At 45.4% G+C, this 115,343-nt stretch carries 103 protein-coding genes and 2 pseudogenes; 53 read left to right on the top strand and 52 right to left on the bottom strand.

Annotation, left to right across the window (positions count from 1 at the left end):
• Window positions 1–89: 89 nt before the first annotated feature.
• The 3 genes from L1D21_RS15140 to nadC all read right to left on the bottom strand — a co-directional run bounded on the left by L1D21_RS15140 (window position 90) and on the right by nadC (window position 3,974).
• Window positions 90–476: a prepilin-type N-terminal cleavage/methylation domain-containing protein gene (locus tag L1D21_RS15140; protein WP_275659020.1), complete on the bottom strand. Its 387-nt coding sequence runs from the start codon at window positions 474–476 to the stop codon at window positions 90–92.
• An 860-nt stretch (window positions 477–1,336) separates the two neighbouring features.
• On the bottom strand, window positions 1,337–2,998 hold the full coding sequence (locus L1D21_RS15135) for a Wzy polymerase domain-containing protein (protein ID WP_239846111.1): 1,662 nt from the start codon (window positions 2,996–2,998) through the stop codon (window positions 1,337–1,339).
• A gap of 79 nt (window positions 2,999–3,077) precedes the next feature.
• Window positions 3,078–3,974, bottom strand: coding sequence for a carboxylating nicotinate-nucleotide diphosphorylase (nadC, locus tag L1D21_RS15130; RefSeq protein ID WP_239846110.1), 897 nt, complete (start codon window positions 3,972–3,974; stop codon window positions 3,078–3,080).
• A 406-nt stretch (window positions 3,975–4,380) separates the two neighbouring features.
• Between nadC and ampD the strand changes: the two genes are divergently transcribed.
• The 10 genes from ampD (at window position 4,381) to L1D21_RS15080 (ending at window position 23,689) form a co-directional block, all read left to right on the top strand.
• Window positions 4,381–4,935, top strand: a complete 555-nt coding sequence (ampD, locus tag L1D21_RS15125; protein WP_239846109.1) for a 1,6-anhydro-N-acetylmuramyl-L-alanine amidase AmpD — start codon at window positions 4,381–4,383, stop codon at window positions 4,933–4,935.
• A 30-nt stretch (window positions 4,936–4,965) separates the two neighbouring features.
• Window positions 4,966–5,826, top strand: coding sequence for a beta-lactamase regulator AmpE (gene ampE / locus L1D21_RS15120; protein ID WP_239846108.1), 861 nt, complete (start codon window positions 4,966–4,968; stop codon window positions 5,824–5,826).
• 106 nt (window positions 5,827–5,932) lie between these two features.
• A complete protein-coding gene (locus L1D21_RS15115) occupies window positions 5,933–6,922 on the top strand; it encodes an aldo/keto reductase (RefSeq protein ID WP_239846107.1) in 990 nt (329 codons plus the stop codon).
• 259 nt (window positions 6,923–7,181) lie between these two features.
• A complete protein-coding gene (gene pdhR, locus L1D21_RS15110; RefSeq protein ID WP_239846106.1) occupies window positions 7,182–7,934 on the top strand; it encodes a pyruvate dehydrogenase complex transcriptional repressor PdhR in 753 nt (250 codons plus the stop codon).
• Window positions 7,935–8,016: 82 nt separating this feature from the next.
• Entirely contained in the window at window positions 8,017–10,683 is a 2,667-nt protein-coding gene (gene aceE, locus L1D21_RS15105; RefSeq protein WP_239846105.1) for a pyruvate dehydrogenase (acetyl-transferring), homodimeric type, read from the top strand.
• 11 nt (window positions 10,684–10,694) lie between these two features.
• Window positions 10,695–12,659 carry a pyruvate dehydrogenase complex dihydrolipoyllysine-residue acetyltransferase gene (gene aceF / locus L1D21_RS15100; protein WP_239846104.1) on the top strand — a complete coding sequence of 655 codons (1,965 nt, stop codon included), beginning with the start codon at window positions 10,695–10,697 and terminating at the stop codon, window positions 12,657–12,659.
• A 152-nt stretch (window positions 12,660–12,811) separates the two neighbouring features.
• Window positions 12,812–14,239, top strand: a complete 1,428-nt coding sequence (gene lpdA / locus L1D21_RS15095) for a dihydrolipoyl dehydrogenase (RefSeq protein ID WP_239846103.1) — start codon at window positions 12,812–12,814, stop codon at window positions 14,237–14,239.
• A gap of 393 nt (window positions 14,240–14,632) precedes the next feature.
• Window positions 14,633–19,096, top strand: a complete 4,464-nt coding sequence (locus L1D21_RS15090; RefSeq protein ID WP_239846102.1) for an EAL domain-containing protein — start codon at window positions 14,633–14,635, stop codon at window positions 19,094–19,096.
• A gap of 97 nt (window positions 19,097–19,193) precedes the next feature.
• Complete coding sequence (locus tag L1D21_RS15085) at window positions 19,194–21,407, top strand: patatin-like phospholipase family protein (RefSeq protein WP_239846101.1); 2,214 nt, start codon at window positions 19,194–19,196, stop codon at window positions 21,405–21,407.
• 227 nt (window positions 21,408–21,634) lie between these two features.
• The gene (locus L1D21_RS15080; protein WP_239846100.1) at window positions 21,635–23,689 is read left to right on the top strand and encodes a M13-type metalloendopeptidase; all 2,055 of its coding nucleotides are present in this window, start codon (window positions 21,635–21,637) and stop codon (window positions 23,687–23,689) included.
• A gap of 201 nt (window positions 23,690–23,890) precedes the next feature.
• On the opposite strand, the gene hxpB is transcribed toward L1D21_RS15080, so the two are convergent.
• Window positions 23,891–24,556, bottom strand: a complete 666-nt coding sequence (gene hxpB, locus L1D21_RS15075; RefSeq protein WP_239846099.1) for a hexitol phosphatase HxpB — start codon at window positions 24,554–24,556, stop codon at window positions 23,891–23,893.
• A 406-nt stretch (window positions 24,557–24,962) separates the two neighbouring features.
• Here hxpB and acnB point away from each other — a divergent pair, with 406 nt between their 5' ends.
• Window positions 24,963–27,560 carry a bifunctional aconitate hydratase 2/2-methylisocitrate dehydratase gene (gene acnB, locus L1D21_RS15070; protein ID WP_239846098.1) on the top strand — a complete coding sequence of 866 codons (2,598 nt, stop codon included), beginning with the start codon at window positions 24,963–24,965 and terminating at the stop codon, window positions 27,558–27,560.
• Between the two features lie 94 nt (window positions 27,561–27,654).
• Here acnB and rsd read toward each other — a convergent pair whose 3' ends face one another.
• The gene (rsd, locus tag L1D21_RS15065; RefSeq protein ID WP_239846097.1) at window positions 27,655–28,122 is read right to left on the bottom strand and encodes a sigma D regulator; all 468 of its coding nucleotides are present in this window, start codon (window positions 28,120–28,122) and stop codon (window positions 27,655–27,657) included.
• Window positions 28,123–28,602: 480 nt separating this feature from the next.
• Between rsd and hemE the strand changes: the two genes are divergently transcribed.
• The 3 genes from hemE to L1D21_RS15050 all read left to right on the top strand — a co-directional run bounded on the left by hemE (window position 28,603) and on the right by L1D21_RS15050 (window position 33,510).
• Window positions 28,603–29,667: a uroporphyrinogen decarboxylase gene (hemE, locus tag L1D21_RS15060; RefSeq protein WP_239846096.1), complete on the top strand. Its 1,065-nt coding sequence runs from the start codon at window positions 28,603–28,605 to the stop codon at window positions 29,665–29,667.
• Window positions 29,668–30,023: 356 nt separating this feature from the next.
• Window positions 30,024–32,600, top strand: a complete 2,577-nt coding sequence (locus tag L1D21_RS15055; RefSeq protein WP_239846095.1) for an EAL domain-containing protein — start codon at window positions 30,024–30,026, stop codon at window positions 32,598–32,600.
• A gap of 103 nt (window positions 32,601–32,703) precedes the next feature.
• Window positions 32,704–33,510, top strand: a complete 807-nt coding sequence (locus L1D21_RS15050) for an SDR family oxidoreductase (protein WP_239846094.1) — start codon at window positions 32,704–32,706, stop codon at window positions 33,508–33,510.
• Window positions 33,511–33,558: 48 nt separating this feature from the next.
• Here L1D21_RS15050 and purD read toward each other — a convergent pair whose 3' ends face one another.
• Together purD and purH are read right to left on the bottom strand one after the other, a co-directional pair.
• On the bottom strand, window positions 33,559–34,851 hold the full coding sequence (purD, locus tag L1D21_RS15045) for a phosphoribosylamine--glycine ligase (protein WP_239846093.1): 1,293 nt from the start codon (window positions 34,849–34,851) through the stop codon (window positions 33,559–33,561).
• Window positions 34,852–34,925: 74 nt separating this feature from the next.
• Complete coding sequence (gene purH / locus L1D21_RS15040) at window positions 34,926–36,515, bottom strand: bifunctional phosphoribosylaminoimidazolecarboxamide formyltransferase/IMP cyclohydrolase (protein ID WP_239846092.1); 1,590 nt, start codon at window positions 36,513–36,515, stop codon at window positions 34,926–34,928.
• A gap of 299 nt (window positions 36,516–36,814) precedes the next feature.
• Between purH and zntR the strand changes: the two genes are divergently transcribed.
• Both zntR and L1D21_RS15030 read left to right on the top strand, forming a co-directional pair.
• Window positions 36,815–37,285, top strand: coding sequence for a Zn(2+)-responsive transcriptional regulator (gene zntR / locus L1D21_RS15035; protein ID WP_239846091.1), 471 nt, complete (start codon window positions 36,815–36,817; stop codon window positions 37,283–37,285).
• Window positions 37,286–37,287: 2 nt separating this feature from the next.
• Window positions 37,288–38,604 (top strand): SO_0444 family Cu/Zn efflux transporter, encoded by a 1,317-nt coding sequence (locus L1D21_RS15030; RefSeq protein ID WP_239846090.1) that lies wholly within the window; start codon window positions 37,288–37,290, stop codon window positions 38,602–38,604.
• A gap of 110 nt (window positions 38,605–38,714) precedes the next feature.
• On the opposite strand, the gene L1D21_RS15025 is transcribed toward L1D21_RS15030, so the two are convergent.
• From L1D21_RS15025 to L1D21_RS15015, 3 genes and pseudogenes are all read right to left on the bottom strand, one after another.
• A complete protein-coding gene (locus tag L1D21_RS15025; RefSeq protein WP_239846089.1) occupies window positions 38,715–39,728 on the bottom strand; it encodes a DUF4382 domain-containing protein in 1,014 nt (337 codons plus the stop codon).
• 760 nt (window positions 39,729–40,488) lie between these two features.
• Window positions 40,489–41,214: a YebC/PmpR family DNA-binding transcriptional regulator gene (locus tag L1D21_RS15020; protein WP_239846088.1), complete on the bottom strand. Its 726-nt coding sequence runs from the start codon at window positions 41,212–41,214 to the stop codon at window positions 40,489–40,491.
• A 115-nt stretch (window positions 41,215–41,329) separates the two neighbouring features.
• Window positions 41,330–41,505: pseudogene (locus tag L1D21_RS15015) on the bottom strand (LysR family transcriptional regulator); the annotation flags it as partial.
• A gap of 124 nt (window positions 41,506–41,629) precedes the next feature.
• Here L1D21_RS15015 and L1D21_RS15010 point away from each other — a divergent pair.
• On the top strand, window positions 41,630–42,079 hold the full coding sequence (locus L1D21_RS15010; protein WP_239846087.1) for a GNAT family N-acetyltransferase: 450 nt from the start codon (window positions 41,630–41,632) through the stop codon (window positions 42,077–42,079).
• A gap of 111 nt (window positions 42,080–42,190) precedes the next feature.
• On the opposite strand, the gene L1D21_RS15005 is transcribed toward L1D21_RS15010, so the two are convergent.
• Both L1D21_RS15005 and L1D21_RS15000 read right to left on the bottom strand, forming a co-directional pair.
• Window positions 42,191–42,436 carry a hypothetical protein gene (locus tag L1D21_RS15005; protein WP_239846086.1) on the bottom strand — a complete coding sequence of 82 codons (246 nt, stop codon included), beginning with the start codon at window positions 42,434–42,436 and terminating at the stop codon, window positions 42,191–42,193.
• Window positions 42,437–42,677: 241 nt separating this feature from the next.
• Complete coding sequence (locus tag L1D21_RS15000) at window positions 42,678–43,511, bottom strand: mechanosensitive ion channel family protein (protein WP_239846085.1); 834 nt, start codon at window positions 43,509–43,511, stop codon at window positions 42,678–42,680.
• A gap of 227 nt (window positions 43,512–43,738) precedes the next feature.
• Here L1D21_RS15000 and L1D21_RS14995 point away from each other — a divergent pair, with 227 nt between their 5' ends.
• The 3 genes from L1D21_RS14995 (at window position 43,739) to udp (ending at window position 46,759) form a co-directional block, all read left to right on the top strand.
• Window positions 43,739–44,194, top strand: a complete 456-nt coding sequence (locus L1D21_RS14995) for a hypothetical protein (protein WP_239846084.1) — start codon at window positions 43,739–43,741, stop codon at window positions 44,192–44,194.
• A 230-nt stretch (window positions 44,195–44,424) separates the two neighbouring features.
• Complete coding sequence (locus tag L1D21_RS14990; protein ID WP_239846083.1) at window positions 44,425–45,600, top strand: type III PLP-dependent enzyme; 1,176 nt, start codon at window positions 44,425–44,427, stop codon at window positions 45,598–45,600.
• Between the two features lie 400 nt (window positions 45,601–46,000).
• Window positions 46,001–46,759: a uridine phosphorylase gene (udp, locus tag L1D21_RS14985; protein WP_239846082.1), complete on the top strand. Its 759-nt coding sequence runs from the start codon at window positions 46,001–46,003 to the stop codon at window positions 46,757–46,759.
• Window positions 46,760–46,850: 91 nt separating this feature from the next.
• Here udp and L1D21_RS14980 read toward each other — a convergent pair whose 3' ends face one another.
• Window positions 46,851–47,603, bottom strand: a complete 753-nt coding sequence (locus L1D21_RS14980; protein ID WP_239846081.1) for an outer membrane protein OmpK — start codon at window positions 47,601–47,603, stop codon at window positions 46,851–46,853.
• A 273-nt stretch (window positions 47,604–47,876) separates the two neighbouring features.
• Here L1D21_RS14980 and L1D21_RS14975 point away from each other — a divergent pair, with 273 nt between their 5' ends.
• From L1D21_RS14975 to ubiA, 5 genes are all read left to right on the top strand, one after another.
• Complete coding sequence (locus L1D21_RS14975; RefSeq protein WP_239846080.1) at window positions 47,877–48,332, top strand: NfeD family protein; 456 nt, start codon at window positions 47,877–47,879, stop codon at window positions 48,330–48,332.
• 30 nt (window positions 48,333–48,362) lie between these two features.
• Complete coding sequence (locus L1D21_RS14970; RefSeq protein ID WP_239846079.1) at window positions 48,363–49,316, top strand: slipin family protein; 954 nt, start codon at window positions 48,363–48,365, stop codon at window positions 49,314–49,316.
• Entirely contained in the window at window positions 49,313–50,251 is a 939-nt protein-coding gene (locus L1D21_RS14965; RefSeq protein WP_239846078.1) for a stomatin-like protein, read from the top strand. Before L1D21_RS14970 ends, L1D21_RS14965 begins: the two co-directional genes overlap by 4 nt.
• A 119-nt stretch (window positions 50,252–50,370) precedes the next feature.
• A complete protein-coding gene (uvrD, locus tag L1D21_RS14960) occupies window positions 50,371–52,572 on the top strand; it encodes a DNA helicase II (protein WP_239846077.1) in 2,202 nt (733 codons plus the stop codon).
• A gap of 106 nt (window positions 52,573–52,678) precedes the next feature.
• Window positions 52,679–53,539: a 4-hydroxybenzoate octaprenyltransferase gene (gene ubiA, locus L1D21_RS14955; RefSeq protein WP_239846076.1), complete on the top strand. Its 861-nt coding sequence runs from the start codon at window positions 52,679–52,681 to the stop codon at window positions 53,537–53,539.
• A 132-nt stretch (window positions 53,540–53,671) separates the two neighbouring features.
• Here ubiA and hemB read toward each other — a convergent pair whose 3' ends face one another.
• The 12 genes and pseudogenes from hemB to rraA form a co-directional block, all read right to left on the bottom strand.
• Complete coding sequence (hemB, locus tag L1D21_RS14950; protein ID WP_239846075.1) at window positions 53,672–54,688, bottom strand: porphobilinogen synthase; 1,017 nt, start codon at window positions 54,686–54,688, stop codon at window positions 53,672–53,674.
• Between the two features lie 92 nt (window positions 54,689–54,780).
• Window positions 54,781–56,649, bottom strand: a complete 1,869-nt coding sequence (locus L1D21_RS14945; RefSeq protein ID WP_239846074.1) for a diguanylate cyclase — start codon at window positions 56,647–56,649, stop codon at window positions 54,781–54,783.
• The gene (locus L1D21_RS14940) at window positions 56,636–57,445 is read right to left on the bottom strand and encodes a TatD family hydrolase (protein ID WP_239846073.1); all 810 of its coding nucleotides are present in this window, start codon (window positions 57,443–57,445) and stop codon (window positions 56,636–56,638) included. Before L1D21_RS14940 ends, L1D21_RS14945 begins: the two co-directional genes overlap by 14 nt.
• Complete coding sequence (locus L1D21_RS14935; RefSeq protein WP_239846072.1) at window positions 57,445–58,026, bottom strand: hypothetical protein; 582 nt, start codon at window positions 58,024–58,026, stop codon at window positions 57,445–57,447. The genes L1D21_RS14940 and L1D21_RS14935 overlap by 1 nt, the downstream gene beginning before the upstream one ends.
• 90 nt (window positions 58,027–58,116) lie before the next feature.
• The gene (tatC, locus tag L1D21_RS14930; protein WP_239846071.1) at window positions 58,117–58,878 is read right to left on the bottom strand and encodes a twin-arginine translocase subunit TatC; all 762 of its coding nucleotides are present in this window, start codon (window positions 58,876–58,878) and stop codon (window positions 58,117–58,119) included.
• 96 nt (window positions 58,879–58,974) lie between these two features.
• Window positions 58,975–59,277, bottom strand: a pseudogene (tatB, locus tag L1D21_RS14925) (Sec-independent protein translocase protein TatB); the annotation flags it as partial.
• Between the two features lie 6 nt (window positions 59,278–59,283).
• Window positions 59,284–59,514, bottom strand: coding sequence for a Sec-independent protein translocase subunit TatA (gene tatA / locus L1D21_RS14920; protein ID WP_239846069.1), 231 nt, complete (start codon window positions 59,512–59,514; stop codon window positions 59,284–59,286).
• A 62-nt stretch (window positions 59,515–59,576) separates the two neighbouring features.
• A complete protein-coding gene (ubiB, locus tag L1D21_RS14915) occupies window positions 59,577–61,226 on the bottom strand; it encodes a ubiquinone biosynthesis regulatory protein kinase UbiB (RefSeq protein WP_239846068.1) in 1,650 nt (549 codons plus the stop codon).
• On the bottom strand, window positions 61,223–61,846 hold the full coding sequence (locus L1D21_RS14910; RefSeq protein ID WP_239846067.1) for an SCP2 sterol-binding domain-containing protein: 624 nt from the start codon (window positions 61,844–61,846) through the stop codon (window positions 61,223–61,225). Before L1D21_RS14910 ends, ubiB begins: the two co-directional genes overlap by 4 nt.
• 37 nt (window positions 61,847–61,883) lie before the next feature.
• Entirely contained in the window at window positions 61,884–62,639 is a 756-nt protein-coding gene (gene ubiE / locus L1D21_RS14905) for a bifunctional demethylmenaquinone methyltransferase/2-methoxy-6-polyprenyl-1,4-benzoquinol methylase UbiE (RefSeq protein ID WP_239846066.1), read from the bottom strand.
• Between the two features lie 202 nt (window positions 62,640–62,841).
• Complete coding sequence (locus L1D21_RS14900) at window positions 62,842–63,885, bottom strand: formimidoylglutamase (RefSeq protein ID WP_239846065.1); 1,044 nt, start codon at window positions 63,883–63,885, stop codon at window positions 62,842–62,844.
• Between the two features lie 467 nt (window positions 63,886–64,352).
• The gene (gene rraA / locus L1D21_RS14895; protein WP_239846064.1) at window positions 64,353–64,838 is read right to left on the bottom strand and encodes a ribonuclease E activity regulator RraA; all 486 of its coding nucleotides are present in this window, start codon (window positions 64,836–64,838) and stop codon (window positions 64,353–64,355) included.
• Window positions 64,839–65,171: 333 nt separating this feature from the next.
• On the opposite strand from rraA, the gene L1D21_RS14890 reads away from it, so the two are divergent.
• From L1D21_RS14890 to L1D21_RS14880, 3 genes are all read left to right on the top strand, one after another.
• Window positions 65,172–65,426, top strand: a complete 255-nt coding sequence (locus L1D21_RS14890; RefSeq protein ID WP_239846063.1) for a uroporphyrinogen decarboxylase — start codon at window positions 65,172–65,174, stop codon at window positions 65,424–65,426.
• 95 nt (window positions 65,427–65,521) lie between these two features.
• Window positions 65,522–66,067: a phosphatase PAP2 family protein gene (locus L1D21_RS14885; RefSeq protein WP_239846062.1), complete on the top strand. Its 546-nt coding sequence runs from the start codon at window positions 65,522–65,524 to the stop codon at window positions 66,065–66,067.
• A gap of 68 nt (window positions 66,068–66,135) precedes the next feature.
• Entirely contained in the window at window positions 66,136–67,191 is a 1,056-nt protein-coding gene (locus L1D21_RS14880; protein ID WP_239846061.1) for an MJ1255/VC2487 family glycosyltransferase, read from the top strand.
• Window positions 67,192–67,197: 6 nt separating this feature from the next.
• Here L1D21_RS14880 and accC read toward each other — a convergent pair whose 3' ends face one another.
• From accC to arfB, 4 genes are all read right to left on the bottom strand, one after another.
• Entirely contained in the window at window positions 67,198–68,538 is a 1,341-nt protein-coding gene (gene accC / locus L1D21_RS14875; RefSeq protein ID WP_239846060.1) for an acetyl-CoA carboxylase biotin carboxylase subunit, read from the bottom strand.
• A gap of 5 nt (window positions 68,539–68,543) precedes the next feature.
• A complete protein-coding gene (gene accB / locus L1D21_RS14870; protein WP_239846059.1) occupies window positions 68,544–69,032 on the bottom strand; it encodes an acetyl-CoA carboxylase biotin carboxyl carrier protein in 489 nt (162 codons plus the stop codon).
• A gap of 8 nt (window positions 69,033–69,040) precedes the next feature.
• Window positions 69,041–69,493 carry a type II 3-dehydroquinate dehydratase gene (gene aroQ / locus L1D21_RS14865; protein ID WP_239846058.1) on the bottom strand — a complete coding sequence of 151 codons (453 nt, stop codon included), beginning with the start codon at window positions 69,491–69,493 and terminating at the stop codon, window positions 69,041–69,043.
• Between the two features lie 130 nt (window positions 69,494–69,623).
• Window positions 69,624–70,040, bottom strand: a complete 417-nt coding sequence (arfB, locus tag L1D21_RS14860) for an alternative ribosome rescue aminoacyl-tRNA hydrolase ArfB (RefSeq protein WP_239846057.1) — start codon at window positions 70,038–70,040, stop codon at window positions 69,624–69,626.
• Window positions 70,041–70,166: 126 nt separating this feature from the next.
• On the opposite strand from arfB, the gene L1D21_RS14855 reads away from it, so the two are divergent.
• The 4 genes from L1D21_RS14855 (at window position 70,167) to L1D21_RS14840 (ending at window position 75,492) form a co-directional block, all read left to right on the top strand.
• Window positions 70,167–70,553 (top strand): STAS/SEC14 domain-containing protein, encoded by a 387-nt coding sequence (locus tag L1D21_RS14855; RefSeq protein ID WP_239846056.1) that lies wholly within the window; start codon window positions 70,167–70,169, stop codon window positions 70,551–70,553.
• A gap of 97 nt (window positions 70,554–70,650) precedes the next feature.
• A complete protein-coding gene (locus L1D21_RS14850; protein WP_239846055.1) occupies window positions 70,651–71,046 on the top strand; it encodes a hypothetical protein in 396 nt (131 codons plus the stop codon).
• 128 nt (window positions 71,047–71,174) lie between these two features.
• Complete coding sequence (locus L1D21_RS14845) at window positions 71,175–72,344, top strand: efflux RND transporter periplasmic adaptor subunit (RefSeq protein WP_239846054.1); 1,170 nt, start codon at window positions 71,175–71,177, stop codon at window positions 72,342–72,344.
• A gap of 10 nt (window positions 72,345–72,354) precedes the next feature.
• Window positions 72,355–75,492: a CusA/CzcA family heavy metal efflux RND transporter gene (locus tag L1D21_RS14840; protein WP_239846053.1), complete on the top strand. Its 3,138-nt coding sequence runs from the start codon at window positions 72,355–72,357 to the stop codon at window positions 75,490–75,492.
• 96 nt (window positions 75,493–75,588) lie between these two features.
• Here L1D21_RS14840 and L1D21_RS14835 read toward each other — a convergent pair whose 3' ends face one another.
• Window positions 75,589–76,050, bottom strand: coding sequence for a YhcH/YjgK/YiaL family protein (locus L1D21_RS14835; RefSeq protein ID WP_239846052.1), 462 nt, complete (start codon window positions 76,048–76,050; stop codon window positions 75,589–75,591).
• Window positions 76,051–76,303: 253 nt separating this feature from the next.
• Between L1D21_RS14835 and L1D21_RS14830 the strand changes: the two genes are divergently transcribed.
• The 3 genes from L1D21_RS14830 (at window position 76,304) to L1D21_RS14820 (ending at window position 79,200) form a co-directional block, all read left to right on the top strand.
• Complete coding sequence (locus tag L1D21_RS14830; RefSeq protein WP_239846051.1) at window positions 76,304–77,377, top strand: alpha/beta hydrolase; 1,074 nt, start codon at window positions 76,304–76,306, stop codon at window positions 77,375–77,377.
• A gap of 218 nt (window positions 77,378–77,595) precedes the next feature.
• Entirely contained in the window at window positions 77,596–78,171 is a 576-nt protein-coding gene (locus L1D21_RS14825; RefSeq protein WP_239846050.1) for an LON peptidase substrate-binding domain-containing protein, read from the top strand.
• 102 nt (window positions 78,172–78,273) lie between these two features.
• On the top strand, window positions 78,274–79,200 hold the full coding sequence (locus L1D21_RS14820; protein ID WP_239846049.1) for a pseudouridine synthase: 927 nt from the start codon (window positions 78,274–78,276) through the stop codon (window positions 79,198–79,200).
• Here the strand turns inward: L1D21_RS14820 and L1D21_RS14815 are convergent.
• Together L1D21_RS14815 and L1D21_RS14810 are read right to left on the bottom strand one after the other, a co-directional pair.
• Window positions 79,197–81,107, bottom strand: coding sequence for an alkaline phosphatase D family protein (locus L1D21_RS14815; protein WP_239846123.1), 1,911 nt, complete (start codon window positions 81,105–81,107; stop codon window positions 79,197–79,199). The two genes, L1D21_RS14820 and L1D21_RS14815, sit on opposite strands and share 4 nt — an antisense overlap.
• Before the next feature lie 86 nt (window positions 81,108–81,193).
• Window positions 81,194–81,820: an MliC family protein gene (locus L1D21_RS14810; protein WP_239846048.1), complete on the bottom strand. Its 627-nt coding sequence runs from the start codon at window positions 81,818–81,820 to the stop codon at window positions 81,194–81,196.
• Between the two features lie 192 nt (window positions 81,821–82,012).
• Here L1D21_RS14810 and L1D21_RS14805 point away from each other — a divergent pair, with 192 nt between their 5' ends.
• Together L1D21_RS14805 and L1D21_RS14800 are read left to right on the top strand one after the other, a co-directional pair.
• Window positions 82,013–82,951: an SDR family oxidoreductase gene (locus L1D21_RS14805; protein ID WP_239846047.1), complete on the top strand. Its 939-nt coding sequence runs from the start codon at window positions 82,013–82,015 to the stop codon at window positions 82,949–82,951.
• A 428-nt stretch (window positions 82,952–83,379) separates the two neighbouring features.
• Window positions 83,380–83,535 (top strand): hypothetical protein, encoded by a 156-nt coding sequence (locus tag L1D21_RS14800; RefSeq protein ID WP_239846046.1) that lies wholly within the window; start codon window positions 83,380–83,382, stop codon window positions 83,533–83,535.
• Window positions 83,536–83,778: 243 nt separating this feature from the next.
• Here the strand turns inward: L1D21_RS14800 and L1D21_RS14795 are convergent, their stop codons facing one another.
• The 5 genes from L1D21_RS14795 to L1D21_RS14775 all read right to left on the bottom strand — a co-directional run bounded on the left by L1D21_RS14795 (window position 83,779) and on the right by L1D21_RS14775 (window position 89,502).
• The gene (locus tag L1D21_RS14795) at window positions 83,779–83,988 is read right to left on the bottom strand and encodes a molybdopterin-binding protein (protein WP_239846045.1); all 210 of its coding nucleotides are present in this window, start codon (window positions 83,986–83,988) and stop codon (window positions 83,779–83,781) included.
• 73 nt (window positions 83,989–84,061) lie between these two features.
• On the bottom strand, window positions 84,062–84,952 hold the full coding sequence (locus tag L1D21_RS14790; protein WP_239846122.1) for an EamA family transporter: 891 nt from the start codon (window positions 84,950–84,952) through the stop codon (window positions 84,062–84,064).
• Window positions 84,953–85,017: 65 nt separating this feature from the next.
• Window positions 85,018–85,911: a mechanosensitive ion channel domain-containing protein gene (locus L1D21_RS14785; RefSeq protein WP_239846044.1), complete on the bottom strand. Its 894-nt coding sequence runs from the start codon at window positions 85,909–85,911 to the stop codon at window positions 85,018–85,020.
• Window position 85,912: 1 nt separating this feature from the next.
• Complete coding sequence (locus L1D21_RS14780) at window positions 85,913–88,258, bottom strand: ATP-binding protein (protein ID WP_239846043.1); 2,346 nt, start codon at window positions 88,256–88,258, stop codon at window positions 85,913–85,915.
• 236 nt (window positions 88,259–88,494) lie between these two features.
• Complete coding sequence (locus L1D21_RS14775) at window positions 88,495–89,502, bottom strand: class I SAM-dependent methyltransferase (protein WP_239846042.1); 1,008 nt, start codon at window positions 89,500–89,502, stop codon at window positions 88,495–88,497.
• 121 nt (window positions 89,503–89,623) lie between these two features.
• On the opposite strand from L1D21_RS14775, the gene L1D21_RS14770 reads away from it, so the two are divergent.
• The 3 genes from L1D21_RS14770 (at window position 89,624) to L1D21_RS14760 (ending at window position 92,693) form a co-directional block, all read left to right on the top strand.
• Entirely contained in the window at window positions 89,624–90,217 is a 594-nt protein-coding gene (locus L1D21_RS14770; protein ID WP_239846041.1) for an alpha/beta fold hydrolase, read from the top strand.
• A 140-nt stretch (window positions 90,218–90,357) separates the two neighbouring features.
• Entirely contained in the window at window positions 90,358–90,990 is a 633-nt protein-coding gene (gene mnmD / locus L1D21_RS14765; RefSeq protein ID WP_239846040.1) for a tRNA (5-methylaminomethyl-2-thiouridine)(34)-methyltransferase MnmD, read from the top strand.
• 158 nt (window positions 90,991–91,148) lie between these two features.
• On the top strand, window positions 91,149–92,693 hold the full coding sequence (locus L1D21_RS14760) for a VCBS repeat-containing protein (RefSeq protein ID WP_239846121.1): 1,545 nt from the start codon (window positions 91,149–91,151) through the stop codon (window positions 92,691–92,693).
• Between the two features lie 91 nt (window positions 92,694–92,784).
• Here the strand turns inward: L1D21_RS14760 and L1D21_RS14755 are convergent, their stop codons facing one another.
• From L1D21_RS14755 to L1D21_RS14695, 13 genes are all read right to left on the bottom strand, one after another.
• Window positions 92,785–92,994, bottom strand: coding sequence for a hypothetical protein (locus L1D21_RS14755; protein WP_239846039.1), 210 nt, complete (start codon window positions 92,992–92,994; stop codon window positions 92,785–92,787).
• A 422-nt stretch (window positions 92,995–93,416) separates the two neighbouring features.
• Complete coding sequence (mgtE, locus tag L1D21_RS14750; RefSeq protein WP_239846038.1) at window positions 93,417–94,784, bottom strand: magnesium transporter; 1,368 nt, start codon at window positions 94,782–94,784, stop codon at window positions 93,417–93,419.
• Between the two features lie 86 nt (window positions 94,785–94,870).
• On the bottom strand, window positions 94,871–95,143 hold the full coding sequence (locus L1D21_RS14745; RefSeq protein ID WP_239846037.1) for an HPr family phosphocarrier protein: 273 nt from the start codon (window positions 95,141–95,143) through the stop codon (window positions 94,871–94,873).
• On the bottom strand, window positions 95,133–95,987 hold the full coding sequence (rapZ, locus tag L1D21_RS14740; RefSeq protein WP_239846036.1) for an RNase adapter RapZ: 855 nt from the start codon (window positions 95,985–95,987) through the stop codon (window positions 95,133–95,135). Before rapZ ends, L1D21_RS14745 begins: the two co-directional genes overlap by 11 nt.
• The gene (gene ptsN / locus L1D21_RS14735; protein ID WP_239846035.1) at window positions 95,984–96,427 is read right to left on the bottom strand and encodes a PTS IIA-like nitrogen regulatory protein PtsN; all 444 of its coding nucleotides are present in this window, start codon (window positions 96,425–96,427) and stop codon (window positions 95,984–95,986) included. Before ptsN ends, rapZ begins: the two co-directional genes overlap by 4 nt.
• A 2-nt stretch (window positions 96,428–96,429) precedes the next feature.
• Window positions 96,430–96,717: a ribosome hibernation promoting factor gene (gene hpf, locus L1D21_RS14730; protein WP_239846034.1), complete on the bottom strand. Its 288-nt coding sequence runs from the start codon at window positions 96,715–96,717 to the stop codon at window positions 96,430–96,432.
• A gap of 30 nt (window positions 96,718–96,747) precedes the next feature.
• Window positions 96,748–98,241, bottom strand: a complete 1,494-nt coding sequence (locus tag L1D21_RS14725; RefSeq protein ID WP_239846033.1) for an RNA polymerase factor sigma-54 — start codon at window positions 98,239–98,241, stop codon at window positions 96,748–96,750.
• Between the two features lie 126 nt (window positions 98,242–98,367).
• Entirely contained in the window at window positions 98,368–99,099 is a 732-nt protein-coding gene (gene lptB / locus L1D21_RS14720; RefSeq protein WP_239846032.1) for an LPS export ABC transporter ATP-binding protein, read from the bottom strand.
• Window positions 99,096–99,638, bottom strand: a complete 543-nt coding sequence (gene lptA / locus L1D21_RS14715) for a lipopolysaccharide transport periplasmic protein LptA (protein ID WP_239846031.1) — start codon at window positions 99,636–99,638, stop codon at window positions 99,096–99,098. The genes lptB and lptA overlap by 4 nt, the downstream gene beginning before the upstream one ends.
• A complete protein-coding gene (lptC, locus tag L1D21_RS14710; protein WP_239846030.1) occupies window positions 99,625–100,182 on the bottom strand; it encodes an LPS export ABC transporter periplasmic protein LptC in 558 nt (185 codons plus the stop codon). The genes lptA and lptC overlap by 14 nt, the downstream gene beginning before the upstream one ends.
• Entirely contained in the window at window positions 100,179–100,730 is a 552-nt protein-coding gene (gene kdsC / locus L1D21_RS14705; protein WP_239846029.1) for a 3-deoxy-manno-octulosonate-8-phosphatase KdsC, read from the bottom strand. The genes lptC and kdsC overlap by 4 nt, the downstream gene beginning before the upstream one ends.
• A gap of 2 nt (window positions 100,731–100,732) precedes the next feature.
• A complete protein-coding gene (locus L1D21_RS14700) occupies window positions 100,733–101,710 on the bottom strand; it encodes a KpsF/GutQ family sugar-phosphate isomerase (protein ID WP_239846028.1) in 978 nt (325 codons plus the stop codon).
• 56 nt (window positions 101,711–101,766) lie between these two features.
• Window positions 101,767–102,726 (bottom strand): calcium/sodium antiporter, encoded by a 960-nt coding sequence (locus L1D21_RS14695; protein ID WP_239846027.1) that lies wholly within the window; start codon window positions 102,724–102,726, stop codon window positions 101,767–101,769.
• A gap of 166 nt (window positions 102,727–102,892) precedes the next feature.
• Here L1D21_RS14695 and L1D21_RS14690 point away from each other — a divergent pair, with 166 nt between their 5' ends.
• The 8 genes from L1D21_RS14690 (at window position 102,893) to L1D21_RS14655 (ending at window position 107,920) form a co-directional block, all read left to right on the top strand.
• Window positions 102,893–103,720, top strand: a complete 828-nt coding sequence (locus L1D21_RS14690) for an ATP-binding cassette domain-containing protein (protein WP_239846026.1) — start codon at window positions 102,893–102,895, stop codon at window positions 103,718–103,720.
• Window positions 103,707–104,492 (top strand): lipid asymmetry maintenance ABC transporter permease subunit MlaE, encoded by a 786-nt coding sequence (mlaE, locus tag L1D21_RS14685; protein WP_239846025.1) that lies wholly within the window; start codon window positions 103,707–103,709, stop codon window positions 104,490–104,492. Before L1D21_RS14690 ends, mlaE begins: the two co-directional genes overlap by 14 nt.
• Before the next feature lie 71 nt (window positions 104,493–104,563).
• On the top strand, window positions 104,564–105,037 hold the full coding sequence (gene mlaD, locus L1D21_RS14680; RefSeq protein WP_239846024.1) for an outer membrane lipid asymmetry maintenance protein MlaD: 474 nt from the start codon (window positions 104,564–104,566) through the stop codon (window positions 105,035–105,037).
• Window positions 105,038–105,048: 11 nt separating this feature from the next.
• Window positions 105,049–105,705, top strand: a complete 657-nt coding sequence (locus L1D21_RS14675; protein ID WP_239846120.1) for an ABC transporter substrate-binding protein — start codon at window positions 105,049–105,051, stop codon at window positions 105,703–105,705.
• Window positions 105,706–105,707: 2 nt separating this feature from the next.
• The gene (locus tag L1D21_RS14670; protein ID WP_239846023.1) at window positions 105,708–106,001 is read left to right on the top strand and encodes an STAS domain-containing protein; all 294 of its coding nucleotides are present in this window, start codon (window positions 105,708–105,710) and stop codon (window positions 105,999–106,001) included.
• Window positions 106,002–106,014: 13 nt separating this feature from the next.
• Window positions 106,015–106,272 (top strand): BolA family protein, encoded by a 258-nt coding sequence (locus tag L1D21_RS14665; RefSeq protein WP_239846022.1) that lies wholly within the window; start codon window positions 106,015–106,017, stop codon window positions 106,270–106,272.
• A gap of 9 nt (window positions 106,273–106,281) precedes the next feature.
• Window positions 106,282–107,541 carry a UDP-N-acetylglucosamine 1-carboxyvinyltransferase gene (murA, locus tag L1D21_RS14660; protein ID WP_239846021.1) on the top strand — a complete coding sequence of 420 codons (1,260 nt, stop codon included), beginning with the start codon at window positions 106,282–106,284 and terminating at the stop codon, window positions 107,539–107,541.
• 214 nt (window positions 107,542–107,755) lie between these two features.
• Window positions 107,756–107,920 carry a hypothetical protein gene (locus tag L1D21_RS14655; protein WP_239846020.1) on the top strand — a complete coding sequence of 55 codons (165 nt, stop codon included), beginning with the start codon at window positions 107,756–107,758 and terminating at the stop codon, window positions 107,918–107,920.
• An 80-nt stretch (window positions 107,921–108,000) separates the two neighbouring features.
• On the opposite strand, the gene degS is transcribed toward L1D21_RS14655, so the two are convergent.
• Together degS and degQ are read right to left on the bottom strand one after the other, a co-directional pair.
• Window positions 108,001–109,080: an outer membrane-stress sensor serine endopeptidase DegS gene (gene degS, locus L1D21_RS14650; RefSeq protein ID WP_239846019.1), complete on the bottom strand. Its 1,080-nt coding sequence runs from the start codon at window positions 109,078–109,080 to the stop codon at window positions 108,001–108,003.
• Between the two features lie 157 nt (window positions 109,081–109,237).
• The gene (gene degQ, locus L1D21_RS14645) at window positions 109,238–110,590 is read right to left on the bottom strand and encodes a Do family serine endopeptidase DegQ (protein WP_239846018.1); all 1,353 of its coding nucleotides are present in this window, start codon (window positions 110,588–110,590) and stop codon (window positions 109,238–109,240) included.
• 359 nt (window positions 110,591–110,949) lie between these two features.
• Here degQ and zapE point away from each other — a divergent pair, with 359 nt between their 5' ends.
• The 5 genes from zapE to L1D21_RS14620 all read left to right on the top strand — a co-directional run bounded on the left by zapE (window position 110,950) and on the right by L1D21_RS14620 (window position 115,170).
• Entirely contained in the window at window positions 110,950–112,056 is a 1,107-nt protein-coding gene (gene zapE / locus L1D21_RS14640; RefSeq protein WP_239846017.1) for a cell division protein ZapE, read from the top strand.
• Between the two features lie 335 nt (window positions 112,057–112,391).
• Window positions 112,392–112,823, top strand: coding sequence for a 50S ribosomal protein L13 (gene rplM / locus L1D21_RS14635; protein ID WP_239846016.1), 432 nt, complete (start codon window positions 112,392–112,394; stop codon window positions 112,821–112,823).
• 14 nt (window positions 112,824–112,837) lie between these two features.
• Window positions 112,838–113,230: a 30S ribosomal protein S9 gene (gene rpsI, locus L1D21_RS14630; RefSeq protein WP_028774904.1), complete on the top strand. Its 393-nt coding sequence runs from the start codon at window positions 112,838–112,840 to the stop codon at window positions 113,228–113,230.
• A gap of 389 nt (window positions 113,231–113,619) precedes the next feature.
• Window positions 113,620–113,808 carry a DUF2065 domain-containing protein gene (locus tag L1D21_RS14625; protein WP_239846015.1) on the top strand — a complete coding sequence of 63 codons (189 nt, stop codon included), beginning with the start codon at window positions 113,620–113,622 and terminating at the stop codon, window positions 113,806–113,808.
• 66 nt (window positions 113,809–113,874) lie between these two features.
• Window positions 113,875–115,170: an adenylosuccinate synthase gene (locus L1D21_RS14620; protein WP_239846014.1), complete on the top strand. Its 1,296-nt coding sequence runs from the start codon at window positions 113,875–113,877 to the stop codon at window positions 115,168–115,170.
• Window positions 115,171–115,343: the final 173 nt, after the last annotated feature.

The raw sequence follows: 115,343 nt of genomic DNA, 5'->3' as shown, positions 1-115,343 counted from the left end.
ACTCTCGAAAGCAAAAATAGAAGAGCCAGAATCCTAGCTCTCCTATATGATCTGTTATCTGAACCAAATATGTCTAGATAACTATATATTTATAGTTTTGCACAAGTAGCTGTATCCCAGCTACATTGGATATCGGTTGTGCTAGCATCTTTAGCTGTAAATGTAGTGGTTGCCCCCGATAATTGGGCTAATGTTGTAGCTATGCTGCCCAGAATAGTTGTATCAACAGTAGCTGTACAGGAAACAGGGGTATATATACTTTGGGTTGTCTCACCTAGAACTGATGCTGATTTTGCTTTTACGTATGCAGATGCTTCACCCATACAAGAGTTGATTTTGCTTTTATTCACATATTCTTGATAAGCAGGTAGCGCGATCGCTGCCAAAATACCGATAATCGCTACCACGATCATCAATTCGATCAAGGTGAAACCCTTGGTGTTGTTCATCTTTTTGTTCAAGTTGATAGCTTTCATTTTACTCTCTCCGTTTGATAAAAATAATCTTCTGCTGTGATTGATAGCTATTGCAGCTAATCGCTAGCTTTACAGCCTAAGATTTCAGCCCCTAAACATCAGATTGCCACTGGCTTGCTGTTGCTTTGGTTGCTAGATGTACGACTACTATTACCTACTATTACTTACTACTAATAGTTACTGCTAATACTTACAACTAAATAGTTACTACTTTTTATATTTGTTGCTGCTAGTACCACTGTTTCAATTAACCTAATTGCTTGTCACTTGCGTACCAAGACCCAACTATTGTGAAGTTTCGTCACTCCCCCCCTATTTTGAAAAAATTCGAGAAAGTACAAAAATTTCAACCAAATTAGCTTGATAAGTTATAAGCTAGTCAAATGCGACTCAGTGTCAAATAAATATATCATTTTTTTAACAAGAGCCACCTGTTAATTGTGATCTAAATCATCCTTTTTGACCATGAGTTTTTAACCTCATAGCTAAAAAATGGTCAAAAAAAGCCGATTAAATCTGGCCTTTCATGAAGCAATAAAGCCTCGCCTCATTGGTAAACAAACTTATTACAAACTTTAGTTAAAAGAAATAGTCATTCCTCACAAACCATTAATTTTTTTATAAAAACTCTAAGGAAATCAACTCGGACTACAAAAAATTATAGTGTTTTTTTGGCTTTGTAAGATTGTTTGACGCCTATTGTATAAAGTGTCAAATTTTTAACGTGTTAGATGGTTTAATTGTGCAAACTATACTCGCCATCTTGTTTGTTATTTTTTTGTTTCAGCTTTCTGCTTGAACTTTTTGTTTTAAGTGTTCCAAAACGATTTAATTTGTCACATCACTTTTGTTTGTGAGGGTTACTGTTTTTCTTGTAAAGGCGTTAACTCTCTAAAATCAGGAAACAGGCGTTTTCCCTCTTGATGATATTTAAGGGCTAGATTTTCATCGCCTATCATTTTATAAGCAACCGCAAGGTCGTTGTATAGTCTAGCTCTAGGCCAGTAATCGACTAGCTCACTAGTAGATTCGATAAAATAGGGAATGGCATCCGGATTAGTTTTCTGGGTGAGCAGAGGAGCTAAAAACCAGGAATATTCTATTTGGTTTGGAATTGGAAGTGGATTGATTATTTGCTGTAAATATCGGCCTTGAGAGTTGCCACTTTTGGCATAATTATTAAGGCATTGGAATGTATGTAGGCTACTTAACATAAAAATTAGGGTTACTAATGGGAGTAGTATTGAACTAAGCCTGAAGTTGATATAGCTAGGTATGTTGCTAATTGATTCTTTACAAAGAGACTTTTCGATTATAAATAGTGAAAAGATAAAGGTGATGAAAACGATGGCTGAATGATAATAAGGCAGTTCAGTCATTGAGTGAAACAGTGACGGGAATAACATGGCTAAAAAGAATAAGCCAACTTTCCACCCTTTTGAAAAATAACGATATGCCGTAAATATAGCAATGGCGATTATCGCAATAATTGGCAATATTCCACCTTCAACCCCCCATAGTAAAAGTTCGTTATGAGGATGTTCTGCGTTATTGGCAAATTGATTTGCTGTGAAGTTATGGGTTTCAATGTAATTTGCTTGCTCTTGGTAGAAGCTATGGCTAAAACTACCGTATCCGGTTCCTGATAGTAAGTTTTTGCTGATAATCAATAAGGAAACCAAATATAAGGTGGGTCTGACGATGGCAGAAATTTGTCTTACAGAAAACTCATCGTTAAAGGCATTAACCAAAAATGGGATGAATAATCCGATTAGAATCGATAGGTACCAGTAGCGTAAAATGTTTCGGTCGGCTTTGCGGTATAGCAGTGGGGCGGTTCCCAGTAGAACAACAAATAGCGAAATAGTACCGGTTTTTGAGCTGTTTAGGATGATTAGCCAGCTTGATAGTATCGCTGCGGCGTAGAGTATCGCTTGTTGTTTTCTAGTAATGTCTTTCTTAAATGTTAGTAAGTAAGCTGAGAGTGCTATTCCCATAACATAAAACGTTGATGCAACATTCGGTTGTCTGAAAACACCGAACGGCCTCATGGTTGTGGCATCAAACCCAATTAAATTTCCAAAAACATCTATATATTGCTGAAGTAACCCTGTTAATCCTTCTATGATGACGCCAACAAGAATCCAAAATGTGAGCTTTTGTAATGACTCCAAGGACAGACGTATCTGATAAAGGCTAAATAGGAAGGTAAGCCCTGCTACTAGCCCGATAAGTCTTTGATAGCTATTGTGAAGAAGGTCATTTTTCCCATATAAAATAGGAATAAAAAGTACTAAGGTAAATAGACAAACTGAGATCAATAGTGGGGAATAGACAATAGTGTTTTTTTCAGTGCTACTCCATAAGCCTAACCCTATAAGAACAGAAACAAATGACCAGACGACCAGATTAAAGGGTAATTCAAGTCCAACACCTCCAAAGTTATGTTGAAAATAATGCATGCCAACTGCAAACATCAGCGCGAATACAATGTAGAAGTAACGTTGGGTTACAGTTGTCATGCAAAATCCTTTTAAATGCACTTTGTGCTTTTATTATCTTTAGCTTTCAGCAGCTTGAATGATGACTTTCAGTAAAGCATTATTTCAATCTCAAAGATAGATCCAGTGCTTTAACATGTTTGGTCAATGCACCGACTGAGATGTAATCGACGCCGGTTTTGGCAAAGTCGGTGATGGTATCGCTGGTAACATTGCCAGAGACTTCTAGCTTTGCCCTTTGAGTTTCAGGGAGGCCTCGCTCTTTATGAATACGTTGGCTGAGCTCGACCGCTTGCAGCATCATGGTGACATCGAAGTTATCTAACATGACGATGTCTGCTTGAGCATCCAGTGCTTGTTTGAGTTCGTCTAGGCTTTCAACCTCTACTTCTACTAGCTTATTACTGGCGAGTTTTCTGGCGGCTTCGATAGCCTTGGCGATAGAGCCACAAGCCATGATGTGATTTTCTTTAATCAGGAATGCATCGAATAAGCCGATACGGTGGTTTCTGCCGCCACCGCAAGTCACGGCGTATTTCTGTGCGGTGCGCAAACCGGGAATGGTTTTGCGGGTGTCGAGCAGTTGACAATGGGTGCCTGCGATACGGTCGACATAGTGTTTCGTCAGCGTAGCGACACCTGACAATGTTTGAATAAAGTTCATCGCACTGCGTTCACCGGTTAAAATGGCGCGGGCAGGCCCCGATAGTTCGCATAGCACTTGGTTAGGCAGCAGTAGATCGCCGTCATCGACATGCCAGTGCAGCGCCACTTCACCGCCGAGTTGGTTAAACACTTGCTCGGCCCAAGCTTTACCGCAAAAAACGCCTTCTTCGCGAGTGATTAACACCGCTTGCGCGTGTTTGTCGCTGGGGATCAACTGCGCTGTGATATCGGCAGCGAGTTTTTGCTCAGGGGTTAAGTTACTGTCTGCTTGATAGCCTAGGTCTTCTTCAAGTGCGACTTTTACCGCAAGTCGAATATCATTTTCCAGCATGGTGCATTCCTCGTTTTGCGCAGCACTTCATTGAACTGGTATCGAAATATAGACGAGCCTAAATTGAGGCTTAGCGTGTTACTTGATACAGCCGCTGCAAGCATAGGTGATTTAGGGCAAGATGATAGCAAATTGGTTGGAAAAAGCAGTGAAAATTACCGCTATTCACTATCACTTTTTAATGAGTGCTTTTAATTGGGCTATGAGGAATGGTGTGGACGGATAGTGATAAAGCTGGTTATCAAGGGTTAAGCCTCTTGTCTGTAGAATTAGCTAAAAGTGGCTTGTTTCAACTGCGCTTGGGGTTTAAGCTTTTTTAATTGATTTTTATCAACTTAACTCAGTATTTGATACTCAGAGGTTGTACTTAGGTTTTGAGAGCGGCATTTGTGGAAATAGAACAGACATGGTGAACGACATTCGGTTAGTCGATGGCTGGGCGAACGGGGCGCGATTATGTGCGTCGCCGCATTTTAATCAACGGCCTGATAATGAAGTGAGCCTGTTGGTGATCCATAACATTAGTTTGCCTGCAGGGCAGTTTGGTCTGCCCTATATCGATCAGCTGTTTCAAGGTTGTTTAGATATCGATGCCGACAGCAGCTTTTGTGATTTGGTCGGTTTAACTGTGTCGGCGCATTTTTTAATTCGCCGTGATGGTGAGGTAGTTCAATACGTCAGTTGTGATGACAGGGCGTGGCATGCGGGCGTGTCGAGCTATCAAGGTCGAGAAGGCTGTAATGATTTTGCTATTGGTATTGAGCTGGAAGGCACGGATGATTTGGCTTATAGCGATGCGCAATATCAACAATTACAGCAATTAACATTGGCCTTGTTTGAAGCTTATCCTATGCTCAATACTGATTCGATTGTGGGACATTGTGATATTGCACCGGGACGCAAAACCGACCCAGGTGAAAGTTTCGATTGGCAAAGGTATAAGCGTGGACTTCGCCCTTAGGGGTTAATCAATATAAAGGAATAGATATCGATGGCACTGTTTTCGTTGTTAGTGGCGATCATGATAGAACGCTTAAAGTTGCTGCCCCAGGCGTGGCAGCTTGAAACCTTGCTGGCGCTATATGAAAAGTTGTTCTTTGGTCGTAACCAATTAACCAGCGATGTGATGATGGCCATTGCGGTATTGTTGCCTGCGATGAGCATTCAGGTGTTGGCTTGGTTTGTGGCTGGTATGTTTTGGGGGATCGTCAGTTTAGTCTTGTGGACGGCGGTGGCGATTTTATGTTTTAGCCATCTGAAGCAAAGACAAATATTTAAACTGTATATCCAAGCTGCATGTCGTGGTGACGCTCAAGCCTGTTTTCATCATGCGGCTGAGCTTGATCCTTATGTAGAGATTGATGCTTATTCTGAACAAGAGTTAGGGACGAAAGTCGGCCAAACAGTGGCTTGGCTTAATTATCGTTTTTACGGCGCAGTGGCGCTTTATCTGATGTTTCTTGGCCCTGCGGGCGCGGTGTTTTATTGCACTGTGCGTTATTTTGCTGATGAGTCGAAAATTAAACAAACACCATTACCTTTAGTTGAGCCGTTGTTAACGCTGCTCGACTGGCTGCCTAGTCGTTTGATTGCCTGTGGCTATGTGCTGAGTGGTCATTTTTCCGATGCATTACATCAGTGGCGGCAGTTAGCCTTTAATTGGCGTGTGCCCGCGAGAGAAGTGATTACCGAAGTGGCATTGGCGGCCGAAACGCTTGAAGAAAGCAATGAAGAAAGCAATGCGCCTATTTGTGTGCGATCGACCATTTCGCTTTTACGCCTGAGTAAACGTAATTCTGTGTTACTGATAACCGGACTGGCGTTGCTGACCATATTTGGCGTGGTGGTTTAAGGTTGGTGATCAGTTTAAATGCTAACCAAGCGCCGCAGCGAGCTTAGGGATACGAACAGTTTCGATGTGATGTATAAATCAATAAAAGTGGTATGAGAAAATACATATGAAATTAAGAACATTAGGTAGTGGCAATAACGGATTCGATATTAGTGAAGTGGGACTGGGCACCTGGCAGATTGGTGCTGACTGGGGTAAGGCGTTTTCTGAAGATAAAGCGTTTGAAATCCTTACCGCAGCGGTAGAGAGTGGTATTAACTTTTTCGATACCGCGGATGTGTATGGTAATGGTCAGAGTGAAAGCTTTATCGGTGAGTTTTTAAAGCACACCAATAAGACGGTGAGAGTGGCGACTAAATTTGGTCGAGGTGCCGATGTTTATCCTGCATCTTATAGCAAAGATGCCATGAGAAACGCCATCGAAAACTCGTTGACCCGCTTAGATGTCGATGCATTAGATCTGCTGCAATTGCATTGTATTCCGACCAGTGAGATGCAAAAGGGCGAGGTGTTCGATTGGCTACGCGACTTTAAGGCAGAAGGTTTAATTCGCACTTTCGGTGCCAGTGTCGAGTCTGTTGAGGAAGGCTTGCTGTGTATGCAGCAAGAAGGCCTGCAGTCATTACAGATCATCTTCAATATTTTTAGGCAAAAGCTGCTGACCGAATTATTACCTGAGGCCGAAGCTAAAGGGGTCGGCCTGATTGTTCGTCTGCCGCTGGCCAGTGGTTTGTTATCGGGTAAATTTACTAAACAAACTCAGTTTGATGAAAAGGATCATCGTAATTTTAACCGCGATGGTCAGGCGTTTAATGTGGGCGAAACCTTTGCTGGCTTACCCTTTGAAAAAGGTGTTGAGTTGGCCGATGCACTTAAACGGGAACTTCCTGCCGAGATGACCTTGGCTCAGTTAGCGCTGCGCTGGATTTTAGATCATAAAGCAGTAACAAGTATTATCCCAGGTGCAAGTTCGCCCCAGCAAGCCATCAATAACGCCAAGGTGTCGAATTTAGCGCCGTTACCGAAGAACCTACACGATAAGCTTTATCGCTTTTATCAGGCCGAAGTGCATCCGGCTATTCGCGGTGTGTACTAGACGTGTACTAGAATAGCGACTGGCTATATCAGCTACTGGCTATATCAGTTAGCGACTAAAAGAAGTGAAAAGCGCTAATACTTTGGTACAGCGCTTTTACTGATGACTTAAAACTTTATTTGCCGACTGGCGTTTTTGTCACAAAATAAATTATTAATTTGATTTAAATCACAAGCTGGACATTGAAAATGTGATTTGATAAAGTGCGCTCAGTCAAGGAAATTGGTAAGACCAATTTACAATAGGAGCTGAGGGCCTTATGGCTTATAGCAAAATCAACCAGCCAAAAATCTCTGATGTAATTATGAATCAGTTAGAGCAGATGATCCTAGAAGGCAGTCTGCAACCGGGTCAGAAATTACCTCCAGAGCGTGAATTGGCACTGCAATTTGAAGTCTCTCGACCATCCCTTCGTGAAGCTATTCAAAAGTTAGAAGCAAAAGGCTTGTTGCTACGTCGTCAAGGCGGTGGCACCTATGTCAAAGAGCAACTTTGGCAGAGCCTGGCTGATCCTATTGTTGAGCTGATGCACAACGATTCTGAGAGTCAATACGACCTACTCGAGTTTCGTCATGCGACGGAAGGCATGATGGCTTATTTTGCTGCGCTTCGGGGAACCGATGCCGACATGCAAAACATCAAAGAAAAAATCCAAGCGGTAGAAGCGGCCAGCGGCATTGAAGAGCAAGCTGAGGCGATTGTGTGTTTTTATCGCGCCGTAGCAGAAGCCTCACATAACGTAGCGATGCTACACTTGGTATTAAGTTTATCCCCTGTGCTGCATAAGAATGTGGCGCAAAACTTGGAATTGCTCAGCCGTCGTGCCGATGCATCCAAAATGGCGAATGAACATAGGCGAGATTTATTGGCCGCGATTGTTCGTCGTGATCCTGAAGCAGCAAGAGAAGCCTCGAATGAACATTTGAGTTACATCGAGGAAGTGATGTTGTCTGTGCGGGAAGAAGATAGTCGGTTGCAGCGTAGTCTGCGCCGTTTGAAGAGTGGCGTTTAGTTTCGATATCTTATAGGTATTGTCTAATCGTCACTTTTTTTAATTAATTCATACATTAATGTATATAGAGAAGGACTGCGAAATGTCTGAACATATGCTACAAGACTTAGATCCGTTAGAGACCCAAGAGTGGGTAGATTCGCTGCAAGCGGTATTGGAACAGGAAGGTCCTGAACGTGCCCATTATCTTTTAGAGAAGCTGATTGATAAGGCTCGCCGTAACGGTACTCATTTGCCTTACAAAGCTACCACGGCTTATTTAAACACGATTCCTGCTGGTCAAGAGCCACATATGCCTGGCAACCAAGAGATGGAGCGTCGTATTCGCGCTATCGTTCGTTGGAATGCTTTGGCTATGGTATTGCGTGGATCTAAAAAAGATCTTGAGCTGGGTGGCCATATTTCAAGTTTCGCCTCTAGTGCGACGATTTATGATGTGTGTTTTAACCACTTCTTCCGCGGTCCAAATGAAAAAGATGGCGGTGACTTAGTTTATTTCCAAGGCCATATTGCTCCAGGTATCTATTCACGTTCTTTCCTTGAAGGCCGTATTACCGAAGATCAAATGAGCAACTTCCGTCAGGAAGTCGATGGTAAAGGTTTATCTTCTTACCCACACCCTAAGCTGATGCCGGATTACTGGCAGTTCCCAACGGTTTCTATGGGTTTGGGTCCAATCCAAGCTATTTACCAAGCACGTTTCCTTAAGTATCTGACTGACCGTGGTTTGAAAGATTGTTCAGAACAAACCGTTTACTGTTTCCTCGGTGATGGTGAGTGTGATGAGCCAGAAACCTTAGGTGCTATCGGTCTTGCTGCACGTGAAGAGCTAGATAACCTCGTGTTTATCGTGAACTGTAACCTACAGCGTCTTGATGGCCCTGTACGTGGTAACGGTAAGATCATCCAAGAGCTTGAAGGCGAATTCCGCGGCGCAGGCTGGGAAGCGGTTAAAGTGATTTGGGGTCGTTACTGGGATCCATTATTGGCACGTGATACTAGCGGTAAGCTACTGCAGTTGATGGAAGAAACCGTTGATGGTGAATACCAAAACTGTAAAGCCAAAGGTGGCGCTTATACTCGTGAGCACTTCTTCGGTAAATACCCAGAAACTGCCGAAATGGTGGCTAACATGTCAGATGATGATATCTGGCGTCTAAACCGTGGTGGCCACGATCCGGTTAAGATTTTTGCGGCGCTTCAGCACGCGAAAAACACTAAAGGTCGTCCAACGGTTATTCTAGCTAAAACCGTTAAAGGTTATGGTCTTGGTGATGCGGGTGAAGGTAAAAACATCGCTCACAACGTGAAGAAGATGGATATCAGCGCGGTACGTTATTTCCGTGACCGTTTCAATATCCCGATCCCTGATGACAAGCTGGAAGAGATCCCATTCTATCATCCTGGTCCAGATTCAGAAGAGGTTAAATACCTTAAAGCACGCCGTGCAGAGCTACATGGCGCAATGCCAGCTCGTCGCGAGAAGTTTTCTGAAGATCTTGAAGTCCCTTCATTGAAGATTTTCGATGCGGTATTAAAAGGCTCAAATGGCCGTGAAATTTCAAGCACAATGGCGTTCGTGCGTATTCTTACTGCGCTATTAAAAGACAAGAAGATTGGCAAAAACATCGTGCCAATCATTCCTGATGAAGCGCGTACCTTTGGTATGGAAGGCTTGTTCCGTCAAGTGGGTATTTACGCTCACGAAGGCCAAAAATATGTGCCTCAGGATTCTGATCAAGTGGCCTATTATCGTGAAGATAAGACAGGTCAGGTATTGCAAGAAGGCATTAACGAACTTGGTGCTATGTCATCTTGGGTATCGGCGGCAACCAGTTACTCTGTTAACGATATGCCAATGATTCCATTCTATATCTACTACTCTATGTTTGGTTTCCAACGTATTGGTGATATGGCGTGGGCTGCCGGTGATATGCGTGCACGTGGCTTCATGGTTGGTGGTACTTCTGGTCGTACAACCCTGAACGGTGAAGGTCTACAGCACCAAGACGGTCACAGCCATATTTTGGCTAACACGATTCCAAACTGTATCTCTTATGACCCAACTTACGGTTATGAAATTGCCGTTGTGGTTCAAGATGGTATCCGTCGTATGTATGGCGAAAACCAAGAAGATATCTTCTATTACTTGACCACAATGAACGAAAACTATGTTCAGCCAGAAATGCCAGAAGGTGCCGAAGAAGGTATCGTTAAGGGTATTTACAAGCTTGAATCAGTTTCAGGCAGCGGCAAAGGTAAGGTACAGCTAATGGGCTGTGGCACCATCCTTGAGCAAGTACGTAAAGCGGCGCAAGCCTTGGCGAAAGATTTCGGTATTTCTTCAGATGTGTTCAGTGTGACCAGCTTTAACGAGCTAACTCGCGACGGCCAAGCGGCTGAGCGTTACAACATGCTGCATCCAACTGAAACACCTAAGCAAGCGTATGTTAGCCAAGTGATTTCTAGTGAGTCACCCGCCATTGTAGCAACAGACTACATGAAGCTTTACGGTGAGCAGCTACGTGCTTATATCCCAACCGATTACAAAGTCTTGGGTACTGACGGTTTCGGTCGCAGTGATAGCCGTGAAAACTTACGCCACCACTTCGAAGTGGATGCTAAGTTCATCGTTATCGCCTCACTAAAATCACTCGTGGATCGTAACGAGTTGCCAGTTGAAGTGTTGACCAAAGCGATTGCTGAATATGGTATCGACACTGACAAGATCAACCCACAGTTCGCGTAAGGGGATAGATAATGGCTGAATTAAAAGAAGTTTTAGTCCCCGATATTGGTGGGGATGAAGTACAAGTTATCGAGATTTGCGTTGCAGTTGGCGACAAGCTTGAAGCTGAAGAGTCGATCATCACAGTTGAAAGTGATAAGGCGACCATGGATATTCCTGCGCCTTTCGCCGGTACGCTAGCAGAGCTAAAAGTAGCAGTGGGAGATACAGTTTCTCAAGGCTCTCTGATCGCAATGATGAGTGCTGGTGAAGCACAAGCCGATGCTCCAGCTGCAGCGACCGTTGCGCCAGAGCCAGCCAAAGCAGAACCAGCGCCAGCAGCACCTGCTGCGGCACCTGAAGCTGCACCAGCAGTTAGCGGCTCACAAGTGGTTGAAGTGACAGTGCCAGATATTGGCGATGCTGCTGATGTGGATGTGATTGAAGTGTTGGTTGCCGTGGGTGACAGTATCGATGTCGATACCGGTTTGATCACGCTAGAAACTGACAAAGCCACCATGGAGGTGCCTGCACCTTCAGCGGGTGTGGTTAAAGCGCTTAACGTTGCCGTGGGCGACAAAGTGTCTCAAGGTTCATTAGTGCTGATGTTAGAAATCAGTGGTGGTGAAGCTGCTCCAGCTGCGAGTGCGCCAGCGCCAGAAGCGGCTCCTGCTGCGCCAGCGGCTGCAAGCATTGAAGTGAAAGAGATTGCCGTCCCCGATATTGGCGATGCTGCTGATGTGGATGTGATTGAAGTGCTGGTTGCTGCGGGTGATGTTATCGAAGCCGACCAAGGCTTGATCACCCTAGAAACTGACAAAGCCACCATGGAAGTGCCAGCACCGTTTGCCGGTAAACTGATTTCTGTGACCGTTAATGTGGGTGACAAGGTGTCTCAAGGCAGTGTCATTGCAACGATTGAAACTCAATCGAGTGCACCTGCAGCTCCGGTTGCGGCTCCTGCTGCCCCAGCGCCTGCCGCGCCGAGTGCGCCTGCTGCTCAAACTGCCGCAGCTAATAAGCCGCCTGTACCGCATCACCCAAGTGCAGGCAATCAGCCAAAAACAGGTGCAGTACATGCTTCACCTGCGGTTCGTCGCTTAGCGCGTGAGTTTGGTGCTGACCTGACTCTTGTGACGGGTAGTGGCCGTAAGGGACGTATTCTTAAAGAAGACGTTCAGGCTTATATCAAGTATGAACTGAGCCGTCCAAAAGCCTCTGCAGCAACTGCGGTTGCTGGTGGCGCTGGTGGCCTGAATGTGATTGCTGCACCTAAGGTCGATTTTGCGAAATTTGGTGAAGTGGAAGAAGTGCCATTAAGCCGTATTCAGAAGATTTCAGGTCCAAACTTACATCGTAACTGGGTGACGATTCCTCATGTCACCCAATTCGATGAAGCCGATATCACAGAGCTTGAAAACTTCCGTAAGCAGCAAAATGAGCTGGCCGCGAAGCAGAAAACCGGTATTAAGATCACGCCATTAGTGTTCATGATGAAAGCGGTTGCTAAAACATTGCAACAGTTCCCCGTGTTCAACTCAAGTTTGAGTGCTGACGGTGAATCATTAATTAAGAAGAAGTACTACCATATCGGTGTTGCGGTTGATACGCCAAATGGTCTAGTGGTACCTGTGGTTCGTGATGTCGATAAGAAAGGCATCCTTGAACTGTCAGCCGAATTGATGGAAATTTCAGTGAAAGCCCGTGACGGCAAGCTAAAGTCTGCCGACATGCAAGGTAGTTGTTTCACCATTTCTAGCCTAGGTGGCATTGGTGGTACGGCATTTACACCGATTGTGAACTATCCTGATGTAGCCATTCTGGGTGTATCTAAGTCTGAAATTAAACCTAAGTGGAATGGTAAAGATTTCGAGCCTAAGTTAATGTTGCCGCTTTCTTTATCATACGATCACCGCGTTATCGATGGCGCTATGGCGGCACGCTTCAGCGTGACACTGTCAAGTATGCTGTCCGATATCCGCACACTTATTTTGTAATGATAAAGGCTACTCAACACGAGTAGCCTTTTGTTTAATTTGTTGACAGGTTAAAATGCGGCCACCTTACAAGAACAGACGTTCAAAAGCTGGCGTGATTTAACGTTGGGACAAGGTTCTGTCCAACGGAATGAGAACGAATAGAGGAAAACATGAGTAACGAAATCAAAACTCAGGTAGTGGTATTAGGTGCAGGTCCTGCGGGCTATTCGGCGGCTTTCCGTGCTGCCGATCTCGGTTTAGATACTGTGATCGTTGAGCGCTTTAGTACGCTAGGTGGTGTATGTCTAAACGTGGGTTGTATCCCATCGAAGGCACTATTACACGTATCGAAAGTGATTGAAGAAGCCAAAGCTGTTGCCAGCCATGGTGTTGTTTTTGGTGAGCCTCAAATCGACTTAGATAAACTACGTGATTACAAACAAAGCGTCATCGCTCAGTTGACTGGCGGTTTAGGCGGCATGTCTAAAATGCGTAAAGTTGACGTAGTTAATGGCCTAGGTAAGTTTACTGGCCCTAACACGCTTGAAGTGGCTGGCGAAGATGGCGTTAAGGTTGTTCACTTCGAACAAGCGATTATCGCTGCGGGTTCTCGTCCAATCCAGTTACCTTTTATTCCTCATGAAGATCCACGCATTTGGGATTCGACCGATGCGCTAGAGCTGAAAGAAGTACCGGGTAAACTATTGGTTATGGGCGGTGGTATCATAGGCCTAGAGATGGGTACTGTGTACTCTTCACTCGGTAGTGAGATCGACGTGGTTGAGATGTTTGACCAAGTTATCCCTGCAGCCGATAAAGATATCGTTCGCGTTTACACTAAGAAGATCAAGAAGAAGTTTAATCTTATTCTTGAAACCAAAGTGACCGCAGTTGAAGCGAAAGAAGATGGTATCTACGTTTCAATGGAAGGTAAAAAAGCGCCAAGCGAACCCGTTCGTTATGACGCTGTATTGGTTGCTATTGGCCGTACACCAAATGGTAAGTCAATCGATGCCGATAAAGCGGGCGTGAAGATTGATGAGCGTGGCTTTATCAATGTTGATAAGCAGATGCGTACCAATGTACCGCATATTTACGCTATCGGTGACATCGTTGGTCAACCTATGTTGGCTCATAAAGGTGTGCATGAAGGTCACGTGGCTGCTGAAGTGATTGCCGGTATGAAGCATTACTTCGATCCAAAAGTGATCCCATCGATTGCTTACACAGATCCAGAAGTGGCTTGGGTTGGTCTAACTGAGAAAGAAGCAAAAGAGCAAGGCATTGCTTATGAAACAGCGACTTTCCCATGGGCTGCAAGCGGTCGTGCTATCGCATCAGATTGCTCTGACGGTATGACTAAGCTTATTTTCGATAAAGAAACTCACCGCGTGATCGGTGGTGCCATTGTGGGTGTTAATGGTGGTGAGCTATTGGGTGAAATCGGTCTAGCGATTGAGATGGGTTGTGATGCTGAAGATTTAGCATTAACCATTCACGCACACCCAACCTTACATGAGTCAGTAGGCTTAGCGGCTGAAATTTATGAAGGTTCTATCACTGATTTGCCAAACCCAAAGGCAAAAAAGAAAAAGTAATCGTCATTAGATGATTAATCTTGTTGAGCTTTCTGACTAAAATGTCATTTGAAGCTCAGCAGACCAGAGAAAAGCGCTCATTGAGCGCTTTTTTTATGCGCATAATTTCTATATTGTATTAAACCAGAGCTCGGAAGTAAGCAGAGCGCCTTGAATATGCGCAAAAATCTGTGCATTCAGTTATAAAATTGATTTTCTGTTCAAATTAATCAGTTATTGCATTGATTTAGTTTGATAAATTTAGAATTTTCGACACTCGTTATTCCAGGTTCTAGTTATTAACAATGCCGTGCGAGTTATGTGTTTTATCTTGGTGTGGTTCAAAATAAATCGAGGTGTTATTGGAAAATACCCTTTGCTGCAAAATGAGTAGATTAAAGAGTTTGTTTATTTATGGGTGATCGCTACGGCCTACGCTTCATTGCTTGCTGTGCACTGCTTGTCGCTATGACCATGCCTGTGTCGGCGACTGACTTAGTGCAACGAGTCTTTAGCGCCAGAGATGGGTTAGGCAATGCAACCGTCAACGATATTAGCTTCGATGAGTATGGATATACTTGGCTGTCCACTGAAGCGGGTTTGTATCGGATTAGTGACACCAATGCCAGACGTATCGACAGTAATGGTAAAAATATTCGCTTGTCTGATGAAGTGATCTCCTTTACCACCCCGCTAAGCAAGACCCATTTATTAGTCAGTAGTTACACAAATACCTATCTATATAATTTACTCACTGACGAATTTGTTCAATTTGGCAGTGGCCACCTTTTTCCTAACTTCAAAAGAAATGGCTTGCATGCCATGACTCGACAAAATGATGGCAGTTATATTTTGCTCGATTATAGCGGCAAGCTATATCACTTCGATTATGCAGCCTCATCGCTAACACTCATTACGCAATTACCTCAAAATCCCGATCAACCATGGTCAGTGCTGGCTAAAGTGGGCAATGACCAACTGATTGTCGGCAATCGGCGTGAACTGCAATTACGCGACAGCTTGGGCATGCTAAGGGCCGTTTTCCCTTGGGATGAATCGCTGGGGTTAATTAAAAACCTGTTTGAAGATAGTGCTGGCCGACTATGGTTGAGTTCGAGTCGCGGTTTATATCGCGTTTATCCTGATGAGGTGAAGGTAGAAAAAGTGCCAGAAATGGCATTTTACATCACTAAAATGGCGCAAGATAAGCTGGGTAACCTATGGTTGTCGAGCCGAGAAGACTTGCTCAAATGGAACCCAGATACCCATCTATTTAAGCGCTTCAGGGATGAACTAAAGCGCGCGGCTGACTTAGATTATGTTTACGATATTGGTGTCGACGATAACAATTTAATTTGGGTAGGCGGCTCTGGTGATGGCTTGGCTGTGTTGGCGGATGAACCCGAATTTGTGCTTGATAACTTCACCCATAAACTTCCTTATCAATTAGAGGGGGAGATGGTGTGGGGGATTTATAGTGAACAAGATCGCCTTTGGTTAGGTGTGGACAAAGGCTTAATTGATGTTGATCGTCGCAACAAAAGCAGCAAATTGATTTTGCCTGAGGGCATGGAGGTCAATGACAGTGTTTACAGCCTGCTACCGTTAGATGATAAACACCTGTTATTAGGAACCACCAACGGCTTATATGTGTACTATCGCGAACAGCAGACTGCTGAACGTTTTTCTCATTGGAGTGGCGGTAAATCATCTCTTGAGAATAAGATGGTCTACTTTAATTATCCCGACCCTTTGCTGACCCAACGTATATGGTTTGTTTCGGCGACAGGTGTGTTTTATTGGGACAAAAATACCTTAGAGCCTGTTGAGGTGCCGGTTAAAAGTGTCGGTGGCAGCGTGAGGAAAACGGCGATCCGTTCAATCTTCCGTGACACGACTGGAAGATTGTGGCTCGGTGGGGATAATGCTTTTGGCTATCTTGACGAAAACCAGGTGTTTTATTCTCGCAACGATATCTTCGCCGATGCCAATATTTCCGTCGATGTCAGTTATATCAAAGAGGTTGAGCCTGGTGTGTTATGGCTAGGCACCTCACCTAAAGGCTTAGTCGAATATCATCCCAAGTCAGGCAAGGTACAAATGTTGTCGCAAAAATGGCAACTCGATTGTAGTTCGGTCTATTTTGTCGAGCAGTCTCCACGTTACCGTGTTGTGGGCTGCGCCACCTCGTTAGTCAGACAAGATCTCAACAGTGGCGAAGTCAAAGTCTTTAAGAAACAAGATGGCTTGATAAGCGATGAGCTCAATGACGGTGCGGCGTATTATGAGCCTAATGTCGGGCTATATGTGGGCAGCCCTGATGGTGTCGCACTTTTAGATGTGGCAAAACTGACTAACCGCTTAGCGAATAACAGTGTGATGTTGGAGTCTGTGTCGGCTTATTACCAAGATAAGACCAATGTGGCCCTGAATCCGGTCGCCAATATGGTGATTGAGCCCGGTGTCAGAATGATCAGTTTTCAGCTGACTAGCCAAGACTATCTTACCGATACCCCGCTGCAGTTACAGTATCGGCTGCATCGTAAGAACAACACCACCAAAGCCAATTATTTGCAGCTAAATGGCCAATCACAGGTGAATGTGACGGGTTTATCTGCAGGGCAATATACCTTAGATATATTAAGCGAACATAACGGCTTGTGGTCGAAGCGGCCTTATTCTTACTCCTTTATTGTGGAGGATTACTGGTGGAATCATGGCTGGTTTAAGGCACTGTTATTGGTGTCTTTATTATTGGGCGGCTTGACTTTTTTCTGGCTTAGGCAGCAGCAAATTGATGCATTTAAGCGGGTTAATCATGCCTTGCAAGATAGTGAAGAACGATTACGTCAGTCATTGCGAGGTAGCGATTCCAAATTATGGGAATGGCATAGAAACACTGGCCTTTTCAGTTTAGAGAGTAAAGCACCTGACTCACCAACGGCTGAAGGTTCGGTGATGGTGACTCACAAAGGCTTCCCTATTCATGAAGATGATAATGATGGGGTGATGTTGGCTTGGCAGCGAGTGCTCGATAAACATGATGAGCGCTTCGACGTGGAATATCGTTATCGTCGTAAAGATGATACTTGGGGATGGAATCGAGTCCGTGGACGACCTGTCGAATTTGATCCCTCCAGCGGTTTAGTTAATAAAGTGGCTGGGATCTACACTGATATTACCGCCCAAAGACAACTTGAAGACGATGTTAAGCTGTTGGCTCAGGCGTTTGCTAATACCTCTGAAGGGGTGTTGATTCTCGATGCAGATGAGAGAATTAAAGTGTCTAACAAGGCGGCGCAATCCATTTTTGAGATGAGTGCCGAAGAGTTGAGTGAGCGTGAGTTTTCAGACCTGGTGCATCACAGTAAAGAGCGCAGTGATGATATCCATTTGATGCTGGATCAAAAACGGACTTGGACTGGCGAGCATGAATTTTATGCCAGTAATGATACGATTTGTCCTGTGTGGTTGAATCTATCGACCATGAATGATGAACGCGGCATGATTTCTCACTATGTGGCGGTTTTCTCCGATATCACAGAACGTAAACGCACCGAAGCCGATTTACGTCGTCTGGCGAATTATGATGTGTTAACCGGCTTGCCCAATCGTTCATCGTTTTCTCAGCGATTGGCTAAGACGATTGAACATTCCAATCCCGATAAAGATAAGTTAGCCCTGCTGTTCCTCGACTTAGATCGTTTTAAAAACGTCAATGACTCCTATGGCCACAGCATGGGAGATGCACTACTGGTTGAGGCATCCAACCGACTACAATCCAGTGTTGGTGAACAACATACCTTGTGCCGCTTTGGCGGTGATGAGTTTGTTATCTTATTAGGCAATCAAGGCGATATCGACGAGATTAACCACCTTTGTGAAGCGATCATTCAACAAATTGAAAAGCCATTTAAGCTGTTTGGCCGAGAGTTTTTTATCTCCACCAGTATTGGGGTCAGTCTGTGGCCCGATGATGCGTTACAGCCAGAGAGTTTAATTAAAAATGCTGACCAGGCGATGTATTACGCTAAAGATATCGGTCGTGGCAATTTCCAATATTTCTCTGCCGAACGTAATGTCGAAGCCTTGTACCACTTGAAACTGGAAGCCGATTTACGTAAAGCCATCGAGCGAGAGGAGTTTGAACTTTATTTCCAGCCACAAATTGACACTTTAAATGATGATCGAGTCGTGGGAGTCGAAGCCTTGCTGCGTTGGTGTCATCCGAAAGAGGGCTATATTCCGGCGGATATTTTTATCAAGGTGGCCGAGTCTTGTGGCTTAATTATCGATATTGACCGTTGGGTGCTAAAACAAGCTTGTATACAAGGCGCACAATGGGCGAAACAGCTGGATTATACATTCAAGTTATCGGTAAACGTTTCGGCGGTGCAATTTAGGCAACCGGGCTTTATCCAATATGTGAAACAATTGCTGGACTCGACGGGAATGTCACCACAGGGATTGGGGTTAGAGATAACCGAAGGCGTGCTGATGAAAGAGCTGCATATTGCCAAGAGTCATTTGAAGGCATTGCGTGAATTAGGCATTAGGGTCGCCATTGATGATTTTGGTACCGGTTATTCTTCATTGGCATATCTTCGCAGCTTCGATGTCAGCACTTTAAAAATCGATCGCTCCTTTCTTATCGATATCGCCAATAACGAGGCCGACCAAGCGATCGTGAGCAGTATTATCGAACTCGCCCGTAACCTGAAATTGAAAGTGGTTGCCGAAGGGGTTGAAACCCAAGAGCAACTTGAACAGGTGCTAGGCCGAGGCTGTTATGTGATCCAAGGTTATTATTTTTCTAAACCCATGGCGGTTGAAGATTTTGAAAACTTCTTGTCTCATAAGGTCTCTGAAACTTTATAAGTAATTATTTTTGCGTGAAAAGCTGACATATTGGTTAAACGAAAACTTTGCTAGAATGTAGACTCCTTATTACAACAACGTAAATCCTGATCCCTATATGAAACGTTTTTTTGTGCTGTGCCTGTGTTGGAGTTATATGGTTGCCGTTTCTGCAGCCGAAGTTCGCCCCAAGGTGGGTTTGGCACTCAGTGGTGGTGGCGCTAAGGGTGCTGCTCATATCGCAGTGCTTAAAGCGCTGGAAGAAAATCATATTCCTGTGGATTATATCGCGGGTACCAGTATCGGTGCCTTTGTCGCGGGCATGTATGCCTTGGGTTACAGTGCTAGCGAAATTGAAACCATTATGATGGGGGCAGATTGGGACTCAGGTTATTACGATACCATTCCGCGGGCCTCTTTAAGTTACCGAGATAAACAGCAGCGCGACAGATTTAATATTCCTATTAATGTTGGTTACAGTGACAATGAAATGAAAACCCCATCGGGTTTGTTACGTGGGCAAACCATGTCATTGTTGCTACAAAACTCTACCGATCTCGTCCACCGTTATGAACATTTCGACCAGTTAGCCATTCCTTATCGCGCAGTAGCCACCGATCTTGAAACCAGCAAAGCCGTGGTGATGAGCCGGGGGAGTTTAGTCGAAGCTATGCAAGCATCGGCGACAGTGCCAGGTGCGTTGCAACCTGCAGAATATGAAGGCAAGCTGGTGGTCGATGGCGGTATTGCCAACAATATGCCCGTAGATATCGTTAAAGAGATGGGTGCCGATATTGTTATTGCGGTGGATATTGGTTCGTCATTAGTACCGCGGGAGCAGTTACAAAGCACGGTAGCCGTATTGAATCAGTTATCGACCATGTTGACTAATGCCAGTACCGAACGACAAAAGCTGCTATTGACTGATACCGATATCTTGATTCGTCCCGATGTAGGAGAAATGAGTACCACAGATTTTAGTGTGATGCCTGAGGCTTATCGTTTGGGCGAAGAAGCTACCCTAGCACAAATTGATAAATTAAAGACATTGTCATTAGTACCAGAGGCTTACGCTGCCTATCAGGCTCATAAAACCGCGGTCAGCCTAGCCTGGAAGGCTAACGTTGATAAACCCGTGGTCGAGATCCGCTTTAAAAATAATTCTAAAGTCAGTGCGACCCTGCTGCGTGAAACCTTGGGTATTAAAGAAGGTGAGGTGGTGGATAAGGCGACCTTAGAGCAGGGGATAAACAATGTCTATGCACTGGATAAGTTTGAGCGAGTTAATGCCGAATTTATCGATACCGATGAAGGTCGGGTACTCGTCTTAGATACTCAGGCTAAGTCTTGGGGCCCGAACTATTTTCAATTGGGCTTTAGCTGGGAAGATAACTTTAGCTTAGATTCATACGTGGCTTTGGATGTGGCGTATGTGATGACTGACTTGACTCAATATGGTGGTGAGTGGCGTAACGCGATACGACTCGGATTTGAAAAACTCTTATCCTCTGAGTTTTATCTTCCGTTAGATCCAGACCAACGCTTTTTTGCCCGCACTGAGCTTTCATATTCCAACAAGGATTGGCCGCTGTATTCTAATAATGTGCGAGTATTGAATTTAGATCAGACCAATTATCGTGCCGATTTAGGGATTGGCATGAACTATATCAAAGAGGGTGTGATTGAGGTGGGGGTTACCACCGAGCGAGGGGATTTGGAAAATGCCATTTTCACCGAAAACCTCGATTATTCCTCTTATGGTGCTTATCTAAAATTTGGCTTCGATAATTTAGACAGCATTAACTTCCCCACTTCGGGTAACCGCATCACTTTAGACTTTTATTACCGTAAGGATCAAAACCCCAGTACCAGTGGTAAACAGGAACCGGGTACCTCATTACAGGTTGAGGCTAACTGGCGTGGAGCTTTGAGTTTCAAAAATCACGCTTTCGTGGGCATGGCTTCACTGGCCACAGTCGATGATGAGCCTGAGTTGAGCGTACATGTGGCGGAACTTGGTGGTTTCCTTAACTTATCGGGCTACCATAAAAAATCTTTGGTGGGGCCGCACAAGGTGTTTGGTGCGTTCATTTATCAATATGATCTTGGTCGCGATATGCTCGGCATGACAGATTACCCGCTATATTTAGGCACAAGTTTCGAGGCGGGGAATATCTGGATGAGCCGGGAAGAGGTTAATTTAGGCGATCTTATTTATGGTGGTAGCGTCTATTTTGGTACCGATACTTCCGTCGGTCCGGCCGCATTAGGTTTTGGTTGGGCTGATGATGGCGAGAAGTCGATCTTCCTCTTCTTAGGTAAGAATTGGTAGTTCGTTAAAGGTTTTAATTGAGATGGGTGTTGTTATCTATCGCTATGAAGTTTGGGTCAATTGCTAACAAACTTGATGAAAGGCTATCGAAATTGTTAACAGAGCTCAAAAGGTAACAGATGGTTACAAAATGAAGCTACATTCAGCCTAAGTTGGCTGTTAATGTGTTTGCCATTGTTTAAGTTGCTGTAAAGCCGCGAATGATAACAAAATCCACCGGGGGAAACATGAAAAGAGTAAGTCAATTAGCCTTTGCTATCGCTTTAGGGCTGGGCATGACAGCGTGTAGCAATGAGCCTACCGCAACAGAAAGTGTGCAAAGTGTAAAAGTATCGGGTGTTGAAAAAGCCAATTTCGATCCGGCCGTTCGTTTTCAGGACGATCTGTATTACAGCGTAAATGGTCACTGGTTAGCTAACACACCTATTCCAGCTGATAAATCGAATTACGGTGCATTTTCGGTTCTGTATGAACACAGCCAAAATGAGCTAAAGAAAATCATCGAAGCCGCTGCGGCGAAAAAAGATAAAGTGGCTGGCAGTAGCGAACAAAAAGTCGGTGATTTTTATGTCAGTTACATGGATACCGACACCATTGAAAAATTGGGTGTGACTCCGCTGAATGGGATGTTGGCCAATATTGCCAGCGCTAAAACCCATGACGATATTGCTGGTCTAATGGGCTCATTATTAACCAGTGGTTCAGGTATTCCATTGGGCTTTTATGTTAATAACGATGCCAAAAATTCGACCCAATATGCGGTCTATGTCAATCAGTCTGGCTTAACTCTGCCTGATCGTGATTACTACCTCAAAGATGATGCAAAATTTGTAGCCAACCGTGAAGCGCTTAACAAGTACGTTATCGATTTAATGACCGAAGCGGGATATGGCGAGCCACAACGTGCAGCGAAAAGCGTTGCCGATATCGAGCACTTCATCGCAGAAAGTCAGTGGAGTCGAGTTGAGACTCGCGATGCGAACAAGCGTTACAACAAGATGTCATTGGCCGATGTTGAAACACTCACAGGTGATTTTGATTTTGCTCGCTTCATCGAAACCACAGGTTTGAAGGGTAAAACTGATGATGTGATCATCGGTCAGCCTTCGTATTTTGAGAAGTTTGGTGCGCAGTTTAATCAAATTCCGGTGACGGCATGGCAAGATTATTTAGCCTTCCATTTGGTGGATAACTTCGCCACTGTATTGAGCAAAAACTTTGTCGATCTGAACTTTGCCTTCCACGATAAAACCCTCAAAGGGATCCAAGAGCAGAAGCCTCGTTGGAAGCGTGCAGTGGATTCAGCCGATGTGGTAATGGGCGAGTTAGTGGGTAAAGAGTACGTGAAGGAAAACTTTACCCCAGAAGCGAAAGCCCGTATGGAAGCCATGATTCAAAACCTGATTAAAGGCTTTGAAGTGAGTATTAACCAGCTTGAGTGGATGACGCCAGAAACCAAAGTCGCGGCTCAGGAAAAACTGTCTAAGTTCACTTATAAGATTGGTTATCCAGATAAATGGAAAGACTACTCAGAACTTGAAATCTCGGCAGACGATTTAGTGGGTAACTTCTTAAGTTACGCTAAATTTGCTTACTCAGATATGATCAACAAATTAGGTCAACCGATAGATCGCACCGAGTGGCACATGACACCGCAAACGATTAACGCTTATTACAATCCAGTAATGAATGAAATCGTGTTCCCTGCAGCGATTCTACAGCCACCTTTTTTCAATATGGAAGCCGATGATGCGGTTAACTATGGCGGCATCGGTGCTGTGATCGGCCATGAGATTAGTCACGGTTTCGATGACCAAGGGGCGAAATATGATGGTGACGGTAACCTACGTAACTGGTGGTCTGATAAAGACCGTGAAGAGTTCCAGAAACGCGGTAAGCAGTTGTCTGCACAGTACAGCGGTTTCGAAGCTCTACCAGGTAAGTTCGTTAATGGTGATCTGACCTTGGGTGAAAACATCGGTGACTTAGGTGGTTTAACCGTAGCTCAGCTGTCATACAAAATGAGCCTCAACGGTAAAGAAGCACCGATTATCGATGGTCTTACTGGCGATCAACGCTTCTTCATTGGTTGGTCACAAGTGTGGCGTCGTAATTATCGCGATGAAGAGTTGGCTCGTCGTCTAATGACAGATCCACATTCACCAAGCCATTTCCGTGCTATGGGTACTCCGCAAAATGTTGAAGCTTTCTATAAAGCCTTCGATGTTAAAGCTGGCGATGAGATGTACTTAGCACCAGATGACCGCGTTAAAATCTGGTAATAGCATTAACTAAATTGCTTAGTGATTAAATTTAAAGCCCATCATTTGATGGGCTTTTTCATATCAGATTTCTATTTAACCTGAGTTCGGGATAAGCTGAGCACCTTGATTGGCTTGTTAAATTTAGATTTTCGACACTCGTTATCCTGAGTTCAGGTTATTTATAAAGCAGTTAATGAATCTTAAATTGATAAGCCAAATCTATAGCACTTGTTTAAGGTAATCTGCTAATTGTTCAAGTGAGTCGAGCTGTTGATGAGCTGCCGCCCATTTTGCTTGGTTCGCCTCATGCATGGCTGGGATCACCACGGTATGCATGTTGGCCGCCCTAGCTGCAATCAGACCATTAAAAGAATCTTCGATGGCGAGGCAACGCTCAGGAGCAACCCCTAAGGCATTAGCACAATTGAGATAAACCTCTGGATGTGGCTTGCCCCAAGTGAGGGCTTCGGCACTGCAGAAAGCATCGAAATACTCGGCCAAATTCAGTCGTTGCATCACGGCGTCAATCAATCGCGTTGAAGATGAGGTCGCCAAACCCACTTTAAGCCCGAGCGATTTGCAGGCTGTCAGGGCATCGATGACTCCCGTCATCGCCTCGCCATCAGCTAAAATATCCGCTATCACTTGATCAATAATGGCATTGGCGGTGGCCCGATTATCATAATGATCCCAAGGTTGACGCTGATACCAATACTCAACCACCTGATCGATACGCAGTCCGGTGGTTTTCAACGTGTCTTCGAGGCTGATGTTTAAGCCCAATTGACCAAACACTTTAAGCTCGGCAGTTTGCCAATTGGGTTCTGAGTCGATTAATACGCCGTCCATATCGAAGATGACGGCCGATAGACCTGCTTTGCTCATTTTAAATCCTACTGCTGATGGCAAATATCGATGGAAATATTACGTGCATTGGTAGCCGATAGCGAAACTTTAGATAGATTTTTTTAGATTAATTTAATCGATAAAGGAATCGATAACTGTGTTTAGTTTATTTGATGGTATTTCTTGAAATCATTATTAATCATTGAGTTATAACTCATTTCAAACTATTGTCTAATGTCATTTGTTTAATCGCTAAGGTAAATTTCCATCCGCCCTTGAGAATACTTGGAATTTCTCACTTCTAAGAGTGTGATCTGATTCATACTTTTGTAAAGCTGTAGTATAATGCGCCCGGAAATACGGGTTGAGCCTGCTTGACTGTTAGCTTCATTATTGAAGACGTGCAGTTTCGCTGTTAGAACGCCAAACTAAGAGGAATGTTGCCGTGCTAGAAGCATATCGTAAACACGTCGAAGAACGTGCTGCAGAGGGCGTAGTCCCTAAGCCACTAGATGCCCATCAAGTGGCCGAATTAATCGAATTAGTAAAAAATCCTCCAGCGGGTGAAGAGCAATTTGTGCTCGATCTGTTGGAAAACCGAATTCCCCCAGGTGTTGATGAAGCTGCATATGTAAAAGCTGGCTTCTTAGATGCGCTTGCTAAAGGCGAAGTGACGTCTCCAATTCTTTCTTCAGAGCGCGCCGTTGAACTGCTAGGTACTATGCAGGGTGGTTACAATATCGAACCACTTATCGCTCAATTAGATGACAAAGCACAAGCTCCATTAGCGGCTAAAGCCTTATCTAACACCTTGTTGATGTTTGATGCTTACCACGATGTGGTTGAGAAGATGCAAGCGGGTAACAACTTTGCGAAGCAAGTGGTTGAGTCTTGGGCTAATGCGGAGTGGTTCCTAAACCGTCCTAAACTGGCTGAGAAAGTGACTCTGACTGTATTCAAGGTGACCGGTGAGACTAACACCGATGACTTGTCTCCAGCGCCAGATGCTTGGTCTCGTCCAGATATTCCATTGCATGCACTCGCTATGCTGAAAAATGCTCGTGACGGTATCGTTCCTGATGAAGCGGGTGTTAAAGGTCCAATCGAAGAGATTGAAGCATTAAAAGGCAAGGGTCATCCATTAGTTTATGTTGGTGATGTTGTCGGTACCGGTTCTTCACGTAAGTCAGCGACAAACTCAGTATTGTGGTTCATGGGGGATGATATTCCTTATGTCCCTAATAAGCGTGCTGGTGGTTTCTGCTTAGGCGGTAAAATCGCACCTATTTTCTTCAACACTATGGAAGATGCGGGCGCTTTACCGATCGAGCTTGATGTTAGCGAAATGAACATGGGCGATGTTATCGACATCTATCCATATCAAGGTGTCGTTAAGCGTCATGGCACTGACGAAGTGATTTCTGAGTTCAAGCTAAAAACTGCAGTACTTCTTGACGAAGTGCGTGCCGGTGGTCGTATTCCATTGATCATTGGTCGTGGTTTGACTGACCGCGCTCGTGAAACCTTAGGTCTAGCAGCATCAGATGTATTCGTTCGTCCTCAAGACGTTGCCGATTCGGGTAAAGGTTATACCCTTGCTCAGAAGATGGTCGGTAAAGCCTGTGGTGTTGCAGGTGTTCGCCCTGGTCAATACTGTGAACCTAAGATGACTTCAGTTGGTTCGCAAGATACTACCGGCCCTATGACACGTGATGAGCTAAAAGATTTAGCCTGTCTTGGTTTCAGTGCCGATTTGACTATGCAGTCTTTCTGTCACACTGCGGCTTATCCAAAGCCAGTTGACGTGAATACTCACCACACTCTACCTGACTTCATCATGAACCGTGGTGGTGTTTCGCTACGTCCAGGTGACGGTGTTATTCACTCTTGGTTAAACCGTATGCTACTACCGGATACAGTCGGTACTGGTGGTGACTCGCATACTCGCTTCCCAATTGGTATTTCATTCCCTGCAGGCTCTGGTCTGGTGGCTTTCGCAGCCGCAACTGGTGTTATGCCGTTGGATATGCCTGAGTCAGTATTAGTTCGCTTTAAAGGTGAAATGCAGCCAGGTATCACGCTACGTGACCTAGTACATGCAATTCCGCTTAAAGCGATCGAAATGGGTCTGCTTACGGTTGAGAAGAAAGGTAAGATCAACGCTTTCTCTGGCCGCGTGCTTGAAATTGAAGGTTTAGAGCATCTTAAAGTTGAGCAAGCATTTGAATTGTCAGATGCATCTGCTGAGCGTAGTGCTGCAGGTTGTACAATTAAGCTGGATAAAGAGCCGATCATCGAATACCTAAACTCTAACATCGTGATGTTGAAGTGGATGATTGCTGAAGGTTATGGCGACCGTCGTACTATCGAACGTCGTATTACTGCGATGCAAGAGTGGATTGCTAACCCAGAACTAATGTCTGCTGATAACGATGCCGAATATGCTGAAGTGATCGAAATCGATTTGAATGAGATCAAAGAGCCAATTCTGTGTGCACCAAACGATCCAGATGATGCCGTATTACTGTCATCTGTAGCAGAAACCAAGATTGACGAAGTGTTCGTTGGTTCTTGTATGACCAACATTGGTCACTTCCGTGCTACGGGTAAGATGCTAGACAAGTTTGCTAAGACCTTGCCTACGCGTCTATGGATTGCGCCACCAACTAAGATGGACCGTGATCAGTTAACTGAAGAAGGCTACTATGCTATTTTCGGTCGCGTCGGTGCGCGTATCGAGATCCCTGGTTGTTCATTATGTATGGGTAACCAGGCGCGTGTTGCTGAAGGTGCTACAGTGGTATCAACTTCTACCCGTAACTTCCCTAACCGCTTAGGTACAGGTGCTAACGTTTATTTGGCTTCGGCTGAATTGGCAGCCGTTGCCGCACTATTGGGTCGTCTACCAAGTGCACAAGAGTATCAAGATTACGCCAAAGAGTTAGATGCGACGGCAGCGGATACTTATCGCTACCTGAACTTCGATCAACTTGACTCTTATACTCAAAAAGCCGGTGAAGTGATTTTCCAATCAGCGGTTTAACAGTTTAAGTTATTGAATACAAAAGGCCAGCTTGTTAGCTGGCCTTTTTTGTTGGCTATTTTAAATGATGACGCTGTGGCACTAGGCCTAAGTTTTAAGAGTATTTACTGTGAAGGACTTCTAGTAGTTGATCTTCAAGTTGAAAGCGGGTTTCCATTGTATCGCCGAGAGAGGAGAGGTCTTGATCTAATTGATATAACACTTGGTCGTCTTCGGCGCTGGTGTATTTATCATTGAAGTCGAGAGCCAGATCCGTGGTTTCGCTAATCTTAGGCACGATGTTTTGTGCCAGTGCTTGGCTCGATTCGCTATGTTTGGCGCAGTCGTTGACGACTCGGTTATAGACTTCGAAATGACCTTCCGATACATAGTCGACCAGCAGGTCACAAAAATCTTTGATGGACTGAAATGACGGTAGGGATTTGTCGAGTGCTTCGTATGGAGGTAAGCCGGCAATTTGGCAATATTGCACCAACAATTTGCGTCGATTATGGAGCCATTGGTCAATCAGGGTATTCGAGCCTCGCCATTTTTGCTCGGCTCTTTCTAATTGCTTTAGCATGATGTTCCCCATCGAAGTAGTCCTATGACTTCTAATGTAGGTGACAATTGCTGCTTTGATCAACTCTTTTTTAGTCGTAGAAAGACGATAATCGGACAGAGTTTAGCGGTTTGTTTTGTATACAAACTTAGCGATAAACGGATTTATTTTTGTGCAAAAAATAAAATGCCCAGCGATAGAAAACTATCGCTGGGCGAGTATTGGTATAGCGGGCTCGATACGACGAGCTTCTTGATTGTTCTTGCTAGCGCAGACTTTTTATACCAAAGCCAAGATAGGGGTGCAACTTTTTTCTGTCATATTGGGAACTCGGTGGGTTAATTGCGGCCGAGTTATTTGGCGTAAAAAGTGTGCTTAGGTGGGACAAATTAATATTCAAGCGGTGTTTGTCACATAAATGTACTGACGCAGGTTACTTTATTCGCGTAAATGCTAAACTACTGACCCAGCAGAAATCAATAAGCGTAGGAATAGAGCCAAATGGCAGAATTAAAAAATGATCGTTATTTACGAGCCTTACTAAAGCAACCTGTTGATAGAACTCCTGTCTGGATGATGCGTCAAGCTGGTCGTTATCTTCCAGAATATAAAGCGACTCGTGCTGAAGCGGGTGACTTTATGTCTCTTTGTAAGAACCAAGATTTGGCTTGCGAAGTGACTCTGCAACCACTACGTCGTTACGACTTAGATGCTGCTATCTTATTTTCTGACATTTTGACTGTGCCAGATGCTATGGGGCTGGGTCTTTATTTCGAAGCGGGCGAAGGTCCACGTTTCGAGCGTCCAACTGACACTATCGAGTCAATCAAAAAGCTATGTGTACCAGATCCTGAATTGGAATTGGGCTATGTGATGAATGCGGTTAGTACGATTCGTCGTGAGCTTAAAGGTGAAGTGCCGCTTATCGGTTTCTCTGGTTCTCCATGGACACTAGCGACTTATATGGTTGAAGGCGGTTCGAGCAAAGCCTTTGAAAAGATCAAGAAGATGGCCTATGAAGAGCCAGCAACTTTGCATCTATTACTCGATAAGCTTGCCGATTCAGTGACGCTATACTTGAACGCTCAAGTAGCTAATGGTGCACAATCTGTGATGATTTTCGATTCATGGGGTGGGGCATTATCGCATCACGCTTACCGTGAATTCTCATTGCGTTACATGCAGAAGATTGTCGATGGGTTAACTCGTCACGCCGATGGTCGCCAAGTCCCTGTCACTCTGTTCACTAAAGGTGGCGGATTATGGCTTGAAGCTATGGCCGAAACTGGCTGTGATGCACTAGGTCTTGACTGGACCGTTGACATTGGTGATGCACGTCGTCGTGTAGGTGATAAAGTGGCATTGCAAGGTAACATGGATCCTTCAGTACTTTATGCCTCTCCAGAGCGTATTCATCAAGAAGTGGATCAAATTCTAGCGTCATACGGTGAAGGTACCGGCCATGTATTTAACTTAGGTCATGGTATCCATCAGCATGTTAATCCTGAGCATGCAGGCTCATTTATCAAGTCTGTACATGAGCTATCGGCGCAATACCATAAGTAATGGTCGCTTAGTCGCTAAAGCCCGCTGATTGCGGGCTTTTTTGTTTCTATACTTTATGTGCTTAATAACCCATCTACTCTCCGATTTGTATAGGATAAATTGTCCTATTGGGAAGTATTGACAGGGGCTTTTCATCTTTTATTCATATCTTAACGGTATAGTGTGCGTAGATTCTCAGAATCCAATAAATACACCTATTAGCGGCTGAAATACTGCACTAGGTCAAAATACTTGATTCATTAAAAGTGCAAGCTTGTAAGACTTGGCATACTGGTAAGCCCAGCTTCAATATTCCCTACTTAGATTAGGGATATTTATTCGCAGATTTGACCGCAATAGGATCGTTTAAGTAACCCATGCGCATAAGTAAAAAAATAGTCGTATTTGTTGTGGGGTTTTGTTTACCTGCTATTTTAGGGGCTTCCTATTCTTTAAGTGTTTGGTTCGATAATCGTATTGATGAGCTGAAACATGCTGCTATCGAAGCAGAGTTATTGAATGTAAAACGGCTGGTGGGTAATGACTTACATCAGCTAGCCTCATTAAACCGTATTCATTCTTTGGCGATTGATGGTGCTAATAGCAATAGTCGCGAACGGTTTGAGTCTTCTTGGCTTACTGGGGAGGGCGATGAGAACATAGCGGTTTTTTCGTTGCAAGATAAGAAAACCACGGCCTATGTGCAGCCCAGTAGCGATTTCAATTTTTCCCAGCTTCCAGACGAATTATTTAATGTAACCCAGCCGACTACTGGATTTGTTTCTCTGGCTCAGGGCGACTTTATGGTGAGTGTTAATCCTATTTCTGCCACCGAGTCGATAGTCTTAGTTCGCAAGGTGGATAATGAATTACTGGCGCGGTATCAAGTCAATGACTTCATTTATCAGATGGAATTAAAGACTGGCACCCTTGGTCGTGATCTAATGGTGGATGATCATAATCTAACGGGCATGTTTAATGTTCCAGGTGTCATAGGTGGCAGTGAACTGCATCTGTTTGTCAGCATCATAGAAACGGCATTTTCTGAGGTTGAGCAACATTCGGCAGTGGCGATTTATCTGATTTGGGGATTAAGCCTGTTATTACTCTTGCTGGGATACTCCTGGCTAAAATTGAGTATTGTTCGTCCCTTTAAGTTGATATTAAAGCAGCTGGCGGCTATCGACCCGACGGCTAAAACCTATAAGCCGTTGCAAGGTTATGGCTGCTCTGAATTACGCGTATTTGCCGATCAAGTTAATGCCTTGCTCGCGCGTATTTTTCGTCAAAAAGAGCGCTCAAAAACCACACTAGAAGCTATTGTCGAAGCCGTGATCCTCACCGATGCTTGGGCTAAAGTGGTGTATTTGAATCCCCGTGCCGAACGGTTATTGAAAATAAGTTCTCAACAAGCGGTTGGCATGCCAATCTCGCAGCTATTTAAATCAGATAACAGTATTAACGATACCTTGTTTGCCATGATGGTGGCCGATGAGATGCAACCGTTAACGGATAAAGTAAAATTTACTGCCCATGAGCCTAAAATCATGGAACGTAATATCAGTAATCTGCGCAATCCACAGCAAAAAGTGATCGGTAATGTGATTGTGCTGCGGGATATTACCCAAGAAGAGTTACTCAAACATCAGCTTAGACGCCGGGCTAACTATGATCCTGTAACTTCGCTACTTAATCGTTGTGCTTTCGAGGAGCGATTAACTGACTTTAGCCAGCAGGCCGATATTATCACCTTGTGTTATTTCGACTTGGAGCAGTTTAAGTTGATTAATGACTCTTGCGGTCATAATGCTGGCGATAGAATGCTTAAACTGGTGGCAAGAGCGATTCAAGGCTGTGTGGAAGATCATTATTATCTATTGGCGAGACTCGGCGGTGACGAATTTGGTTTAGCACTAAAAAATCAAGCTATTACTGAACTCGCGCCCTTTGTACAGCGTATTATCGACAACGTAGCTATGCAGGTGATTGAAGCGGATGGCAGCCATTATAAGGTCGGCTGCAGCGTGGGGGTTGCCGTAGCGCAAGCCCCTTATATTCAAGAGCAAGAGTTACTTAAAGACGCTGAAATAGCCTGTATTGCTGCCAAGCAGGCGGGGCGAAATCAGATTCATTTCTATGATGACAAAGATAATGAACTTAATTATCAACGTAATGCGCCAAAATGGGCAATGAGAATTACCCAAGCCATCGAGCATAATGAGTTGCTGCTCTATTGTCAGCCGATTAAGGGATTGGCTCACGATTGTGGTCCTAAGCGTTTTGAAGTGTTGTTGCGTATTCAAGAACCCGGTGGTCGCATGTTACCACCAGCTCAATTTATCGCCGCAGCCGAACGCTTTAAGTTGATGATAGAAGTGGATAAAGAGATCATTCGTAAGACCTTTTTGTGGCTGTCTATGCACGAGAGTTTTTGGGATGACCATTGTTTCTCGATTAACTTGTCTGGTAACAGTTTAGGTGCAGAAGGGATGGTCGATTACATCGCTCAGCAGCTTGCGCGGTTTGGTATTCCAAGTCGATGTATCTGTTTCGAGATAACCGAAACCAGTGCGATTCAAAATCGTAATCGTGCGTTATCTATGCTGCATCAACTGCGTAAGCAGGGCTTTTCATTTGCGTTGGATGACTTTGGTACCGGCTTTGCATCTTATGGGTATTTGCGTGAGTTACCCGTTAATTATGTCAAAATTGATGGTTGCTTCATCAAGACCTTGGCCAATAGCGCTAAAGATTATGCCATCGTCAAATCTATCCATGATGTTTGTCACGTGATGGGTATAGAAACGGTGGCCGAGTTTGTGGAAAACCAAGCGATTATCGACCGATTAGAATCCATAGGGATCGATTATGCCCAAGGCTACGCCATTGGCCGACCTCAATCCTTAGAGGAATATGGCAACCAGGTGTTACAGGAGTCCCGCTTGATGGCTTAAAGCTTGTGTATTCCCTGAAACTGTGTGACTTTAGCCGATATAACTATATTTCAATTGGTTAGCTCATATTAGTGGTCTGTTTTGTTATGGGAATAGGGAATTTATGCAGGCATTAGCGGGTAAAGTTGTAATTATCACTGGCGCGTCAGAAGGGATTGGTCGGGCGCTTGCTCATGCTATGGCGCCGTTAGGCTGTAAGTTGGTGCTTACGGCTCGGGATCGGCAACGACTCGACTCTCTTGCCGAAGAACTGGCAAACATTACCCTTTGTCCTCCCTTAGTGTTTGCCGCTGATGTCACTTCTGTTCAAGAGTGCCAACAGCTTATTGATGCCAGTGTGGCGCATTTCGGCGCCATCGATATCTTAGTCAATAATGCTGGAATGACCATGTGGTCGCGATTTGACGAGTTACAGGACTTGTCGATTCTTGATAGGGTGATGGCGGTGAACTATTTTGCTCCCGCTTATTTGAGCCATTGTGCTCTACCGCATCTAAAAGCCAGCCAGGGACAGATTGTGGTCGTGGCATCAGTGGCTGGATTAGTTGGTGTGCCGACGCGCAGTGGTTATAGTGCGTCAAAGCATGCAGTGATTGGCTTTTTCGACTCATTGCGTATCGAGCTAAATGATGACAATGTGGCGGTGACCATTATCTGTCCTGACTTTGTGGTCTCACAGATCCATAAGCGAGCATTAGATGGTCATGGCAAGCCACTAGGGCAAACGCCAATGCAAGAATCAAAAATTATTACTGCTGAGCAGTGCGCGCAGATGATGTTACCCGCGATTGCCAAACGTGAGCGCATGCTGATCACCTCAATGCGTGGACGTGTAGGGCGATTTATCAGGCTGATTGCACCTAAGTTTATTGATAATTTGGCCAAGAAGGCGATAGCGTCAGGGCATTAGGCATAAAAAAACCGGTCAATGACCGGTTTTTTTTATGGGGGAATAGACTTACTGTTCGCGGGCGATAGCGCGATAAGCAATATCGGTACGGAAGTAAACATCATCCCAATGGATAGCATCAACTAAGGCATAAGCGGCTTTTTGCGCTTCGGTTACCGTGTTGCCTAGGGCCGTCGCGCACAATACACGACCACCGCTAGTCACCACGTGACCGTCTTTCATGCTGGTACCCGCATGGAAGACTTTAGCGTCGTTATTGCCTAGGCTTAGACCGTCAATCACGTCATTCTTGCGATAAGCGTCAGGATAGCCACCCGCAGCCATAACCACACCCACTGCAGCGCGTGAATCAAACTCGGCAGACACTTTATCCAGCTCACCACGAGTCGCAGCAAGGCAAAGCTCAACCAAATCTGATTGTAGACGCATCATGATTGGCTGAGTTTCTGGGTCACCAAAGCGGCAGTTATATTCCAGTACTTTAGCGCTGCCATCAGGCGAGATCATTAGACCTGCATAAAGGAAACCTGTGTAGGTATTGCCTTCAGCAGCCATGCCATCCACCGTTGGACGAATCACATTTTCAATGGTCCAGTCGTGTACCGCTTGGGTTACAACCGGCGCGGGTGAATAAGCACCCATGCCGCCAGTGTTTGGGCCATTGTCGCCATTATCACGAGCCTTATGATCTTGGCTTGTCGCCATTGCCAGGATGTTTTTGCCGTCTACCATCACGATAAAGCTAGCTTCTTCACCCTTTAGGAATTCTTCGATAACCACGCGAGAACCCGCTTCACCGAACTTGTTGCCCGCTAGCATATCTTCAATCGCAGCATCGGCTTCAACTTGATCGGCGGCAATAATCACGCCTTTACCTGCGGCTAGGCCATCGGCTTTGATCACGATAGGGAAACCTGTGGTTGCAGTCACGTCAGCCACATAAGCCTTAGCTGGCTCAATGTCGGTGAAATTAGCGTAAGCCGCAGTTGGGATATTGTGACGTGCTAAGAAATCTTTAGTGAACGCCTTTGAAGATTCAAGCTGTGCAGCCCCTTGGGTTGGGCCGAAAATTGGCAAACCGGCCGCATTAAAGGCATCGACAACACCTAATGACAATGGTACTTCAGGACCTACAATCGTAATCGCAATTGCGTTTTGCTGAGCAAACTCAACCAATGCAGTGATCTCTTCAACATTGATCGCCACATTTTCTAGTTTAGGCTCTAGCGTGGTACCCGCATTACCTGGTGCAACAAATACTTTTTCAACTTGTGCCGATTGTGCCGCTTTCCACGCTAAGGCGTGCTCACGACCACCGCCACCAATAACAAGTACCTTCATCTTGATATCCTTCTTTTTGCTGAGCCCTTGTACTGAATACAGCACAAGGGCGTGGCTTTATATTTAATGCTTATTTAATGACGGAAGTGACGCATGCCGGTAAAGACCATTGCCATACCGTGCTCATCGGCCGCTTGGATGATCTCTTCGTCGCGAATCGACCCACCTGGCTGGATGATACAGCTGATGCCAGCTGCAGCGGCTGCATCGATACCGTCACGGAATGGGAAGAAGGCATCTGATGCCATCACTGAGCCCACCACTTCTAGGTTTTCGTCAGCGGCTTTAATACCTGCAACTTTGGCACTGTAAACGCGGCTCATTTGACCTGCGCCCACGCCGATAGTCATGCTGTTCTTAGCGTAAACGATGGCGTTGGACTTCACGAACTTAGCCACTTTCCAGCAGAACATGAGATCTTTCATTTCAGCTTCGGTCGGTTGACGCTTAGTCACCACTTTGACATCGTCTAAATCAACCATGCCTTGGTCTCGATCTTGCAGTAACAGGCCACCGTTAACACGCTTGTAATCTAGGCTGGTGGTCTTAGTTGTCCATTGACCACATTCAAGCAGACGCACATTGGCTTTAGCTGCAACCACGTCACGCGCTTCTTGGCTAACGCTAGGAGCGATAATCACTTCAACGAACTGACGTTCAACGATAGCACTTGCTGTCGCTGCATCGAGTTCGCCATTGAAAGCGATAATGCCACCAAAGGCTGAAGTCGGGTCGGTTTGATAGGCGCGGTTATAAGCATCCAAGAGGTCGCTACCAATCGCGACACCACAAGGGTTGGCGTGTTTTACAATCACACACGCTGGCTCATTCAACTCTTTAACGCACTCAAGAGCGGCATCGGTATCGGCGATGTTGTTGTAAGACAATGCCTTACCTTGCAGTTGTACTGCGCTGGCAACAGAAGCTTCATCGATGTTGAGGTCAACATAGAAAGCGGCGCTTTGGTGACTGTTTTCACCGTAGCGTAAGTCTTGCTTCTTCACTAGTTGAGTGTTGTAAGTGCGTGGGAACTTAGAATCGCTATGGCACTCATCTTTACTGTGAGCAGGTACCATGGTGCCGAAGTAGTTAGCGATCATGCCGTCGTAGGCCGCAGTATGTTCAAATGCAGCAATGGCTAGGTCGAAACGAGTTTCCAGCGTGGTGCTACCTTCATTAGCTTGCATCTCGGCGATCACGCGATCGTAGTCAGCAGCGTTAACAATGATGGTCGTGTCTTTGTGGTTTTTAGCCGTAGAGCGCACCATAGTTGGGCCACCGATATCGATGTTTTCAACGGCGTCGGCCAAGGTGCAACCTTCTTTAGCAACCGTGTCGGCAAAAGGATAGAGGTTAACGGCAACCAGATCGATAGGTTTGATGGCGTTTTGTTCCATCACGATCTCGTCGATACCGCGGCGCGCTAAAATGCCACCGTGTACCTTAGGGTGCAAGGTTTTTACTCGACCGTCCATGATCTCGGGGTGGCCTGTGTAGTCAGAGACTTCAATGACAGGCACACCGTTGTCTGCTAGCAGGCGAGCGGTGCCGCCAGTGGATAGCAGTTCAACACCTTGAGCATGTAGAGCTTGTGCAAATTCAAGGATTCCGGTTTTATCTGAAACGCTTAACAGCGCGCGACGAATAGGTCTGGCATTATTCATTTTGGGTAACGGGTCCAGTAGTTGTTTTTAAGGATCTTTCGGAAAACAGAACAATTAATCGCATTTATCGGCGTGTTTTGCTTTCCAAAAGCCCCTCAATCTCGTTACTGTCCATCGCAGCGCGCGTATTTTACCGTAAAACGTGAACTCATGCTGTTTTTTTCTATGTGATTTCACAATACGCTCAAGCGAACAAGCACGGCTTAAAATATACTGTGACAAAACCCTTGACCTTAGATTTAACTCCAAGGTTTATACTTGGTTTAATCGGTAAATAAAATCGGTAAAAAGGTGACTGTATGTATCGCATTGGTGAGTTGGCCAAATCCTGTGAAGTGAAAGCCGATACGCTACGTTTCTACGAGAAGCATGGCTTGTTAGCCCCGTCTATGCGCAGCGACGCAGGCTATCGTTTATACACAGATGCCGATGTCGAACGTCTGAGGTTTATCTTGCGCGCTAAGGCTGTGGGCTTCACCCTCGCAGAAATAACCGAACTGCTCTCTATCGAGCTGGATAAGTCAAACTGGGCCTGCGCCGATGTTAAAGGCATGGTCGACAGTAAGCTTGCCGATGTGGAAGCAAAAATTGCTGAGTTAAATCATTTTAGGGTATCACTCAAACGTTTATCAGATGCTTGTTGTGGTGGTCCAGAAAGTGCGGAGCACTGCTCGATTCTGGAAGCGTTAGAAACCAATGGCGCACAAGTGCAGTGTGAGAAAGAGCATCACTATGCAGCACATCAAGCAAATGAAAGCGTTAAGGATTAATTATGCTGTTAAGTAACTTTATTGATCTGTTTTTAGATTCGGCCCCTTGGCTTTTGCTTGGGTTAATATTGGCAGGCCTGTTGAAGATGTTCGTGCCTATGACCTGGATGCACAAGCAACTTGGTGGTCATGGCATAAAAACCACAGTTAAGGCAGCGTTGTTAGGTGCTCCTTTGCCATTATGTTCTTGTGGTGTGATCCCCGCTGCGGTGGGATTGCGCCGCTCCGGTGCCTCAAAGGCGGCGACTACATCATTTTTAGTTTCAACGCCTGAGACAGGTATCGATTCGGTTAGTGTTTCTTATGTCTTACTTGGCCCCTTTATGGCGGTTGTCAGACCTATTGCTGCAGTGACCAGTGCGATTGTTGCTGGCTTGCTGGTGGGGCGTGATGACGATGATGGTCAGCCTGCGGCTGATAAAGTGGTGGGTAATGGTGTTGATGCAAAAGTGACATCGAAAACCAGCTGTTGCAGCAGTGAGAAAGCTAAGCCCGAGACTAAGAGTTGTTGTACTAGCGAGAAAACCGAAGCTGTCACCAGCAGTTGCTGTTCGAGTGAGAGTAATAAGCTAGAGCATCATAAAGTTGATACTGCAGCTAAATCAGATTGCTGTAGTAAGGATAAAGTTGAGCCGGTTTCCAGCTGTTGTAGTAGCAAAGCAGGTAGTAACACAGAGACTAAAGCCGATAATGGTGAAAGCTGCTGTGAATCGACCAAAGATGTGGCTCATGAGCTTAAAGGCACTTCGGTGTTATCTCGTATCGGTAAAGGGCTGCAATATGCGGCTACCGATCTGGTGCGTGACACCACGATCTGGTTGCTGATTGGTTTATTCTTCGCGGCTTTAGTACAAACCTATGTGCCAGGGGATTTCTTGGCTAAGTGGGGTGACGGTATCTTAGCCATGTTGGTGATGGTGCTTATCTCTGTGCCTATGTATATCTGCGCTACGGCCTCGACACCGATTGCGGCGGGATTACTCTTAGCCGGGGTGTCACCTGGTGCTGTGTTAGTCTTTATGTTGGCAGGGCCTGCGACCAATATTGCCACCTTAGGAGTGGTGACCAAAGAATTGGGTAAGCGTGCGTTATTGGGTTATCTTGGGGGCGTGCTCGGTGTAGCACTAATTTCAGGGGTAATAGTGAACTATCTGGTCGATACCTTTGGGTTTGTGGTGATGCCTCAAGTGGGTGAGCAGCACAGTTTATTACCTGCGCCTATCGTGTATACCTCAGGGGTTATACTGGCTATTTTGATGCTTAAAGTGTTATTGGCAAAGTTACCTAAAAACTGGTGGCGCCGCGATTGCTGCTCTTAGAAAGTCACTCGGTTAAATAGAAAAGGCACTTCAATTGAAGTGCCTTTTTGTCTCTGAGTAACCAGTCTTAGCAACAAAATGCTACGTAAAAAATGTTAGCTGAAAATGGCTTAGAAGTTTGCTTCTGCAGTTTCACCCTCTGTCACAGTGATATTGGTATCACTATAAGCTGCAAATATTTTCACCGGAGCATTAAGGTCGTCTGCTGGGTTGCTGACTTCTGGATCATCATTTTGGGCACTACAGGTATAACCTAACTGGTAATTACCGGCAGCGACAAAACCAAACTCATATTCATAGCCTGTGACATTGTTAGCATCGTCGAGTATTTCGTTTACTCTCGCGGCAGCAACTGGCGCGACCTGCGGTGCTAGAATATCGGCATCTAAGCGGAAATCGACCATGTTGGCTAGGGTCGTGTCAGCTGGATAGAGGTAAACTGCATGGCTAAATGTCGAACCAGCGAAATCGGTTTCGCAATCAGTCATCACTGTTGTATCTACGCTACCTTGAATCGCACCTACTTCGGCGTTATTCACCAGCTGTACTGAGGTTGGTTTCAGTGTCCAGTAAGCTTTATTACCATGAGGTGCTTGCAGTCCTTTATTTAGGTCAAACTCTGCGACGAAATCGTTATCGCCTGCGGCAATGGTGAAGGCTTTATTGAAAAATAGTCGTCCGGTACCAGCCTCATCGGCATGAACACCGCCACAGCTACCATTGCTGTTAGTTGTTAATCCTTCGGTGATATCGCCCGTTAGACCAACGTAAGAACCGTCAGCGTTAGGAACTTCATCGGTTTGCATATAGATACACATCTGATATTCACCCAGAGGCACTTCAACGCCAGTGATCAGAGGTTCTATCTCTTGTCCCTGAACGGTAAGTAGATCCACTTGTTTGAGTTCACCATCTTCCGATACATCGAAAGAGAGCGGATCGCTACCGTTGGCAGGTTTGAGTACTACTTGTTTAAAGGCGATGGTGACGCTTTCGGCATTGGCGGGGTTATCTGAAACGCCCAGGCTTAATTTACCCACATCAGATTTATCGTCGTCACTACCACCACATGCTGCGAGTAGGGTCGTCAGAGATAGGGCAATTATCGATTTAGAATACTTCATAGGTTACCTGTTCATCATTGATTGTTGGGATAGTTTAATGGCGCTATCGCAGTGGACATATTGGAATGATAGCCGTCATTAAAACGCATATCTTGAGTTGTTAAGGATAGTGAATAATGCCTTGAAGTCCACTGTCTTCAAGGGTTTTACTTGGTTTTATTGAAGGTTTTTGGGTTGTAGAAAGCTGAGGTACAGGAAGTGACAACCGTTTGACTGAAGTCAAAAAATAGCGCAGTAAAAGTAATACCCATTGCAGTCATTATCTGAACATTCTTGCTAGTTAACCTGAGCTCTGGATAAGCATCTTTGTGTGTCTCTCTGCGTTGCTCTGCCTAACCATAGCTCGCTATGGTGTACGACAGAGCGCCTTGATATGCTCAAAAATCTGCGCATGCAGTCAGAAAATAGACTTCCCTTTTCGAACTAATCCTTTATAGCATTGAATTAGCTTGTTAAATTTAGATTTTCCGACACTCGTTATCCCGAGTTCAGGTTAGTTAAAATCGCCGATAACCGTGTTGTAAATTTTGTTATTACAATACTAGTTACTGCAATTTACGCCTTGTTCTCGACAATTTTTCCTGTGCCCTTTTCTGTTACAAACGGGCTGATCACTCATTTACTTTGATTGGAATAATACCCATAAGTATTAAATTGAAAAGACGCATTTTGGGCAATAAAAAATCGATTTGTCACAGGTTAAGATGACAAATCGATTTATTGGCTAGCCTGTTTTAGCACTAGCGAGATACAGGGGACTTTAGGCCTTTAATTCAGCGTTGTGGTAGACATTTTGCACATCATCACAGTCTTCTAGTGCCGCAATAAACTTCTCAAACTGCTCAATCACTTCAGGATCGGTAATTTCAGTTGAGGTTTGCGGTACGAAAGAGATCTCTTCAACTTCAAGTTCGGTATCAGGCAGGGCTTCATTCAATGCGGTTTTCGCCTTGTTAAACTCGGTATGCGGCGCAAATACGCTGATAATGCCATCTTCTACTTCGATGTCGCTAACATCGACATCGGCCATCATCAGTAGCTCTAGGATGGCTTCTTCATCTTCACCCTTAAAGGCAAACACGGCTTGATGATCGAACATGTGACCCACAGTACCTGGACCACCAAGCTTTGCGTCGTTTTTAACGAATGCTTGGCGTACTTCGGTAAAAGTACGCTTGCCGTTGTCAGTAAGGCAATCAACAATCACCATAGCGCCACCTGGGCTGAAACCTTCATAGCGTGCAGTTTCATAGTCTTCACCGCCGCCGCCTTTGGCTTTTTCTAGCGCACGTTCGATAACATGAGCCGGAACTTGGTCTTTTTTCGCCTTAGTGATCATGTGGCGTAATGCCAAGTTGCCGTCAGGATCGGGGCCACCATTTTTTGCGCAAACATAGAGTTCTTTCCCGTAGCGAGAATACAGTCTAGTCTTCTGTCCAGCCGTTTTGGCCATAGATTCTTTGCGGTTTTGGTACGCTCTTCCCATCTTGCTCAATCTCTTTCAGCTAAAAAAATTGGCCTAATATTACCAGCTTTATTGGCAATTTTGCAGATTTGTCTGTTCGATTTTATTAAATCGCGATTAACCTAGTGGTTTTTTGTTAATTCTGTGGCTCGATGGTGATGAAGTCGGCACTCTCTAACACTTCTTCGGGTCTGATTTGTTCTAAGGTTTGCGAGAAAAACTCGATAAAGATGCGATATTGCCTTGGTAGATACGCGCGGCGCGGAAACTTAAGGTAATGCAGGTTTGTGCCATCGGAAAATCATTGAGCAGTTTCTCTAATTAAGCCGACATGATTGACCGAAAGCTGGACATTAGGCTGTTCTTGCTCAAGGCTGTTTATTCATTGCATCAGCGGTTAAGCTATTGGCTTATTAGATAGTCGTTGGAGTTCTGAGTGCATTGGCAAGATTATGGTTTTTCTGAATTAACCACTAAGCAGTTGTACCAATTGCTTAAGTGTCGTGTCGATATCTTCGTGGTCGAGCAAAACTGTCCTTATCCAGAGTTAGATAATAAGGATGATCTGCCCACAACCCGGCATTTATTAGGTACAGATGAGCAAGGAGATATACAGGCCTATGCGCGAATATTAGCACCGGGTGTGAGCTATGCTGATGCCAGTATCGGCCGGGTGTTAGTGTTGGCATCGGCTCGTGGCCAAGGGATTGCGGCGCAACTAATGCGACAAGCGATTGAAGTGAGTCGGTGTTATTGGCCAGAGGAGCATATTCAGATTGGCGCGCAAGCACACCTAAAGGGGTTTTATCAGGCTCAAGGGTTTAAGCAGGTGTCAGATATTTACTTGGAAGACGATATACCCCATATCGATATGTTGTTAGCTTGATGAATTAGCTTGGGATAAACGGACTTCGACGGGTCCACTGCTGGTAATAGAAAGGAGCACAATTTGTGCTCCTTCTGTTTGGGAAAGTTCACCATCACCGTAGGTGGAAGGTTAGTCCCTTAAGTGGATATTTGGCTTATTATCAACATGACCACGTCTATCAATGGTTGATAGCTGATCATTTTGGGCGATGATAGCCAAAGGTCCAGTAGGCAAATGGCGAACAAACAACAGCCGATAGCCAAACCGGTGCAGGTTGTAGAGAGACATCTTTTGTTCCGCGCTCATTAAAGTCCAATGCTCGTCATGATGCAGGTCAATCCCTCGCCTGTCTTGCAGTTGTTGTGCTATTTGCATGTTTTATTATCTTTACGTAATTAGGCCGATGCAGCCTGAAATTAACTAATAAGTCTAAGTAAAAACCACCTAGACGAACGTCTTACAAGATGGATTGTATGCAAAATTCAGTGATCAATAATTGAACGAGATCAATTTATGTTGGAAATGTATCAGTGACTGATACGTTTTTTTGACCAGACTCACATTTACAACGGCTTCATTGATCGCGTTTATTTCAATAAAGCCGTTGCAGGCAGGATTATTTTTCGATGTGGATCTCTTTAATCGGGCAGGGAATCGTGATCCCTGCTTGTTGAAGTGCCTTCATCAAGTCGAGATTGATCTGATATTTATGCTGGAAATAGCTTTGGGTCGGCACCCAATAACGCATTCCTACTTCTAAACCCACACTGTTAAATCCATTAATGCCGATTTGTGGTGGGCGCTGCTGATTTACCGCGTCATTGCTATTTAAAATTTTTGTAGCAAGAGTGATTACCTGATTAATATCGCTGTTATAGCTGACATTAAAGGTGGTGGTGATTAACTTATACTCAAATGAGTTATGTAAAATCTCACCGACAATATGCTTGTTCGGTATGCTGATCACTTCGCCTTCTTCATTGGTTAATAGGGTCAAGCCAAGATGAATGTCTTTTACCACACCGCTGACGCCCTTGACCTCTATAGTATTACCAATCACAAAAGGCCGCGTGACTATGATGGTGATGCCCGCGGCGTAGTTCGACAACATGCCTTGTAAGGCTAAGCCAGCGCCGAGAGAAGCTGCACCAATGGCCGCGACCATAGGGGTGATACTGATACCCAATTTTCCTAGGGCAATGACCCCAAAAATCACTAGGACGATGATTCGTGCGAGGTTAGAAACAAAGTTACTTAGGGTAATGTCTATTTGATGCTTTTCAAACTGCTTGATCACCAGATTGGAGACTTTGCCAGCGACCCATAAACCCAGTAAAAAAATGAGTGTGGCACCCACCAGCTGGAAACTGTATTGCACCAAAAACTCAGTCAACATGTCATAGACACTCTGTAACTGGGCCAGCTCCTGTTCTAGACCATTTTCATTCATAACTCTGTCCCTGATAGTGATCGATATTGCGAATAGTTCCATGTTACTGAATAATCGTTTTTTTGGTAATAGCTAACTATCGATATCATCAATAGTTCAAGGAAATAGTGCTAATTGTCCAAATGCGTGAGTTAGCTCAAGCAATTCATCATCCTATAGAAAGTCTGGGTACGGCATGCGCTATAGTGGAGTCTATTAAGCAATGTGGCCTTTAAATTAGGAGTGTTATGAAAGTTTTCATCTTTATATTAAGTCTATTCATCGCTATCGGTGCCCAAGCTACAGGCCTAGTGGTGGGTGATAAGCTGCAGCCGATCGAGCTAGAAAATCAGCATGAACAAGCCATAGCGGTAACATCAAGCACTCAGATAGTATTATTTAGCCGAGGCATGAAAGGTGGCGATATTATTAATCAGGCTTTGGAAACTTTTGGTGATAAGCAACCTGAAAACTTGGTTTATGTTGCCGATATCAGTGGTATGCCGTCGTTAATTGCCAAGTTCGTCGCTATTCCACAAATGCGCGATCTGCCTTTTAACATTGCTCTCGATAGAGAGGGGGAACAAACTAAAACGTTACCCGGCGACAAAGCCAGTGTCACTGTGATCCATCTGCAGCAACTTAGCATTACTAAGCTGACTCAAGTCACTGATGCCGATGCGTTATTAACAGCTATTAAATAATCTTCAGCGGCGATGTTATGGGGGCATCGTTGTTGTAAGAGTCTCTTCTCAAGTTATTGTTTATAAATCTGTTTTTTCTTGCCTTTTTTTACTTGCCTATTTCGATATAAAAAATTGCTTTTTAAGCATAAAAATTCATTGCCAAGATTATAAAAATAGCGTTTACTTCGCAGCGATTTTTAAATCAACTACACTAATTACTTTCACTTTGCTACGGAGATACTGGCGAAATGAGCCAATTTCAAGCGATTGATGTTAATGAATATTATGACGTTAACACCTTTGAGCGTATTAAATCGTTTGCACAAGATAAACCCACCCCGTTTGTGGTTATTGATACCCAAATTATTGCAAAGCAATATGATGATATGGTGATCAATTTTCCTTATGCCAATATTTATTATGCGGTGAAGGCCAATCCGGCGCCTGAAGTTTTAAGTTTGCTATGGGATAAAGGCGCTTGCTTCGATATTGCCTCTATCTACGAACTCGACATGGTGACCAACTTGGGTGTCACTACTGACAGAGTGAGCTATGGCAATACCATTAAAAAGCGTAAAGATGTGCGCGCTTTCTTCGAAAGAGGCGTACGTATGTTTGCCTCAGACTCCGAAGCGGATCTGCGTATGTTGGCCGAAGAAGCGCCCGGCGCTCGTGTGTATGTACGTATTCTGACCGAAGGTACGCATACCGCAGACTGGCCATTGTCACGTAAATTTGGTTGCCAAAATGAGATGGCCTATGAGCTATTGGTATTGGCGAAAGAGTTAGGTCTAGTGCCTTATGGTATCTCATTCCATGTAGGTTCACAGCAGCGTGATATCGGTGCTTGGGATTCGGCCATTGGTAAAGTGAAAGGCATTTTTGAGCGTCTTAATGATGAGCATGGCATTAAGCTACAGATGATTAACCTCGGTGGTGGCTTCCCTGCTAATTATTTGGATAAGACCAATGAGTTGGCGATGTACGCCGCAGAGATCACCCATTTTCTTAAAGAGGACTTTGGTGATGATTTACCTGAGATCATTTTGGAGCCAGGTCGTTCGCTATTATCTAACGCGGGAGTGTTGGTTTCTGAAGTCGTGTTAATCAGCAAGAAGTCACATACGGCCTTAGAACGATGGGTGTTTACCGATGTGGGTAAATTCTCTGGTTTAATCGAAACCATGGATGAGGCAATTAAATTTCCTATCTATACAGAACGTCAGGGCGAACTGGATAAGTGTGTGATTGCGGGCCCGACTTGCGATAGTGCAGACATCATGTATGAGCATTACAGCTATGGTCTACCGACGGATCTGGCGATAGGCGATCGTATGTACTGGTTAACGGCCGGGGCTTATACCACGACCTATTCGGCGGTTTGCTTTAACGGTTTCCCACCGTTGAAAGATTATTATCTTTAATCATCAATAGATTAAAACATCAAAAAAGGAGCGAAAATTATCGCTCCTTTTTTATATCTATTGGCTTTGTTAACGGCATCTCAAAGCATTGAGTGATTGCTGCTTGTGCGTTGAATGGCCTTATAAATAACCATTCCATCACTCATTGGCCTTGAATGAGTTGCCAAAAAACATGCTAAGTAGATCACTTTCTTATACTGATTAGTATTTGTCGCTGGCAGAGTGAAACCGAGTTGCTATATTTTCAGGGCTAATGGGGGCTGGGTTTGGTAAATAATTTACGAAAAACTGGGAATCACTAGCAAGAGAAGTGTGACAGGGGTAACCTTATTGGCTTGGATACTAGGTTAAAGTCCAAGGTATAAGAATTTATAATTCAAAAATGAAAGGGGTTTTCATAATGTCAGATGTATTTCATTTAGGCCTGACCAAAGCAATGCTTGATGGTGCTTCATTGGCCATCGTTCCGGGCGATCCTGAGCGTGTAAAACGTATCGCCGAGTTAATGGATAATCCAACCTTCCTTGCTAGCCACCGCGAATATACCAGTTATCTTGCCTATATCGATGGTAAGCCTGTGGTGATTTGTTCAACGGGTATCGGTGGTCCATCGACCTCAATTGCGGTTGAAGAGCTGGCACAGCTAGGGGTGAATACTTTCCTACGTGTCGGCACAACCGGTGCCATTCAGCCACAGGTCAATGTGGGTGATGTGATTGTGACTCAAGCATCGGTTCGTTTAGATGGTGCTAGCTTGCACTTTGCACCGCTGGAATTTCCTGCTGCGGCTAACTTTGAGTGTACGACGGCTATGGTTGAGGCGACCCGTGATGCAGGGATTGAACCTCATGTTGGGATCACCGCTTCTTCAGATACTTTCTATCCAGGGCAAGAACGTTACGATACCGTATCTGGTCGTGTGACTCGCCGTTTTGCTGGCTCAATGAAAGAGTGGCAAGAGATGGGCGTACTCAACTACGAGATGGAATCGGCAACGCTATTTACCATGTGTGCGACTCAAGGCTGGCGTGCGGCTTGTGTGGCAGGGGTTATTGTTAATCGTACTCAACAGGAGATCCCTGATGAGGCGACCATGAAGAAGACTGAAGTCAGTGCAGTTTCAATCGTCGTTGCGGCTGCGAAGAAGTTATTAGCCTAATTTAATAATCTCTAACTAATAGCGAAAAACAAAAAAGGCGCCTAAGGCGCCTTTTTTTATCATAAAAACAATGCATTAAATCTTAGGCAGATTAAAAGTGGTATTTGGCAATTACAGAGTAAGTGCTTTGATCAACGTCTTTAACACCGTACTTGTTTTTCCAGTAATCGTATTCAATACCCACGAATAACTTGTCTTTTTTGTGAGTACCAAAGATAGCTGCACCTAGGTCATATTTAATTTGTGGGTTGAAGTGGAAGTTCTTTTCGTAACCATCTTCATCGGTTGCGAATACCCAATCGATAAAACCATCGACAACGATTGCCGAGTTGCCTACAGGAAAATCCATTCTGAATGCTGGGGTTATCTGCCAACCATCACTGATGTTACCACTGCTGATGGCGTCACGACGGTAGGTATTAAGATTAAAATAGCTGAAGTAAGGAATGGTGATATCTAAACCCACACCATATAGGAAGCTAGTTACCGGACCTTCACCTTCTTCTAAGGTTAGGGCGACAGAAACATCGGTGATAGCGCCGTATTTAAATTCATTCCCGGTGATTTTGCTCAGGCTGAAGCGAGGTGATAATTCACCATATGTGGTACTGTCATCACCTTGACCATCATGGAAGAAAATAAAGTCTTGGAAGGCGAACCAGTCACCGTATTTCCATGCACCGGCTGTTTCTACAGTAATAGTCGACTGTTTATCTGATGCTGCAAGATCATAATCACTACCATGAAGTGCAGTGACGCTTGCATCCCACCATTGAATCATATCGTCAGCGACGGCAGGTTGTGCCGCTAGTAGCGCTAATGCGAGCCATTTAGAGTTCTTCATCAGTTACCTTTCTTATCTTGAGGGCAGCTTATTTTGTGAACAATCAGCTCAATGTTTGCTAAATTGTGCGATTGTTGATTAAGCCTATGGGTTATTTGCGGGGGAGTATAAGGGATTTAGCGATTATGCTAAATCGCAAACAGTGCTATGTGAGCAAAAAGCCAACAATATTTTTTCATATTGCGACAGAAATCAACATTGACATAATATGTCGCGAAAAAACAAAAGAGCTGATATAGTCAATTTATGGATACTCTCATTTCAGGGGGAAATATGGAGTTTTCGAGTCTTATCTTTATTTGGATGGCCCTTGGTATTGTGTTGATGCTGGCGGAGATCATCTTACCCGGCGGCATTGTGATATTTTTAGGTACTGCTTGCTTGGTCGTGGCGGGCGCGTTAGCGATAGGGTTAGTGCAAGGATTAGCACAATCTATGACCTTATGGTTTATCGTTTCCATCGTATTACTGTTAAGTTTTCGCCAGTTGACCCAAAAGTGGGTTGGCGGCGATTCTCATGTGGATAATACCGATGAAGCCATGGATATCTATCATCAACAAGCCTTGGTTAAGGCGGCAATCGGACCGGGGCAATCGCTTGGGCGGGTTGAGTTTCAAGGTTCTGAATGGCCTGCATTAGGTGATGGCAGTCGTATCGAAGTCGGGACTCAAGTGTTGATCATCTGCCGCGAGAATATCGCTTTAGTGGTCGAGCCATTAAAAGAATGATTTAAAGTTTAACTGTAAAGGATGGAATCTATGTTTGTATTTACCTTAGTCATACTGTTTGTTTTTTTTATTCTGTACAACTTACTGCTCATCGTGCCGATGCGTGAAGTTAATGTCATTGAGCGTCTTGGTAAATTTAGGGTGGTGTTACAGCCCGGTTTTCACTTTCTTATTCCATTTTTCGATAGGGTGGCCTATAGGCATGACACCCGTGAAGAGGTGCTCGATGTGCCGCCTCAAAGTTGTATTTCGAAAGATAATACTCAGCTGGAAGTCGATGGCTTAGTTTATCTCAAGGTCATGGATGGTAGATTGGCCAGTTATGGTATCGAAAATTACCGCCGCGCCGCGGTGAACTTGGCACAGACCACCATGCGCTCTGAGATAGGTAAACTGAGTTTGAGTGAAACCTTCTCTGAGCGAGATAGTCTCAACGAGTCAATTGTACGTGAAATCGATAAGGCATCAGATCCTTGGGGGATCAAGGTGCTGCGTTACGAGATCAAAAATATCACTCCGTCGCGCAAGGTGATCCACACTCTCGAGAAACAGATGGAAGCTGAGCGTCGTAAGCGTGCCGAAATTACCCTCGCCAATGCCGAAAAAGCGGCGATGATTAACTTGTCTGAGGGCGAGCGTCAGGAGGCGATTAACTTGTCTGAAGGTCAGAAACAAAAACGGATCAACGAGGCTAAAGGTACCGCACAGGAGATTGCGATTGTGGCGCGAGCTAAGGCCGAGGCCATGACCTTAGTGTCACAAGCTTTAGCGTTAGAGGGCGGTAACGAAGCGATGAACATGCAGCTTAAAGAACAGTTTATCGTGCAGATTGGTAAGATCCTTAATGACGCCGATATCTCGGTAGTACCTGCTGAGCTGGCTAAACTTGAGGGCTTCTTCGAAGGCATGGAGCAGGTGACTAAACAGGTGGGGTCGCAAGTGGGCTCCAATAGTACCGCATCAGTAACAGGAGGCCGCTCATGAACGTCAGTATCGATACCGATTTAATCGTCTTAGGCATTTGGGGTTTAATCTTCGCCATTTTCTTGGTGAAGCTGTTTCAATCTATCCGTTTAGTGCCGACTAAGTCTGCGTATATTGTTGAGCGCCTAGGGAAATATCACGCTACTCTCGATGCGGGTTTTCATGCGCTAGTGCCTTTTGTCGATAAGGCGGCTTACATCCATGATCTCAAAGAGGAGACGATAGATGTACCGCCGCAAGAGTGTTTCTCAAGCGATGAGGTCAACGTGGAGGTCGATGGGGTGATCTATATCTCCGTGGTTGACCCGGTTAAAGCCAGTTATGGTGTGACCGATTACCGTTATGCAGCTATTCAACTGGCACAAACGACGACTCGTTCGGTGATTGGTACGCTAGATCTTGACCGTACTTTCGAAGAGCGAGATGTGATCAGCGCCAAGGTAGTTGAAGTGCTCGATCAAGCTGGTGCCTTATGGGGGATTCGCGTTCATCGTTATGAAATTAAAAACATTACTCCGCCTGAAACCGTCAAAAATGCCATGGAGATGCAGGTAAATGCTGAGCGTGAGCGCCGTGCATTACTGGCTAAAAGTGAGGGTGACAAACAGAGCAAGATCAATCGCTCAGAGGGGGTTAAGGCGGAAACCATTAACCACTCGGAGGGTGAGATGCAGCGCCGGATTAACGAGGCCGAAGGTGTGGCCGAGGAGATCTTGACCATCGCCAAAGCCACCGCTGAGTCAATCGAGCGTATGGCACAGGTGATCGCCGCGCCCGGCGGTAAGAATGTGGTGCGGATGCAACTTGGCGCACAGTATCTCAAGCAGTTTGATGGCCTGAGTAAAAACAATAGCAAGATAGTGCTTCCTGGTAATATGCTCGACTTTGAACATTGGATGGATAGCATGGGTCTGGAAGAGAGCGAGCAGCAATAATCACCTTAGGTTAAATCTCTATTGCCGAAGAGAGCTGTTGTGCTCTTCGGCATCATCTTTAGCCTAGTGCTATGCCCTTAGCCCCTGTTATACTGCCTGCCTGATTTTTTGGAGGCAGAATGGACGTATCTTCTTTACTCAATGGCTTAAACGATAAACAGCGTGAGGCCGTTAGTGCACCACAATCTAGCATGTTGGTATTGGCTGGCGCGGGCAGTGGTAAAACCCGTGTTTTGACTCACCGTATTGCGTGGTTGATGCAACAGGAGCAACAGAGTCCCTATTCTATTCTCGCGGTCACTTTTACCAATAAAGCCGCCGCCGAGATGCGCGAGCGAGTCGAGAAAGTCAGTGGCAGTAATATGTCTCGTATGTGGATCGGGACTTTCCACGGTTTAGCCCATCGTCTGCTACGTACCCATTACCAAGATGCCAATCTGCCGCAAAGTTTCCAAATTTTAGATTCAGACGACCAGCTACGTTTGATTAAGCGCATTCTCAAGAGCCTCAATCTGGACGAAAAACAGTATCCACCACGTCAGGCTCAAGGTTATATCAATGGTAAAAAAGATCAGGGGTTAAGACCTAAGCATATTGATGCTGGTGGTTTTCCTATTGAGCAGAACCTGTTAAAAATTTATCAGGTATATCAAGAATCTTGCGATCGTGCAGGCTTGGTAGACTTTGCCGAAATCCTATTACGGGCCCATGAGTTATGGCTTAATAAGCCGCATATTTTAGCGCATTATCAAGATCGTTTTACCAATATTCTGGTGGACGAGTTCCAAGATACCAATGCCATTCAATATGCTTGGATCCGTGTATTAGCTGGGAGTCGTGCCAATGTGATGATCGTCGGTGATGACGATCAGTCTATTTACGGTTGGCGTGGTGCTCAGGTGGAAAATCTACATAAGTTTTTAGATGATTTCCCCAAGGCACAAACCATTCGTCTGGAGCAAAACTATCGTTCTAGCGGCAATATTTTGAATGCTTCTAACGAACTGATCGCCAATAACCCAGAGCGATTGGGTAAAAAGCTGTGGACTGAAGATCAAGCGGGTGAACAGATTGGTCTCTATTGTGCCTTCAATGAAATGGATGAGGCGCGCTTTATTGTCGGTCGCATTATCGATTGGCAAGATATGGGCGGCGATTTAAGTGATTGCGCCATTTTATATCGCTCTAATGCTCAGTCTCGGGTGCTGGAAGAGGCATTACTTCATAAAGGCATGGCCTATCGAATCTATGGTGGTTTGCGCTTCTTCGAACGTCAAGAGATCAAAGATGCCATGGGCTATCTGCGCCTAATCAGTAACAAAAATGATGATGCTGCTTTCGAGCGTATTATCAATACTCCTACACGGGGTATTGGTGGTCGCACCTTAGATATTCTGCGCTCGACCGCTCGCCAGCAAGAACTGACACTGTGGCAAACCTGTTTACGGGTTTTGGATGAAAAACTGCTTAGTGGTCGTGCTGCCAATGCGGTACGTGGGTTTATGGATCTGATTGTTGAGCTACAACAAGATACCGAAAACTTGTCGCTACATCGGATGACAGATCAAGTGATTCAAACCTCAGGCCTGAAGCAGATGTATGAATTGGAAAAAGGCGAGAAAGCCCGTGCGCGAGTAGAAAACTTAGAGGAATTAGTTACTGCGGCACGTACTTTTGTAATGCCAGAAGAGCTGGAAGATATGGGCGAACTTAACGCTTTCTTATCGCACGCCGCTCTGGAAGCCGGCGAAGGGCAAGCTGATGCCCATACCGATGCGGTGCAGTTGATGACCCTGCACTCAGCTAAAGGCCTGGAATTTCCTATGGTGTTTATGGCTGGGGTGGAAGAGGGGATATTCCCTAGTCAAATGGCGATGGACGAAGGCGACAGGTTAGATGAAGAGCGTCGTCTGTGCTACGTGGGGATGACCCGCGCCATGAAACAACTGTATATTACCTATGCCGAATCGCGACGCATCTACGGCCGGGAAAACTTTGCCAGACCTTCGCGTTTTATTAAGGAGATCCCCAGTGAATATGTGCAGGAAATCCGCTTAAAAGCGCAAGTGACCGCGCCAGTGAATCGCTTTACTAATCGTATCTCTGATGTGATAAATGAAAGTCGCTCGCGCCCTGCATCTAGCTCGATTGGCCATGACTCAGGCTTTGCTAATGGCGATCGTGTTTATCACTTCAAGTTTGGCGAGGGTAAAGTGCTGGACTTAGAAGGTCATGGCGAACAGGCGATTATTGAAGTGAATTTTGATGATGTGGGACGTAAACGACTTAAAATCGCCTTTGCTCGCTTAGAAAAACGTTAATAAGCGTTTCGCCAATACAAAGAGTTTGAAACGGATGTTATGTTGGTCATAATGCCAATAGAGTGACAATTGATACAGGCCAAGCTGTTTTAGGAGAGCCTAGAAGATGAATTTAAAGGATAAATTCGACGCCTATTTGCGTCTTGCGCGGATGGACCGCCCCATCGGTACCTTGCTGCTACTCTGGCCCTGTTTGATGGCTTTGTTGCTGGCTGCAGGTGGTATGCCAGACCTTAACGTATTGATCATTTTCATTATTGGTGTGGTGGTGATGCGTGCCTGTGGCTGTATTATTAATGATTATGCCGACCGTAATTTAGACTCTCATGTGGATCGCACTAAGTCTCGACCATTAGCTAGTGGTGAAGTGAGTGTCAAAGAGGCGCTAACCCTGTTTGTCATCTTAGGTTTGCTGGCGTTCGGACTGGTACTCATGCTCAATCCGCTGGTGGTTAAGCTTTCCTTTGTTGGGATTATTCTGACCATTATTTATCCTTTCACTAAGCGTTTTACCAACATGCCACAGATGTTTCTGGGGGTGGTGTGGAGCTGGTCTATTCCTATGGCCTATGCGGCACAAACCGGTGAAGTTCCCGTCGAGGCTTGGTGGTTGTTTGCAGCTAATTGGTGCTGGACTGTGGCATACGACACCATGTATGCCATGGTGGATAGAGACGATGATTTAAGAGTGGGAATTAAATCGACGGCGATTCTGTTTGGTCGTTTCGATAGGCAGATCATCGGCTTATTCCAGCTGGCTGCATTGACTTGTTTTATCATGGCGGGGATCAGTGCCGAACGGGGTTTACTGTTTGGCTTGGGGATCATCACCTTTATCGGCTTTAGTGTGTACCAACAGAAACTGATTTTTGGTCGCGAACGTGCTCCCTGTTTCAAGGCATTTCTTAATAATAACTGGGCTGGATTAGCACTATTTATCGCCTTAGGTATCGATTACCTGATGTGATTTTTTAATTAAATCCATCTCGTTTTCCCAAAGCTGTGTTATTCATTTTTTATCTTGATTGATGGTATTAAAGGCGTCAAACAAAAAACCAGTGAGTTATCACTGGTTTTTTGTTGTTAAGCGAAGTGAGCTTTATTTAGTTTCGGCTTCTTTCAACCACTGTGCAGCACGCTTAGCGAAGTAGGTTAAGATGCCGTCTGCACCAGCACGCTTAAAGCAAAGCAGTGATTCCATTACGATGGCTTTTTCAGCGAGCCAACCATTTTCAATCGCCGCCATGTGCATGGCATATTCGCCACTCACTTGATAAGCAAAAGTCGGTACAGCAAGTTCGCGCTTCACGCGAGTCACGATATCCAGATACGGCATACCGGGTTTTACCATCACCATATCGGCACCTTCTTGGATATCTAATGCCACTTCATGTAATGCTTCATCGCTGTTAGCAGGATCCATTTGGTAGCTGTGCTTATTGCCACCTTTTAGATTGCCGGCCGAGCCGACAGCATCACGGAAAGGACCGTAGTAACTAGAAGAGTATTTGGCCGAGTAAGCCATGATCTGAGTATTCACATGACCAGCCGCTTCTAAGGCTTCACGGATCGCGCCAATACGGCCGTCCATCATATCTGAAGGAGCGACGATATCCGCGCCCGCTTCGGCGTGTGATAATGCCTGCTTAACTAAAATCTCGGTGGTGATATCGTTAAGAATATAACCATCTTCATCGATAATGCCGTCTTGACCATGGGTCGTGAAGGGATCAAGTGCCACATCTGTCATCACCCCCAATTGTGGGAAGGCTTCTTTTAACGCGCGCACGGCTTTTTGTGCCAATGCATCTGCGTTATAGGCTTCTTCTGCCATTAAGGTTTTCTTTTCCGCAGGGGTTACTGGGAAAAGGGCAACCAATGGAATGCCTAATTTAACTAACTCTTCCGCTTCTTTGAGTAACAGATCGATAGAGTAACGCTCAACGCCTGGCATTGAGGCTACTTGCTCGGTACGGTTGTTACCTTCGAGTACGAACATTGGGTAGATTAAGTCATCGACCGACAATTTATTTTCGGCCATTAAACGACGACTAAAATCATGTTTACGCATGCGGCGCATTCTGCGCTGAGGAAAGGCACTGGTAATGATGTTCACATTCGACTCCTAATTTAGGGTTGCAGACTTTAACAGTTCGTACCTTTTCGGTTGGCTAATTGCCAAGAGCTAAGGTTTAAGCTGAGTAATTTCTATTGTTCGAGTTCGGGTGTATAAACGCTGACGCGGTTACGCCCATTATTCTTGGCACAATACAGTGCTTTATCGGCTCGCTCGACCAGCAGGTTTACATGTTGGTCATCGGTGACGACTTCGGCACATAGCCCGACACTAATGGTCAAAGGCATGGCTTGCTGTTCCCAGCTCAAAGGCAGTTGTTGAACGGTTTCGCGCATTAATTCTGCCACACTGAGCGCGCCCTCTTCAGAGGTGTTAGGCAATATCATAGCAAACTCTTCCCCCCCGAAACGTGACACCAGATCACTTGGGCGTCTTATTTTTTGATTTAATGCTTGAGCAATAAGCTTTAATGCCGCATCACCTGCTAAGTGGCCATGATTATCGTTAATGGCTTTAAAGTGGTCGATATCAATCATTAAGATGGCCAGTGGGGTCTGCTGACGACGACTAATTCGTCCCTCGGCGGATAAGCGTTTATCGAATGCAGCTCGATTCTTGACCCCGGTTAAGCTATCGATAGTGGTCTGTTCGGTTAGCTTTTGGTTGGCTTCGTTGAGTTCGCGAAGAGCAACTTCTAATTCTAGGGTGCGTTGCTGTACCATCTGTTCTAGACGCTCATTAGCCTGTGCCTCTGCTTTGAGAGCATCTTCTTTACTCTGTCTGACTCGCTCGGCTTGGGCTAAGGCTTCCTGTTGGCTTTCTAGTTTAGCCTTGCGTTCATCGTTATAGCGGATCGCCAAAATTGCCGCCATAAACACAACTTCAAAGGTTAACCCAAGCATCATAGGAGTCTGATGATCGATAGGCAGGTATAGCACACCCAGATATAACATCGCCGAAATGAAAGCGCCAATAAGCATCCCAGACCAAGCCAAGGTATAGAGCTTTGCCAGTTTATGATTTTGAAGACTCAAGGTTATGGCAAAAAACATCATCAATGACACAGCGATCAGTACATCAAACAAATTGATCTTTAGGGCAAGACCATAGTCGATAAATGGATTTAACAGTGCCAGCAGCAATGAAATAGCAGCACTTAAACGGCATATTCTGAGCATATTCAGATTGTGGTATTTCAGTTGTAATACCTTTTCGGTAAACATTAAGGCAAAGGTCACCACTAAGGGAATTAATGCCGGAAAGACCTGCTGCATAAACGGAAAGTTAGGCCACAAATAGCGGAAGGACAGACCATGAAGACTGGCGACCAGTAAGGTCATGGAAAGTACATAACCAGAATAATAACTATAGCTATAGGAGCGGGATGCCAGGGCGATAAACAGGCTAAACACTCCAATTGCCATCAATGCACCTAATTGAAACCCTTGATACAAGGATTGAGTCTCTGTGGATTTGAATAAGGTGACGGGAGATAGCAAGGTGAGCGGCAATGCTGCACTGCCTTCCGTCTCGATACGAATATAAAAGGTATTAACCACATCGGGGGCCAAGCTAAAACGATATAGAAATCCGTTATGGGCGATCGGTCGCTGTGAAAACGGGTAATGGTCGCCCATTTCGGTGGTCAGCATCGGCTTGCCACGCTCGAGGTGGTACAGACTGATCTTGTCGATATGCGGGTTATTCAACGATAAATAACGCCTAATCGATTTAGGGCTTGCGTTGTATAAGCTAAATTTTATCCAAAAGGGTTTTATCGCCAGCTTCTGATTGAATTTAGGCGTAAGCTTTTGCCAACGATTATTGCTTAACTGGCTAATCTGCTCAATAGAATCTAGCTGCTCGTCTTGAACATAGTATGCCCAAGTCGTCAGGTTAATAGACTCATCAGTGGTAACAGCTAGCAGAGATTCTGTGTGACCAACCAAGCTGAAACCGTACAGAAATAAGGCCAGCAGTAGTCGACTAAATCGGCTCATAGTTTTCCTTTAAACTGAAAAACTTACAAGTGTTAGTGTAGACTTGAGCAGCGAATTCCGCAGCATTTTGGCCTCTTAATGATGCAATATATTGACTGATATAGGGCAGATATTGAGGTTCGTTCTTACTCGATTTAGGCTTGGGTCGCATACTGCGTGGTAGCAAATAGGGACTGTCGGTTTCTACCATGATGCGATTGGCCGGAATATCTTTTACCAGCTGCGCCAGTTCACTGCCCCGACGTTCATCACACACCCAGCCGGTAATGCCTAAGTGCAAGTCCATCTCAATGTAACGTTCTAGGCTAGCTCTATTTCCCGTAAAGCAATGCAATAGCGCACCAGATAACTGAGGACGATACTCTTTTAGAATATCGACAAAATCCTCATGGGCATCACGCTCATGCATTAACACTGGCATCTGTAGCTCAACGGCGAGTGCTAGTTGATTGGCAAAGGCTCGACGCTGCATCGGCCGCGGTGAAAAATCACGATTATAGTCTAAACCACACTCCCCAATAGCAACCACTTGAGGCTGCTGCGCCAGCAGAGTTAATTCGTGAGTGCTGTTGTCGTGCCATTCACTGGCATGGTGGGGATGAACTCCAGCCGTGCTAATGAGCTGGTGGGGATATTGCTGACAACAAGCAATAGCTTGGCGACTCTCTTGTAAGCTACTTCCTATAACGATAAGCGGCGAAACACCTTGTGTCGCCGCTCGTTGAATCACGTTATTAAGATCTTTTTCTAGGGCGCTGCCAACTAAGTTGACAGCGATATCTATGTGACTGGGCATTAGTCGATGCGTTTCACTCGTATGGTGGCATTAGTGTCTTCTTTGCCTAATAGGAATGAACTCAAAGCACCTTTTTCAATGTAAACCATTTCACCGGCTTTGAGTTTGAAACGGCGAGAATCGCTTTGTTTCCACACTTGGCCATTCTCGAAGCTGATTGTGAGATCGCCATGCAGGCCTTTCTTCACCGATTTGACTTTTAGCTGGATTCTTTCGACTTCGGCGGCTTCCTGTTTATAGACCTTACCAAAACTGTTGCTTGCAGCTTGCGTGTCAACAACTGCTGGTTGAGTCGCTGCTACCGGAACCGCTGCTTGTACAGGCTTAGCCATAGTCGCTTGAGTTGCTTGAGTCGCTTGAGTCGCTTGAGTCGCTTGAGTTGCCGTAGGCTTTGCTGCAACTGTGGGGGCTTGTTGAGCGGCATTTGCGGCTAAGGCATCGTAGCAGATCAATCTATCGAGTTTATCGCCGATAGCGGCACATTTAGCGAGTTGTTGCTCGACACTCGCTGAAGCTGACACAGAAATGAGGAGGGTAGAGAGGGCTATCCAACCTAATGCTTGGGGATAACGTAAGCGCATAACGGGTTCCTTTTTATTATTTTTGAGCAACAATAGGCTAATAAACAACAGCTATCCAATTGGATAGCTGTTATGTGGAAATCGTTTTAGCTATTGGCCAGGTTGATCCTGTTCGACTTGCTCATCGTCTTCATCAGTGTCCTTTTTACTGTAGAAACGGGCTGCAATCAATCCCCCTTCAAACAATATCAACATTGGTATCGCGAGCATGGTCTGCGAAATGATATCAGGTGGCGTCAATAGCATACCTATTACAAACGCACCCACTACGATATAGGGACGTTTGGCTTTCAAGTCTTCTGGGGTAGTGACACCCGCCCAGCATAATAAGATAACCGCAATGGGGATCTCAAAAGCTAAACCGAAAGCGAAGAACAGTTTGAGTACGAAACTAAGATAACTACTGATATCGGTGGCGACCTGAACACCTTCAGGCGCGACGCTGGTAAAGAAGCCAAATACCACAGGGAAGACGATGTAATAGGTAAAGGCAATACCTAGATAAAACAGTATGGTGCTGCTGGCGAGCAGCGGCATCATCAGTCGTTTCTCATGTTTGTACAGACCCGGTGCGATAAAGGACCAGATTTGGAATAGCACGTAAGGAATGGCAATAAAAAATGCCAATATTAAAGTTAATTTAAATGGCGCAAAGAAGGGAGCCGCTACATCGGTAGCGATCATGCTGCTGGTTTCTGGCAGCGCATTCATCAATGGCGTAGCCATATAATGATAAATATCATTTGCCCAATACACTAAGCAGATAAACACAAAAAGCACACTACCAATGGCTTTAAGTAACTTGTTGCGTAACTCAAGCAAGTGGCTAATTAATGGCTGTTGTTGCGACATGGATTACCCGTCAGATTTTTCGGTTGAATTGCTCTTCTTGTCTGCGTTATCAGCGGGAGTCTGAGCCTTGTCGCTGGCATTATCGCCGGCGTCAATCTCTTCCACCTTGTATGGACGATTAACAGATTGAGCTGCCTGTTTAAGTTGATCGATTGAATCTTGTAACTCAGGAGAGAGATTCTTGAGTCCTTGGCTTTCAGCCTTCTTTAGGTCTGAGTGCAATTGCTCAATTTTAAGCTCTTGTTCAAGCTCATCTTTCACTGAATTTGCCATGCGCTTCATCGCGCGGATCCAACCGGAAATTGAGCGCACTGCAACTGGCAGTCTTTCAGGGCCAAGAACCACTAGCCCCAAAACGCCAATCAACAGTAACTCCATAAAGCCGATACCGTCGAACATAAGGAATTACGCCTGTTCTTTATCCTTGGACTCAGATTTTTTCTCTTCAGTCTGAGCGGTTTTTTCTGCAGCATTGTCTTCAAGCGCTTTCTTTTCTTCTTCTGCAGACATGGCATTTTTAAAGCCTTTCACTGCACCACCTAGGTCACCACCTAGTGAGCGCAATTTCTTTGTTCCGAAAAGTAAAACAACAATTAAAGCAATGATAAGAAGTTGCCAAATACTGATACCACCCATGAAACGTTCCTCTTTAAAAATATTACAAGTTCTATTATGAACCTTTGGTTATTTAGTGCTAGCTAAAATTTGCGATTCTTTGGTCTAGATCGCCATCCAAGCATCCATAGGATTGCCCCGACGCCGATGGAACCATACGAGGCCCATAGTGTAGCGTTTTGGGCGAACAATATAGTGCCGCAGATCACTAAAACTGCCGATGTGATTAAAAGGTAGTTACTTTTATGGACTTTTTGTTGCTGTTTTAAGTACCTATCCAATAACTGGTTTTGACTATGAACGAAGGTTTTACCCATCTTGAGGTTGTCATAGATAAGCTCAGGTAACTCAGGTAATTTGTCGGCCCAATAAGGCAACTGCTGTTTAATTTTTTTCGCCGTGCCTTTTGGACCCATCTGCTCGGCCATCCACCCTTCGAGGAAGGGTTTGGCGGTCTGCCATAGATCTAATTGTGGATATAGCTGTCTTCCGAGTCCTTCGATATACAACAAGGTTTTTTCTAACAATACCAGTTGTGGCTGTACCACCATGTCGAAGCGGCGAGCGGTTCTAAATAGTTCCAGCAGAACGTGGCCGAAAGAAATCTCATCCAGCGGTTTATTAAACATCGGCTCGCAGACCACTTTAATGGCTTGCTCAAATGCGGCTAAATCTGTGTCTGCTGATACCCAGCCTGACTCGATATACAGCTGCGCAATGCGGGTGTAATCGCGATTGAAGAAGGCGAGGAAGTTCTCGGCCAGATAGCGTTTATCTTGATCGGACAAGGTGCCCATAATGCCGCAGTCTAACCCGATATAAAATGGATCGTTTGGATGTTCTGTGCTGACAAAAATGTTGCCTGGGTGCATATCGGCATGAAAAAAATTGTCACGAAATACCTGAGTAAAGAACAGCTTAACGCCACGTTCGGCCAATAGTTTCAGGTTGGTTCCTTGCGCCTCTAACGCGGCCTTGTCGGAAACCGGAATGCCGTAAATACGTTCCATGACGATCAGGCGAGTATAACAATATTCCTCATAGATAAAGGGAATATACAGGGCATCAGAGTCGAGGAAGTTATTGCGCAGTCTAATGGTATTTAGCGCTTCGAGCTTGAGGTTAAGTTCACCCTCGATGGTGGTGCGGTAATCTTCGACGACTTCTAAAGGACGCAGGCGGTTACCTTGGCCTAACAGTGACTCCAAGAACTGCGCACTCTGAGTCATTAATTGCAGATCGGCATGCACCTTCTGCTCCACATTGGGACGTAATACTTTAAGCACGACGTCGGCACCGTTGGATTTGAGTTTGGCGGTGTGCACCTGAGAAATCGATGCTGACGCTAATGGCGTTTCATCAAAGTCGTCGAAATAGGTATCTATTGTGGTGCCCAGTTCCTGCTCGATAAGGGCTTTAGCCACCTCAGAATCGAACGGTGGAACCCGGTCTTGCAGCATGGCGAGTTCTTCGGCCCATTCATCACTTAATAAGTCGCGACGGGTCGATAGCATTTGACCAAATTTGATGTAGACGGGGCCGAGCTCTTGCATTGCCAGCTTTAAACGCTCGCCGCCGACCTTGTTTTTATGCTTGTTGGTTAACCAGAAAAAGCTCCAGCGCAGTAGCTTAAAATACCAAGGTTTTAGCTTAGAAGGGATAAGGTCATCGAGACCATAATGTAATGCTATTTTAATGACTTGGTATGCGCGTCGGATGCTTTTGACTGTCATTTTTTGCTGTTTGCCCCACTGAGTAGTCGATCTATCCTTTGGCTTAAGACATCGGTATCTGTCTTAAGTTGTTCGATTCTATCACTAAAATGGATAAATTCGATTTTATGTGGGCTTAAGCGGTATTCTTCGGTGGTTAGCTGACCAACATGGTCACGACTCTTGCGGAAAATATCTTGCAGTTGCTGCTTAACTTGCTTGGCACCTTGAGTTAATAGGTGTGTTGGAGCATCACCAATGTAGCGTGATAAAGGCTCGGCAATATCGAACTCTATCTGTTGCATAAATTGACTGAAGCTTTGCAGTAGATTGAGATCGCCTTCGAGCTTGAGTTTATCTTGCTTGATTAATTCGGTGAGGTTGGCGCCTTCACTCAGTCGATACAGGGTAGTGATGTCGGCATCGACTTTGGTAGTAACTGGGCCATCGTATTCACCAAAGACTTGGATCTCTTTAGCGAATAACAGATAAATAGGCCAGTTCAATTGTGATAATTGAACGGCTAATACCTTGCCGTGCAGCGTATGCTGCTGTGCATAGGCTTGAGGCGAGTGTTTAACGGCTTGTTGTAGTGCGGTTTCTAACGCCGCACTGATCAGCAATGCAATTTCACGTTTCATGCTAAACCTAATAGGTAAGGTGCAAGTGGGCTACAGTTTAAAACTTGTAACCCTTGTGTAGTGCCACAATACCGTCTGTCATATTGGTGTATTCAACCTGCTCGAAACCGGCTTCCATCATCATGGCTTTCAAGGTTTCTTGATCAGGATGCATGCGAATTGACTCGGCTAAATACTCGTAGCTGCCCGCATCTTTAGTGATGATGTCGCCCATCTTAGGCAAAATCTTAAAGCTATAAAGATCATACACTTTACGCATGATTTCATGCTGTGGCTTAGAAAACTCAAGTACTAATAGCTTTCCGCCTGGCTTTAATACTCTAAGCATTGAGCGGATAGCCGCATCTTTATCGGTCACATTACGTAGACCAAATGCGATGGTGATGATGTCGAAATGGTTGTCAGGGAAAGGTAGGGCTTCGGCATTCGCCTGCACGTAATTCACATTACCCACAACGCCACGATTACGTAGTTTTTCACGACCCACTTTCAGCATGGATTCGTTGATATCAGCCAGTGTCACTTGACCCGTTTGACCGACGATGTGCGAAAACTTAGCGGTTAAGTCTCCAGTTCCACCTGCCAGATCCAGTACTTTCATGCCAGGACGCGCACCGGCGCTTTCGATAGTAAAGCGCTTCCACATGCGGTGGATACCAAAGGACATGACATCATTCATAATGTCGTATTTGGCTGCGACCGAGTGAAAAACGTCGGCAACTAGGTCCGCTTTTTTCTCTGCTTCTACCGTCTTATAACCGAAATGGGTACTGTTTTGTGGACCCTCTGACATCTGTGTTTTCCTGTGCATTGCTACTGATATAGCGAGTGTAAGTGATTGACTAAAATTGCTGAATCATTGTGCGGTCACATTGTGATCGAGGTTAATAATCCATAGCCTGATTTTGCAAAAATGCGCGATAGCGCAAGGTTTATAAAATCCAGCGCAGCATTACATCATAATATGCTGAATTTTCCAAATACCGACTCGGGGATTAGCCTATGGGTTGCTGGGTCATACGTCCCTGAATATAAGCGTAAATTAGTTCGCTAATACTTTGACCCACTTCTTTTTGTCCTGCGCCGACTCCGGCCACATGACAACTGGGTGCTCCTTCGGCGAGGTGCAAGTATGTCGCGTTAGTTTGGCTGGCTACTTGGTTGACATAAAAAAGCGCATCAATCAGCGGGACGCCTGCCGCCGTTGAGGCGCTGCTGGGCATGTTAATGATGGCATCGAGATCCAGTTCGATGGCCACAGGCAATCCTGACTCATTTAGGTTGGTGACAATTTCGCTTAATGCTTGCTTTAAGGAGTATTCTCGACGCACCCAGATAGATTGCAGGGTATGCCATTTACCACCAAATGCTGTGAGTTGATCTAAGGTCTGCTGGCTGTTTTTGAGTTCATGCATCCCCAAAACATGATAAAAACCCAGCGCACCACTGGCGGCGGCATAACTAAACCCATTACCACTATGACGACCTTCTCGTGGACGAAAATCGGAATGGGGATCGAGATTCACCGCCGCGACCGGACGTTGTGTTGCCGCACGCGTAGCCATCAATAGCCCATAGGCATTGTTATGGCCGCCACCGATGACAATAGGTTCTAGTCCTGCATCGATAATTGCTTTAGCCACTTCAATCACTCGGCCGTCGAGCTGATCTACATTATCTCGCAATGCCTGAGTTGTGGCATCTGTGGGTAGTTGTAGATCTTGGGTGTTGATTTGTCCTAAAACGAGACAGAGTTCACCGCTAAGAAACTGGTTAGATTGTAAGTTACAAAATTGCGCCATACTCGCGTCAAAGGCATCGATTGCGCCGCCGCGACCTAAGTTGGCTCGAGGGCCAATATCTTCGCCGATGCCGATAATGGCAAATCTTGCACCGTTATTTTTTGCCTCGGTTAGGGCTTCGGCTAACGGGGTTTTACCTTGGTAACTGTGTAGGGTTTGTCCCAGTTTGGTTTCACCGTCACGTAGGCTAGTCAATTGGCTGCATTGCTTGGCAGTGAAAGGCGTTAGAATTTGCATAGTGATTTTATTTCTTGTTAGTGATGCAAAGGATTGGGGTAATTTTAATGGATATTATTTAAGAAAGTCTTAATTTTTTGTTTAGCTATGGTTCTAAGAGGGACTGAGGAGTTCTGGCAGTGAATTGAAACTGGCGTGAAATGGCTCTTAAAGTAGAATTCGTACCTCTTGTTTCGGTTCCGCTTCGCTTCAGAGCCAACTAATATCGTCAAATCGAAGCGATAAAGAAAAGCTCACGGCAGTTGATAAGTACACCATGAAGTTATGTTTCAAAGTCCCTTTTTAAACTTCAATCAGGATTGATGCCTAAATTGATAATACTGTGTTTCATCCCCGCGTAGCTCAAAAGCACTAAAGATGGTGGTGAGAGCGGGTCGCAATTGAAATGCCACAAAAAAGGACGATTCATGGTCGTCCTTTTTGCTGTCATGTTATGACTGAATCACTAAGCCGATGTCGGCGTTCGGTTAGTCGATATCAAGCGGTTCTGGCGACAGGATAATACCGGTGTTGTCGGCATAAACATGATCGGCAGGTAGGAAGGTGACACCACCAAAGTTAACGGGGATCTCTAGTTCACCTACGCCATGACCATCGGCACCGACAGGAATTGAAGCGAGCGCCTGAATTCCGATATCCAGATCTTCTAGTGCATCCACATCACGCACTGAGCCGTAAACGATAATGCCTTCCCAGTTGTTCTCGACAGCAATTTCGGCAATCGCAGCATCGACTAGGGCGCGACGTAGTGAGCCACCGCCATCGACCAATAACACTTTACCTTCGCCATCTTGCTGGAGTACTTCAGCAATTAACCCATTGTCTTCAAAGCATTTGATGGTGCTAATTGAACCACCGAAAGAACTACAGCCACCATAGTTACTGAACATAGGTTCGACAACATCGACCACATCGATATAAGTGTCACAAAGTTCCGAGGTGTTGTATTCCATAGTCATACTCCTGTTAAAGGCATTTTGCTTGGATAAATCAGCAAGGGATTATTACCAGCCAGTATATAAGGGATTCTTAAAAAGAAAAGCGTTATCAATCACGCAATTGGCGATAAAAATAACAATTAGACCAATTGTGGTAATGTTTCTTTCATTGGTGAATATTTAAGCTAAAAATATGACAAGGGTCATTAAATGACGTTTTTAAATTACAATTTTGGCGCAAGTTTGCTAGCATTGCGTCGTCATTAATTCATTTATTTCTAATTTGCTTTAGGGGCACGGACCCCCCAGTTAGCTTACGGATGGCAGAGGGCCTAATAAAGGTGCCTTATGGAAGCTTCAAATACGATTGAACTTATTGGATATTCAGCCTCGGTTATGGTGGCTATATCCTTGATGATGAAAGATATTGTTTGGCTAAGATGTCTTAACTTTACAGGTTGTACACTGTTCGTGATTTACGGGATTTATATTTCCGCATGGCCAGTAGCGGGTATGAATGCCTTCGTTGCCTGCATCAATGTTTATCACCTAATAAAGATATTTCGTGCAAGACCCCAGCAAGCCATTCCCGCAGAGGCATAGTCGTCACTGTCACAAAAATTTAGGCTAGATGTCACATAGACGTCACCGCCACTTCTTAGGCTTCAGATCAAGTTAGTGTTGATCTGGAGCCTTTTATGTTTTCCACCATCGCAAAACTGGATCGTCAGACCTTTATTGCGCTTAATGGCTTTGGCCATAAGCATCACTTAACGACGAAAGCTAAATGGGTTTCTGCTACAGGAGATGGCCCAACCTACCTGATTATCTGTGTGTCTTTACTCATGTTACATCAGCAGGGGGAGCTGCTATTTAATACGGCGCTGAGTGCATTCTTAGTGGAGCTTCCTTGTTATCTCTTGCTGAAAAACAGCATTCGGCGCGTTCGTCCTTGTGATCAATTGTTATTGGTTGAAGGTCAAAGCCGCAAATTTGATAGCTGTAAATTCGATTTCCAACCCTCAGATAAATTCAGTCTACCTTCGGGCCATACTGCCGCCGCATTTGTCATGGCCACCAGCGTTAGCACAGTGTTTCCTTCACTGAGCCTGTGGGCTTATAGCTGGGCATGCGTTATTGGTATATCTCGCATTATTTTGGGTGTGCATTACCCGTTAGATATTGTCGCAGGCGCGCTTTTGGGCATTGCCAGTGGTTATTTAGCAATGGGGTTAATTAGTTAGGCTCATCGCAATGAGTCTATAGGCCATGGATATAAGTTGGATAGCCAATCCTGAGCAGGAGAGAGATAATGCGAATTTTATATGGTGTTCAAGGGACGGGTAATGGTCATCTTAGCCGTGCAAGGGTGATGGCTAAGGCGTTAAAGGCGCAGAATGTTGAGGTGGATTTTTTCTTTTCTGGTCGAGAGGTGAGCCACTATTTCGATATGCAGTGTTTCGGCCAATATCGGGCGCAAGCTGGGCTGACTTTTGCGACTCACAACGGCAGTGTCAACATAGCCAAAACCGCCATTCAAAACTCCTTGATGGCGCTATATAAAGATGTACGCAGTTTAGATTTGAGTGGTTATGACTTGGTGCTTAATGATTTTGAACCTGTGTCAGCTTGGGCGGCCAAGAGTCAGGGGGTTCCTTCGGTCGGCGTCAGTCACCAGGCTGCATTACAGTACGATGTGCCTAAAGTGGGTAATGGCTGGTTTAATCAGATGTTATTGAACTACTTTGCTCCAGTTGATGTGGCTTTAGGTTGTCACTGGCATCATTTCGACTGCCCTATTTTACCGCCTTTTGTTGAGCTTAATGATGATCCCGTCAGTTATCATCCCCATGACATCTTAGTTTATTTACCCTTTGAGTCAGCTGAGGCAATCAATCAATTATTGCACTCTTTTGATGGTTATCGATTCCACGTGTTCCATGGTTCACCTGCACCCGCCAATTGTAGTGCCAATATTCGCTGGTCAGGATTTAGTCGTGAGAAATTTAAGGCGATGCTAGCGCACTGCGGTGGGGTGATTTCCGGCGCCGGATTCGAGTTAGCCAGCGAAGCGCTGTTTCTGGGGAAAAAGCTGCTGGTGAAACCACTGCGTGGTCAATTTGAGCAATTATCTAATGTGGCCGCGTTGGAGCTATTGGGAGCCGCCGACTGCATGATGAGCTTAGATGTTTACACTGTTAAACGTTGGCTGAAAGTGCCACGCCCTGCGGCGATCAATTATCCTCAGGTGGGCGATGCTTTAGTGACCTGGCTTAAACAGGGTCAGTGGCATACGGCGGATAAATTGTGTGAGCAGTTGTGGCAACAGGTTGATCTGCCTGAGAACTGGCGTAAGAAGAGTCCTTAGACTCTGCTAAAGTTGCTGCTCTAAGTAGTGAATTGTCATCGCCCCTGCGATAACGCCCTCATCTTTGAGTAGGCGTTGCAGCAGAGGAATATTCGTGTCTATACCGACGATTGCAAGCTCGGCCAATGCACTATTCATTCTCTCAATAGCGACGTCACGATTATCACCCCAAGTGATTAACTTAGCTATCATGGCATCATAATAGGGCGGCACCAGATAACCTTGATAGAGGTGGGAGTCCCAGCGCACGCCCAGTCCTCCCGGTACTCTGAGTTGGGTAATTTTCCCCGGAGATGGCGTAAAGGTCAGCGGATTTTCGGCATTGATACGACATTCGATAGCGTGGCCATGCAGTTTTACTGGTGTGAGATGGGCGATACTCTGGCCGCTGGCGACGCGGATCTGCTCGGCGACTAAATCGATGCCGCTAACCATTTCGGTCACTGTATGTTCTACCTGAATACGGGTGTTCATCTCCATAAAATAGAATTCACCGTTCTGGTAGAGAAATTCGAAAGTGCCCACTCCCTGATAACCAATGGCAAGACAGGCTTGGCTACATTGCTGGCCGATCTGTTGTCGCTGCTCGGCGCTGATCTGCGGTGCCGGCGCCTCTTCAATCACTTTCTGTTGTGAGCGCTGTAATGAGCAATCGCGCTCACCTAATGAGATTGCATGACCATGGTGATCACACAACACTTGAATTTCAATATGTCGTGGCCGAGTCAGGTATTTTTCGAGGTAGAGGCCATCGTTGCCAAAGGCGGCTTTAGCTTCGCTGCGGGTGAGCTTGATGGCATCGATAAGCTCTGAGGCTTGCTCGACCACTCGCATTCCTTTACCGCCACCGCCTGCGGTGGCTTTGATCATCAGTGGGTAACCTAGTTGCTGGGCAAGGTCGAGATTGGCTTGTTCATCTTGTGATAACAAACCATCAGAGCCGGGAACCGTGGGGACGCCCGCTTGTTTCATCGCCTCAATGGCGCTGACTTTGTCACCCATTAGGCGGATCACTTGGCTGCTGGGGCCGATAAAGATAAAGCCGCTCTGTTCAACCTGTTCGGCAAAGTCGCTGTTTTCGGCCAAGAAGCCATATCCAGGATGGATGGCGTCGGCTTGAGTAATGTCGGCGGCGGTAATTATCGCCTGAATATTTAAGTAGCTGTCGCTGGCCTGCGGTCCACCGATACAGACACTCTCATCGGCGAGGCTCACATGCAGCGCCTCTTTATCGGCACTAGAATAAACACTGACTGTGGCTATGCCTAATTGACGACAGGCACGGATAATCCTGACGGCGATTTCGCCTCGATTAGCGATGAGGATCTTGCCGATACCTTGCTGCAAAATGTTTACTCAATCACCATCAGTGGCTGATCGAATTCGACGCTGTCACCACTGTCACACAATATGGCTTTAACGACACCACTGTGTTTGGCCTGAATTTGGTTCATCATCTTCATGGCCTCAATAATGCACACAGGATCTCCTTTTGCAACTGTCTGACCCACCTTTACCAGCGGCGCCGATTCAGGTGAAGGAGCCAGATAAAAGGTTCCCACCATAGGTGAGATCAGCAGGTCGTCTTCATCGTATTCAGGGCTGCTGCTTGGATTTGGTGAGGATGGATTTAAAGAAGATGGGTTCGATGACAGCTGTTGGTGTGACTGCTCAACTGGTTGATGCGTGCCAGCTTGGTTGTGAGAAGTCGCAACACCTGCTTGAGGTTGGTTCACTTCACGACAGATACGGATAGACTCTTCGCCTTCGGTGATCTCCAGTTGAGAAATATCTGAGGCGTGGACTAACTCGATAAGCTTCTTAATTTTACGAATATCCATGCTGCCACCTAAGCCGATTTACTGGCGTTAATACGCGAAATCGCCGAGCTCAGCGCATATTGATAACCTTGCTCGCCTAGGCCACAAATGACCCCGACCGCTTTGTCTGAAAAATAGGAGTGATGTCGAAACGCTTCACGGGCGTGGACATTAGACAGATGCACTTCGATAAAAGGAATTGCCACCCCAAGCAGGGCATCTCTGAGTGCCACGCTGGTATGGGTAAAGGCTGCAGGATTAATAATGATGAAATCGGCATCGGTTTGGTGAATAGCATCGATCAATTCAAACTCGGCATTAGACTGTATGTGCTCAAGTTGTACATGCTCGTCGGCGGCCATTTTGGTGAGCTGATCGACAATTTGTACCAAGGTATGATGGCCATAATGACCCGGTTCGCGACGACCTAACAGGTTTAGATTCGGGCCGTTAACCAACAATATTTTCGCCTGATTACTCATTCACAACACCTTTGCAAGAACGCATGCATCATTATTTTTGATAGATAACTGCAAGTTAGCACAAATTTTATGGCTTTTGTTATTTCGAACAGGGCTTTTGTTATCTTGCTGGCAGGGAATATAGGCTAAATTAAAAACCGGATTTGTTTTGTCTTAAGGCTTTAGTGGCTCCGCGCTGCTTCTTGGCATCGACGCGCCGCTTTTGGCTGCCCTTAGTGGGTTTGGTGGCGATGCGTTTCTTGTCGATATGGCCGACACTAGCTACCAGTTCAATAAATTGGCTCAGCGCCGTTTGACGGTTGCTGTCTTGGCTGCGACTGGACTGGCATTTGATGATAACTTTGCCGCTTTTAGTGATGCGATGATCGGCTTTGGCTAGTAGCCGTGATTTATAAAAATCGGGCAGTGATGACTGATTAATATCGAAAATTAACTGCGCCGCAGTGGAGACCTTGTTGAGGTGTTGGCCTCCGGCACCGCTGGAGCGAATAAACTGCCATTCGAGTTCATTGTCGGCTAACTGTATACGATTACTGATCTTTATCATCTGATTTTGAACTGAAGGTTAAATAGCGTTTATTTGCGCTGGGGCATATCATTGCAGTAATAAAATGAGGCAAAATGCTAATCATATTAATGCACAATCATCATAGTACCGCCTAGGAGTTTGCCTATGTTATGCCAAATCGCTGATATCACCAACGGCGTGATCAGTTTATTTGCCAGTGGCCGCCTATCGACCAAAGATTATTGTCAGCAGATCGCACCTATTATCGAACAGTACCAAGCTCAATCGGGCAAGACGTGTATATATATTGAGGCCGATGTATTACTTGAAGGCTGGGAGAGTCAGTCACTTGCCGGAGTTGGCGAAGTGAAATTACCCAGTTTTGATGCCTTAGTGCTTGTGGGCGGGCCTGACTGGTTTGGTAATGCCGTGCGTCTAATGGGCCCGTTTATGCAAGGTGAAGTGGCTTGGTATCCGCTGGAAGAGAAACACAGCGCCATCGAATGGATCACCGCCAAATTGAGTTGTCCGTTAACCCTTGCTGCACAATGAGGGCAGGAACTTATTTGATAATTCGCACTCATAACACCGGATATCGATAAACCATTAGAGGATGAGCTTGAAGTCATATTTGCGCCAAGGTTTTCAGATGATCGCATTGTTGCTCATCGCCATAGTCACGCTGCAATTTGCAGGGGCGAACTTTGGCGCGCATCAATTGCATCTGGATAGCCATGAGCAGCAAAGCGATAATCATCCTCACTTGCTTTTTAGCACCCAAGTGGTGAGCTTCGAACAATGTGTCGATTGTCAGTGTGGCTTCGATACCTTGATTGAGGCGCCTGCGCATCAACATCAGATCAGTAAGACCGAGACCCAAAACTTCGAACTTTGTTTGGATTGCCAGTGCCATGGTGGTCATGTGACCATGCTGTCGCAACCTATGTTCGAAGCTGTCATTCCCGACGACGACCAACCAAGCAACCTTGGCTGGCATTATCTTCCTCCTGAGCATCAACCCAGCTACCGCCCTCCGATCGCTTAATTGTCTGTTTTCCTAGTTGGTTTTAGTCGTTGATATCATGCATATCAGCGCTAATTGCTATGACTTTTTATTAGGCTGCGAGTCACTTATCGAAGTGCGTGGCCTGATGTACGACATTAGGATAGATGATGAAGAAATTTATCAAGCTAAAGGCAATATTTGCCTGTTTTAAATCGTTTTTTACTCTGTTATTTATGTTGCTGTTTTTACAGCCTTGGTCTGTTTGGGCTGGCAACGACCATGATCACTCAGACGATGGTGCCACACCTCAAATTCGCCAAGACACAGATAATCATGACGAGCAGATTTCGTTAACGGCAGCGCAACAAAAGCTGGCCGATATTCAACTGCTCACTGTCAGTAAGCAGATGTTTAGTCTCGACGCTGTGGCAACGGCCACCTTAACCGTTGACCGAGATCGCACCATTACCCTAGCGCCACAATTGGATGTACGTGTATTAAAGCGCTATGTGGTGCCTGGACAAGAGGTTAGTCAAGGCCAAGCCTTGTTGACCTTAGGTGGCGCTGCTGTGGCACAAGCTCAGGCCGATTACATCAATGCCGCCGCCGAATGGGGGCGAATTCAACGTATGAGTAAAAGCACTGTGAGTGACAGTCATCGCTTACAAACCCAAGTGAATGCCGAGTTAACTCGCGCCACTTTACAAGCCTTAAAGATGACTTCTGAGCAGATAAAAGCGTTGGAGTCTGCCCCAGAAACCATCGGCAGCTATCAATTACTTGCGCCCATTGCCGGACGAGTACAACAAGATGTGGCCATGCTGGGGCAGGTGTTTAACGGAGGCACCGCCTTGATGCAGTTAACCGATGAATCTCATCTGTGGATTGAGGCGCAGTTAACCCCTATGCAGGCGGAAAAAGTGAAACTTGGCAGCGATGCTCTAGTGAAAGTGGGTCAGCATACCTTAAAAGCGCAAGTGATTGGTCGATCTCATGAACTCGATAGTCTTACCCGAACCGAGAAAGTGTTACTGGCGTTTGCCAATCCAGGTCATGTCTTGCATGCTGGGCAGTTCGCCGAAATCTTTCTCGCCGATGATAGCCTCGAGGGCACAGTGTTGCCTGATGCGGCGTTGACCCGTGGTGGGGATGGTGACTGGCAGGTGTTTATCGAAGAAGAGCAGGGATTTTCCGCGCGTGAAGTGCAAGTGATACAGCGCCGACGCGGCATGAATCTAGTGCAAGGCCTCGACCCCAATATGCAAGTGGTGGTTTCCGGCGCCTTCTTCTTAGCCTCAGAACAGGCTAAATCTGGCTTCGATATTCATAACCACTAAGGACACCGCTATGTTGCAAACTCTGATTGCGCTGGCGCTACGCCATCGCTATTTGGTGATTTTGGCTCTGCTTTGTGCTGTGGTAGCCAGTGTCATGATGTTGCCTAAACTTAATCTCGATGCTTTTCCCGATGTCACTAATGTGCAAGTCACTGTGAATACTGAGGCGCAAGGCTTAGCGGCCGAGGAAGTGGAAAAACTGATTAGCTATCCTGTTGAATCGGCTATGTATGCCTTGCCTGCGGTGACCGAAGTGCGTTCTCTTTCGCGTACCGGATTGTCGATAGTGACCGTGGTGTTTGCCGAGGGAACAGATATCTATTTTGCGCGTCAGCAAGTGTTTGAGCAGTTGCAGGCGGCGAGGGAGATGATCCCCGAGGGAGTCGGTGTGCCGGAAATTGGCCCCAATACTTCCGGTTTAGGTCAGATATATCAATATATCTTACGCGCTGAGCCAGACTCTGGCATCGATGCTTTCGAGCTACGTAGTCTGAATGATTATCTGGTGAAATTGATCATGATGCCGGTGGCCGGAGTGACCGAGGTGCTCTCCTTTGGTGGCGAAGTGCGTCAATATCAGGTGCAGGTTGAGCCTAATAAACTGCGAAGTTATGGTCTTTCTATGGCGCAAGTGACTGCCGCATTAGAGAGTAATAACCGCAATGCCGGTGGCTGGTTTATGCAGCAAGGCCAAGAGCAGTTGGTGGTGCGAGGCTATGGCATGTTACCCGCCGGAGATGCAGGGCTGAGTGCCATAAGGCAGATCCCATTAACTGAGGTAGCAGGCACACCAATTCGAATTGCCGACATTGCGCGAGTCGCTTACGGCAGTGAAATTCGTGTGGGCGCGGTGACCATGACTCGCCGTGACCAAGCTGGACAACCGCAAGCGTTAGCCGAGGTGATTGCGGGTGTGGTGCTTAAGCGAATGGGGGCTAATACAAAAGCGACTATCGATGATATCGATGCCCGCAAAGCCTTGATTGAACAGGCGCTTCCCCAAGGTGTTTCTTTCGAGGTGTTTTACGACCAAGCAGATTTGGTGACAAAGGCGGTCGAAACCGTGCGCGATGCCTTGTTGATGGCATTCATCTTTATCGTGGTGATTTTGGCACTGTTTCTGGTTAACCTGCGCGCCACCTTGCTGGTGCTGTTATCGATCCCTGTGTCTATCGGTTTGGCTTTGTTGCTGATGTCCTATTTTGGTATGTCGGCGAATCTAATGTCGCTGGGTGGATTAGCGGTAGCCATCGGTATGTTAGTCGATGGCTCTGTGGTTATGGTCGAAAATATCTTTAAGCATCTGAGCGAAGCAACGTCAGAGCAAAGCGGTAAACAGCGAAATAATCTTATGTCGCAGGTGTTGTTGGCGGCAAAGGAAGTTGCCAGCCCGATATTTTTTGCCACGGCGATTATTATCGTGGTGTTTGCGCCATTGTTTGCCTTGCAAGGGGTCGAAGGTAAGTTGTTTCAACCGATGGCGATTAGCATTATTTTGGCGATGTTGTCGGCTGTGCTGGTGGCCTTATTTGTGGTTCCGGCATTGGCGGTTATCTTGTTTCATCGTGGCGTCACTTTGAGACAGAGTCTACTACTAAAGCCTGTAGAAGCCCTTTATCGCAGACTGCTTGCAGCTGTGCTGATCAAACCTAAATCGCTGGCCTTAGGTGCACTGCTTATCTTTGGCTTGAGTATGGGATTATTGCCTCGGTTAGGCACTGAGTTTGTGCCAGAACTAGAAGAGGGCACGATTAACCTCAGAGTGACATTGGCACCGACAGCAAGTTTAGCTACTGCGCTGGAAGTTGCACCTAAGTTGGAACGGTTACTGTTAGCGTTTCCTGAGGTGGAATATGCGCTTAGTCGTATTGGTGCGCCGGAGCTTGGGGGCGATCCTGAGCCTGTGAGTAACATAGAGATCTATATTGGCCTTAAGCCCATCGATGAGTGGCAGTCAGCTTCTGATCGTTTGCAGTTACAGCGTTTAATGGAGCAAAAGCTGAGTGTATTTCCTGGCTTACTGCTGACTTTCTCACAGCCGATTGCTACCCGAGTCGATGAGTTGCTATCAGGGGTGAAGGCGCAGTTGGCGATCAAGCTGTTTGGGCCAGATCTACAGGTATTATCAGACAAAGGCCAGCGGTTAACTGAGCTGGTGGCGCAGATCCCCGGTGCGGTGGATGTATCACTTGAGCAAGTGTCTGGTGAAGCTCAATTAGTGGTTCGGCCTAAGCGAGATCTGCTCGCGCGTTACGGTATCAGTGTCGATGAGGTGATGAGCCTAGTTAGCCAAGGTGTCGGTGGCATCAGTGCTGGACAGGTGATCGATGGCAATGCCAGATACGATATCAATGTACGTTTAGCTGCCGAGTATCGGCGCTCTCCCGATGTATTGCGCGACCTATTACTCGAAGGCGCTAATGGTGCGACTGTACGTCTTGGCGAAGTGGCCGATGTGGTGATTGAGCTGGCGCCGCCCAATATTCGCCGTGATGATGTGCAGCGTCGAGTGGTGGTACAGGGGAATGTGTCTGGACGAGATATGGGCTCTGTCGTGGATGATATTTATGCCTTAGTACCTAAAGTCGAGCTTCCTGCGGGTTATACCCTAGTGGTGGGTGGGCAATATGAGAATCAGCAGCGAGCGCAGCAAAGGTTGTTGCTGGTGGTGCCTGTGGCTATCGGGTTAATTGCTTTGTTACTGTATTTCTCTTTCGGCTCGGTTAAGCAGGTTAGCTTGATTATGGCTAATGTGCCCTTAGCCTTGATTGGTGGCGTGCTGGCACTCTATGGTACAGAGACTTATTTGTCGGTGCCCAGCTCCATCGGCTTTATTACTCTCTTTGGGGTTGCGGTCCTCAATGGTGTTGTGTTGGTGGATGCCATTAATCAGCGCCGTGCTACGGGGGAGCCATTGTCTATGGCGGTTTATGAAGGAGCTGTAGGGCGCTTGAGACCGGTATTAATGACGGCACTGACCTCTGCACTGGGATTGATCCCTATCTTGCTTTCAAGTGGTGTCGGCAGTGAAATTCAGCAGCCTTTGGCTGTGGTGATTATTGGTGGCTTATTTAGTTCGACGGCGTTGACCTTATTGGTGTTGCCTACTTTATATCGTTACTTATATCTCAGCTCTGAGGATGATTAATGGGTTGCGGTTTTAAGGGTTAAATAACAATGGCCGCCTGATAATAGGCGGCCATTTTTTGTTTTATACAGAAGGTAAGCTGTTGTTAAACCTGAGTTAGATCTTCACTTTAATCACGACTTTTCTTACCGACTGTGGGGTAGCTGATGTGCCCGGCATGTGCATATCTTGCGGGAAAAACAGCGCAAACATTCCCGCCTTTAACGGAATAAAGGCGGCTTCGGCTTTGTTGGCTTCATAATCAAACTCGGCGTAATCATGCTTGTCATGATAGGGTTTACTTGGGGTTTGATCTGCAAATGGTAGATAGCCAAACTCCTCTTCGCCGCTGACCACATATTGTACATCGATATAGCGACGATGAACTTCGAAAGGTTCGACTTCTCTTGGTTTGGTCTGATAATCATTAACGATAACAAAGATATTTTTGCCATCTAACTCATAGTTGCCGACCTCTAATTGACTAAAGTCGGTATCGGCCAAATGTTGTAGTGCCTGAGCGATTCGAGGGCTTAAGTGAGTGTAAAGCGAGATATTATTTAGGCTGTCGACAATCATGGAATCAGACTCTGATCTGTTTTATCGGAAGTGATGCCGCTAGTTTAGCAGGCAAAGCCAGTAATCGGTTAGCTTTTGTGGTGGAAATGGCTTTAGTTCACTGTGTGAGTCATTTATATTAGTTATCTATATTAGCGACTTAAACTTGTTGTTTGAGCACGACGTTTGAATATGCCGCTTCAGCCTCGTTAAGATTTACCTATGAGGTTAATTACCCGTCTCAGTTATATTTTCTCGATAGTTAGGTACTGCTTTGACTCTTAAACTGCGCTTTCTTGCTGGTCCCACTGCCCTTGCAAAAATTACCCAACAAGGGCTAGATGCCGATCTGTTCACTCAGGTGTTAGCGGCTTCCGGTGGGCCTAAGTGGTTGGGGATTGCTGGGCTGGATAAATATCTGTTTGGCGAGTTTTTTAAACACCGAAGTGCGCCGTTATACACCTTAGGGGCGTCATCGGGCGCTTGGCGGTTAGCCTGTTTTGCCCAGCAAGACCCTTTAGCGGCTTATGCTCGCTTAGAGCAACTTTATATTGGCCAAATATATGAGGTGAAGCCGACGCCCATTGAGGTGTCACAGCAGGTTAAACAGATTGTCAGTGGAATATTAGGCGAGCAGACTGGGCGAGATATTATCGATAATCCGGTGATCAATAGTCATTTCGTTACCTGTCGTGGTAAGCATTTGAACCGTCTTGCCAGCCGAACAGCGTTGGGCGCAGGGCTAGCGACTACGGCCATTAGTAATCTTGTGAGTCGGAAAACATTGGGACTGCATTTTCAGCGAGTCACGTTTGGGGTAAATGATTTTACTCAGCGACAGACATCGTCTCCTTTTGCTGGCTTAAACGATCTGCCCAGTATCGATGCCACGTTGACACAAGATAATTTGTCGCAGGTGATGTTGGCGACCGGCTCTATTCCTTGGGTATTAGCTCCAGTTAGCAATATCGTGGGGGCACCCGCTGGCGCCTATTATGACGGCGGTATCACCGACTATCATTTTGATCTGCCCTTGTCTCATGCTACTGGTTTGACTTTATACCCTCACTTTTATCCACATATGCTACCGGGTTGGTTTGATAAATCACTGCCTTGGCGACGAGCAAAAGCGAATTACCATAATGGCTTGATTCTCGCGCCAACCGAGGATTATTTGCGTCAATTACCCTATGGCAAATTACCCGATAGAAAAGATTTTATCGAACTGGATACTCAGAGCCGTATCACCTATTGGCAGCGAGCGGTCGAGCAGAGTCAGATATTGGCTGAAGAGTTTGATAAGGTGCTGAAAAGCGGAGATATCCTTAAATATATCGAGCCTTTATAGTTGTAGATTCTTATTTTTTAACCTACTCAGTTGCAACAAATCCTCCCGAAATAAGGTCTAATTAGGGACTGGTAAAGTGGCCAAATCTAATCTGATATTTAAGTCATTTGGTCGACACGCAGTAATTATTCCAGCTGCTACACTTTACTATTATTGCTCCCGGTTAATCGCTTTGGCTAAGCGAAATAGCATACACCGACCAAGGGGAGGAGGTTGTAATGTTAACTCAAGAGATGGCGTTAATTACGCGTGATGACTTGCTGTTACCCGGCGGTCGCTTAGAGTTTCGAGTTGCTGGTCCTTGTGCGCTGAGCCTAATGGCTGAGGTGTTGAAGGGCCATTATCCCTTGGTATTTGGCATGACTAAAGCCAATTCGACCCCGCCTTGTTATCCCGTTGCAACCCAATGCGAAATCATCGACTTTAATCAACTCGATGATGACACTTTAGGCTTAGTTTTAGAGGGGAAACAGAGAGTTAAAATTCTGTCTACCGCGCAGCGCCGTGATGGTAACTGGATTGCTCGCACCATGGCTTGTCACAACTGGCAAGAGGAGCCGATTAAGGGCGAGTTTGAGTTGATCAGTGCCGCCTTAGAACAGTTTTATCAGGTGAATCCTGACTTAGTCGATCTTTATTCCGATCTGCATCTTGATGATGCCACATGGGTCAGTCAGCGCTGGCTGGAAGTGTTGCCCTTATATAATCGTGACAAGCAAGTATTAGTCAATCAACCCGATTGTCATAAGACCATGAACTTTATGCTAGAACTGATTAAGTCCCATGCGACTTAATCTTTATCGGCGAAAATCATTAGCAAAGGTCAATAGCTCCTAATTCAAAAGCGTTCATAATTTGCTAAAATGCGGGCTCTTTAGGCTTAGGTTTTAACAATTATGGTTCGTGCGACCCAAGCATCATCTGTTGTCCTTCCCGAAACGTCATCTGCTGTCGCTACCGTGTTCGAGTTTTTAGTGCAAAAATTCCCTCAAATTGATGCGTCGGTTTGGCGACGTCGTATTATCGATAACAAGGTGTATTGGCATGGCGGCGAGTGGGTAACACTGGACAGTGAATACCGCCCTAAGCAGCGAGTATATTATTACCGTGAAGTGCCGCAAGAGAGAAAAATTCCACTTGAGGAGGCGGTGCTATATCAGGATGAGCGGATTATTATCGCTTATAAACCGGCTTTTCTCGCGCTGAGTCCCAGTGGCCAAGTGGTGAACGAATGTTTGGTAAACCGTTTACGTATCAAGTGTGAGAATGAACACATAGTACCGGCTCATCGTCTCGACAGAGCGACTGCGGGCTTGGTTCTTTTGGTGAAACAGCCACAATATCGCGATGCTTACCACAGTCTGTTTCGTGACGGTCACATTAGCAAAACCTATCAGGCGCTGGCCTATTTAACCGATGAACTCAAACAGCAATACCCTCAAGGAATATTGCAAGCTCCACGCTGCTGGACGGTCAAAAACCGGATTGAAGCCGCAAGCCCAAGCTTTACTCGTCAGCTGGTCGCGGGTGAGGCGAATAGTCATTCTGAAATTGCATTAGTTGAAGTCATGGGCGACATAGGCCGATTTCAGTTATCGCCGATCACTGGCAGAACTCACCAGCTGAGGCTTCATATGCACAGCCTAGGTATGGCGATCATCAACGACAGATGTTATCCCTGTTTGCAGCCTAAGGCGGTAGATGATTACGCTTCGCCATTGATGTTGCTGGCACAGCGGCTGCAATTTAGCGATCCCATTTGCGGTCGCCAGATTGATATTGCCTTAGCCGATATTCAGCTAGCAGACTCTGGTACTCGTTAACTTTGTCTTGGTGGTTTGAAATGGGTCTGACTGGAATCGGCATGTAGCACACTGATCTCTGTCGGTGCACCATTGGCTGCTAGGGTCACTATGCCTATACCGCTTTTATTGACTAAGCGGCGACTGTGATGATCGTCAGGACGCCTACCTCGAATAGACATACGTTTGCGTTTCGTGAAAAAGTTTAGCGGTGAAAAATGACCATATAGCCAGCCATTTAGCTTATCGAATAGCGGCAGTAACTTTTCTGGGAACTGGTTTTTAATACCACTACAAGTAATTTGATAAATCTTTGGCGTCATAGTGCGAAAACGAATGCTAATGTCGTAAGCAAAAGAGTAGTGAACATCGCCAGATAAAATCACGAATTGATCCGGTGTCTTCCTGTGCTGGAAAATACTCAAAAGGGTGTTTGCTGTACCGGGATGTGCCATCCAGTTTTCGGCGTCGACTAACAGCGAGGCGCCAATAAAGGTCGCGCTTCGCTGCACCGCTTCTATCAGTTTGACCCCAAAGATGGGCGCCGCCGAGACGATAATCACTTTGTCTTGAGCAACCAGTTGTTGCTGAAATTCCATTAAGGCTTCCCAGTCCATTAACCCCGAAGGTTTAGCGAGGTTTGATTCACTGCGCCAGCGTTGGGTGCGAGTATCGAGCACCACGAGTTTAGGGCGGGTATTGAGAGTGTAATGCCACTGTTCGAAATGGAGTAAATTGTCTATCAGCTCATCATGTAAGTCTTGCGGATGCTGGGTGTCTGTATGCGCTAATAACTCGCTCATCTTCGGCATTATGCTAGTAAATTTTTCAGGCTGATTGCCTAAGGCTTGGAATAGGGTGTAGTCAATCAAAGCATTACCTATGATGCGTTTAGAGAAGGGGTGGCTATAGGCTGCCTGTTCCCATTTTGCGGTGAGATTCCAATCATCGGTAATGTCATGATCATCAAAAATCATGTAAGTCGGTAGGTGCGCCATTAGGCGTCTGACCTGCGCGAGCCCCGCTTTAAATTCCAGTAGGTGTTGCCATTCTCGTTGCCATCGCAGCTGGTTGGTCTTAGTTAAGCCATCAACTTGTTTCGGAATATCGATTAGCTGCCATAACTCAGGGGACCAGTAGAGCAGGTACAGGGCGCAGATTTCGGCAAGGCTAACCAAATGATTCTCGGCTATAGAGGAGGTGAAAATCGGATGATTGATATACCAACGAACTAAGGCACTTCCTGCGGGATACTCAGTATGAGGCAACAGCTGTTTATGCCTGAGGTACATCTGCTCAGCTTGGTAGCTTATGGGTTTGGCGCTCAACAATGGCTGCTGTTGAAATTGCTCATCTTTAAGTCCGAGCAGGTCAATGACTTTACCTATGGCGTATAGCATGGGGCCTGCCACATCATCGACATAAATCTGATCGCCGCTGAGCATCAAGAGTGCGGGTCTGTGCGCTAGGGGGTCATCTTGTTGGAGTAAGCCGTTGTTTTGTTCGAGTAAGGTATCGCAGGCGACTAGGGCATCGTCACTGTGATGGTGAGCATTGCGACAGGAACCATGTATTAGCTTATTGATATCTGTTTTTACCACAAACTCGGGACAAGACGCCTCGCTATAAGTGAGGTTATCGATATTGCTAAACAGTTCGCCGTATTGTCCGTCATGCAGCCGATACGGAATGGCGATATCGACTGGATTAAGCTGAGGTCGCTTGAGGTGAATCAAGTATTGAAACGCCTGCTCGCCTAACTTAAAACAATCGACACGTTGGATATGCTCTGGGTTAGTTTCTGCTTGAGCAATCGAGGAGGCATGGATCTGAAATCGCTGCTTCCCGAGTTGCAACTCTAGCTGATTAAGCCGTTTGCTGCTGACCAGCCAAAGGGTGAAATTATCTTGATCGCAGTGACGCAGCATAGGACCTGCTATCAGCAGGGGTAAGTCGGCAGTTTCGGCATCCATGTCTTTAATCATTACGGCTCAATTGCTATTAAATCAGCAGGCTACTGCTTTACCTTGCACTTCATCTCTGGTGCATTATAACCCCAAGTAATGCTGGCTTCGCCTTGATGTTCCCAAAAGCTTTCATTTCTACCTTGATAGCGCGTACCACTTGCGCTGGGCTGAAGTGTCATTAAGGAACTGCTATCGCCATACTCGGCAATCAAGCTGGCTGGCTCAGTACTGAAATAGGTCACTACGACTTCGTTGGCTGGATTGCCATCACAGCCAAAATAGACGGGCTCTGAGTGATTAACCAGACGATATTTAGCTTGAAGCTCAGTGATCCGCTGAGTATAACTGTCGCTGATGCATTGCTTAGGTTCGGTGCTTTTCCAGCATTCATTACGTCCCTTAATCCAACCTCTTTGCATAGCCGCTAGACTTGATGGATGCTCATTTTGGGCTTTTTCCGTTGCCTGGGCATAAACCTTGGCCATTTGATTGTCGAGCTTAACCAGTTGCGGATCGCTGCATATCAGGGTTTCAGCACTGCTTAAGCCCGGTTGGCTACAGTCATAACTGGCGGAGAGTGATGGCTGCACTTGAGGTTTAGGTTGTGGTACCTCAGTTGCGCAGCCTGGTAGTGAGAGACTTGCGCTCACGAGTAATAGCAGATATCTGTTCATGGTGAATCCCCTGCATTAAAACAAATCCATTGTGTCTATTGAGGATATCGTTTCGGCAGCGGGTCGGCAAATTAAATGAAAGTAATGATGAATTAAGCTGCCGTTTGTCAGATAGTTAATCAAATAGAGAGGCTTGAGTATAATTGAGCATCTTAGCTTTATATTAGGGCGACAGGGTATTTGGGGGGACTAATGAAATTAAACGTGATGATAACTGGAGCCACAGGCTTACTAGGCCGAGCTGTGGTGAAACAACTTGAGCAAAGTGAAAGCTATCGAGTGCTCCCTTGTGGTTTTTCTAGAGCTGGAATCGGTGTTCATCGTATTGATTTAACCCAAGCTGAAGCGGTACAGCAATTTATTGCTACCCAGCAACCGGATATGATTATTCATTGCGCCGCCGAGCGTCGTCCCGATGTATCAGAACAGTCGCCAGAAGCTGCATTGGCACTTAATGTCAGAGCATCAAGTAATCTTGCTAAAGCTGCGAAGGCTAATGGGGCTTGGTTGCTGTATATCTCTACCGATTATGTGTTCGACGGTACTAAACCAGATTATCCTGAGACAGCTGAGCCAAGTCCGGTTAATTTTTATGGTGAGTCGAAATGGCAAGGCGAGCGGGCGGTGCTTGCAGTCGATAACGGCTTTGCGATTTTGCGTTTACCTATCTTGTATGGTGCAGTTGAGCAATTAGCAGAGTCAGCGGTATTGGTGTTACTTAAGCAGCTGTTGGACAGCTCTCCTCAGCGGCAAGATGATTGGGCAATACGAAGTCCAACATCGACTTTAGATATTGCTGGTGCTATCGAAAAGCTACTCAATAGGCAGCAAGAACGCGCTGACGTTAAAGGCATTTATCATTTTAGCGCCCTTGAGCGTATGACTAAATATCAAATGTTGCAGCGAATGGCTGCGGGGTTAGATCTAAGCTGCGATCATATCTCCCCTGTATCAATGCCATCTGATAACGCCAAGAGGCCAAGAGATTGCAGTTTATCTTGTCAGCGTTTGGCTGATTTAGGGATATTTAGCCAGGTAAATTTTGAGCAAGGGATAAAACAAAGCCTTGCCAATTCATCTAATCTGCTTATCCCGAGCTCAGGTTATTCGAGATTTTTTATGACTGATTGAGCCTATTGATTAGCCTAAAATAAACGCCTGTTTGTTTTAATGAGCACTCATAAAACCCTATTTTAGGGATTCTTAAATTAAATTTTAGATTAAAAACAGTCCTTTGGTTTATTCTTTTTTTGTTTTTAAATTCCTGGTAAGTTGTTTTAAAACAGTGTATTACTGTTTATGGTTTTTGCTAAGTATATTTTAACGGTCTAGTTGTATTACCAATATAATTCATTGACAAGGGCGCTTATCCGTCTTTAAATCAAATGGTGAGCGTTTGAAAAATAAAACATCATTGATATTTGGAGATGCTGTTTAGGCAAGGTTATTCGCATCTGATTTAAATCGATCTAATTCGTTGCTGCTGTTCTCAATATTGGCTTTCAAAAGCTCCAAATTTTGGAATGATTTTTTAATGTGTTAATAAATAGGTTGGTATTATGGAACACAAGATGAACCAAGGACAGATCCCGCAAGATGTTGAGTCTGATAGCTATCGCAAGCAGCGCAGTCAATATTTAGAAAAGATGCTCGATGGTAATGAGACCGACCTTAAAGATGAAGAGCCCGACTGTTATATTTTGGGCTACAACTGATTTAAGGGCTTCTTTGCTCATGCTCTCTTTGGTTGAGCTTTCAGGCTAGAGGGTGAGATTTTTAGCTAACTGATTTTTGATGGCAGTTTTTGATTAGTCAGTATTGATGACTCATCTGAGTCACAAAGTAGAATAAAAAGAAGCGTCATCAAAGTTGCTAAGAGTGTAAGTTTTACCGGACCTTTGGTAGCCGAGGCTACCTCGAAGGTTAGCCCCAACTCCCAAAAATAGTTCAAATTAGTCTTAGTCTACCGCAACCATGACGTTACTGGCTTTGATAATGGCATAGGCATTTCCACCTACAACCAGTCCTAATTGTTCGCATGATTTCTTAGTGACCACTGACGTGATTTCGACTCCAGGTGCCAGCTCGATAACCACTTCGTTGTTAACAGAACCTTCATCGATAGATTTAATTTTACCCGTTAGGTTGTTACGTGCACTGATCTTCATTGATGATTTCTCCTTTACTTGAATAAAAATAACGTATTTACCACAGGATTGCAGACAGCGTGTTCAGCATAAGTTATCGGCTGCTATTTGTCCGTAGTTTTTGGATTAACCGCTCTATAAGTTGTGGCGCCAAAGAGGCGATAATCATCCCGGCCATCAATAGATATTGATGTAGGCTAAAAGCCTCGTTGAGTAACAAGATCCCCGAGACAATACCGGCAATGGGATTAGCGATACCGCCAAAGGTAAAGTCGACCACACTCATGCGTTGTAGTAACCAGACATACATGCTGTAGCCCAGTACAGTATTGAGCAAAATAATCCAGATGATGCCAATGAAATTGGTCTGGCTGAGCCCTTCGTATGCCTGTATATATTCTGTCGGTTGCCAGATGCAATGCAGCAGTGAAGCTAACACTAATAAAGCACCACCGATGATTAGTTGCCAAGTTAATACGGTCCACCAATGGATGCGCCCACCTAAAGTTTTGGTAATGGTGCTACCAATAATAATACAGCTAATTGCAGCCATCATGGCCGCTAAGCCGATGGGATTGAGGCTGATGGCTCTGGGATCAAACAGCAACCATGCAAGACCGATAAGAACAGCGCCGCAGAGCGTCTGAATTTTACTTGGCCGCTGCTTACTCAGCAGCCAGTGAAACAGCATGGCAAATACGGGTACCGAAACCATTCCGACCCCGGATATGGCCGAAGGCAGCGTCAGCGCCATAACGAAAATTAAGCAGAAGAAAGCGGCAATATTGAGTGTGCCTAATTTGAACAAGATGGACCAATCTTGTCGTTGTGGCAGGCTAGGTTTTATCGCTAGCAATATCAATCCGGCAGGGAGAGCGCGAAGTGCGCCAAGTAACAGAGGTGGCCATTCGGGAAGAGTAAACTGGGTTACAGCATAAGTCGTACCCCAGAAAAAAGCCGGGATCATGGCTAACAGTACATTCATCATCTGTCTCTGCAAAGCAGTAAAACGGCTTTAAAAAGTCACTCTTATTCGCGATAAAGGGTTAATCAATCATTATTGATCTTGCTGCGAACGGCAATTTCTGGAGGATTAATTCCATGTTTTTTAAACTCTTTCATTACCCTAAGAGTGATATCCGTTTCGAACAATTTTTCATATATGGTATCGACCACATAGGCCTTACAGGTGAGTTTAATCGCCAAGTAGTTTTCAGCCATAGATTGACTCACTAATACCACGACCGGCTTAGGCAAGTGAATATAACGACTCGATGACGCCGCTTCTTGAATCAGGTCACGTGCCAGATTGATATCTTGATCCATACCCACATAGAAGGGGATCACACATTGCATATCTAGTTCACCATAGTTACCGCTCATGGTGACTTCACTGAGAAACTTGTTATTGGGAATGGTGATGATGTCATCGGTTAAGGTGCGCATTCTGACCGAACGTAAGCCGATAGTGACAATATCGCCATAATGGCCTTCGAAGGTAACGCGATCGCCGACTTGGAAAGGTCGGTCAATCATTACGGTGAGACCGGCAATAAAAGAAGCGGCAAGATCTTTCATAGCAAAGCCGATAGACACCGCCAGCGTACCACCTATCAGGGTGAGGATCTGTTCGTTGATCCTAAAGCTCATCATAAAGACCACTATCCCGGCGGTCATATAGATAAAGAACTGGAAGAAGGATTGTAGCTTTTGCAGCATCATTCGATATTGCACAAACTGGCTGCTGACGCCATCGACCACCTTGCCGACAAAGCGTAGCAGTAACCAAGCCGCAAGCAGGACGATAACCGAGAAGATCACCCCGCTCCAACGAATAAGACTCGTGATTTGAGTTAAGTTTTCCAGATGTGCATTAGGATCTTCACTGGCAAAAGCCATTGAACTCAAAGTTAAAAGTGTGAGTGTTAATAACAGTTTACTCATATTACTTCACCAAAAGATGCTGACGGTGGAGGGCATTGGTAATATAGCGATACCAGTGATCTGAGATACGGGCCTTATCATCGGTCCATTCGATATAGCCGCGACTTTCGAAATACCTGAGTGTGCCGATCACCTCGGCGATGGTCAGCTGAGTACATTCCGACAGTTCTTCGGGAGAAGAGACCTCCAGCTGTACTACAGAACGTAATATAGCCAACATCGGCTTGGGCATCTTCTCTAAGTCCTCATTGGTTGGAGCATTAAACAGACGCACGACTACGTCATTGGTTGTTTTATCTCGTCGCAGTGACAAACGGAAAAAGCGCAACGCGACCGTTGGATTACCATCGGCATAATGCCAGAGAATACGGAAGAAGCCGATGCGAGCGCGTTCCTCTTCGGTGATCTCGTCTTGATCCCATTGTTTGGGTACCACTAAACCTTCGAAAGTGACCGGTTTTTCGATATCGGTATTGATCCGTGAAGCTAAAAGCTCGGCAATTTGTGCTTCGCTCCATCTGGGTAAAAACACCACATGGTCGAACAGTAAGCGTTCACCTCGGGCGCGATCTACAAAGCGCCAACTGGATTTTTCGATAGCCAGTACACAGCGGTGGTTTTTCTTCGAACGACGCATCAAATTAGTAAATTTAATCAAGTCGCCTAGGCCGCCAACCCGAGGTTTGACTAAACGTTGGGCGTTATCAATGGCGATGAAATAGCAGATTTCACTCTTACGCAGATGGCTTAATATTTGAATTTCACTGGCATCACTGTCTAGACCTAATTCGGTCGCAAGTTGTGGAATTAATTCACAATAACCGCCATTTGGACAGCTGATATAGATCGCTGTAGCGTTTTTCACCTTATAGTGTAATTGCTTCAACAGAGTGGTGGTGCCAATTCCCCGTTCACCACTGACGACACACATAGAAGGATTATCGGACAGCAAATATTGCGAAAGCTGCTTGAGCTCAGTCGCGGGATAATCGATAAGCTCACTGTCTTCACGGCCCGGCAAAATATACTGATAAACCTCGTCACGTTTGATGCGTACCAAGTTATTGTTAGCACCATGATTATTGGTTTGTTTGGCCACTTCAATGCGAAAGAGGTAGGCCAAAGCTTGGCTGAAAAATGCGTATTGTGACAAGTTGGCGATAACATATTGTTTAGCGCTGCGAGTGACCAGCCAGAACATCATTAGTGCAGTAGCAAAGGTGGATAAAACCAGATGGTTTTTATTGTTAATCGCCCAAGTGATCCAAATCGGTGTGTCGAGTTGTTCATGGTTGGCGCTGAAAACGTGCGACTTCCATTTATGGATCACCAAAATAGTAATGAAAATAAACCAGAAGAACACCAGGTTGGTGATCCAATGATAGATAGTACCTTGGCCTATAGATCGTTGGGCTAATTGCAAAATCACCCCGGTAACGATCACGCTCCAAACATAGTAACGAATGGTCGAGAGGCGCAGTGCAGTAATGGGTTTATTAGTGTTACGGCTGTTGCGATAAGCAAATTCCAGCATGAATTTGATGATGATCGAACCACCGAGGATCCACCAGATGATGATCTCGAGAAAGATCAGATGCTGCAAACTGGGTAAGCTGCTTAATATGCGTAGTGATAAGGTGATGGCAATTAGCCATGCAATAGGGCGATTGGCCGAGCCTATGTACCAGAGTAGTCTTGCCCACCAAGGTGGCGACATTCCTTGAGTCGGTGATTGGGTTAGCTGGCGAATAATATTCTTACTGTGTTTTAACCACCAGTTAAGCAGTAAATAGACCAGTAATAGTTTAAAGAAGGCGGCGAGAATGGGGACTGGTGAAATGGTTAAGTCCCGTAAAAAAGCTTTAAAACTTTGAATTTGAAGTAAGATTAAATATTCGGTATTTAGCTGCGCCAGTTTCAATTCGGTTTTAAATTGGGTAACCCCTCGAGGGCCAAAACCCGTGAGTTTATTAAACAGATCGGTAGAGCTGAGTTTGAGCAGGGTTTGTTTAGACTGACTTAGGCTAACTAAGGTCAACTGTTGATTTTGTACTTCCAGCCAGTTTGCCTTGTCGCTGTTGGTATGATAGCGGCTTAAGGCACTTTTGAAGGATTGAATATCTCTATCTATCTGGCGTAATGTGCCCGCTAATAACCTATCGACGCGGCGCCGATCTGATTCGCTAATAAATAGCGGATCGGGAAGCTCGCTGATGGTTGCAGCTAGTTCTGTGGCTGCTTCAGAAACCGCAGGCGTTGTCGGTTGGGTTTCTTGTTCCCAATCTGCATGCGCAGCAAAGGCTTGCAACGCCAGTAATGACAATATGATTTGCAGGATTCTTGTCATAATGCTCACTTATCTCGCTGGATGATCTGCCACAATTTAGTCTAGTTTGATGCTAAGTAGTTGTTACTTAATGTTCGGTACACGGTGCTTTTGGGACGCACCAAAGACTAAATTGAAGCCATAAAATGGCTAGTAATGAATACCTTATTGATAACTATACTTGTAAAGGCAAGTTAGCTCTAGTGGCTAAATTAAATGCATCTGCATTTATTTTGCAGATGGTGAGCTAGCGCTAGTTAATTTAGCGTTAACGCGACAATCTTTAATGGATGGCTTTCATCGAAAGAGGGAAAGTCACTATGGCAAGCCAGCCATTGATGTTGACTCACTTGACGGCCTTGCTTCTCGACGCAACGAATTAACGCTTGGAACCAGGTTTCTGCATCGACTTTAGCGACGTTATTACAACAGACGATAGTGCCGCCAGCGCGGGTGGCCATCATGGCTGGCTTAAATAGGCTTTGATAGTCATTGATTAAATCTACTGTGCCAAATGGACTCTTTGCAAACCGTGGTGGGTCGAGAAACACTAAGTCGAATTGAGTCGGGCTGAGTTTAGGATAAGTAGGCAGTTTCTGATTTCGACGACCACCGACTTTTAACCCCGCGAGCTGACGCATAGCGGGAAAGGCATCACTTTTGACAAATTCACAGACTGTCTCGACACCGTTAAGCTGAGCATTTTCACGCCCTGCAGCCAGCGCAAATGAAGAGAAATCCACATTTATTACTCTGTGAGCACCGCCTACTGCGGCAGCGGTGCCTATGCCACAGGTATAGGAAAACAGATTAAGAACGCTTTTGTCTTGGCTGTGGGCTTTGACATATTCACGGCCGACACGCATGTCGAGAAACAGCAGCGGATCTTGTCCTTCGTGGCGTAACTTGCTGGTGAATTTAATGCCGTTTTCTTCGATCACTTGTGGCGTTATGGCAAATTGCTCGAGTGACTCATCAATCGGGTTGAGAATACGAGAGTTTTTATCCGATCTGTCGTTGTAAACGATCGGCAGCGCTTCTGTTTGAGTTAAGACTTGGCTGATTTGGCTTAGCTCATCTTCAGTAAGTGATTGGTGAAATGTTTGGATGAGCCAAGCATCACCGTATCTGTCGATATTCAAACCGCTGATACCCTCGACGGTGCCATGAAATACGCGATAACAGTCAGTGCGATTGACCTTGGCATCAGCAATAAGTTGTGCACGCTGATCGAATGCCTTGGTTAATAGTTGGCTGAGCGACATGGTTTGCAGTCCGTTGTGGGCGAGGGATTAAGGTGGCACATGATAGCAAAAATCGCTTTAATGTGGAGGAAATAGTTCCCATACTGCTGATGGAGCTGACTTTATAAGCAGAGGCAAGGCGATGACAATTGTATTAGTCCATGGCATTTTTAACACGGGTCGAGTTATGAGTTGGATGCGTAATCGATTTGAGCGTCAGGGATATCGCTGTATTAGTCCGACAATCGCCCCTTTTGATGGTCGTAAAGGGATTGCCTATGGAGCGCAAATGCTAAAAGCGGCTATCGATGCTGAGCTAGGTGAAGACGCCCCAGTAGTATTAATTGGATTTAGCATGGGCGGCGTTGTGGCGCGTTATTATCTGCAATGTTTAGGGGGTGATAAAAGGACTCGAGCGCTGTTTACTATTTCTTCGCCCCACAACGGTAGTTACATGGCCTATCTACCTTATCCTTCTCAGGCTTTTCGCGAGTTAAGACCCGGAAGCACGTTATTAAACCAGCTCAATCAACAGCAACAAGGGCTAGCCGATATTCCGCTGTATTCGTTTCGAACGCCGCTGGATTTTACCATAGTGCCTAGTCGCAGTTCCCACTGGTCGATAGCGAATAACCAAGTGTTCAAGGTGCCGTTACATCTGTCGATGATCTACAGTCGCCGAGTCGTTGAAGCGCTACTGACCGCTACAGAGCAGCTTGATTTAGACAAATCGTAATCAGTTTAAATAGTCCTGTTCTCACTCGGTTAGGCTTTCCCTTATAATCGGTCACTTTATCTTGCCGCTAACTTTGAAAAGTATGATGTGTTATGAACAAAATCCATATACAGATGACTAAAGATGGGAGCCACACTTTAATGAGTAGCCTGTTTGATGACAGTTATCATTCTCATAATGGTGCGCTCAGTGAGTCTGAATATGTTTATATTGATGCAGGTTTTAATGCGTTATCGCCTCAATTTGAGCAAGTGAGTATTTTGGAGCTAGGTTTCGGCTCAGGGATGAATGCAATGCTAACGTTGCAGCAAGCGCTTGCAGATGGCGAGGTGACAAAGCCGATACGCTTTGTGACAGTTGAAGCCTATCCTGTGCCGCATGAGGTGATTGCTGAGCTCAACTATAAGCAGTACCTGAATGCCGAAGTGGCTGCGCTGTTTGATAAGTTACATCAGGCGCCATGGGATCAAGATGTAGAGATAGTACCTGGATTTATGCTGCATAAAGTTCATGGCAAACTTGAGAATTACACGGCTGTACCAGCGTCGATAAATTTGGTGTACTACGATGGTTTTGCTCCCAGTAAACAACCTGAGCTATGGAGGCAAGACAATTTCGATCGTCTATATCCTATGATGATGCCAGAGGGTTTATTAGTCAGTTATTGTGCCAATGGCCAGTTTAAACGTAATTTGAAGGCGGCAGGTTTTGAGGTTAAACCTTACCCTGGGGCTTTGGGGCGTCGAGAGATGACCCGTGCATGGAAAAGGTGATAGCCTAATTTCAAGGCTGGGTTAGCACTTAGGTATTAAATACTTAATCGGTAAACATTTAGGTATTTAACATTTAAGCATTAATCATTCAGATATGCAGTAGCAAGGTATTGGTTAATAAATGGACTTAGCAATAAGGAAGTCGCCCCGTGACAGAAATGAATAAAGATGTGTCTTGGTATCAAAAAAAATTTAGTCGAGCGATAGCCGTAGGCTTATGCTTGCTGGGATCGATTTTTACTGTGTCGGCCGAGCCAGAGATTTCCCATACATTGCAAACCATAGACACTGAATTTCGTCTTACACAACCTATCTTGAGTCTTAATCTATTGGGGAATGCCAATAAAGAGCTGCTGATTTTCGCGATTGATGAACAGCAGCGTTCATGGTTGTCTATTTATGGCTTAGATAGCGAAAATGGCCTATATCGACAGTTACATCGCCTGTCTTTGCCACCAGAATTTTTAGCCTTCGATATAACTGCAGAAGATGACACATTAAGTCGGCCACAGGCACTCTATTTTCTTTCCGAGTCAAAACTGCTTAAGCTGGAAGTGACTGAGCAAAAGGCAAAATTTAAAGCGTTACTCCCAGTTACGCCCTTATTGCAAAAGTCTCGAGCCGATTTTATCTCTCGCAGTCATTTTGTACGTGACTTTAATAAAGATGGATTGGATGATTTTATTATCGGCGGTTTTACTCAGACTCAGTTATTTATCCAGCAAGCCGATGGCCAGTTTATGAGCCAATGGCTGCCTATCACCCCGCAGGTCTTACAATATCGAGATGGCGCTCGATATATCGAGGCTAGCCGCTATTTTGCCGATCTTAACCTTGATGGGCGAGAGGATATAATCAAAATTGCCGAAGGCGAACTCGAGTTTTACCCTCAGCAGGCCGATGGTCTGTTTTCCACCATAGCCACTTTTTTACCCGTAAGCATCGCCATCAGTGGGCTCGATTGGTGGAATAAGCGTGACGTTTATGGCGAGGCGCTTGACCAGAGTAACCTGACTTATCGTAAGGTCGAGCAGTTAAAAGACACCAATAATGATGGTTTGGTCGATATGGTGGTGCGCTATACCAAGAGTTCGGGGGTTCTGGATAGGGTCAATGACTATGAAATCTATCTGGGCCGAAAAGGGGACAAAACGGTCAGTTTTGCCAAACAAGCTGACAATGTGATCCGCGCCGATGGCACGCTGACAGGATTTGAATTACGCGATATTGATAATGATAAGGTTGATGAAGTGCTGGTATCCGGCTTCGATATTGGTTTATCACAAGTCATTGGGGCTTTAGTGTCGGGTAGCATAGATCAAGATGTGTATCTGTTTAAACAAGATGGCCAGGGACAGTTTCCTAAAAAGCCCAATGTCAGCGAGTCGGTAGAACTGAGTTTTAGTCTGACTTCGGGGCAGAGTGGTAGTCCTGTGGTGCACTTAGCCGATTTTAATGGTGATGGCTATCAGGATCTTATTTTGTCTGATGGCGATGACGCCTTGAATCTATTTTGGGGACAAGCCAGTGGCGATATCTTCAGCAGTAAAACGCGCGGCTTTAAACTGTCATTGCCTAGTGATGGTAAGCTAGTGATCAGCAGTGATCTCAACGCCGATGGCAAGGCCGATCTCTTGATGAGTTATGGCCGCCAAGACAGCAAAACCCTACAGCGACAATTTATCGTATTCTTGTCTCGATAGTTATCAGCAATAGTTATCAGCAATAGTTATCGCAATAGCTGTCAGTAATAACATCTGAGTCGAGCCGAATTTATTTTAAGCTAAACTCGATTCAGCATAGTCTTTGTTGATGGCGTTGGATTTGCGTGATCTCGGTTTGCAGCGAATGTTCCTGCGGTTTAGTTTGTCTACGTTCTCGCATCCAACTATAGACCTTATGACTGGAGATGCCGTATTGATTGGCTACTTCCGAAGGCAATGGGTTGCCCATTTCTAACTCACTCACCACCATCTGCTTAAATTCATGTACATCTAGCTGCATGTTCGGCATCTCCCTGGTAATTATTGCTGTTGTATTTAACCTGAGCTCTGTCTAACCATAGCTCGCTATGGTGTACGACAGAGCGCCTTGATATGCAAAAAAATCTGCTTATTCAGTCAGGAAATAGACTTTCCTTTTCGAACTAATCGTTTATAGCATTGAATTAGCTTGTTAAATTTAGATTTTCCGACACTCGTTATCCCGAGTTCAGGCTATTTATATCCCGCTGGAGATTATTAAGCGAAACTTATGCCAATTTATTTAGCAGTATTTCTGGCTTATCGAGTTGTTAGTCGGTGGGAGTTCGCACCAAAATGGCGATAAATCATCACCAAGGCAGTGCAGTTAGCGGATTCAAACGGGTTGAGGGAGAGGAAATATCAGAAGCTAAAGCGGCGGCGATCTGCCACCGCATAATCAAGCTAGTGAAGTAAAAACAGAGTCGCCAGACCTAAGAAGGCAAATAGGCCAATGACATCGGTTACTGTGGTTAACACCATGCCGCCAGCTAAGGCTGGGTCAACATTCAGCTTCTTGAGTAGCAAGGGAATACAGGCTCCGGCAAATCCCGCCACTGTCATATTGATGAGCATAGCGCCGCCAATTAAAGCGCCCAGTTGCATATCCCCCTTCCATAACCAGATAGCGGCAAATACCAACAATGCCCACAGCAGACCATTTAAGAAACCAATAGCCAACTCTTTGCCGATAAGCCAGCGAGAGTTACTCTGGCCAATCTGCCCCAAAGCGATACCACGGATCACCAGGGCTAAGGTCTGATTGCCAGCGACGCCGCCCATGCTGGGAACAATGGTCATTAAAATCGCAATGGTGGCAAACTGCTCTAAGGTCCCTTCAAACATATTGCTGACCGAAGCGGCCAATAGTGCGGCAAACAGGTTAATGGTCAACCATAATGAGCGGCGAAGTGTACTCTTTAATACTGGACCGAAGGTGTCGGTATCATCATCCATACCTGCCATCCCCATCATGGAATGTTCGGCATCTTCACGAATGACATCTACCACATCATCGATAGTGATACGTCCTAATAAGCGGTTGGTTTGATCTTCGACCACAGGAGCGGATATCCAGTCATGACGTTCGAATAACTGCGCGACTTCACCATCATCCATCGATGCCGGAATTCCTTCGAGATCATCATTCATGATGTCGCGTACCGAAGCATTGGGATCGCAGGTAAGCAGATCGGCAATACTTACCCCGCCCAATAAGCTGTCATATTTATCGACGACATAAAGGGTATCTGTGGCCTCTGGCAGTTCGCCGCGAATACGCAGATAACGTAAGATAACATCTATATTGACGTCGGGGCGCAAGGTGACCGTATCGGTATTCATCAAGCTGCCAGCGGTATCTTCGGGATAGGACAGTGCCTGTTCGACACGGGCTCTATCTTGTGAACTCATCGATTGCAGTACTTGATTAAATACGCTGTCAGGTAAGCTACGCAGAATATAGGCCAGATCGTCGGTATCCATACCTTCAGCGGCTTTGGCGACTCGCTCTGGGCTCATCTGAGTGATCAGATGATCTTTTAGCTCTTCACCGAGTTCGTCAAGGATCTCACCGGTATGGGATTGGTCAATCAATTGCCACAGCACTTGGCGAGTGCGTGGTGGGGAAGATTCTAAAATAAAGGCGATATCTGATGCTGCCATGTCGTGTAGCATCTTACGTACATGGACGAACATACCGCTATTTAGGGCTTGAGTTAGCTGATGTAGACGTTGATCTGTGGTTTCACTGTCTAACACTTCGAGCGGCATCGCTCTTCTCCCCAAAGATATGTTTATGGCATAAACAATTGATTATTATAGAACGAATTAAGTCTAAACGATCAAAAGTGGGCAGATTATACGGCTTCTTCGAATTTGGCGTCAATAAGCGCGCTGACCGCATCGAGTGCGGCCTGTGCATCTTTGCCTTCGCTGGTGATTGTGATGGTTTTTCCCATGCCGGTTTCCAACATGAGTAAGCCTAGTACGCTAGCTGCGGAGGCCTGTTTTTCACCTTGTATAAGGGTCACTTCGGCATCGAAGGTGGCGGCTAATACTGCCAGCTTGGTTGCTGCTCTGGCATGTAATCCCAGCTTATTACAGATGGTGAGTTGGCGTTCAAGTTTCATCTTGTTTCAGCTCTCGGTGACGTGCCTGAACTTTATGCTTGCTGCTGCTAAACAGCTTGGCTAGCTGGTCGGTGACATAGACAGATCTATGTTGCCCACCTGTACAGCCGATAGCGATAGTCAGATAGCTACGGTTGTTGCGTTCTAAATGTGGTAGCCAAGTTTCGATCAGGTTTTCTATCTGCCAGATAAACTTGTGCACTAAGGGTTGCTGACGCAGGAAAAATTGCACTGGTTCATCTAGCCCTGTGAGCGGTCGTAGATCTGGCTCCCAGTGTGGGTTTGGCAAGAAACGCACATCGAACATAAAGTCAGCTTCGCTGGGCATGCCATATTTAAAGCCGAAAGACTCGAAGTTAATCACCAACTCTTTATCTACGGTGCCAAGCAAGATCTCTCTTACTTTGTCACTCAGATCATAAATATTAAGATGGGAAGTATCGATATAATGATCGACGATCTTAGCGATAGGCTCTAGCATTTCGCCTTCAAGTTTTATGGCATCTTTGAGTGATACCTTTGAACGCGAAAGAGGGTGAAGTCGGCGGGTTTCGCTGTAGCGTTTAAGCAGAACATCGTCGGAAGCATCAAGGAAGAAGCTTTGCAGTTCGATATCTTTAGGAAGGTTAGCGAACTGCTTATCAAGCTGGATATCTTGGCTAGGCATATTACGAACATCGACGCTAATCGCGACGAGTTCGTTACTGTCTTTAAGTTGGGTGAGCAGGGATTCCATCATCTGCAAGGGCAGATTATCGACACAGTAGTACCCGAGGTCTTCGAGAACCCTCAGTGCTACTGACTTACCTGATCCCGAACGCCCGGATACCATCACCAATTTCATTGGGTTATCACCTGATAGAGTTCTGCTTCATCTTGGGTTTTCCTTAGCTGTTTCATGACGCTCTTATCATTCAACTTTTCGGCCATGGCCGCTAATGTACTCAGGTGTTGTTCGCATTGATCTGCGGGCACCAATAATGCAAAAAGTATATCGACAGGCTGATTGTCAATGGCATCGAATGCTATTGGTTCAGCACATTTTACGAGTACTGCCAACGGTTGCGTAATGCTAGTCAGCCTCCCGTGGGGGATCGCGATACCATTGCCTATACCTGTGCTGCCCATTTTCTCTCTAGCCAGAAGGCTTTCAAAAATCTCTTGAGAGGAAAGGGGTGGGTACTGGGCAGCGGCTAAGTCGCTGATAAGTTCCAGTACCTTTTTCTTACTGCCCGGAGTGGCGCAGGTTGTGCACTCCGGCCGCAGGATGGTACTAAGTTCCATCGTTAATGTTTAGTAAGCTTCTCTTTGTGTTTAATAACCTGACGATCTAATTTGTCGATCAGGGAGTCTATTGCGGCATACATGTCCGCATGCTCAGATGTCGCAAAGACTTCGCCACCCCGAAGGTGTAGCTTTGCTTCAACTTTTTGCATCAATTTTTCAACATTTAATACAACGTGGACATTATTGATCTGATCGAAATGCCGTTCAAGTTTTGTAAATTTCTCTTCAACATAATTGCGTAGCGATTGGGTGATCTCTATGTGGTGCCCAGTTAGGTTTATTTGCATAAAATCAGTCCTCCGGTTTCCAATTGTTGATTACAAACTCTTACGTTGATTCGATGGCGGGATTAGCATGGCTTCACGGTATTTGGCGATGGTTCGTCTCGCTACCTGGATACCTTGTTCTGCTAATAATTGCGCCATCTTGCTGTCGCTTAATGGTTTCTTCTGATTTTCTGCCGCGACCAACTTTTTAATGAAGGCGCGTATCGCTGTCGAAGAACACTCTCCACCATCGTCGGTCCCCACGTGGCTGGAGAAAAAGTATTTTAGTTCAAATATGCCCCTTGGGGTGTGCATATATTTTTGTGTCGTTACCCTGGATATGGTCGACTCATGCATCTCAACGGCTTCTGCAATGTCGTTGAGTACCATAGGTTTCATCGCCTCTTCCCCGAATTCAAAAAATCCTTGTTGGAAGTCCACAATGCAATTGGTGACCTTTAACAGGGTGTCATTGCGGCTTTCTAAACTCTTAATAAACCACTTTGCCTCTTGCAGATGTCCACGAATAAACTGGCTATCGGCTTGATTCTTAGTGCTACGTGCCATAGATGCATAATGCTGGTTTACATTAATCTTAGGCATACTATCCGGGTTTAGCTCGACCACCCAGCGCCCTTTTTTCTTGGTCACTGTGACATCCGGGATCACATACTCATCTCGGCTGGCGGTGATGGCCAAACCTGGACGAGGATTGAGGGTCTGGATCAGCGCAATGGCGTCTCGTAACTCATCTTCTTTGAGTTTAGTTTTTCGCATCAATAAGCGAAAGTCTCTGCCGGCAATTAGATCTAAATGTTCGTTAATGAGCATTTTCGCGTTGCCAATATTGGCAGTATCGTGGCTAAATTGCGCCAGCTGAATAATGAGGCATTCGCGTAGATCTCGTGCTGCGACCCCAATAGGGTCGAAGTGTTGAATCCGCTTTAATACTGCTTCAATCTCATCGAGCTCAATTTCTGGATCGCCCATAGCTTCAAGGATATCGTCACAACTTTGGGTGAGGTAACCGCGCTCGTCGATGGCTTCGATAATGGCGGTTGCAATGGCTAAATCGTTGTCAGAAAAAGGTGTGAGATTTTTTTGCCACTCTAAATGCTCATACAAGCCTTCGCTGGTTTCACCTTGAAAGGGCATGTCATCATCGCGCATGGCGCCTGAACTGGAATTAGGAGAGGCGGTATAAACTTCATCCCAAGTGGTATCGACGGGCAACTCGTCAGGCATAGAGTCTTGATTCAGTGCATCGGAAGTTTCTATGCCAGAATTGTCTTGGCTGGAGTCTATTTTGAGCTTGTCGTCAAAATTGTTTTCATAGCTGTCATTGTCGTTATCACGACTTTCTTGTGCGTCATTGCTGCTGTTTTCTAGCTCGTCATCTAGCTCTAAAAGCGGATTGGATTCTAATGCTTGTTGGATCTCTTGTTGCAGTTCCAATGACGATAATTGCAACAAACGAATCGCTTGTTGCAATTGGGGAGTCATGGTGAGATGTTGACCCATTTTGAGCTGAAGTGACGCTTTCATCTAACTGCTATTCCCTTGTTTCTACTTATAAAGTGAGAAAGCTTAAGTGTTTTGCCTTATGTGTTAAGGCTAATATATTTATCAGGGCAGAGATCTTCGTCATTGCCCTACAGGTTATATAAATAACTATAGCGTGAATTGTTCGCCTAAGTACACTGCACGTACTTGCTGGTTGTCTAAGATCTGTGCTGGTGTGCCTTCGGCTATGAGATTACCGTGGCTGACGATATAGGCTTTTTCGCAAACATCTAAGGTTTCACGGACGTTGTGGTCGGTGATAAGTACGCCGAGTCCACGATTCTTAAGTTGCTCAATAATTTTTTTAATATCGATAACAGAGATGGGATCGACCCCAGCAAAGGGTTCATCAAGCAGAATAAACTTAGGATTAGCGGCTAGGGCTCTGGCAATCTCAACACGGCGACGTTCACCACCAGAAAGTGCCATGCCTAAGCTGTCGCGAATATGGGTAATGTGAAACTCTTCAAGCAGATGTTCTAACTCTTCTTCACGGGCTGCTTTATTAAGCTCACGGCGAGTTTGCAGCACAGCCATGATGTTGTCGTGAACCGACAATTTTCTAAAAATGCTCGCCTCTTGGGGGAGATAACCTATGCCTTTTCGAGCCCTAAGGTGCATAGGGTCGAGAGTGAGATCGTCTTGATCGATAAAGATTTTTCCTTTATCACTTTGAACGAGGCCGACAACCATGTAGAAGGTGGTGGTTTTACCGGCACCATTAGGGCCAAGCAAACCAACAATTTGGCCTGTTTTTACCGTTAGACTGACATCTTGCACCACTGCACGGCTTTTATAACTCTTGGCTAAATTAACGGCTTTGAGGGTAAGATCTGTCATTGTTGCTCCTGCTGTTCTGGCTGCTCTTTTGCAGGAGGTTGTTGCTCTTCTTGATAGTTTTCAGGCTGAATAATGGTGATCACTCGATCGCCATCTTTACTCTCGGCGATCAGCTGTTGTAGCTCAATGTTATAGCGGATTTGGTTACCCGTCACTTGGCTGCCTTCCTGTTCTAGGGTGGCATTACCAATCAGAGTTAAAGTGCGATTGGATAGTTCATAACGGATCTCTTTCGCACTTGCAGATGCTGGGCGACCATTTTCCATGACTTGTGAATAGGTGGCAGGATTACCCACGGCAATGAGGATTTTACCGCCGTCGTTTTCTTTGCTGAAGGCTCGTAGCTCATCGGCTTTAATCTTGATTGAACCTTGAGTGATCTCTACCGGGCCATTAAAGATGACCTGATTGTTTTTTATATCTGCCTCTTGACTGGCAGCAGAAATTTTAACCTCTTGCAGTAGGTCATTTTCCTTGGCGGTGGCGTTAAGACTAGCAAGGGCTAGTGCACCAGCAAGAATCAATTTATTTAGTTTCATATGTTCCTTCTACCTGACTCAAGAGTCGTACATTTTGCGCGTTGAGATCAGCCTGTAAACCTTGACCGGTAATGAAAAAATCGCGGCTAGTGATACGGATGTTCCTATCTGAGGTCATGATCATCGTATTTAAATCCAGTTCCAGATAAGTGGTTTCTATTGTCTGGATGGGTTCATTAGGACTGATGGCATCAATAATAACATCATTTTCTAATGTCACTCGTCCGCTGTTTTTATCTAAGGTGCCTTTAGTGGAGCGTAAACGCCATTGGGCATCACCTTTATCGGGATAAACCAAGTATATGGGTTTTGAAAAGTAGGTGATGTTCTTATCGGCGTAAAACTCCATATGGCTTGCCGATACTCGACTATTCACATTCCCTTTCTCGTTGTACTGTACACTCTTTAAATTATTAACAACATAATCAGGGCGATCGATGCTATCTAAGCTGGCATCATGGCTGCTGCGCTTAACTTGAACCTGCCAATATAGGATTAATGCGGCGCCAAAAAACGCAATGATTGCCAGGGTAACTCTATTCATATACTCATACCATGGGCCGAATCGAACTTATCTTGGCTCAATAAAATAAGATCTGTCAATTCTCTTAGGGCACCATGGCCGCCGTTGATATTTGTTATCATATCAACATGTTGCTTAACATACGGATGGCCATCGGCCACACATACTGATAAGCCGACTTGCTGCATGACAGGTAGATCGACCATATCATCGCCAATATAAGCCACTTGTTCCGGGCTGACCTGATACAGTTTGAGTAACTCCTCATACGGCTGCATCTTATTGTCGATACCTTGATAGATATGGGTAATGCCTAATGCGGTCATACGATCTTCGACAATTTTAGATTTGCGGCCGGTGATAATCGCGACTGGAATATCGCTGGTTAACAAAGAGCGTACGCCATATCCATCGCGGGTGTGGAAGGTTTTAAGTTCATCACCTGAGTTACTCATGTACACCAGACCATCGGAAAACACGCCATCGACGTCGCAGATCAGTAGTTTTATCTGTTTGGCTTTATTCCAAACAGTATCGCTAATGGGGCCGTAAAAACCTTGATGAGCCATAATCAAATAACCCCCGCTTTGACCAAGTCGAGCATATTAAGCGCACCGATTGGTTGTTGCTGTTCGTTGATAACGACAAGACCATTTATCTCTTTCTCGTCCATGACTTTTAACGCTTCGGCGGCCAAAATGCCATCGCTGACAGTGACACATCCCGCGGTCATCACCTCACTTATTGGAGTCGTACGTAAGTTCACGCCTGCATCTATTACCCGGCGTAAATCACCATCGGTAAAGATACCCGCTAACTTACCTTGACTATCGGTAACTGAGGTCATGCCTAAACCTTTCTTAGAGATCTCATATAGGGCTTCGGTGATGCAGATATCTTGAGTAACCATGGGTAACTCGTTTCCTGTGTGCATCACATCGCTGACTTTTAAGAGTAGTTTACGACCTAAACTTCCACCTGGATGAGACAGGGCAAAATCATCTTTAGTAAAGCCTCGAGCTTGTAATAGCGCAACGGCTAAAGCATCGCCCATGACCAGTGTCGCCGTGGTACTGGATGTGGGAGCCAGGCCAAGCGGACAAGCTTCTTCTGGCACTTCAATACATAAGTGAACAACAGAATGCTTTGCCATGTTGGACTCAGGTTTACCCGTCACCGCAATCACAGGAAGCCCCATGCGCTTAATTACGGGCATTAAGGTGAGGATCTCATCGGACTCGCCAGAGTTGGAGATAGCAAGCACTATATCATTTTCACTGAGTACACCCAGATCGCCATGACTGGCTTCGCCGGGATGAACAAAAAAAGCTGGCGTACCTGTGCTGGCAAAGGTTGCGGAAATTTTGTTGCCTATATGGCCCGATTTCCCCATGCCCATCACAATCACCTTTCCGGTACAGGAAAGGATCAGTTGACAAGCTTTAGCAAATTCAATGGAGTCGACATACTGGTATAGATTATCCAATGCATTGCGCTCGATATCGATAACATTGCGTCCCCATTGGCGTAATTGATTTACATCTACCATTTTGCTCTCTCTTTGTTGTTAACCAGCGTTGTTGTTAGCCGGCGCCTAACATCAAGTTAGGATAGAAAAAGTAACGCTTGATAAGCGACAAAGGTCGCTAATAATACTGCGCCATGCCAAGGTCTTAATTGGCGTGCTTTACCCGTTAATAAAACCAATATAGCCAAGGCGCTACTGGTCGCTAATACCATATAAAAATCACGTGAACTGGCAGCGGCATCAACGGCACCCGGTGCGATTAATGCGGGTAAAGCCAGTACCGCTAAAATATTAAATAGATTTGAACCGACGATATTTCCAATGGCCAGATCATCTTCTTTCTTCAGTACCCCAGCAATACAGGCTGCTAGTTCAGGTAAGCTGGTGCCGACGGCAATAATGGTTAAGCCGATCACTAAATCTGATAAATGATAGGCTTTGGCGATACCTACTGCACCTTGTACCATCCAGTCGGCTGATAATGGTAATAAAACCAGCCCTACAACTAACCATAGTATGGCTTTTACGGTTGGCACATCTTTAGGGATCTCGCTTTCAGCCTCTTCGACCAGAGGGTCAGATTCTTTGTTTCTAATGGCATGCCAGATAAGATATCCCATTAAAGCGAAAAACAATCCCATTAAGATCACCCCTTCGATGCGAGTGAGTTGACCATCAAACAGAAAGTAACCGGCTAATAAGGTTGCGCCTAACATCATTGGAATTTCACGTTTAAGCGTTTGAGAACTCACCGAGATGGCACCAAACAATGCTGTGATACCTAATATTAAAGTGATATTAGCGACATTCGAACCTAATACATTGCCTATCGCGGTATCTGTCATACCTTCCATTGATGCGGTTGCTGCCACAAACATCTCAGGTGCGGAGCTGCCCATCGCGACAATGGTTAGACCGATGAGCATTGGAGGTAACCCTAAGTTGCGAGCAAAGGCTGCTGCGCCGTAGACAAATTTATCGGCACTCCATACTAGGGCACCTAAACCAACGATAAGTAAAAAAATATTAAACAGCATTTAAGTCCATTAATGTTTATTAGTCTGCCGCGCATTTTCGCTGGATTTGAACAAAATTGAAAGTATTGCGATAAGATAGTGTCGATTCAGTTGTGCGCAATAGGTCAAATTTGTACAATTCGTCTCTTTTTCTGGCGTTTTACCATGGAACACATTAGGTCTTGCTATGAGTAATGAACAGGTAAATAAGCAAGTAAAGTCACTTGTCGAGATAAAAAACCTTAGCTTTAGCCGTGGCTCCCATGTCATCTACGAAGATATTAGTCTGTCGATACCAAAAGGTAAGGTAACGGCGATTATGGGTCCCAGTGGTATAGGTAAAACCACCTTACTCAAATTGATTGGCGGTCAATTGCAGCCTGAGCAAGGTAGCATTACCGTCGATGGTATCGATGTGCATCAATGCAATCGCAGTGAACTATTTGAGCTGCGAAAACGTATGAGTATGCTGTTCCAAAGTGGCGCCTTGTTTACCGACATGAACGTATTCGATAATGTTGCTTTCGCCCTAAGGGAGCACTCTGGTTTACCTGAAGTGATCATTAAGCGTATCGCCTTGATGAAATTGGAAGCCGTAGGTTTGCGCGGGGCGGCATCTATGATGCCTAGCGAACTCTCAGGCGGGATGCAAAGACGCGCTGCGCTGGCCAGAGCGATTGCCTTAGAGCCTGAGTTGATTCTGTACGATGAGCCGTTTGCCGGACAAGATCCCATTTCTATGGGGGTGTTGGTGAAGCTTATCCGTGAACTGAGTGATGCGTTGAATTTAACCTCTGTCGTGGTATCTCACGATGTACAAGAAGTGTTGAGTATTGCCGATTATGTGTACGTGTTGGCCGATAAGCGCGTGATTGCACATGGCACTCCGGCTGAACTCAAGCTGACTGATAATCCAAAGTTAAAGCAATTTATTGGTGGCGAGCCAGATGGTCCGGTACCATTCCATTTTCCCGCTCAAGATTACCAAAAGGAGATGTTAGGTGAGCTTGACTGATCAAATTGCGGACATTGGCCGCAATGCCATTAATAGCGTGATGGGACTCGGCCGTGCTGGGTTAATGCTGTGGGGCGCCATTGCCAGAGTTCCTCGTCCGAGAAAAGGGATCCCCTTACTGATCCGCCAGCTGTATGTGGTCGGGGTTCAGTCTATGGTGATCATCCTAGTGTCAGGATTGTTTATTGGCATGGTGTTAGCCTTACAAGGCTATAATATTTTGGTAGGCTTCGGCACCGAAGACAGTTTAGGCCCTATGGTGGCGCTCAGCCTGCTACGTGAACTTGGCCCTGTGGTAACCGCATTACTGTTTGCCGGTCGCGCAGGCTCGGCGCTCACGGCCGAAATTGGCTTGATGAAGAGCACCGAACAACTCTCTAGCTTAGAGATGATGGCTATCGATCCCCTGAGACAAATTATTGCACCGCGTTTTTGGGCTGGGGTGATAAGCTTGCCCTTACTTGCCTTAATGTTTACCGCTGTGGGTATATATGGTGGTCATTTGGTTGGGGTTGAATGGAAAGGTATCGATGCCGGAAGTTTTTGGTCGATTTTACAGGCATCGGTAGAGTGGCGACAAGATATCGTTAACTGTTTGATTAAAAGTGGTGTATTTGCCGTAGTGGTGACTTGGATAGCTCTTTATCGTGGTTATCATGTGATCCCAAATCCTCAAGGGATCAGCCGAGCGACAACTCAAACCGTTGTGCAGGCCAGCCTCGCGGTATTGGCATTAGATTTTCTGTTAACGGCCATCATGTTTGGCAGTTAATCGCTATCGTTTACGGATGAACCTAAGTATCACAATAAGTGATGCATATTGAACAGAGTGGTAAGAAGAGTATGTTAACTCGAAAAATTGAACTGTTAGTTGGCTTATTTATTTTGGCGGGGTTAGCCGCGTTTTTGGTATTGGTGTTTAAAGTGGCCGATGTCGAGGTTAAGCCCGGTCAGAGCCATTACACCCTTTATGCTAAGTTCACCAATGTGGGGGGATTGAAAGTACGTTCACCAGTTAAAGTGGGCGGTGTGGTCGTAGGTCGAGTGACCGATATTCGTTTAGACCCTAAGGAGCTGGTGGCCGTTGTTGAGCTGTCTATGGATAAGCAATACGATCAATTTCCCGAAACCAGTAGTTTATCTATTTTGACTTCAGGGTTACTGGGCGAGCAATTTTTAGGTTTGACGCCCGGCTTCGTGATGGACGATATCGCTATGCTCGAAAATGGCGATAAGATTGATGACACCCATTCGGCATTAGTGCTCGAAGATTTGATTGGTCAGTTTTTATATAGTGTGAAGTCGAAAGATAATTAATGGCAGGAAGTATTATGAAACATTTATGGAAAATCATGCTGGGTTCCATTGCAATGTTATTTAGCATAGGTGCAGTTGCTCAAAATATTGAGGTCAATGTTAAAGATCCTTATGAAATGGTGAAGTCGGCAGCTAATAAGACGTTTGCCCGTTTTCATCAGGATATTGACACAATTAAGGCCAATCCTGACCATCTTAAGGTGATAGTCTCTGAAGAGTTGATGCCTTACATCGATTATAAATATGCGGCCTATAAAGTGATGGGTAGCTATTTGCGTGAAAGTACCCCTGAGCAACGTGAAAAGTTTGCCGAAGCTTTTAAAGGGTATTTAATAGCAACTTATGCTCAAGCATTTACCGAATATACCAACCAGCAGGTGGAGTTCTCTCCTGGGAGTTCATTTGCGGATGAAAAGATGGTGGATGTGAACGTACAAATTATCGAGCAGGGACGTCCACCGATTAAGTTACAGTTTAGGGTTCGTCGCTTAAAAGATGATAGCTGGAAGGCTTTTGATCTGGTTGCCGAAGGGGTGAGCTTATTATCATCGAAGAGCGCAGAACTATCGAATCTGATCCGCCAGAAAGGGATCGACTATGTGATTAATGAGCTTGAAGTTCATACTGGCAGTCATATCAGCATGAAGAAGAAAAAGGGCGACAGCTAGAGATGTTGCAATTTAACGAGGATGGTAATACTTGCCATATTAGTGGAGCGTTATCGCAACAGGCGGTGATTGCGCTTTGGCCTAATGTGGAGCAGCTAATTGCGCCTCAGATACAGCGCTTAGATTTATCTGCTATTGCCGCCAGTGATTCTGCCGGAGTCGCTTTGCTGCTACATTTGGTGGCATTACAACAAAAGTCAGGTGGTTCGCTTGCCTTGAGTGAGGCGCCGCCGCAGTTACAGAAATTAATTGATTTATATGATTTACAAGACTTCTTCGTCGAAGAAGCCAAATAAAGGTTATTAGTTCATGGAATGTAAAGAGATCGAACAGCTTCTCAAGGAAGCACTTTCCCTAGAAGAAGTTCATGTGAGTCAAGATGGCACACACTACAAGATTGTTGCTGTGGGAGAATGTTTTGATGGCGCGAGCCGAGTAAAACAGCAGCAGATGATTTACGCCCCATTGATGGAACAAGTGACAAGTGGTGCATTACACGCTATCACGATTAACGCATTTACTCCGACGCAATGGAAGCGTGAAAAAATCTTCAACATGCCAGCGTAGAGATGAATTGTGGATAAATTAAAAATTCAGGCCAGTGCTGCGCTTGCCGGTGATGTCGTTATCTCTGGCGCCAAAAATGCCGCTCTGCCTATTTTGATGGCGGGCGTATTAGCCGATAGCGATTTTGTGGTTAGTAATGTGCCAAATCTCAGAGACGTTAATACCAGCTGCGAACTACTTCGTTGCCTCGGTGCCGACGTTGAGCGCGCCGCAAATGGTGAAATCACCATTTCGACCACCAACCTAGATCATTTTTGCGCGCCTTATGAATTAGTTAAAACGATGCGAGCATCGATTCTGATCTTAGGTCCATTATTGGCTCGTTATGGCACTGCCGATGTGTCATTGCCCGGTGGTTGTGCCATCGGTGCTCGTCCGGTCAACTTGCATTTGCATGGACTGGAACTGATGGGGGCTAAAATTGATGTCAAGGAAGGTTACATCAAGGCGCGTGTCGATGGGCGCTTAAAAGGGGCGCATATCTTTATGGATATGATCAGCGTCGGTGCAACTGAGAATCTGCTAATGGCTGCGGCGCTGGCTGATGGCGAGACCATTATTGAAAACGCTGCGCGTGAACCAGAAGTGATTGACCTGGCTAATTGTTTGATTGCTATGGGCGCGAAAATCAAAGGTGCGGGCACAGATACCATAGTGATTCAAGGCGTTGAATCACTAAGCGGGTGTCATTATCGTGTGATGCCAGATCGTATCGAAACCGGTAGTTTTCTGGTGGCTGGTGCTGTGACGCGTGGCAAGATCCGTTGTGTTAATGCTGACCCTTCAACCCTAGAATCTGTGATAGCCAAGCTTGAAGATGCTGGCGCTAAAATCGACACGGGTGAAGACTGGATTGAGCTTGATATGCAAGGCAAACAGCCTAAAGCGGTCAATATCAAAACCATGCCATATCCTGGTTTCCCTACCGATATGCAGGCGCAGTTTTGTGTATTGAATGTACTGGCACAAGGTACGGCGACCATTACCGAGACTATTTTTGAAAATCGCTTTATGCATGTGCCTGAGCTTATCCGTATGGGCGCCAAAATGGAGCTCGAAGGTAATACTTGTATTATCCACGGTATTGAAAAGCTTAATGGCGCCCAAGTGATGGCGACCGATCTACGAGCTTCTGCTAGTTTGGTGATTGCAGGTCTTGTGGCTGAGGGTGTGACAACTGTTGATCGCATCTATCATCTCGATAGAGGTTATGAGCATATTGAAGATAAATTTAAAGGTTTAGGTGGAGAGGTTATTCGCACTCAGTAAGCCAATATTTTTAAAATTTTTCAGAATAAGAAAGCCATTAATTTTAATGGCTTTTTTTATGCCTCTCAAAAGGGAATAATAATAAAAACATTTAATTACAATGTGTTAGGCGTAATTGTTTCTGAAGTGAAATTAACCCGCATCATGCTATAGTACTCAATATCGATGGAATGATTTAAGCAAAGCTGTATTGCTGCTAAGGAGAGTTGAATAGATGGAATCGAGTAAAAGAATTGTCTTTTTAATAGGTTGTTTGTTGCTAGCCTTTATCTGTTATGGCATTGGCATGCACAGCGAAGCCTTGTTACTTATTGTGCTTGGCGGATTGTTTGAGTGTCTGTTTTGGCTGCGTTTATTTAAACCCAATACCAGAAAATAGCGCTAGTTAATAGTTACCACTACAGATAAAAAGCCAGCATTTATGCTGGCTTTTTGGTATGGGACTTTATGAGAAGCGTTTTAGTTATCGGCGACATTCTCGCCAATAGTGACAGGTACTTGATAAGCTTTACCTTCACGAATAATCGTCATGGACACTTGAGTGCCAGGTGGTGTTTCTGCAATTCGATCCATTAGCATTTCAACACCGGGTACGATTTCGTCATTAAACTTGGTTATTACGTCACGAGGACGCAACTTCGCTTTGGCGGCCGGTCCTTGATGATCGATTTCGGTAACCATTACACCGGTTAAATCGGGCAGATTAAGGATCTGTGCCATTACTGGATTAATTGGCTCACCAGTGATCCCCAGTGCACCGCGGATGACTCGGCCATCTTTAATCAGTTTACCCATGATGCTGTGAGCTAACTTAATTGGGATGGCGAAGTTAATCCCATGGCCACCACCTTCGCCACCGACTTGGAAAGCGGCGGTATTGATACCGATAAGTTGGCCACTGGTATCGATTAAGGCGCCACCCGAGTTGCCGGCATTAATTGCGGCATCGGTTTGTAAGAAGTCGAGATAACCCGAACTTAGGCCATTTCGGCCCGTGGCACTGATGATACCTTGGGTTATGGTCTGTCCTAGGTTATATGGGTTACCGATAGCGAGAACCACATCACCTACTTGGGCAGGAATATCTAGGTTAATTGGCACTACAGGTAAGGTGTCGCCTTCAATTTTGAGGACCGCTAAGTCAGTCACTGAATCAGAGCCGACGACTTCAGACGTAAATTTACGGCCATCTTGCAGAGCAACAACAATTTCATCGGCTTTTTTGATCACGTGGTAGTTAGTGAGAATATATCCCTCTTTACTCATGATCACGCCTGAACCAAGCCCTTGTAGGGAGCCTGAATTAAGTGGACGACCTTGGTCTACGCTGAGGCTGTAGATATTCACCACCGCAGGGGCGGCACGTCTTACCGCTTGTGAAAAAGACAGTTCGATACCATTTTTGCCACGGGACTGAAAAAAGCTATTCTGCTGTCCATTGTTGGTTAGAAATGGTGTGATGACCAGAAAGACCGCAGCCATGATAAGACCAAAAAATATGGCCTTGGTAACATATAAAACACTGTCTTTTAGGGTCATGGTCAACAAACTTATGGGAAAGATGTACTTAGATTATCATGTTTATTTATATGGCACTATTGGCTATTTAACAGGATAACTGATGTTGTGGCTCTGAGAGAAACAAAGGCCATGAAACCATGGCCTTGTTATCGGTTAAAGATGATTAGTTAATGGCTTATCTCAGTACAAGATAGAGTAAGTTACCCTCACGGAGGATTTTAAGTGCCATGGTGCCATGAGCATCTTTTAGCTCAGCTTTGAGCTCTTTCAAATCATCGATATTCTTGCGGTTTACCCCCACAATCACATCGCCTTTTTGAAGCCCTGTTGCAGCAGCTGGTGAGCCTTGAGCGACATCGGTGATTTCTACTCCGTCATCGTTATTCTCTAAACTCGCACCCGCTAACATAGGGTGTACGGCGCCAGCAGAGGTTTCGGTTGCTTGGCTGGCTTCGCCTAATACGGCGGTGATAGTTTTCTTATCGCCATCACGAATAAGGCCAAGTTTAACTTTAGCGCCTGCGCCCATGGTGGCGACTTTCGCTCTTAATTCCTGGAAGGATTTAATCGGTTTACCATTCACGCTAACAATGATATCCCCAGCTTTAATTCCCGCCTTATCTGCTGCGCTGTTTGGCATCACTTCATTAACGAAACCACCATGTTGAGTATCTAGACCAAAGCTTTGGGCTAATTCGTTGTCTAAGTCACGCCCAGTGACACCCAATACACCACGGCGAACTTCACCATGTTCGATAATTTGGTCGACCAAGTTGTTCACCATGTTGGCTGGAATGGCGAAACCGATACCGACGTTACCGCCGCCAGGAGCAACAATCGCGGTATTAATACCAATGAGTTCACCGTTAAGGTTCACTAACGCACCACCCGAGTTACCACTGTTAATAGCGGCATCGGTTTGAATAAAGTTCTCTAACATCTCGATGCCTAAACCGCTACGGCCCATGGCACTCACTATGCCAGATGTGACCGTTTGTCCAAGACCGAAGGGGTTACCAATGGCAACAGTGAAATCACCCACTCTTAATTCGTCTGAATCGGCTCGTTTTAGCGCGGTTAAGTTTTTCGCTTCGATCTGCAGTAATGCAATATCAGATTCGGCATCGGTGCCGATGAGTTTTGCTTCAATTTCACGGCCATCATGTAGGCCGATTAAAATTTTATCTGCACCATCGATAACATGGTTATTGGTGACGATATAGCCTTTTTCAGCATTAATAATCACCCCTGAACCTAGGCCTTTAAATGGACGCTCCTGCACTCTTTCTCGTGGGGCGTTAGGGCCGAAGAAGTAGCGAAACGCATCTGGGAGTCGCTGCTTGGAAACATGGGTTCCCTCTACCGCAACAGCAACAACGGCTGGGGTGGTTTTTTCTAACATAGGCGCCAAGCTTGGCATTTGCTGGCCATCAACGGCTAATGGAATCGCGGCTTGCGATACTGCTGGCATAACCATAAGACTGGCACTTAATACTGCTGCTGAAAGTAATGATAATTTTGTTTTCATCAATTCATGACTCCAAATTTGGGATAATGGACTTATGATCACGTTAGAGACAAGGCCTTTAGCCTCACATCCTGTTGCAAATCTTAAATCAGGTTATTGATTCGGACTATAGTGATTTAGCTAAAGTTCACTCGGATTAACAAAGGTTAATTTTCTGATCATGAAGACAATTTTCAATTTTTAACTTGGCCTATTGCAAAAACAGACTGCTTCAAGCATTTGCTCACTTAAGCATAGGTTTTGCCTCATAATGTATCGTTCATCTTTATCTGTAGCATTATCGGGTTGATGACTATGGCATCGCCTGTTGTCATGCTACTATTTGGCCGTTTATTTAAGGATAGAAGAGAATCGTTACCGTGTCGTACCTCACTCCCTGGCAGCATTACCAACAAGATTTACAGCGCACAGAATTTTCCCATGATAGTGCACAAGAGCAGGCAGTTAAGTCGTTGCAACGTGTTTATGATGAGTTGTTGGCGGCGCAGAAACCTGTGTCAGGGTTGAAGAAGTGGTTAGGGTTTTTAGGGCAATCTCGTGCTCAGGTAAAAGGCTTGTATTTATGGGGCGGGGTAGGTCGAGGTAAGACCTATTTAATGGATACCTTTTATGAGGCCTTGCCTGGCGATAAGAAGCTCAGGGCGCATTTTCACCGATTTATGCACCAAATCCATATCGACTTGGATGGCTTAAAAGGCCAGCGAGATCCTTTACTTGTGATCGCTAAGCGCATGGCTCAGCAGTATCAAGTGATCTGTTTCGATGAGTTTTTTGTGTCAGATATTACCGATGCCATGTTATTGGGCACCTTGTTTGAAGCATTATTTGCCGAAGGCGTCGCCCTAGTTGCGACATCTAATATTATTCCTGACGAGCTGTACCGTAATGGATTACAACGTGCGCGCTTCTTACCGGCTATTGCGCTTATCAATCAACACTGTGAGATCTTAAATGTCGACAGCGGTATTGATTATCGCTTGCGTACCCTTGAGCAAGCCGAGATCTATCACTATCCATTAGATGATAAAGCCGATGAAAACTTATTAAGCTATTTTGAACAACTCGCTCCCGAGTCTGATAAGTCCAGCGTGCCAATAGATATCGATGGTCGGGATATTCATATTCGCGTAGAGGCACAAGGGGTGTTGCTGATCAATTTTAGGGATCTGTGTGACGGTCCTCGAAGTCAGCGTGATTATATGGAACTGGCTTGTTTGTATCATACCGTGCTGCTGAGTAATGTTGAGCAGATGGGCAGTCAATCGACAGGTGATGATATTGCGCGCCGTTTCTTGGCCATGGTTGATGAGTTTTATGAGCGCAATGTTAAATTGATTATCTCTGCCGAGGTCGAATTAGCCGAGATCTATACCGAAGGCTTACTCTCTTTTGAATTTAGGCGTTGCCGTTCGCGTTTGACTGAAATGCAGTCACACGAATATTTAGCGCTGGAACACTTACCTTAAGTCACAAAGACCAAGGACTAATTGAAACATCGCTAACCCATGTGATTTCGGCATTGACACAAGTTTGGCGATATCAAAATTTAGCCTCGGTTAAACTAAATAGCTCTGCTTATATATAGCTATGAGTTAATCATTTAAATTTAACTAAAAAATTAGGTGATTTTTAACTCAGCTTTGTCTATAATTCGCGACCTGCCCTCGTTACTCCACCGAAAAGGTGGAAGTTATAAAGCCTTATTCTTTGCTCGAAGGGGCGTAGAATGGCACTTTTTGTGTTGTCATTTAATAATGAATGGCGGCATGTGAGACAGAATTTTAACATTGGGTTTTTGTAAATGAAGACTACTTTTACTGCTACACCAGAAACCGTTACTCGCGACTGGTATGTTGTTGACGCTGAAGGTAAAACTTTAGGTCGTATCGCTACTGAAATTGCTAGCCGTTTACGCGGTAAGCATAAGCCAGAGTATACACCTCATGTGGATACTGGCGATTACATCATCGTTATCAACGCTGAGAAAGTTGCTGTTACTGGTAATAAAGCGAAAGGCAAAGTGTACTACTCGCACTCTGGTTTCATCGGTGGCATCAAGCAGATCACCTTTGAAAAGCTGCAAGATCATAAGCCTGAATTGATCATCGAGAAAGCAGTTAAGGGTATGTTACCTAAAGGTCCTTTAGGACGTGCCATGTTCCGTAAACTTAAAGTTTACGCTGGTACAGAACATAACCACGCTGCACAACAACCTCAAGTTCTTGATATCTAAACGGGATTAAGCAAATGGCTGCAACTCAGTACTACGGCACTGGCCGTCGCAAAACATCTACTGCTCGCGTATTCGCTAAAGTAGGTAGTGGTAACATCGTCGTGAACCAACGTCCACTTGACGAATATTTTGGTCGTGAAACTGCTCGTATGGTTGTTCGTCAACCTCTAGAGCTAGTTGAAATGACAGAAAAGCTAGACATCTATGTAACTGTTAAAGGCGGTGGTATCACTGGCCAAGCAGGTGCAATCCGTCACGGTATCACTCGTGCACTGATGGAACTTGATGAAGCTCTACGTCCATCTCTACGCGCTGCTGGTTTCGTTACCCGTGATGCTCGTAAAGTTGAGCGTAAGAAAGTGGGTCTACGTAAAGCACGTCGTAAGCCACAATTCTCAAAGCGTTAATATTTCGCTTCGAAAATTCAAAAACCCAGCTTTTGCTGGGTTTTTTTATGCCTGTTGTTCAGAGGTTAATATGGGGCAAATTATGGATAGTGTTTTAGAGATACAATCGGCTAGACTGTTATCTCAAATAAATCTACATAACCTGAACTCGGGATCACGAGTGTCGGAAAATCTATTTAACAAGCTAATTCAATGCTATAAAGGATTAGTTCTAAGAGGAAAGTCTATTTTCTGACTGAACGCGCAGATTTTTGGGCATATCAAGGCGCTCTATCGTACACCATAGCGAGCTATGGTTAGGCAGAGCAACGCAGAGAGGTACACAAAGATGCCTATTCAGCGGCTCTGCTTATCCAGAACTCAGGTTACATAGCTAGGAAGCAAAATCTATGTCTTTTCAACTCGTCATGCTGGTATTAGCAGTGGTATTGATCATCGAAGGAATTGGTCCTCTATTATTTCCTAATCGTTGGCAGGCGTATCTACGTGAAATTTCCAACCAAAATCAGCGAGTTTTACAAAGATTGGGTGGTGCTTTAGTTACCGCAGGAGTGGTTTTGTTGATTATTTTTTCATAAATTAGTTGCCACTTCCCCCCTAAAATCTGCTAGAATCCCGTTTTAATCACTACCATGCAGCAAACAATGGGCAAAAACGTCGTAGTTCTCGGCACCCAATGGGGTGACGAAGGAAAGGGTAAGATCGTCGACCTTCTTACCGAACAGGCCAAATATGTCGTTCGTTACCAAGGTGGCCACAATGCGGGTCATACACTGGTAATCGATGGTGACAAAACCGTTCTTCATCTTATTCCATCAGGGATTTTACGTGATAATGTAAAATGCATTATCGGTAATGGCGTGGTGCTTGCACCTGACGCACTGATGAAAGAGATCAACATGCTTAAAGAGCGTGGCGTACCTGTAGAGGAACGTCTACTTATCTCTGAAGCGTGTCCTTTGATTCTACCATTCCACTGTGCTTTAGATGTTGCTCGCGAAAAAGCGCGCGGTAATAAAGCTATCGGTACAACCGGTCGTGGTATCGGTCCTGCTTATGAAGATAAGATTTCTCGCCGTGGACTTCGCGTTGGCGATCTATTCAATGCAGAGCTATTTGCTAGCAAACTTAAAGAAGTGATGTCATATCATAACTTTATGTTGACTGAGTATTATGATTGCGAAGCTGTTGATTACGAAGCTACATTGAAAGATGCATTAGCTATTGCTGATTATCTGAAAAGTATGTGTACCGATGTCACTGAAATGCTTGATAAAGCACGTAAGGCGGGTGAGCCAATTCTATTTGAAGGTGCTCAAGGTACATTACTGGATATCGACCACGGTACTTATCCATTCGTAACCTCTTCTAATACTACTGCCGGTGGTGTTGCAACAGGTTCTGGATTTGGCCCACGTCATCTAGATTACGTATTGGGTATCATGAAAGCGTACACCACGCGTGTGGGTGCGGGTCCTTTCCCAACTGAATTGCAAGACGAAATTGGTGATCATTTAGGTACTAAAGGTCACGAATTTGGTGCGACTACCGGTCGTAAGCGTCGTCCAGGTTGGTTAGATATCGTTGCGATGAAGCGTGCGGTACAGATTAACAGCATCAGTGGTTTTTGCTTAACTAAGCTAGACGTTTTAGATGGCTTAGAAGAAGTGAAGATCTGTGTTGGTTATCAGTATCCTGACGGCACGGTTGCTACAGTAACGCCACTTGCAGCCGAAGGCTATGAGCAAGTGACACCTGTACTTGAAACTATGCCAGGTTGGAGTGAAAACACCTTTGGTGCGACTTCAATTGATCAGTTGCCACAAGCGGCGATCAACTATATCAAGCGCATAGAAGAGTTACTGGAAACGCCAGTCGACATTATCTCAACGGGTCCCGATAGAAACGAGACCATGATTCTAGTGAATCCGTTTAGTTAATGATAAGGGCCGCGTTAAGCGGCCTTTTTATTGTCATTCTAAAACCACCTCCTATGGAGGTGGTGAACGTCTGATTTAGGCTATGCCTGAAGGTTGCTCATGCTAAATACTAACTTTGTTTGTAACCAGCAAATAAAGAGAGGTAAATAGCATGAGCAGATATGAATCAGCTT

The organism is Shewanella sp. Isolate11 (assembly GCF_022398315.1).
GTDB lineage: Bacteria > Pseudomonadota > Gammaproteobacteria > Enterobacterales > Shewanellaceae > Shewanella.
The sequence above is the reverse complement of the archived record's forward strand: the minus strand, read 5'-3'. Positions and strand labels throughout refer to the sequence as shown.

Coding starts and splice junctions, on each gene's coding strand:
- tatA (WP_239846069.1), bottom strand. CDS start 59,514: ATGGGTGGTATCAGTATTTGGCAACTTCTTATCATTGCTTTAATTGTT.
- L1D21_RS14885 (WP_239846062.1), top strand. CDS start 65,522: ATGTTTTCCACCATCGCAAAACTGGATCGTCAGACCTTTATTGCGCTT.
- ubiE (WP_239846066.1), bottom strand. CDS start 62,639: ATGTCAGAGGGTCCACAAAACAGTACCCATTTCGGTTATAAGACGGTA.
- L1D21_RS14880 (WP_239846061.1), top strand. CDS start 66,136: ATGCGAATTTTATATGGTGTTCAAGGGACGGGTAATGGTCATCTTAGC.
- rsd (WP_239846097.1), bottom strand. CDS start 28,122: ATGCTAAAGCAATTAGAAAGAGCCGAGCAAAAATGGCGAGGCTCGAAT.
- purH (WP_239846092.1), bottom strand. CDS start 36,515: ATGAATAATGCCAGACCTATTCGTCGCGCGCTGTTAAGCGTTTCAGAT.
- accB (WP_239846059.1), bottom strand. CDS start 69,032: ATGGATATTCGTAAAATTAAGAAGCTTATCGAGTTAGTCCACGCCTCA.
- tatC (WP_239846071.1), bottom strand. CDS start 58,878: ATGTCGCAACAACAGCCATTAATTAGCCACTTGCTTGAGTTACGCAAC.
- L1D21_RS14690 (WP_239846026.1), top strand. CDS start 102,893: ATGAGTAATGAACAGGTAAATAAGCAAGTAAAGTCACTTGTCGAGATA.
- L1D21_RS14770 (WP_239846041.1), top strand. CDS start 89,624: ATGACAATTGTATTAGTCCATGGCATTTTTAACACGGGTCGAGTTATG.
- L1D21_RS14945 (WP_239846074.1), bottom strand. CDS start 56,649: ATGAGCCGATTTAGTCGACTACTGCTGGCCTTATTTCTGTACGGTTTC.
- lptB (WP_239846032.1), bottom strand. CDS start 99,099: ATGACAGATCTTACCCTCAAAGCCGTTAATTTAGCCAAGAGTTATAAA.
- L1D21_RS14775 (WP_239846042.1), bottom strand. CDS start 89,502: ATGTCGCTCAGCCAACTATTAACCAAGGCATTCGATCAGCGTGCACAA.
- L1D21_RS14840 (WP_239846053.1), top strand. CDS start 72,355: ATGTTGCAAACTCTGATTGCGCTGGCGCTACGCCATCGCTATTTGGTG.
- kdsC (WP_239846029.1), bottom strand. CDS start 100,730: ATGGCTCATCAAGGTTTTTACGGCCCCATTAGCGATACTGTTTGGAAT.
- rraA (WP_239846064.1), bottom strand. CDS start 64,838: ATGGAATACAACACCTCGGAACTTTGTGACACTTATATCGATGTGGTC.
- L1D21_RS14970 (WP_239846079.1), top strand. CDS start 48,363: ATGTTTGTATTTACCTTAGTCATACTGTTTGTTTTTTTTATTCTGTAC.
- L1D21_RS14910 (WP_239846067.1), bottom strand. CDS start 61,846: ATGAAACGTGAAATTGCATTGCTGATCAGTGCGGCGTTAGAAACCGCA.
- L1D21_RS15020 (WP_239846088.1), bottom strand. CDS start 41,214: ATGGGAAGAGCGTACCAAAACCGCAAAGAATCTATGGCCAAAACGGCT.
- aceE (WP_239846105.1), top strand. CDS start 8,017: ATGTCTGAACATATGCTACAAGACTTAGATCCGTTAGAGACCCAAGAG.
- L1D21_RS15115 (WP_239846107.1), top strand. CDS start 5,933: ATGAAATTAAGAACATTAGGTAGTGGCAATAACGGATTCGATATTAGT.
- L1D21_RS15005 (WP_239846086.1), bottom strand. CDS start 42,436: ATGCAAATAGCACAACAACTGCAAGACAGGCGAGGGATTGACCTGCAT.
- L1D21_RS14935 (WP_239846072.1), bottom strand. CDS start 58,026: ATGCGCTTACGTTATCCCCAAGCATTAGGTTGGATAGCCCTCTCTACC.
- L1D21_RS15135 (WP_239846111.1), bottom strand. CDS start 2,998: ATGACAACTGTAACCCAACGTTACTTCTACATTGTATTCGCGCTGATG.
- pdhR (WP_239846106.1), top strand. CDS start 7,182: ATGGCTTATAGCAAAATCAACCAGCCAAAAATCTCTGATGTAATTATG.
- L1D21_RS14820 (WP_239846049.1), top strand. CDS start 78,274: ATGGTTCGTGCGACCCAAGCATCATCTGTTGTCCTTCCCGAAACGTCA.
- ampE (WP_239846108.1), top strand. CDS start 4,966: ATGGCACTGTTTTCGTTGTTAGTGGCGATCATGATAGAACGCTTAAAG.
- L1D21_RS14665 (WP_239846022.1), top strand. CDS start 106,015: ATGGAATGTAAAGAGATCGAACAGCTTCTCAAGGAAGCACTTTCCCTA.
- L1D21_RS15050 (WP_239846094.1), top strand. CDS start 32,704: ATGCAGGCATTAGCGGGTAAAGTTGTAATTATCACTGGCGCGTCAGAA.
- ubiB (WP_239846068.1), bottom strand. CDS start 61,226: ATGACAGTCAAAAGCATCCGACGCGCATACCAAGTCATTAAAATAGCA.
- purD (WP_239846093.1), bottom strand. CDS start 34,851: ATGAAGGTACTTGTTATTGGTGGCGGTGGTCGTGAGCACGCCTTAGCG.
- L1D21_RS14620 (WP_239846014.1), top strand. CDS start 113,875: ATGGGCAAAAACGTCGTAGTTCTCGGCACCCAATGGGGTGACGAAGGA.
- L1D21_RS14810 (WP_239846048.1), bottom strand. CDS start 81,820: ATGAACAGATATCTGCTATTACTCGTGAGCGCAAGTCTCTCACTACCA.
- nadC (WP_239846110.1), bottom strand. CDS start 3,974: ATGCTGGAAAATGATATTCGACTTGCGGTAAAAGTCGCACTTGAAGAA.
- lptA (WP_239846031.1), bottom strand. CDS start 99,638: ATGAAACTAAATAAATTGATTCTTGCTGGTGCACTAGCCCTTGCTAGT.
- L1D21_RS14940 (WP_239846073.1), bottom strand. CDS start 57,445: ATGCCCAGTCACATAGATATCGCTGTCAACTTAGTTGGCAGCGCCCTA.
- L1D21_RS14980 (WP_239846081.1), bottom strand. CDS start 47,603: ATGAAGAACTCTAAATGGCTCGCATTAGCGCTACTAGCGGCACAACCT.
- L1D21_RS14700 (WP_239846028.1), bottom strand. CDS start 101,710: ATGGTAGATGTAAATCAATTACGCCAATGGGGACGCAATGTTATCGAT.
- L1D21_RS14695 (WP_239846027.1), bottom strand. CDS start 102,726: ATGCTGTTTAATATTTTTTTACTTATCGTTGGTTTAGGTGCCCTAGTA.
- degQ (WP_239846018.1), bottom strand. CDS start 110,590: ATGAAAACAAAATTATCATTACTTTCAGCAGCAGTATTAAGTGCCAGT.
- L1D21_RS14760 (WP_239846121.1), top strand. CDS start 91,149: ATGAATAAAGATGTGTCTTGGTATCAAAAAAAATTTAGTCGAGCGATA.
- hpf (WP_239846034.1), bottom strand. CDS start 96,717: ATGCAAATAAACCTAACTGGGCACCACATAGAGATCACCCAATCGCTA.
- ubiA (WP_239846076.1), top strand. CDS start 52,679: ATGAATTTAAAGGATAAATTCGACGCCTATTTGCGTCTTGCGCGGATG.
- L1D21_RS14725 (WP_239846033.1), bottom strand. CDS start 98,241: ATGAAAGCGTCACTTCAGCTCAAAATGGGTCAACATCTCACCATGACT.
- L1D21_RS14655 (WP_239846020.1), top strand. CDS start 107,756: ATGGAATCGAGTAAAAGAATTGTCTTTTTAATAGGTTGTTTGTTGCTA.
- L1D21_RS14900 (WP_239846065.1), bottom strand. CDS start 63,885: ATGCAAATTCTAACGCCTTTCACTGCCAAGCAATGCAGCCAATTGACT.
- mgtE (WP_239846038.1), bottom strand. CDS start 94,784: ATGCCGCTCGAAGTGTTAGACAGTGAAACCACAGATCAACGTCTACAT.
- uvrD (WP_239846077.1), top strand. CDS start 50,371: ATGGACGTATCTTCTTTACTCAATGGCTTAAACGATAAACAGCGTGAG.
- hxpB (WP_239846099.1), bottom strand. CDS start 24,556: ATGAGCAAAGCAGGTCTATCGGCCGTCATCTTCGATATGGACGGCGTA.
- L1D21_RS14795 (WP_239846045.1), bottom strand. CDS start 83,988: ATGAAGATCAGTGCACGTAACAACCTAACGGGTAAAATTAAATCTATC.
- L1D21_RS15055 (WP_239846095.1), top strand. CDS start 30,024: ATGCGCATAAGTAAAAAAATAGTCGTATTTGTTGTGGGGTTTTGTTTA.
- L1D21_RS14745 (WP_239846037.1), bottom strand. CDS start 95,143: ATGAAACTTGAACGCCAACTCACCATCTGTAATAAGCTGGGATTACAT.
- L1D21_RS14815 (WP_239846123.1), bottom strand. CDS start 81,107: ATGCTGCGTCACTGCGATCAAGATAATTTCACCCTTTGGCTGGTCAGC.
- aroQ (WP_239846058.1), bottom strand. CDS start 69,493: ATGAGTAATCAGGCGAAAATATTGTTGGTTAACGGCCCGAATCTAAAC.
- L1D21_RS14835 (WP_239846052.1), bottom strand. CDS start 76,050: ATGATTGTCGACAGCCTAAATAATATCTCGCTTTACACTCACTTAAGC.
- L1D21_RS14995 (WP_239846084.1), top strand. CDS start 43,739: ATGAAAGTTTTCATCTTTATATTAAGTCTATTCATCGCTATCGGTGCC.
- L1D21_RS14965 (WP_239846078.1), top strand. CDS start 49,313: ATGAACGTCAGTATCGATACCGATTTAATCGTCTTAGGCATTTGGGGT.
- L1D21_RS15030 (WP_239846090.1), top strand. CDS start 37,288: ATGCTGTTAAGTAACTTTATTGATCTGTTTTTAGATTCGGCCCCTTGG.
- mlaD (WP_239846024.1), top strand. CDS start 104,564: ATGTTAACTCGAAAAATTGAACTGTTAGTTGGCTTATTTATTTTGGCG.
- ptsN (WP_239846035.1), bottom strand. CDS start 96,427: ATGGAACTTAGTACCATCCTGCGGCCGGAGTGCACAACCTGCGCCACT.
- L1D21_RS15090 (WP_239846102.1), top strand. CDS start 14,633: ATGGGTGATCGCTACGGCCTACGCTTCATTGCTTGCTGTGCACTGCTT.
- L1D21_RS15000 (WP_239846085.1), bottom strand. CDS start 43,511: ATGAATGAAAATGGTCTAGAACAGGAGCTGGCCCAGTTACAGAGTGTC.
- L1D21_RS14785 (WP_239846044.1), bottom strand. CDS start 85,911: ATGAGTAAACTGTTATTAACACTCACACTTTTAACTTTGAGTTCAATG.
- L1D21_RS14850 (WP_239846055.1), top strand. CDS start 70,651: ATGATCGCATTGTTGCTCATCGCCATAGTCACGCTGCAATTTGCAGGG.
- L1D21_RS15140 (WP_275659020.1), bottom strand. CDS start 476: ATGAAAGCTATCAACTTGAACAAAAAGATGAACAACACCAAGGGTTTC.
- L1D21_RS14755 (WP_239846039.1), bottom strand. CDS start 92,994: ATGCAGCTAGATGTACATGAATTTAAGCAGATGGTGGTGAGTGAGTTA.
- zntR (WP_239846091.1), top strand. CDS start 36,815: ATGTATCGCATTGGTGAGTTGGCCAAATCCTGTGAAGTGAAAGCCGAT.
- mnmD (WP_239846040.1), top strand. CDS start 90,358: ATGAGTAGCCTGTTTGATGACAGTTATCATTCTCATAATGGTGCGCTC.
- L1D21_RS14625 (WP_239846015.1), top strand. CDS start 113,620: ATGTCTTTTCAACTCGTCATGCTGGTATTAGCAGTGGTATTGATCATC.
- L1D21_RS14990 (WP_239846083.1), top strand. CDS start 44,425: ATGAGCCAATTTCAAGCGATTGATGTTAATGAATATTATGACGTTAAC.
- ampD (WP_239846109.1), top strand. CDS start 4,381: ATGGTGAACGACATTCGGTTAGTCGATGGCTGGGCGAACGGGGCGCGA.
- L1D21_RS14975 (WP_239846080.1), top strand. CDS start 47,877: ATGGAGTTTTCGAGTCTTATCTTTATTTGGATGGCCCTTGGTATTGTG.
- L1D21_RS15025 (WP_239846089.1), bottom strand. CDS start 39,728: ATGAAGTATTCTAAATCGATAATTGCCCTATCTCTGACGACCCTACTC.
- L1D21_RS14825 (WP_239846050.1), top strand. CDS start 77,596: ATGTTAACTCAAGAGATGGCGTTAATTACGCGTGATGACTTGCTGTTA.
- L1D21_RS14845 (WP_239846054.1), top strand. CDS start 71,175: ATGAAGAAATTTATCAAGCTAAAGGCAATATTTGCCTGTTTTAAATCG.
- L1D21_RS14800 (WP_239846046.1), top strand. CDS start 83,380: ATGGAACACAAGATGAACCAAGGACAGATCCCGCAAGATGTTGAGTCT.
- L1D21_RS14790 (WP_239846122.1), bottom strand. CDS start 84,952: ATGAATGTACTGTTAGCCATGATCCCGGCTTTTTTCTGGGGTACGACT.
- rapZ (WP_239846036.1), bottom strand. CDS start 95,987: ATGAAATTGGTGATGGTATCCGGGCGTTCGGGATCAGGTAAGTCAGTA.
- lptC (WP_239846030.1), bottom strand. CDS start 100,182: ATGAATAGAGTTACCCTGGCAATCATTGCGTTTTTTGGCGCCGCATTA.
- lpdA (WP_239846103.1), top strand. CDS start 12,812: ATGAGTAACGAAATCAAAACTCAGGTAGTGGTATTAGGTGCAGGTCCT.
- L1D21_RS14780 (WP_239846043.1), bottom strand. CDS start 88,258: ATGACAAGAATCCTGCAAATCATATTGTCATTACTGGCGTTGCAAGCC.
- rpsI (WP_028774904.1), top strand. CDS start 112,838: ATGGCTGCAACTCAGTACTACGGCACTGGCCGTCGCAAAACATCTACT.
- L1D21_RS14890 (WP_239846063.1), top strand. CDS start 65,172: ATGGAAGCTTCAAATACGATTGAACTTATTGGATATTCAGCCTCGGTT.
- L1D21_RS15080 (WP_239846100.1), top strand. CDS start 21,635: ATGAAAAGAGTAAGTCAATTAGCCTTTGCTATCGCTTTAGGGCTGGGC.
- udp (WP_239846082.1), top strand. CDS start 46,001: ATGTCAGATGTATTTCATTTAGGCCTGACCAAAGCAATGCTTGATGGT.
- hemE (WP_239846096.1), top strand. CDS start 28,603: ATGGCAGAATTAAAAAATGATCGTTATTTACGAGCCTTACTAAAGCAA.
- L1D21_RS15085 (WP_239846101.1), top strand. CDS start 19,194: ATGAAACGTTTTTTTGTGCTGTGCCTGTGTTGGAGTTATATGGTTGCC.
- L1D21_RS14670 (WP_239846023.1), top strand. CDS start 105,708: ATGTTGCAATTTAACGAGGATGGTAATACTTGCCATATTAGTGGAGCG.
- rplM (WP_239846016.1), top strand. CDS start 112,392: ATGAAGACTACTTTTACTGCTACACCAGAAACCGTTACTCGCGACTGG.
- degS (WP_239846019.1), bottom strand. CDS start 109,080: ATGACCCTAAAAGACAGTGTTTTATATGTTACCAAGGCCATATTTTTT.
- L1D21_RS14855 (WP_239846056.1), top strand. CDS start 70,167: ATGTTATGCCAAATCGCTGATATCACCAACGGCGTGATCAGTTTATTT.
- aceF (WP_239846104.1), top strand. CDS start 10,695: ATGGCTGAATTAAAAGAAGTTTTAGTCCCCGATATTGGTGGGGATGAA.
- L1D21_RS14805 (WP_239846047.1), top strand. CDS start 82,013: ATGAAATTAAACGTGATGATAACTGGAGCCACAGGCTTACTAGGCCGA.
- arfB (WP_239846057.1), bottom strand. CDS start 70,040: ATGATAAAGATCAGTAATCGTATACAGTTAGCCGACAATGAACTCGAA.